Raw genomic sequence first — 115343 nt, forward strand, 5'->3', positions numbered from 1 at the left:
CACCCGTTCGCCACTAATCCACCACCGAAGCGGCTTCATCGTTCGACTTGCATGTGTTAAGCACGCCGCCAGCGTTCGTCCTGAGCCAGGATCAAACTCTCCGTGAATGCTTCCCGGATATCCGGGTCGACACATCACGAGAGCGGAACCGCCGGAGGAATAACCCGACGATCCACAGCGTCCTCGCTGTTGTGTTTCAAAGGAACCACGCCCCCACAAAACAGGGGGACGGGGTATCAACATATCTGGCGTTGACTTTTGGCACGCTGTTGAGTTCTCAAGGAACGGACGCTTCCATCGGAACCCTTTCACAGGCTCCTCCGGGCGCTTCCCTTCGGTGTTTCCGACTCTATCAGATCTTCTTTCCCGATCTGACCCCCTGTCGGCGGGGTACTGCTGGGTCCTGCTTTTCGCCTTGCGGCGTGTCCACCACGTTAGAGGATTTACCCGCCGGCTCCAAATCGAGCCTTTCGAAAGAAATTCCGGCATGCCGAAATCCCCCCCGATGGGAGATCACACTGAGTAGTGGGTGCCGTCATACGACGACGGAATCGGTTACCCGGAGGACCAAGGGTCCCCGTGGCAACCCGATGAACACTACACCACGCACTTCGCCGCTTCAAACCTCCCCGGGCGTCGAACTGACGCCCGGTCACTTCGCGTCGGCGGAACCGAGTTCGCGGCTGCGGTCGCGGGCAGCCTCGATCGCGGCCAGGAACGCCGCCCGCACCCCGTGGTTCTCCAGCTCGCGGATGGCGTTGATGGTCGTGCCGGCCGGCGAGGTGACGTTCTCCCGCAGCGTGACCGGGTGTTCGCCGCTGTCACGGAGCATCTGGGAGGCCCCGATGGCGGCCTGGACGATGAGGTCGTGGGCCTTGTCCCGGGGCAGCCCGAGCAGGATGCCCGCATCGGTCATCGCCTCGACCAGGTAGAAGAAGTACGCAGGCCCCGAACCGGAGAGCGCCGTCGCCGCGTCCTGCTGGGACTCCGGGACGCGCAGCGTCTTGCCGACGCCGCCGAAGATCTCCTCCGTACGGGCAAGGTGGCTCTCGTCGGCGTGGGTGCCGGCGGAGATGACCGACATGCCCTGGTCGACGAGTGCCGGGGTGTTGGTCATGACCCGCACCACGGGCGTACCGGGGGTGAGTCGCTCCTCGATGTACGTGGTCGGGGTACCGGCCGCGCCGCTGACGACGAGGCGGTCGGCCGGGACGTGCGGGGCCAGCTGGTCCAGGAGGGTGCTCATGTCCTGCGGCTTGACCGTCAGGATCAGCGTGTCGGCGTTCTTCGCGGCGTCGGCGTTGGTCACGCACTCGACGCCGTAGCGGACGTGGAGTTCCTCCGCGCGTTCCTCGCGGCGCGCGGTGACCAGGAGGTGTGAGGGGTGCCAGCCGCCTCGGATCATGCCCGAGAGCAGGGCCTCGCCGATCTTGCCGGCACCGAGAACGGCGACTTTCTGGGTCATGGCTGGTTGCGCTCCTCGTCCGACGACGTCCGGCATTCATCGTCGCACTTCCGGCACCCGGGCGGGCGTGCGTTCCGGGTGCCGGGACGCGCCGCGGGCACGGGCCGTCCGCGCGTCAGGCCGTCCGCCGCCGCAGGGTCGCGGCGCCCAGCGCGAGCACGAGCAGTGCGCTGCCCGCGACGATGATCACGTCGCGCAAGTAGTCACCGGTGAGGTCGGTGTGGTGCAGGACCTCGTTCATGCCGTCGACGGCGTACGACATGGGCAGCACGTCCGACACCGCCTCCAGTGCGGGCTGCATGGTGTCGCGCGGAGCGAAGAGGCCGCAGAGCAGGAGCTGCGGGAAGATCACCGCGGGCATGAACTGGACGACCTGGAACTCGGAAGCGGCGAAGGCGGAGACGAAGAGACCGAGTGCGGTGCCGAGGAGGGCGTCCAGCAGGGCGATGAGCAGGAGCAGCCAGGGCGAGCCGGCGAACTGGAGGTCCAGGAGCCACACGGCGACTCCGGTGGCCAGGGCGGCCTGGACGACGGCGAGGGTGCCGAAGGCCAGTGCGTAGCCGAGGATCAGGTCGCCCTTGCCCAGGGGCATGGCGAGGAGGCGTTCCAGGGTTCCGGAGGTGCGTTCGCGCAGGGTGGCGATGGAGGTGACGAGGAACATCGTCACCAGCGGGAAGATCCCGAGGAGTGAGGCGCCGATCCCGTCGAACGCCCGGGGGCTGCTGTCGAAGACGTAGTAGAGGAGCGTCAGGAGCAGCAGGGGGACCAGGAGCAGCAGGGCGATGGTGCGGAGGTCGTGGCCGAGTTGCCGCAGGACGCGGCGGGCGGTGGCGAGGGTGCGGTGGATGTTCATGTGCGGGCCGCCTCTTCCTGGGCGCGGGCGTCGTCGACGAGGTGGAGGAAGGCGTCCTCGACGGAGGTGGTGGCGGTGCGTGCGCGCAGGGTGTCGGGGGTGTCGTCGGCGAGGAGCCGGCCGGCGCGCATGAGGAGCAGTCGGCTGCAGCGGTCGGCCTCGTCCATCACGTGCGAGGAGATCAGCAGGGTGGCGCCGCGTTCGCGGGCGATGCGGTGGAAGAGGTCCCACAGGTCGCGGCGGAGCACGGGGTCGAGCCCGACGGTCGGCTCGTCCAGGACGAGCAGGTCGGGGGTGCCGAGGAGGGCGACGGCGAGGGAGACGCGGGAGAGCTGGCCGCCGGAGAGGTTTCCGGTGAGGGCGTCGGCGTGCGAGGTCAGGTCGACGTCGGCGAGGGCGCGCTCCACGGTGCCGGCACGGTCGCGGCGCGGGATGCCGAGGACGGCCGCGAAGTAGTCGAGGTTCTGGCGCGCCGTCAGGTCGAGGTAGACGGACGGGCTCTGGGTGACGTAGCCGACGCGGGAGCGCAGGGCGGCGGAGCCGGCGGGGGAGCCGAGGACGTCGAGCCGGCCGGCGACCTTGGCCTGGGTGCCGACGATGGCGCGCATCAGGGTGGACTTCCCGCAGCCGGAGGGGCCGAGGAGGCCGGTGACCGTGCCGGCGGGGACGTCGAAGGCGAGGCCGTCGAGCACCGCGCGTCCGCCGCGGACGACGCGCAGGTCGCGTGCCCGCACGGCGGCCGGCGGTGGCGCGGCCGGGGGTGCTCCGGAGTTATTCATCATGTGTTGAATAATGCGCCTGCGCTCGCTCGGGCGTCAAGCGGGTGGCGGCGTGCGCCGGGGCGAGGCTCGGGCGGGGTCAGTCCGCGCGCTCGACGACGCGCATCGACCGTTCGACGCCGCTGATCGCCTTCCGGGCCTCGGTGAGTTCCTCCATGCTGCGGCGGTGCAGTGCGACGTTGTCCTCCAGCAGCTGCGCGTACTTGTGCGCGAGCTGCTTGTACTGCTCCTCCCGCGCCGCGAGCATGCGGGCCCGCCAGGTCGCCGCGACCTGCCACACCACGACGATCAGCAGCAGGAAGAGTCCGCCCGCGCCGACCGCGCCGACGATCTCGTAGCCGCCCGACACCGTCTCCGCCTGGTCTCCCACGTCGCCTCCTCGTCTCCTGCGGGCACGTCCGGCCCGTCATCTCGACGGTTCCACGGGAGGGGCCACGGATCCACGCGCTGCGGCGGAAACCAGGGAAGGGTCAGGGATCGCCCTTAGGCCTGTCCGGTCGCGGCCGGGCGCCCGGGGCGGATCACGACGTGCAGGTCGACCACGTACGCCTCCGGGACCTCGCCGTCCGGGAAGCGCGCGAGCAGGGCCTCACGCTCGGCCTCCAGCACCGGCCGGGCGCCCTCCGGGCCGAGGACCGCGAAGGAGGAACGGCTTCCGAGGTGCGCGAGGTGGACGTCCAGCGGCACCCGGCGCATCCAGTGCACGGCGGCGCTGCGCGGCCGGTGGCCCTGGCCGTGCAGGATGTCGGAGGCCCGGTGCCGCAGGCCGATGCCGTGGTATCCGGGCAGTGCTCGGGCCAGCCGTTCCTCCTGCTCTGCGGCCCACGGAACGTCGGGGTCGGGCACGTTCCACCACAGAGCCAGCGCGCCGCCGGGACGCAGCACACGCAGCGCCTCGGGAACGGAGCGGCCGGGGTCCGTCCAGTGCCAGGACTGGGCGAAGGCGACGAGGTCGAAGGAGGCGTCGGCGCACGGCAGGGCGTCGCCGTCGGCGCGTACGAGGGGCAGGCCGGGACTGGCGGCGCGCAGTTCGGCGGCCATGCCGGGTCCGGGTTCGACGGCGGTGACGCGGGCGCCGCGGTCGCGGGCAGGCGCGAGGCGATGCCGGTCCCGGCCCCGACGTCGAGCACGTCCGCGCCCTGCAGCGGGAGGCCGGCGAGGTCCTCGACGGCGTCGAACAGCGCGGGCGGGTAGCCGGGGCGGGCCGAACCGTACTGAGCGGCGACGGAGTCGAACGAGCGGGCCAGGGCGCGTGCCGAGGGTTCCGGAGGTGCCGTCATGGCGCCCATCGTGCCGCTCGGTTCAGCGCTTGCGCCGGCGTTTCGCCGGATTGCCGGTGCGGGCGGTGCGGGAGCGTTCGTAGCGCTTGACGGCCTGCTCGTGGTCGGCGCGGAGCAGCTTCTCCCCCGGGGCCTCGACCAGACTGCGCAGCGCGTAGGCGAGCAGGACGCCGAGGAAGCCGACGATCACGATGCTGCGCATCGAGCGTTCGCGGGCCTCGTCGACGCCTTCGGGGCGGGCGCGGTAGCGGGACAGCGTGCGGGTGAAGGCCACCGAGCTGCACACCGCGAAGGCGACGACGGTGGAGACCCGCACCCAGTCGCCGACCTGGGCGACGCCCAGGCCCTGGTAGGCCAGCCGCAGCACGAGGGCGCCGACGGCGGCGACCAGCAGCGCCCCGAGGCCGAGGGCGAGGCGGCGGACGGTGTAGCCGCCGGAGTGGTCGGCCCAGGTGGTGCCGTAGAAGAGGATCGGCGGGGGCTGCGGCCGGTCCGGGTCCTCGTCGGGGCGCGGGGTGTCGCTCATGGTGTCGATTATGCCGCCGGTCCGGACGGCGCCCCTCCCGGCTCCCGCGGGCCCCGGCCCACCGTCCGCCGAGCGGGCGCGGCGCGGGCCGCAGGGCCGCGGCGCCGCTCAGTCTCCGAGCAGGGACACGTCGCGGACGGCGCCCTTGTCGGCGCTGGTGGCCATGGCGGCATACGCGCGCAGGGCGGTGGACACCTTGCGCTCGCGGGCCTTGGGGGCGTACCGGCCGGCCAGCGCCTCGCGGCGGGCGGCGAGTTCCTTCTCGGGGACGTCGAGTTCGAGGGTGCGGCCGGGGATGTCGATGCGGACGCGGTCGCCGTCCTCGACCAGCGCGATGACGCCGCCGGAGGCCGCCTCCGGCGAGACGTGCCCGATGGACAGGCCCGAGGTGCCGCCGGAGAAGCGTCCGTCGGTGATCAACGCGCACTTGGCGCCGAGGCCGCGGCCCTTGAGGAAGGAGGTGGGGTAGAGCATCTCCTGCATGCCGGGCCCGCCCTTGGGGCCCTCGTAGCGGATGACGACCACGTCGCCCTCCGCGACCTGCTTGGCGAGGATCTTCTCGACCGCCTCCTCCTGCGACTCGCAGACGACGGCCGGGCCCTCGAACGTCCACACCGACTCGTCCACGCCCGCGGTCTTCACGACGCAGCCGTCGGCGGCGAGGTTGCCGTGCAGGACGGCGAGGCCGCCCTCGGTGGAATAGGCGTGCTCGGCGTCGCGGATGCAGCCGCCTGCGGCGTCCGTGTCCAGCGAGTCCCAGCGCTTCGACTGGGAGAACGCGGTCGCGGACCGCACGCAGCCGGGAGCCGCGTGGAACAGCTCGACGGCCTCCGCGGAGGGGGACCCGCCGCGGATGTCCCACTGCTTGAGCCAGTCGGCGAGCGACGGGCTGTGCACGGTGTGCACGTCCTCGTTGAGCAGACCGGCGCGGTACAGCTCGCCGAGGATCGCGGGGATGCCGCCGGCGCGGTGCACGTCCTCCATGTAGTACGCGCCGTTGGGCGCCACCTTCGACAGGCAGGGCATGCGGCGCGAGAGGGCGTCGATGTCCGGCATGGAGAAGTCGAGTCCGGCCTCCTGCGCGGCGGCCAGCAGATGCAGGATCGTGTTGGTCGAGCCGCCCATGGCGATGTCCAGGGCCATGGCGTTCTCGAAGGCGGCGCGGGAACCGACGCTGCGCGGCAGGACGGTGTCGTCGTCCTGCTCGTAGAAGCGCTTGGTGATCTCGACGACCGTGCGGCCGGCGGCCTCGTACAGCTCCTTGCGGGCGGTGTGCGTGGCCAGGGTGGAGCCGTTGCCGGGCAGGGAGAGGCCGATGGCCTCGGTCAGGCAGTTCATCGAGTTGGCCGTGAACATGCCCGAGCAGGAGCCGCAGGTCGGGCAGGCGTTCTCCTCGATGAGCGCCATGTCGGCGTCGGAGACCGCCTCGTTCGCCGAGTCGGAGATCGCGGAGATCAGGTCCAGCTTGCGGACCGTGCCGTCGACCAGCGTGGCGGTGCCGGACTCCATCGGGCCGCCGGAGACGAAGACCGTCGGGATGTTGAGCCGCATCGCGGCCATCAGCATGCCCGGGGTGATCTTGTCGCAGTTGGAGATGCAGATGAGCGCGTCCGCGCAGTGCGCCTCCGTCATGTACTCCACGGAGTCGGCGATCAGGTCGCGGGAGGGGAGCGAGTAGAGCATCCCGCCGTGGCCCATGGCGATGCCGTCGTCCACGGCGATGGTGTTGAACTCGCGCGGCACGCCGCCGGCGGCCTTGACCGCGTCGGACACGATCCGGCCGACCGGCTGGAGGTGGGTGTGACCGGGCACGAACTCGGTGAAGCTGTTCGACACCGCCACGATGGGCTTGCCGAAGTCCTCTCGCTCCACGCCCGCGGCGCGGAGGAGGGCGCGGGCGCCCGCCATGTTGCGGCCGTGGGTGACGGTGCGGGACCTCAGCTCGGGCATCAGGCTCACTCCCTGGTGTGCGTCGTCACGGCCCGCGACGCGGTCGCGCGGGGCCGGGCTTCGAGGGTACGTCCGAGCGTACGCCGCGCGGACCAGGATGCGGACGTGGCGCCCGGATGATGAGACACCGCGGCCTCGGGGAGCCGACCCGGCCCGCTCAGGCCGCGGAGCCGGCGGGCGGGGCGCCCGGGACCCCTTCGCCGGTGAGGTGGTGCTGCACCACGGGCGCGAGCTGCGCGATCAGGTCCTCGACGGGCGCGGAGGCGAGCGGCTCGATCTTGATCACGTAGCGCAGCACCGCCGTGCCGACCAGCTGCGCCACCGCGAGCTCGACGCGGTGCTGCGGATCCGGACCCGGCACCGACTGCGCCATCCGGGACACCAGGTTACGGGCCACCAGGCCGCGGAAGATCCGCGCCGCCGTCTCGTTGTTCACCGCGCTGCGCACGATCGCCAGCAGCGGCTCGCGGGTCGCCGGGCTCTCCCACAAGCCGAAGACGAAGCGGGTCATCCGCTCCCCCGCCTGGCCGCGCTCGGCCGCGGCGACCTCGTCCGGGGCCCCCAAGGCGGGCGCGAACGCCTTCTCCACCGCCGCTTCGAAGACCTGCTCCTTGGTGCCGAAATAGTGGTGCACCAGGGCCGGGTCGACCCGCGCACCGCGGGCGATACCGCGGATCGACGCCTTGTCGAAGCCCCGGGCGGCGAACTCGGCGCGGGCCGAGCTGACGATCCGCTCGCGCGCGGACGGCTCCCCGGCGGCGCGGCTGGAGCCCGCCGGGCGGCCCCGGCGACGGCCGGAGCGGGGTTCGGGGTCGGGAGTACCGGGGTCGGGAGTGCCGTCCGCGCGGTTCACGAACGCCTCGCCCGGGAGGGCTCGGGCGAGGAGGACGGCGGTGCCACGGCGGCCGCCAGGTGGCGGCGGGTGTAGGCGAGGGCCTCGGCCAGATCGGCTTCGCGTTCGGCGGCGGACATCGCCCGCCGCGTGTTGACCTCGACCACGACGTGGCCGTCGAAGCCGCTGTGCGCCAGGTGCGTCAGCACCTCGGCGCAGGGCTGCGAGCCGCGCCCCGGCACCAGGTGCTCGTCCTTCGCCGAGCCGCTCCCGTCCGCGAGGTGGACGTGGCCGAGCCGGTCGCCCATCCGCTCCAGCATCGCCAGCGTGTCCGTGCGGGACGTGGCGGTGTGGGACAGGTCGATCGTGAAGTGGCGGTAGTCGTCCCGCGTCGGGTCCCAGTCGGGCGCGTAGGCCAGCATCTCCCGGTCCCGGTACCGCCACGGGAACATGTTCTCCACGGCGAACCGCACGTCGGTCTCGTCCGCCATCCGCCACACGCCCTGCACGAACTCGCGGGCGTACGCACGCTGCCAGCGGAACGGCGGGTGCACGACCACCGTCGACGCGCCCAGCCGCTCGGCGGCGGAACGGGCGCGCCGGAGCTTCGTCCACGGGTCCTTGGACCAGACGCGCTGGGTGATCAGCAGGCACGGGGCGTGGACGGCGAGTACGGGCACACCGTGCAGGTCGGAGAGGCGTCGCAGCGCCTCGACGTCCTGGCTCACCGGGTCCGTCCACACCATGACCTCGACGCCGTCGTAGCCGAGGCGACCGGCGATCTCGAAGGCGGCCGCGGTCGACTCCGGGTAGACGGAGGCGGTCGACAGGGCCACCTGGGGCCCCGGGCGGGGACCGGGAACCGACGCGACGCCCCGGCGCGTGCCGGGGCCCGTCTCCCACGCGGATGCTGCTGCCACGGGGGACAGCCTACGGCCGGGTAGCCGTGCGGGTGCGTGCGGCGGGTGACGAGCGCGGGGCGCGGAGCGCCCCGGCCAGGGGTTCTGCAGGGGGCCGGGGCGCTCGCGTGAGACGGCTCACGCCGGGCGCGTGCGGCTCCGGGGCGGGTCCCGGCCCCCGTGCACCTCGGGACCGGGCTCGCCGCCCAGGCGCCGCCGAGGGGCCGTCAGGGGCGGAGGTGGTCGAGACGGCGGAGGATCATGCCCTCGCGGAGGGCCCAGGGGCAGATCTCCAGCGTGTCGATGCCGAAGAGGTCCATCGCCCCTTCGGCGACCAGCGCGCCCGCGAGCAGCTGCCGCGCCCGGCCCTCGGACACGCCGGGGAGGTTCGCGCGTTCCTCCGCCGGCATCTCGGCGAGCTTCGGCACCCACTCCTCCAGAGAGGTCCGCGCGAGTTCGCGCTGCACGTACAGACCCTCCGCGGAACGGGCCGCGCCGGCCAGGCGGGCGAGCTGCTTGAACGTCTTGGACGTGGCGACCACGTGGTCGGGCTCTCCGAACCGGGTGAACTCCCCGACGATGCGGGCGATCTCCGCCCGCACATGACGGCGCAGCGCACGCACGTCGTCCGCCGCGGGCGGATCGCCGGGCAGCCGGCCGGCCGTGAGCCGTCCCGCGCCCAGCGGCAGCGACACCGCCGCGTCCGGCTCCTCGTCCAGGCCGTAGGCGATCTCCAGGGAGCCGCCCCCGATGTCGAACACCAGCAGGCGCCCGGAGGACCAGCCGAACCACCGGCGTACGGCGAGGAAGGTCAGCCGGGCCTCGTCCTCGCCGGAGACGACCTCCAGTTCCACGCCCGTCTCGGCCGCGACACGCGCGAGGACGGCCTCCGCGTTGGCGGCCTCGCGCACGGCGGAGGTGGCGAACGGCACGACGGCCTCGACGCCCTTGTCCTCGGCGACCTGCATGGCCTCCCGGACCGTGAGCGTCAGCCGTTCCACACCCTCCTCGCCGATGGCGCCGTCGGCGTCCAGCAGTTCCGCAAGTTTCAGCTCCGCCTTGTGGGAGTACGCCGGAAGGGGGCGCGCGCCGGGGTGCGCGTCCACCACCAGCAGATGCACCGTGTTCGATCCCACGTCCAGGACACCGAGTCTCATGTACCGCACGCTAGCGTCACCCGGTCGCGCGGCGCTTACCCTGTCCCGTGTGGGAAAGACGAAACCGGCGAAGCGGAACAAGCGGGGCGACGGCACGGCGACCCCGGCGGGCGAGGCGACCCCTGTGGGCGGTCCGGCCCCGGCGCCCGTGGCGGCCCGGGACGAAGAGGTCGGGCTGGACTTCGCCAGGGCCTGGGTGGAGTTCCCGGACCCGGCGGACGAGGAGCAGGTCTTCCGCTGCGACCTCACGTGGCTGACCTCCCGGTGGCAGTGCGTGTTCGGGCAGGGCTGCCAGGGGATCAGCCCCGGCCGCGCCTCGGACGGCTGCTGCACGCTGGGCGCCCACTTCACCGACGAGGACGACGAGCGCCGCGTCTCCGCACACGTGGCCCGGCTGACGCCGGAGACCTGGCAGTTCCACGACGTGGGCACGGCCTCCGGCTGGGCCGAGGAGAACGAGGACGGCGAGCGGCAGACCCGCCGCTGGAAGGGCGCGTGCATCTTCCACAACCGGCCGGGGTTCGCCGGCGGCTCGGGCTGCGCGCTGCACACTCTCGCGCTGCGCGAGGACCGCGAGCCGCTGGAGACCAAGCCGGACGTGTGCTGGCAGCTGCCGATCCGCCGCACGTACGAGTGGGTCGAGCTGCCGGACGGCGAGCAGGTCCTCCAGGTGTCGATCGGCGAGTACGACCGCCGCGGCTGGGGGCCGGGCGGCCACGACCTGCACTGGTGGTGCACCGCCGCGCCGTCGGCGCACGGGGCGGGCAAGCCCGTGTACGAGTCGTACCGGCCGGAGCTGATCGAGCTGATGGGTGAGGCCGGGTACGAGGTGCTCGTCGGGTACTGCGAGGCGCGGATCGCCTCGCAGCTCCCGCTCGTCGCCCCGCATCCCGCCGACCCGGTGTGACCCCGCCCGGCCGCGGCACGAGCCTCAGCTGGTGCTGGGAGTGGGCTCGGAGACCGTGGGGGTCGGGTCGGGGTCCGGCTCCGGTGAGGGCGTCGGCTCCTCGGACGGCGTGGGCTCCTGCGACGGCGTCGGGTCCGGATCGGGCTCGGGGTCGGGCTCCGGGTCCGGCGAGGGCGTCGGCTCCTGGGTGCCGCCCCCGGGGTCCTGCGGCCCGCCCCCGGGGGGCTGCGGACTGCCCGCGCCGTGGCCCTCGATGGTGACGACGGCGCCCACCGGCCCGATGCCGATGCGCGCCGACCAGGCGCCCGCGGGCTCCCGCGCCTCCACGACGTAGGCGGAGAAGGACACGGACTGGCCGGGCCGGAGCACCCCGGAGGAACGGCTCAGCACGAGCCAGTCGGCGGACGTGCCGGCCGTCCAGTGGACGGCGCTGTCGCCGGTGGCGGTGAGCGTGATCAGCGTGCCGTCGCCGGCGGGCTGGGCCTGGACGGTGAGGCGCCGGGCACCCGTGGTGGGGCCGCCCGGACCGGACCCGTCGCCGCCCTCGACGCGGACGGAGACGCGCGAGTCGGGGTCGCCCTTGCGGTGCTTGCCCGGGCCGGGCTCGGCGCGGCCCACGTGCCGGTAGGCGGAGTCGCCGCCGTTCTGCGCGGCGTCGTCCTGTTCGGTGGCGGAGACGGGCGCGGTGCTGCGCCCTTCGCCGGTGAGCGGCGCGCCCCGGTACGCCGCCCAGAGGGCCAGCACCGGGGCGGCCACCACGGTGGCGACGACGGTGGTGGTGACGGCGCGGCTGCGGAGGCGTTCGATGCGGGCGGCGCGGTCCCTGACCTCGGCAGGGAAACCGTTCCTGCCGAAGCGGGGACTGTGCTGGCAGCGGGCGCGGCGGGCGGCACGGAGCGCGGCCTGCACGGAGTGCCGCGGCGCCTCCAGCACGGCGAGCGACGTGGGGCCGGTGGGGGCGGTGCCCGGCCAGCCGATGCCGGCCATGGCGCGCTCCGCGGCGCGGCGGCACTCGGCGCAGTCGTCGACGTGCCGGACGAGTTCGCGGCGGAGCGCGGAGCCCATCAGGAGGCGGTCGTCGCCGGCGAGCCGGCCGACCAGCGGGCACCCGCCGGACTCGACGACGGCGAGCGCGGCGCGGGTCCGCTCCACCTCGCAGGCCGCGCTGGTGAGCAGGTCGCCGGCGGCCTCGGTGCTCAGCGACAGCACGGCCGCCACCTCACGGGTGGGCAGCCCGTGCCGCACGGAGAGTTCCAGCGCCTCGCGCTGTTCGGGGGTGGTGCCGGCGGCCTCCGGCCAGGCGAGGGCGGCGAGTTCCCTGCGGCGCTGGGTCGCGGCGGCGCCGGAGAGCTGCGGCGAGGTGGCCGGGCCGCGGTCGCCTGGGCTCTGTTGCGCGAGGCGGCGCAGGCAGGCCCAGCGGGTGAGCGCGTAGAGCCAGGGTCGGTGGAGTCCGCGGTCTGCGGGCGCGCGGTCGCGTTCGTGCTGCCGGTCGGCGAGAGCGAGGGCCTCGCCGAGCGCGGCGGTGGCCGCGTCGTGCTCGCACATGACGGAGAGGCAGTAGGTGAACAGCCCGTCGAGACAGGATTCGTAGCGGTCCGAGCGGGGTGCGGGCGTCGGCCGCCGCACCGAGTGCGCTCGGTGTGCGCCGGTGGTGTGCGTGGAGTGCTCGCGCCTGGTGCTCATTCGAGGACGGTAGGACGACAGCGGCGTGTCGTCGGACCAACTTGAGCAGCTTTACTTCTTCCGAGTGACGATCTCCCTCGATGGGGGACATGTCGCGGCTCCAGGGTGACGTCTGTCCACAGCCCGGGGGCTCGTGGGGGCGGAGTGTCGGCGCGCGCCGCTAACGTGGCGGTCATGGCTGCTCGCAAGTCGTCCGCCAGGGACCGCCCTTCGTACCGCTGCACCGAGTGCGGCTGGACCACCGCCAAGTGGCTCGGCCGCTGCCCGGAGTGCCACGCGTGGGGCACGGTCGAGGAGACCGGCGGCACCCCCGCCGTACGGACCACGGCGGCCAGCCGCGTGGTGTCGCCGGCGCTGCCGATCGGTCAGGTGGACGGCCGGCAGGCCACCGCCCGCGGCACCGGCGTCCCGGAGCTGGACCGGGTGCTGGGCGGCGGGCTGGTGCCGGGGGCCGTGGTGCTGCTGGCCGGTGAGCCGGGCGTCGGCAAGTCCACGCTGCTGCTGGACGTGGCGGCCAAGGCGGCGAGCGAGCAGCGGCCCACGCTGTACGTGACGGGCGAGGAGTCCGCCGGCCAGGTGCGGCTGCGCGCCGACCGGATCGGCGCGCTCAGCGACCACCTCTACCTGGCGGCGGAGACCGACCTCTCCGCCGTGCTCGGCCACTTGGACGAGGTGAAGCCGTCGCTCCTGATCCTGGACTCGGTGCAGACCGTGGCCTCCCCGGAGATCGACGGCGCGCCGGGCGGCGTGGCGCAGGTGCGGGAGGTCGCCGGCGCCCTGATCCGCGCCTCGAAGGAACGCGGGATGTCCACGCTGCTGGTGGGCCACGTCACCAAGGACGGCGCGATCGCCGGTCCGCGCCTGCTGGAGCACCTGGTGGACGTCGTGCTGCACTTCGAGGGTGACCGGCACGCCCGCCTGCGTCTGGTGCGCGGCGTGAAGAACCGGTACGGCGCGACGGACGAGGTGGGCTGCTTCGAGCTGCACGACGAGGGCATCACCGGCCTCGCCGACCCGTCCGGGCTGTTCCTGACCCGCCGCGACGACCCGGTGCCGGGCACCTGCCTGACGGTGACGCTGGAGGGGCGGCGGCCCCTGGTCGCCGAGGTGCAGGCGCTGACCGTGGACAGCCAGATCCCCTCGCCTCGGCGTACGACGTCCGGACTGGAGACGTCGCGGGTGTCGATGATGCTGGCGGTGCTGGAGCAGCGCGGCCGGATCAGCGCGCTGGGCAAGCGGGACATCTACAGCGCGACCGTCGGCGGCGTGAAGCTGTCCGAGCCGGCCGCGGACCTCGCCGTGGCGCTGGCCCTGGCCAGTGCGGCGAGCGACACACCGCTTCCGAAGAACCTGGTGGCGATCGGCGAGGTCGGTCTGGCGGGCGAGGTGCGGCGGGTGACGGGCGTGCAGCGGCGGCTCGCGGAGGCCGCCCGGCTCGGCTTCACGCACGCGCTGGTGCCGGGTGATCCGGGCCGCGTACCGTCCGGCATGCGGGTGCGGGAGGTGGCCGACATCGGGGACGCGTTGCGCGTGCTCCCGGCGCGCCCGCAGCGCGGCCGGGGCCCCGCCGCGGACCAAGAGCCCCAAGAGGAGGAGGCCCGCCGGTAGACTTTGCCCCGGTCTCGCCCGTCGGCGACATTCGCGTACGGCACGTGTGTACGACAATCGCCCGGGAGTGCCTGTGGAGGCGCGGGGCGCACCCTGGGGGGTGTGCCGGAGCCGAACGTGACGACGTGATGCCGACAGGCACCCGCACGACCGAAGGAGTCCAGTGGCAGCCAACGACCGGGCAACGGCTCCGGGAAGGTCCGGTGGGACCCTCGGCGGCTCCCGCGCCGACAGCCTGATGCGCGCCTCGCTGAGTGCGGTCGCGCCCGGAACGGCCCTCCGCGACGGACTCGAGCGGGTCCTGCGGGGCAACACCGGCGGACTCATCGTCCTCGGCATGGACAGGACCGTGGAGTCGCTGTGCAGCGGCGGCTTCGTGCTCGACGTCGACTTCACCGCGACCCGGCTGCGCGAGCTGTGCAAGCTGGACGGCGCGCTGATCCTGGACCGCGACATCACCAAGATCGTGCGCGCCGGGGTACAGCTGGTGCCCGACGCGTCCATCCCGACCGAGGAGACGGGCACCCGGCACCGCACCGCCCAGCGGATCTCCATCCAGACCGGCTGCCCGGTGGTCTCGGTCAGCCAGTCGATGCGGCTGATCGCCCTGTACGTGGGCGGGCAGCGACGCGTGCTGGAGGACTCCGCCGCGATCCTGTCCCGCGCCAACCAGGCGCTGGCGACGCTGGAGCGGTACAAGCTCCGGCTCGACGAGGTCGCCGGCACGCTGTCCGCGCTGGAGATCGAGGACCTGGTGACCGTCCGGGACGTCTCCGCGGTCGCGCAGCGGCTGGAGATGGTGCGCCGCATCGCCACGGAGATCGCCGAGTACGTCGTGGAGCTGGGCACCGACGGGCGGCTTCTGTCCCTCCAGCTGGACGAGCTGATCGCCGGCGTCGAGCCGGAGCGGGAGCTGGTCGCGCGGGACTACGTCCCGCAGCCCGGCACGTCCGGCCGCCGTTCCCGCACGGTCCCCGAGGCGCTCGGCGAACTGGACCGCCTCACTCACACCGAACTGCTGGAGCTGCCCACGGTGGCCCGGGCCCTGGGGTACTCCGGGTCGCCGGAGACGCTCGACTCGTCGGTCTCGCCGCGCGGCTTCCGCCTGCTCGCGAAGGTGCCGCGGCTGCCCGGCGCGGTCATCGACCGTCTCGTGGACCACTTCGGCGGGCTGCAGAAGCTGCTGGCCGCGAGCGTCGACGACCTCCAGACCGTCGAGGGCGTCGGGGAGGCCCGCGCCCGCTCCGTCCGCGAGGGCCTGTCGCGACTCGCCGAGTCCTCCATCCTGGAGCGGTACGTCTAGTGCTGTGACCGGGAAGGTTCACCGGCTCGCGACGCCAGGCACGGCACCTCCCCCGTGGCCCTTCGGGCACGGGGTTGCCCCCACCGTTGTCGCCTCGCGCGAGTACGGACGGGTACGAGCTGCGATCCCCCGCCTTGCGATGCGTCCCCACGGTCCTGGCGGACCTAAGGAGACCCCTGCACCGGACGCCGCGAGCCTCCCGGCAGACCCTCCCGGCCACAGCACTGGCCCGCGGCAGCGCGGAGCCGACGCGTAGGGATGCCGCCGCCGCAACCGGGTCTCCACGGGCCTGCCGGGGGCTTTCGGGGCACGAGGGCGCGCCCGGCCGCAGCGCCGAACGCTCAGGAGTGCGGCGGCGCACCGGACCGGGCGCCCTGCCGTCCTGGGGCGTTCGCGGGGAAGCGGTCCGCCGAGTGGCGGAGTCCCGGCGGTACCCGTCACCACCGCCCTCGGCGGCGGTCATGGTCCACGGCACGCCCTCGAGGCCCGGAGCGGGTCGGGGCACCGTCGGCCCTCGAGGCGTTCACCGACCGCCGGAAGGCGCGCCTCGTCGGCAGCGGGCCGCGGCGCCGCCGTCGCCCGACGCCCGCGGCGGGGCACTCCGACGCCGCCCACCCGGGATGCGCTCACGCATCGGGGGTCCCGTCGAGGGTCAGTCCTTGGCCAGGACGAAGGAGGTCTGTTCGGTGGACAGGCCCGCGACCTCGATCTCGACGAGGTAGCTGCCTGCCGGGATCTTGCTGCTCTCCGGGGTGGCGCACTCGGGCTTGCTGCGCTCGCGGCCCCATTCCAGGGTGTGGACGCTGTCCCCCTTCGCGGGGACCTCGATCCAGGCGGCACCGCGGCTGGGCGGGCAGTCGTCGGAGGACCAGACGCGGTCGCCGTCGGAGTCGGTGACGGTGAGGACCGTCGCGGTCCGGCCGAGGTCGACGCGGCAGGCCTCGCCGGAGTCGTTCGCCAGGGTGAGCTTCAGCTTGGGGGTGTCGCCCGGCTCGTACTCGTTCTCCACGCTCTTCAGGGCCACGCTCACGTCGCCGGGGGAGCAGTCGGCCAGGCCCGGGCCCGCCGGGATGCCGTCGCCGCCGGTGAGACCGCCGCTGGACCCGGCCAGGGCGCCGCCGCCACCGCTCCCGGAACCGGAGCCGCCGCCCGCGCCGGAACCGCCCTCGGAGCCGCCCGACCCGCCGGCGCCTTCGGCTCCGCCGGAGCCGGACCCGTCGTCGCCTCCCGAGCCGGCGCCGCCGTCCACCTCGTCCCGTCCGCCGGGACGTTCGGTGACGGACGGCATCGAGTCGGTGGGCCCGGGCGTGATGGGGTCCGTGGGGCCCCGGCTGCCGTCGCTGCCGCCGGCGGCGTCCTGTCCCTGGTCGCCCTTGCCCCCGCCGAGGCTGATCGCCCACACGACGAGAAGCACGACCAGCGCCAGGAGGGCCAGCGCGACGGCCCTCCGCCGCCAGTAGATGGAGGAGGGGAGCGGTCCGATCGGATTGCGCAGTGATCCCACGCGGAAACCTTACGAGACATCAGGCGCCCCAAGGCCCCCACCCGCCGCCGGAGTAGGCGACTTTTCCGATGAGAGACACGACGAACACCCCGAGGTGTGACAAACGTCGGCGCCGCCGCGGCCTCAGGTCCACCCGCGCTAATCGTGCGCGCACCCGGGGGACCCGGCCGCGTGGCCGTTTCTGCGCGGCGTGCCGTCGTGTCAGGATCGCTTTGCCATGACTGCGACCACGGAAACCGCCGCGAACGCCTCCCCGGACCACGACCGGACAGACCTCCACGCGCCAGTCGTCGACTGGTTCGATGCGCATGCCCGCGACCTTCCCTGGCGCCGCCCCGAGGCGGGCGCCTGGGGCGTGATGGTGAGCGAGTTCATGCTGCAGCAGACCCCCGTCAACCGGGTGCTGCCGGTGTACGAGCAGTGGCTCGAACGCTGGCCGCGCCCCGCCGACCTGGCCGCCGAGGCGCCCGGTGAGGCCGTACGCGCCTGGGGCCGGCTCGGCTACCCGCGACGCGCGCTGCGGCTGCACGGGGCCGCCGCCGCCATAGCGGAACGGCACGGCGGCGACGTGCCGAAGAAGCACGCGCAACTGCTGGCGCTGCCCGGCGTCGGCGAGTACACCGCTGCGGCGGTGGCCTCGTTCGCCTACGGACAGCGGCACGCCGTACTGGACACCAACGTGCGCCGGGTGTTCGCGCGAGCGGTGGCCGGACGGCAGTACCCGCCGAACGCGACCACGGCCGCCGAACGGAAGCTGGCGCGGGCCCTCGTCCCGGAGGACGAGGCGACCGCGGCGCGATGGGCGGCGGCCACGATGGAACTCGGCGCGCTGGTGTGCACGGCGCGCAGTCCGGAGTGCGGCCGCTGCCCGATCGCCGCCCAGTGCGCCTGGCAGCTCGCCGGTGCGCCCCCGCACGAGGGCCCGCCGCGCCGCACCCAGGCCTATGCCGGCACGGACCGCCAGGTGCGCGGTCGGCTGCTGGCGGTGCTCCGCGAGTCGACGGCACCGGTGCCGCAGGCCGTGCTGGACCGGGTGTGGCACGAGCCGGTGCAGCGGGCCCGGGCGCTGGACGGCCTGGTCTCGGACGGTCTCGTCGAACCACTCGCCGGAGGCCTCTACCGTCTCCCGCACGCCTGACCGCTCGTGCGGCACTCCGCCGCACGAGCGCACCACGGGCGGGTGGCCCCTCCAGGGAGGGGCCACCCGCCCGTGGTGTGTGGCCCGGCGGCCCCACGGCGGCGTCAGGGATTCGCGTCGAAGCAGGCGGAGTCCCACGGCTTGGACAGGTCCAGCTCCTCCCGCTCCTGGGTCAACGAGTACCAGTTGCCACTGGGGTCGCGGAAGATGGCCTCGATCCCGTACGGGCGTTCCTGCGGCTCCTGGAGGAACTCGACGCCCTTCTCCTTGAGCTCCTTGTAGGTGGCGTGGCAGTCGTCGGTACGGAAGGCGCCCGCGCCGAGCACGCCCTTGGTGACCAGGGCGAGCAGCGCCTTGCCGGACTCGGGGTCCAGCCCGGAGCCGTCCGGGCGCATCAGGGTGAGCTGCACCTCCGGCTGGTCCTTCGGGCTGACGGTGATCCACCGCATGTCGCCCATCTCCATGTCGGTGCGCTCGACGAAGCCCAGGGCCTCGACGAAGAACTTCTTGTCGCGTTCCTGATCGGTGGACCAGACGGTGGTGAGGGCCAGACTCTTGATCATGAGGGTGCTCCCGAAGGCGTGTGGTGCGGAACGCCTCTCACGGTAGGCAGCGCCCGGCTCACTGCGCTTCTCCAGAATTGCGCTGCCGGAATCCGCCGGTCCACAGCATCGCGTAGCAGCCGGGGATCAGCGCGGCGCCGCTGCGTACGTGCTGCGCGCGGTAGTCGCGGGGCGTGACGCCGGTCTGCTGCTTGAAGCGGGCGGAGAAGGTGCCGACGCTGCTGAAGCCGACAAGCATGCAGATCTCGGTGACCGAGAGATCCGCCGTGCGCAGCAGCTCCTCGGCCCGCTCGATGCGGCGGCGGCCGAGGTACTGGCCGGGGCTCTCCCCGTAGGCGGACTTGAAGGCACGCACGAAGTGGAAGCGGGAGTACCCGGCGTGTGCGGCCACCGCGTCCAGGTCGAGTCCGGGGTCGGCCCAGTCGCGGTCCATGGCGTCCTTCGCCCTGCGCAGGGCGCGGAGCCGGGCCAGGCCGGGGGTGGTCATGCTCCGATGGTGACACGGGGGTGTGACAGCGGCGCCCGGCCGCGGCGGGTCACTCGCCCGGCCGTGCCCGCGCCGCGTCCGCGGGGCCGGTGATCGCCTCCGGCAGCGCGTCGAACCACTCCGTCACGGCCGTCTCGTAGCGGATGCCGAAGTCGAGGGTGGCCAGCTCCCAGGGGTCGTGCCGCCGCCCGGCGCGCACGTCGGCGTCGACGGCCTCCCGTTCGGCGAGGTGACGGGCCAGCCGTTCCCGGTGGACGCGGCGGTTGGCCGCGACGAAGGCGGCCAGGCGTTCGGGGGACAGGTGCCGGCCGAAGCTCAGGGTGAGCAGCAGCGGGAAGCGGATCTGCTCCGGTTCGGGCTCCCGGTCGAGCCAGGCGAGGAACGCCTGGCGGCCGGCCTCGGTCAGCGCGTACGGCCGCCGGTCGCGCGGGCCACGCTCCCCCACCTCGACCAGGCCGTCCTCGGCGAGGCGGGCCAGTTCGCGGTAGACCTGGCTGCGGGTGACCGACCAGAACTCGCCGACGGCCCGCTGGGCGACCTCGGCGAGGTCCCAGCCGCTCATCGGCCCGGCGTGCAGGAACCCCAGCAGCGAGCCCGCGGTGGCGTTCGGCGTGTGCGGCATGACGTCTCCCCTCCGGGCGACCCGTGACCGTCCGCTGTCGCCGCCGGGGCCGTCCCTGAGCAGCCTTGAGCAGCCTTGACAGTCCACAGTGGACGGTGAAGCATGGTGGCCCACACTATCTTCCACTGTGGACGGTGGGCCGAGGAAGGAGGCGGTGACCATGCCGCCGAAGACACCGGACGGGCCGGACGGGCTGCCGGAGCGGCCAGGAGCGCCCGGCACACCGCAGCGCGGTGCCCTCCGCGCGTCCGACGACGACCGCGAACGGGTCGTGGCCGAGCTGGGCGACCACCTCGCCGCCGGCCGGCTGGACACCGCCGAATTCGACGAACGCACCTCCTCCGCCTACGCCGCGCGCACACTGGCCGAGCTGGACGTCCTGATGACGGACCTGCCCGCGGAGCGCGAGCGCCCGGGGAGCGGCGCGCGGACCTCCCTGGAGAAGGCCGCTGCCCCTGGACCGGCCCCCGCCGCCCGGCCACAGGACCACAAGGCGCTGAACGTCCGCACCTGGCTCGCGGTCAGCGTCATGGTCACCGGCGTCTGGGGCATCAGCTCCCTCGCCGCCCAGCAGCTGCTGAACTTCTGGCCGATGTGGGTCATCGGCCCGTGGGGCCTGGGCATCCTCTTCCACGCCCTGAGCGGGCGCCGCTCCGGACCCACCGGAGAGGTCGGCGACTGATCCCGCCGACCCGCCCCGTGCCGTCCGCGTCCGGCGTGGGATCAGGCGCCGGTGAGGCCGTCGACGCCTTCGCGCAGCAGGTCGGCGTGGCCGTTGTGGCGGGCGTACTCCTGGACGAGGTGCAGCATCACCCTGCGCAGCGAGACGTCCGACTCCCACGTCGGGTTGTAGCCGGTCACCTCCAGCGAAGGGGCGTCCCGTTCGATGCGCCGGCTGCGCTCCACCTCCGCCTGCCAGGCGTCGAACGCCTCCGCCCGGGTGGCGTCGCCGACGCGGAACGCCTCCTGGTAGTCGCGCTCGTCCGACCACACCCAGCCGACGTCCTCCCCGGCGAGGGTGCGGCGGAACCAGGCCCGTTCCACCTCCGCCATGTGGCGCACCAGGGCGAGCAGCGAAAGGGTGGACGGCGGCATCGACCGGCGCCGCAGCTGCTCGTCCGTCAGGCCCCCGCACTTCATGGCGAGCGTCGCCCGGTGGTAGTCGAGGGAGTCGCGCAGCATCTCCCGCTCCCCCGCCGTCGGCGACGGCCCCCTGCGTGTGTCGGTCACGGCTCCCCCGTCTCGCGTGTCGTGTCTTCGGGCGAGACTGAGTATCGGACACCGCCCGCCGGGTGCGCGCACAACGGCCGGCTGACGGGTCGACAGGTCGGGCCGGAAGACCGGGACCTGTCCGCCGGACAGGCCCTAGGCTGAGACGACGACCCGTCAACGGCCGTCGCACAGCGGCCACATGGCCCCGGGGGAGCCCCATGGAACCCGCCGTACGTCTCGCCTCCGGTGTCGCCGCGCCGCTGGTGCGGGAGCTGTTCGTGCCGCCGCAGCGGCCGCCCGAGGGCGAGGAGCTGATCGCCGGGACCGTCTCCTTCCGCGGCCTCCGCCCCACCACCACCTACGGCGACCTGGAGCGCCTGGCACGGGAGTTCGTCCGGCACGGGCTGGACGGCCGCAGCCTCCCGCTGCGGGAGGACACCGCGGTCGCCGCCGTGCTGGCACGCACGCTGGCCGTGATGGGGGAGCTGGACACCACCGACGTGCAGGCCGTGCGGCTGGGGCCGCAGGACTGGGCGCGGCTGCTGCGCGCCCACGTGCCCGGCGCCGACCGGAAGCTGACCGAGGAGTCGGCCTGGTTCCACGACAGCCTGCTGGTCGCGGTCTGTCTGCACGCCCTGCACCTGTTCGTCCAGCGCTCGCCGTACATCGCCGACCGGCTGCCCGAGAGGAGCCACCGCATCCGCCAGCTCGTGGACCTGGGAGACGTGTCGGCGCTGCGGGAACGACGACGGCAGCCGTCGCCCGAGGACTCCGCGTTCGAGGAGCGCTACCTGCGCAGCGTCGTCGAGGAGTACAACCGGGTCACCATCTACGGCATCGACCTGCCCAACCCCAACACCCCGGACAGCTGGCCGCTCGAGACCACCTACCTCAGCCTCGGCGCGGAGTTCGGCCTGCCCGGGGGCAGGGGCCGGGACGACGCCCCGGCCCCGCCGGAGGGGGGCGGCGCGGCCGGGGGCGCCGACCCCGTGATGCCCGCGGACCGCGCGCTCGCCGGCCAGGAACGCGTGCTGCTGCGCGGCGTCGCCGGCTCCGGCAAGACGACCCTCGTGCAGTGGCTCGCGGTGGCCACCGCCCGCGGGCGGCTGCCGGAAGAGCTCGCCGCCCTGCACGGCCGGGTACCGGTCGTACTGCCGGTGCGGCGCTTCGCGCGCCAGGGCTTCCCCGCGCCGGACGACTTCCTCGACGCCGTCGGCCACCCGCTGGCCGACGAGGCACCCGACGGCTGGATGGCGCGGCTGCTCGCCGACGAACGTGCGCTGCTGCTCGTCGACGGCATCGACGAGGCGCCCGAGGACCAGCGCCCGGCGGTGCGGGACGCGCTGCGCCGCATGATGCGCATCTACAGCGGCACCTGCTGCCTCGTCACCGCGCGGCCGCCGGCCGTGGACGCCGAGTGGCTGGCGGACGAGGGCTTCGACGAGCTGACGCTCGCCCCGATGAACCGCGACCAGGTCGCCGCGTTCATCACCGCCTGGCACACCGCCGCCCGTACGGACACCGGCGACGACCACGCGCACCTCGACGAGTACCGCGACCGGCTGCTCCAGACCATTCCGCTCTACCGCGAACTGCGCGGCCTGGCCACCAACCCCCTGATGTGCGGGCTGATCTGCGCGCTGAACCGGGACCGCTCCGGCTCGCTGCCCAAGGGGCGCCGCGAACTGTACGAGGCCGCCATGGAGATGCTGCTCCAGCGCCGCGACCCGGAGCGGCGGGTGCTCCACGCCGACGAGGTCCACCTCCAGCGCGCCGCACGCGAACGGCTGCTGCGCAAGCTGGCGTTCCGGATGCTGCTGGAGGACCGTGCGGTGCTCGGCGAGGCCGCGGCCGTCGAGGAGATCGCCCGCTGCCTGCCCGCCATCCCCGCCGCGGCCGGGCAGGGCACGCCCGCGCAGATCTTCGGCCACCTGCTGGAGCGCACCGGCCTGCTGCGGGAACAGACCGACGGCGCGGTGGAGTTCGTGCACCGGACCGTGCAGGACTACCTCGCCGCCAAGGAGGCCGTCGAACGCGGGGACCTCGCGCTGCTGCTGGAGCACGCGCACGAGCCGCAGTGGGAGGAGGTCATCCGGATGGCCGTCGCGCACGCCCGGCCCGGCGAGTGCGGCGAACTGCTGGCCGGGCTGATGGCGCCCGGCAAGGTCGGCATGCAGCGCAACCGGCGCCGCCTGCTCGCCGCCGCCTGCCTGGAACACGTCACCGAACTCGACCCCGTGACCCACGCCCGCATCCGGCGCGAGACCCGGCACATGGTGCGCCCGACCAGCGTCGCCGCCGCCCGCGGCCTGGGCTGGGTGGGCCCGATCGTGCTGGAGATGCTGCCCGACCCGGAGACCGTCGCCGACGACGAGGCGTACCGGATCGCGGTGACCGTCACCCGCATCGCCGACGACGCGGCCGTCCACTACCTCTCCCGGCTGCGGCGGCGCCCGTCGCTGCCGCTGACCCTGCGCGCCGAACTGATGCGCGGCTGGCGGAACTTCGACACCGAGCGGTACGCCGAGGACGTCGTGGCGCACCTCGACCCCCAGGGCCTGTACTACCCGGTCACCGACCGGGTCGAACTGGCGGTCCTGCGCCGCCTGGGCGGCCGGGAGTGCGTGCAGGTCGCGGGCCACTTCACCCCCGACGAACTGCTCGCGGGCCTCGACCGCGGACCGCTGCGCCACCTCTGGCTCACCTACGACCTCGGCGTGTCGATGGAGTGGCTGGCGGACTTCCCCTCGCTCACCACCCTCCGCGTCAACCCCCGCCTGCCGCGGGTCGGAGGCGTCCCGGAGGGCATCCGGATCATCTCCTGAACGCCTTCGGGCGGGGTGGTGACGGCACGCGGGGCAGGACCGCGTTCCGCGCGCCCGGCCCGTGAACCGCCGACCACCGCCCGCCGCGCTGCGGGAAAGGGGTGGGGCCCGGCATCAGTGATCAGTGATGCCGGGCCCCGGGGGTCGGTGAGCGGTCGGAGGGGGATTACTCCTTCGAGAGGTTCGGCGTCGAGCCACCGGCCGCAGCCTCCGCGGGAGGCGCGTCGGGGAGCGTCGACTTCTCCTCGCCGCGGAAGGTGAAGCCCTTCTCGCCGTCCTCGCCGTCCTCCGTCTCGACGACCACGATCTGGCCGGGACGCAGGTCGCCGAAGAGGATCTTCTCCGACAGCAGGTCCTCGATCTCGCGCTGGATCGTCCGGCGCAGCGGCCGGGCGCCCATCACGGGGTCGTAGCCCTTCTTGGCGAGCAGTTCCTTGGCCTCCGTGGACAGCTCGATGCCCATGTCCCGGTCCTTCAGCCGCTCGTCGACCATGCGGATCATCAGGTCGACGATCTGGATGATGTCCTCGGGCGTGAGCTGGTGGAAGACGACCGTGTCGTCGACACGGTTGAGGAACTCCGGGCGGAAGTGCTGCTTCAGCTCGTCGTTGACCTTGGCCTTCATGCGCTCGTAGCCGGTCTTGACGTCACCCTGGCCGGCGAAGCCGAGGTTGAAGCCCTTGGAGATGTCCCGGGTGCCGAGGTTGGTGGTCATGATGATGACCGTGTTCTTGAAGTCCACGACCCGGCCCTGGGAGTCGGTCAGGCGACCGTCCTCCAGGATCTGCAGCAGCGAGTTGAAGATGTCCGGGTGGGCCTTCTCGACCTCGTCGAAGAGGACCACGGAGAACGGCTTGCGGCGCACCTTCTCGGTGAGCTGGCCGCCCTCCTCGTAGCCCACGTAGCCGGGCGGGGAGCCGAACAGCCGGGAGACGGTGTGCTTCTCGCTGAACTCCGACATGTCGAGGGAGATCAGCGCGTCCTCGTCGCCGAAGAGGAACTCGGCGAGCGTCTTGGACAGCTCCGTCTTACCGACGCCGGACGGGCCGGCGAAGATGAACGAGCCGCCGGGCCGCTTGGGGTCCTTGAGGCCCGCGCGGGTACGCCGGATGGCCTGCGACAGCGCCTTGATGGCGTCCTTCTGCCCGATGACGCGCTTGTGCAGCTCGTCCTCCATGCGGAGCAGGCGCGAGGACTCCTCCTCGGTCAGCTTGAAGACCGGGATGCCGGTGGCCGTGGCGAGGACCTCGGCGATGAGCTCCTCGTCGACCTCGGCGACGACGTCCATGTCGCCGGCCTTCCACTCCTTCTCCCGCTTCGCCTTCTGGGCGAGGAGCTGCTTCTCCGTGTCGCGGAGCGAGGCGGCCTTCTCGAAGTCCTGCGAGTCGATCGCGGACTCCTTGTCCCGGCGGACGTTCGCGATCTTCTCGTCGAACTCGCGGAGGTCCGGCGGCGCGGTCATCCGGCGGATGCGCATGCGCGAGCCGGCCTCGTCGATGAGGTCGATCGCCTTGTCCGGCAGGAAGCGGTCCGAGATGTACCGGTCGGCGAGCGTGGCCGCGCCGACCAGGGCGGCGTCGGTGATGGAGACGCGGTGGTGCGCCTCGTACCGGTCGCGGAGGCCCTTGAGGATCTCGATGGTGTGCGGCAGCGACGGCTCCGCCACCTGGATGGGCTGGAAACGGCGCTCCAGAGCCGCGTCCTTCTCCAGGTGCTTGCGGTACTCGTCGAGCGTCGTGGCACCGATGGTCTGCAGCTCGCCGCGGGCCAGCATCGGCTTGAGGATGCTGGCGGCGTCGATCGCGCCCTCGGCGGCGCCGGCGCCGACCAGGGTGTGCAGCTCGTCGATGAACAGGATGATGTCGCCGCGGGTGCGGATCTCCTTGAGCACCTTCTTCAGGCGCTCCTCGAAGTCACCGCGGTAGCGGGAACCGGCGACCAGTGCGCCCAGGTCGAGGGTGTAGAGGTGCTTGTCCTTGAGGGTCTCGGGCACCTCGCCCTTGACGATGGCCTGCGCCAGCCCTTCGACGACGGCGGTCTTGCCGACGCCGGGCTCGCCGATGAGCACCGGGTTGTTCTTGGTGCGGCGGGACAGCACCTGCATGACCCGCTCGATCTCCTTCTCGCGCCCGATGACCGGGTCGAGCTTGGATTCGCGGGCGGCCTGCGTCAGGTTGCGGCCGAACTGGTCCAGCACGAGAGAGGTGGACGGCGTGCCCTCGGCGGGGCCGCCTGCCGTGGCCGCCTCCTTGCCGCCGGAGTAACCGGAGAGCAGCTGGATGACCTGCTGCCGCACCCGGTTGAGGTCCGCGCCCAGCTTCACGAGGACCTGGGCGGCGACGCCCTCGCCCTCGCGGATCAGGCCGAGCAGGATGTGCTCGGTCCCGATGTAGTTGTGGCCGAGCTGAAGGGCCTCGCGGAGCGACAGCTCCAGGACCTTCTTGGCACGGGGCGTGAAGGGGATGTGGCCGGAGGGCGCCTGCTGGCCCTGGCCGATGATCTCCTCCACCTGCTGGCGGACCGCCTCGAGCGAAATCCCGAGGCTCTCCAGGGCCTTAGCGGCGACACCCTCTCCTTCGTGGATCAGTCCCAGAAGGATGTGCTCGGTGCCGATGTAGTTGTGGTTGAGCATCCGGGCTTCTTCCTGAGCCAGGACGACAACCCGCCGCGCGCGGTCGGTGAACCTCTCGAACATCGTTAATCGCTCCTCAGAGCGGTCAGGCAAGAAGGGGTCGGTCCCCTCCCCGTCCTTCCGCAGCTTAGTCCCGCAACGGGGGACCGCTCATTCCAACTGCCGACAGCCGCCCGCGGACTCCCGCCCAGGACGGCCGGCACCAGTACCAACCCGATGGTGCGAGACGATGTTCCCGCAGGCCAGGCGTATTCACCCTGATCCACTACGCCGACGGCGAACGGCCCCGCGTCGACACGCCCGCCATGGTCCTCCATCGTCGTCTCACACCCCCGTCCCACTAGGGACTTCTTACCCTCCGGAACCGACAGTCCATGCGTCGTGCACGCTGTGTCGCGAACGGATCAGCTCATGGCGAACACCCTTGCGGGCCGGGTCGGACCGACGGCGGGGCGGCGGCCGCACGGGACCGGGGCGTGACCGGGGACGGTTTCCGCAGTTGCTCCGGTCATGACCGCTTCAGCTTCGCGCACCACACCCCCTGACGACCGGGCCGCCGCGCCGACGGGCCCGCGTCCGCCGGACCCGCAGCGGGCGCACCGTCCTCGCCCACCGGTCCGCAGCCCGCTGATCCCGCAGCCACCCACCCGGCAAACGCAGTGGCGGGAGTCGTGGGAGTGGTGGGAGGAGGCACGCGGACCCACCGCCCCGGGGCGGGCGCCCTGGTTCCGGCTGGGCGTGTGCTTCGACGCCCTTCGGCTTCCCGCGGCGGCCGGGATGCCACTGCTGGCCCGTACGCGGGCCGCGGGGCCTGCGCTGCGGGCCGGCGCGGACGTGTGGCTCCTCGTCGCGCAGGGGGCCGCCGAGGAGCTCCCAGGGCTGCTGCGCTGGCTCGAGTGGGGCACGCTGCCTCACAGGGCCGGGCTGGCGGCCCTCGGCGCGGGCGCCCGCATGCCCGCACCCGCCGGAGGGGCGGGCCGGCCGGACGCCGGCGGAGGTCCGTGGGAGGCCGCGGTGTGGTTGCGGCCTCCCCAGCAGGGACGCGACGGGAGGCAGCGGCTGCCCGCCGTGTCGATCGGCCGCCCGTCCCCCGCGGGTGCGCCCGATCTCGTACGCCTCGTCGACGCCGCGGCGACGGAATGCCACCGCGCTCTGCTCCGGCGTCAGCCGTTGGCCTTTTCGTAGGCCTCCCGCACGGTCGCGGGAACGCGCCCGCGGTCGTTGACCTCGTAACCGTTCTCCTTCGCCCAGGCGCGGATCTTCGCGGTGTCCGGGCTACCGGACGACGAACGCCCGCCCTTTCCGCGGGAAGAACGGCCACCGGTACGGCGACCGGCCTTCACGAAGTCGGCCAGCGCGTCACGGAGCTTGTCCGCGTTGCCGGTGTTGAGGTCGATCTCGTAGGTCTTGCCGTCCAGAGCAAAGGTCACCGTCTCGTCCGCCTCGCCGCCGTCGAGGTCGTCGACAAGAAGCACCTGCACCTTCTGCGCCACGGGGTTCTCCCATTCGTCTTCGAATACGGATTACAGATACCGACGATGGAAGGAAACCGCTTTTCTCCGGGAAACACAAACCCTCGGCGGACTTCCCGGGCGATCGCCGCCCCGCACAGCGGGACCTTTCGGACATCTGACTGCTACAGATGCAGGAGCATCCGGCTGTTGCCGAGGGTGTTCGGCTTCACCCGTTCGAGACCGAGGAACTCCGCGACGCCTTCGTCATAGGAACGCAACAGCTCGCTGTAGACATCGCCGTCCACCGGCGTCTCACCGATCTCCGTGAAGCCGTGCCGGGCGAAGAACTCGACTTCGAAGGTGAGGCAGAAAATGCGGCGTACTCCGAGCCAGCGTGCGGTCTGCACCAGCTTCTCCAGGAGCTGGTGGCCGACGCCGGTGCCCTTCAGTGCAGGGTCCACGGCGAGCGTCCTGACCTCCGCCAGGTCCTCCCACATCACGTGCAGCGCGCCACAGGCGACGACCTCCGCGTCGTGGTCGCGTTCCGCCACCCAGAACTCCTGGATGTCCTCGTAAAGCGTCACCGTGGCTTTGTCGAGGAGGATGCGGTCCCGCGAGTAGGCGTCGAGGAGCCGGCGGACGGTACGGACATCACTCGTTCGCGCGCGCCGCACCGTCACCGCGACAGGCGCCTTCGCGAGACCGTGCGCGTTTGCCCGGTCGCGCGCCGCGTTCGTCCCGGCGTTTGCGTCGGCGTTCCGGTCGGCGTTCCGCTCCGCGTTCCGGCCGGTATCCGGCGAAGTGGCGGTCGTCGCGGCTTCTGGAGTGGTCCGGGGATCTGCCATACCGCGACGCTATCTCTACGTCGAGTCGACGCGCACACCGCTCAGCTGTACGACCCGCAGAGCATCCCGCAGCGCGTCCGACTGTTCGGCCGACATCATGCCGAAGAAGTCCACGAGAGCGGCGGCGCTGTTGCCGCTCGCCGACCACGCCTGATGCATCAGGGCGGCGGAGTACGCGGCCCGCGTGGAGACGGCCGCATATCGATAGGCCCGCCCCTCCTGCTCCCGCCGCAACCAGCCCTTCTGATGAAGGTTGTCCATTACGGTCATCACGGTGGTGTACGCGATCGTCCGCTGCTCCTGCAGATCTTCCAGGACTTCCCGCACGGTGACCGGGCGGTTCCACTGCCATACCCGCGTCATCACGGCGTCTTCCAACTCTCCCAATGGCCGAGGCACGGGAGAATAATAGGCGCAGATGGGACGAATTCAGCCGTCCGTCGCGCGCGCGGCCGCGTCCGCGGAAGAGGCGGAGCGCGCGGCGACCGGACGGTTCGCGCCGTCGGTGGCGGAGTCCAGCGCCGCGTCGACGGCGGCGTCCTCCTTCGCCTTGTTGGCGCCGCCCTGGTTCTTCACGATCGTCACCACGAGGGCGGTGAAGCCGATCGCCATGACGAGGGGCGGGGTGAGGGCGGCGACGTAGTCCATGCCGGGGCTCCTTGCGAAGGGGCGCGTGCGGGCGCGTGTGCGCCCTTCAGCCTAGCGCCGGACCGTCGGCCTCTGCGGGGCGGGCGGCCCCTGCGCCCCCCTGCGTGCCGGGTCCGGGCGCCGCGCCGCGACGCAGGGCGTGGCAGGCGAGCCCCTGCACCGCTCCGGCGCGCGCGCCGGACACGGCGTCCGAGCACCCCGGGGCATCCCGTTCGGCGCGTCTCCTCTCCCCCGGGCACCGGAGGGCTCGAGGAAGGCGGCGACGTGCGAGGGTCAGGCGGGGAGCGCGTGGGCCTCCTCGGGCGGGGTGGCGGGGCGGCGCCGCGGGGGGAAGACCTCGCCGGGAGTCGGGACGGGGCGGCGACCCGGCTGCGGCGCGGGCTTGGCCGGTTCGCGCCGCGGCTCCTTGGGAGGCTCCTTCTTCGGGTCCCGCTTCGGCTTCTCCTCGGCCAGGTCCGGCTCCGCACGCACGGCGGCGCGCCCGCCGGGCAGGACCAGCAGCCGGCCGCGTACGGCCTGCTCGGCGAGGCTCTCGCAGCGCCGCAGGAGTTCCGCGCGGCGTTCGGACGCGGGCCGCCCGGCAGGCGTCCGGGCGAGCGAACGGAGGGCGTTCAGGTCTTCCGGACGAGGCAGGTAGCCGGCCGCGAGGGCGTCGTCGAGCAGGTCGAGGTAACCGCCCGCGGCGCCCGGCAGGGCGGCGCGGTAGCGGGCGAGATCCGCGAGGAGGAAGGACCGGAGCCGGTGCCCCTCGCGCTCGGCCTCGTCGAGGGACTCGGTGAGCTGCAGGACCTCCCGCACCTCCCATGCGGAGGCGCGGCTGGACTGGAGGGCTACGGCGAGGGCGCCTCGGAGCACACGCAGCTCGTCCGCGCTGAACGCCATGCCACCTCGGGAACCGTAGGGCGTAGGCATGGTCCGACTGTACGAGCTTGTCCGACTAAAGTGCATTATCGCCCGTTCTGCGGGCGTGGCGGACGGACGTCCTCCGCGCCCTTCCCCGCGACGGGGGCCCGCAGGCCCGCAGGCGCTGAGGGCCGCCGTCCTCAGCGCGAGACGTTGCGGTCGTAGACCAGGCGGAGGCCCACCAGTGTGAGCCAGGGCTCGTGCTCGTCGATGAGTTCGGCTTCGCCGAGCACCATGGGCGACAGCCCTCCGGTGGCGATGACCGTGACGTCGTCGGGGTCGTCCGCGAGCTCGGCGGCCATCCGCCGGACCACGCCGTCGACCTGGCCCGCGAAGCCGTACAGGATGCCGGCCTGCATGGCCTCGACCGTGTTCTTGCCGATGACGCTGCGCGGGCGCGCCAGCTCGATCTTGCGCAGCTGGGCGCCGCGGACGCCGAGCGCGTCGACGGAGATCTCGATGCCGGGGGCGATCGCGCCGCCGACGTACTCCCCCTTCGCGGAGACCGCGTCGAACGTCGTGGCGGTGCCGAAGTCGACGACGACGCAGGGGCCGCCGTAGAGCTCGACGGCGGCGAGCGCGTTGATGATGCGGTCGGCGCCGACCTCCTTGGGGTGGTCCATCAGGATCGGCACCCCGGTCTTCACCCCGGGCTCGACGAGCACGGCGGGGATGTCGCCGTAGTAGCGGCGGGTGACCTCGCGCAGTTCGTGCAGCACGGCCGGGACCGTGGAGCAGATGGCGATGCCCTCGATGTTGTCGCCGAGCTCCTCGCCGAGCAGCGGGTGCATGCCCATCAGGCCATGGAGCAGGACGGCCAGTTCGTCGGCCGTGCGGCCGGCGTCGGTGGAGATGCGCCAGTGTTCGACGATGTCCTCGCCGTCGAAGAGACCCAGGACGGTGTGCGTGTTGCCGACGTCGATGGTGAGCAGCATGGTCAGGCGCCCTTCCCGGCGCCGGCGGGCCGGTCCCCGGTGACGTCGCGCAGGTCCAGGCCGATGTCGAGGACGGGTGAGGAGTGGGTCAGCGCGCCCACGGCGAGGTAGTCGACGCCGGTCGCGGCGTACGCGGCCGCGTCGGCGAGGGTCAGCCGTCCGGACGACTCCAGCCGGGCGCGCCCGGCGACGAGGGCGACGGCCTCGGCGGTCTCCTCGGGGGTGAAGTTGTCGAGCAGGATCAGGTCGGCGCCTTCGGCGAGGACGGGTTCGATCTGGTCGAGGCGGTCCACCTCGACCTCGATCGCCAGGTCGGGGAACTCCTCCCGCACCGCCTTGAAGGCCTGCGCGACGCCGCCGGCCGCGATCACGTGGTTGTCCTTGATCAGCGCCGCGTCGGAGAGGGAGAAGCGGTGGTTGACGCCGCCGCCGCAGCGCACGGCGTACTTCTCCAGCGCGCGCAGCCCGGGGGTCGTCTTGCGGGTGTCGCGCACCCGGGCGGACGTGCCGGCGAGGGCGTCGGCCCAGGCGCGGGTGGCGGTGGCGATCCCGGAGAGGCGGCCGAGCAGGTTGAGGGCGCTGCGTTCGCCCGTCAGCAGGTCCCGGGTGCGGGTGCGGACGGTCAGCAGCTTCCGGCCCGGCGCGACGCGGTCGCCGTCCTCGGCGTGCCGCTCGACTTCGAACTCGTCGGTGCACACCACCGACAGCACCGCCTCGGCGATGCGCAGGCCGGCGACGGTACCCGCCTCGCGGGCGGTGAAGTCGCCGACGGCGACGGCGTCCTCGGGCACGGTCGCCACGGTCGTCACGTCCACGCCGTGGTCGAGGTCCTCCTCGATGGCCAGGTGCGCGACGTCCTCGACCTGCACCGGGTCCAGACCGGCATCGACCAGCAGCCGGGCCAGGTCGGGGTCGAGGCCGCAGTCCAGCGGGTCGAAGACGTCGTCGTCCGCTCCGCCCGCACCGCAGCCGCACGCGTCGCCGCAGCCGCCGGACGCGGACAGGGCGGCACCGGCGGCCGGGCCGCCGATCTGGAGCAGCGGCACGTCCACGGGCTGCGGACGGCGTTCTTCGTCGGAGGAGGGGCTGGTCACGGGTACTCCTTGCGGATGACCGGGCTTACGGGCGGGAAGACCGTCGAGTCGGTCGTGGTGAGGTCGAGCGAGTCGAGCGTAGGGCTCTGCGCGTCGGGGCGCAGGGTGATGACGAGATGGCGGCGCCAGGCGGCGTCGTCCCGGTCGGGACGGTCCTCGCGCCAGTGGCAGCCGCGGGTCTCGGTACGGCGGAGGGCGGCGGCGGTCAGGGCGCGCGCGACCAGGTGGAGGTTGGCGGTCTCCCACGTGTCGACGCCGGGTTCGGCGGTCTTCGCGGGGGCGGCGGCCGTACCGGCGGCGGCGGGCAGCGCGTCGAGTGCGGCGGACGCACGGGCGAGGCTGTCGGCGGACCGGAGCACACCTGCGCCGTGCGTCATGATCCGCTGGATCTCGGCCCGTGCCTCGGGCGGGAGCAGCGGGGCGTGCGCGGTGGCCGTCGCACCGGGTGCGGGCTCTTCGCGCGCCCCTTCGCGCGCGGACGCCGTCGCGCGCGCGTCCGCCACGGCGTCCGCGATGCGCTCCGCGAAGACCAGGCCCTCCAGAAGGGAGTTGGAGGCGAGGCGGTTGGCGCCGTGCACGCCGGTGCACGCGGTCTCGCCGCACGCGTACAGCCCGGGGACGGTCGTCCGGCCGTGCAGGTCGGTGCGCACGCCGCCGGACGCGTAGTGCGCGGCGGGGGCGACCGGGATCGGGGCGGTGACCGGGTCGATGCCGTGCGCACGGCAGGCGGCGAGGATGGTCGGGAACCGCGACTCCCACATCGCCGCGCCGAAGTGGCGGGCGTCCAGGTACATGTGGGCGGCACCCTGCTCGCGCATCCGCCGCATGATGCCCTTCGCGACGATGTCCCGGGGGGCGAGTTCGGCGAGTTCGTGCTGCCCCTGCATGAACCGCACGCCGTCGGCGTCGACCAGGTGCGCACCCTCGCCGCGTACCGCCTCGGAGATCAGCGGCTGCTGCCCCTCGGCGTCCGGTCCCAGGTACAGCACGGTCGGGTGGAACTGCACGAACTCGACGTCGCTGACCTCCGCGCCGGCGCGGAGCGCGAGGGCGACGCCGTCGCCGGTGGAGACGGCCGGGTTGGTGGTGGCCGAGAAGATCTGCCCCATGCCGCCGGTCGCCAGGACGACGGCCGGCGCCCGCACGGCACCCACGCCGTCGTGCTGGCCCTCGCCCATCACGTGCAGCGTGACGCCCGCGGTGCGGCCGTCCGGGGTGGTGAGCAGGTCGAGGACGAGCGCGTTCTCGACGGTGCGAACGGCCTTCGCGCGGGCCGCGGCGACGAGGGCCCGGGAGATCTCCGCGCCGGTCGCGTCGCCCCCGGCGTGCGCGATGCGGCTGCGGTGGTGCCCGCCCTCGCGGGTGAGGGCGATCTCGCCGGTGGTGGCGGAGAGGTCGAACCGCGCGCCGGCCGCGATCAGGCGCCGGACGGCGGCGGGACCGTCCGTGACCAGGGTGCGCACGGCCTCCTCGTCGCACAGGCCAGCCCCGGCGACCAGGGTGTCGTCGAGGTGCTGCTGCGGAGTGTCGCCCTCGCCCAGGGCCGCGGCGATGCCGCCCTGCGCCCAGCGGGTCGAGCCGTCGTCGAGCCGCGCCTTGGTCACGACCACGGTGCGCAGGCCGGAGTCCGCGCAGCGGAGGGCGGCGGTGAGGCCGGCGACGCCGGAGCCGACGACCACGACGTCCGCGTCCAGGGTCCAGCCGGGCGCGGGGGCGACGAGCGCCGTGCGCGGCGCGCGCCCGCGCGGGTCGGCGCCGGGTATGCCGGTGCGGCTGCTCATGCGGGGCCTCCTGCGGCACGGAAAGGCTGCGGTCCCGCACCGGCGGCGGCGGACGGTTCCACGTGGAACGTCGGGGGAGGGAACGCCGGGGGCCGGATCATGCGGGGCCCTCCGGGAAGGGGAGGGGGATGTTGTCGATGAGCCGGGTGGTGCCGACGCGGGCCGCCACGGCGAGGACCGCCTCGCCGGTGAAGTCGGCAGCGGCGTCCGTGAAGTCGGACGGGTCGACCAGCGCGAGGTAGTCGAGGGTCACCGGGGGCGTGCCGTCGGCCGCCGGGGCGAGCACGCGGTGCGCGGCCGCGTGGGCGTCCTCCGGTCCGGCGCCCCGGGCCACCGCGTCGCGCGCCGCGAACAGTGCGCGGGACAGCGCGAGCGCCGCCCGCCGCTCCTGCGGCGCGAGGTACCGGTTGCGGCTGGACAGCGCCAGACCGTCGGGTTCGCGGACCGTGTCCACGCCGGCGATGTCCACCGGGAAGTTCAGGTCCCGCACCATGCGGCGGATCAGGGCGAGCTGCTGCGCGTCCTTGCGGCCGTAGAAGGCCAGGTCGGGCTCGGTCAGGTGGAGGAGCTTGGCGACGACGGTGAGCATCCCGTCGAAGTGACCGGGGCGGAAGGCGCCCTCCAGGCGCTCGCCCATGGGTCCGGCGGCTATCCGCACCTGCGGCTCCCCGCCGGGGTAGACCTCGCCCACGCCGGGGGCGAAGACCACGTCGGCGCCCGCGTCGACGGCGAGGACGACGTCGGCGTCCAGGGTGCGCGGGTACCGGTCGAGGTCTTCCCCGGCGCCGAACTGGAGCGGGTTGACGAAGACGGTGACGAGCACCTGCCCGCGGTCTCCCACGGCCTCGCGCGCGGCGCGGACGAGTGCGGCGTGGCCGTCGTGCAGGGCTCCCATGGTCATGACGACCGCACGGCGACCGGCGTCGGCGCCTCGCCGGCGCGGCAGCACCGCGTGCAGTGCGGCCGCGCTGCGGGCGAGGCGGGGCGTGACGGCCGGGGCGGCCCCGGGACGCGTGCCCGTACGGCTTCCGGAGCCGGGTGTCGTCATCGCGTACCTCCGCTCTCGTCGCCGGACGCACCCAGCACGTCCAGCAGGTCCTCGGCGTGTTCCGGCTTGAGCAGGCCGTGCGCGAGCGCCCGGTCGGCGGTCGTACGGGCCATCGCGAGGTAGCCGGCGACGGCGTGCGGGGCGTGGGCGCGGAGTTCGGTGATGTGGGCGGCGACGGTGCCGGCGTCGCCGCGGGCGACGGGCCCGGTGAGGGCGGCGTCGCCGGAGCGCAGGGCGTTGTCGAGGGCGGCGCCGAGCAGCGGGCCGAGCATCCGGTCGGGGGCGCCGACGCCCGCCTCGCGGAGCAGTTCCATCGACTGGGCGACCAGGGTGACCAGGTGGTTCGCGCCGAGCGCCAGGGCGGCGTGGTACAGCGGGCGGACCTCCTCGGCGATCCACTCCGGTTCCCCGCCCATCTCGATGACCAGCGCCTCGGCGGCGAGCCGCAGCTCCTCCGGCGCGGTCACGCCGAACGAGCAGCCGCCCAGCCGCTGCACGTCGACCGGCGTACCGGTGAAGGTCATCACCGGGTGCAGGGCGAGTGGCAGGGCTCCCGCCCGCAGCGCCGGCCGGAGGACGTCGGTGCCGTACCGGCCGGAGGTGTGGACGAGGAGCTGGCCGGGCCGTACGGCGCCGGTCCCGGCGAGTCCGGTGACCAGGTCGGGCAGCGCGTCGTCGGGAACGGTGAGCAGGACGAGGTCGGACCGGGCCAGCACGTCGCCGGGGTCGACCAGCGGCACCCCGGGGAGCAGGGTCTCGGCGCGGCGGCGGGAGGCGTCGGAGACGCCGGACGCGGCCACCGGCCGGTGTCCGGCCTGCCGCAGCGCGGCGGCCAGCGCCGGGCCGACGCGGCCGGCGCCGACGACGCCCACGGCGAGGCGGGCGGGCCGGTCCTCGGCGCGCGCGGCCTCCGGCTGCCGGCCCGTGCCGGACGGGTGCTGTGGGTGCACGGAGTGGAACCTTCCGTCTGCCGTTCCGGTCCGCTGCCGGGTACCGGACGTTCCCGGCCATGCTATGCCCTGGCCGCGGCCGGTCCGGGCGCGGTGTGACGAGCCGGACGGCCCGTCCGGCGGGAGTCCGCGAGCCGGAGCGGCGCCCGCGGGCTACTTGTCGATGTCGCCGACGACGAAGAAGAAGGAACCGAGGATGGCGACCATGTCGGCGACCAGGGTGCCGGGCAGCAGTTCGGTCAGGGCCTGGATGTTGTTGTAGGAGGCGGAGCGCAGTTTCAGGCGGTAGGGCGTCTTCTCGCCTTTGGAGACCAGGTAGTAGCCGTTGAGCCCGAGCGGGTTCTCGGTCCAGGTGTAGGTCGCGCCCTCGGGGGCCTTGAGCACCTTGGGGAGCCGCTGGTTGACGGGACCGGGCGGGAGGTCGGCGATGCGGTCGAGGCAGGCGTCGGCGAGGTCGAGGGAGTTGTGGGCCTGGTCGAGCAGCACCTCGAACCGGGCCAGGCAGTCGCCCTCCTGGCGGGTCACCACCCGGAGCACGTCGCCCAGCTCTCCGTAGGCCAGGTACGGCTCGTCCCGTCGCAGGTCGAAGTCGACGCCGGAGGCACGGGCGAGGGGCCCGCTGACGCCGTACGCGTGCACGGTCTCCGGCGCGAGGGTGCCCACGTCGCGGGTGCGGCCGCGGAAGATCTCGTTGCCGAGGACGAGGCGGTCGAAGACGTCCATCCGGGACCGGACGTCGGCGACGGCGCGGCGGGCGCGGCCGAGCCAGCCGGCGGGCAGGTCCTCCTTCAGGCCGCCGACCCGGTTGAACATGTAGTGCATGCGCCCGCCGGAGACCTCCTCCATCACGGTCTGCAACTCCTCGCGCTCGCGGAACGCGTGGAAGACGGGCGTGATGCCGCCGAGTTCCAGGGGGTAGGAGCCGAGGAACATCAGGTGGTTGAGGACCCGGTTGAGTTCGGCCAGCAGGGTGCGCAGCCACACCGCGCGCTCGGGCACCTCCATGCCGAGCATGCGTTCGACGCCGAGGACGACGCCCAGCTCGCTGGAGAAGGCGGACAGCCAGTCGTGGCGGTTGGCCAGGACGATGATCTGACGGTAGTCGCGCGCCTCGAACAGCTTCTCCGCGCCGCGGTGCATGTAGCCGATGACGGGCTCGGCCGCGCCGATGCGTTCGCCGTCCAGGACGAGCCGCAGCCGCAGCACACCATGCGTGGACGGATGCTGCGGGCCGATGTTGAGCACCATGTCGGTGCTCTCCGCGGCGCCCCCGATGCCGACCGTCGTCGTCTGCGTCATGACGTCCAGTCTGTCAGCACCGCGGCGGCGAGGAGGAGACGGGCGGCCCCCACGTCCTCCTCCGGGCGGATACGGGCGGCGGTGCGGGAACCTAGGGTTGACCGCATGACGACGGCGACGGATGACGGGCACGGCGAACGAGGCACACCGGACGCCCCGGGCGCACGGGACGCGGCGGCCCCGCTGCCCGCAGCCGACGAGTGGCGGGGCGTGGAACCCGCACTGCTGCCGCTGCGGCGGGTGGTGCTGCTGAGCACGCTGCTCCCGGTCGCGGCGGTGACCGGCGGGCTCCCCGGCCTGCTGGCCGGGCCGGTGTGGGCGCTGCCCGCGCTGGTGCCGCTCGGCTTCGCCGCCTGGGGCTGGGGCGCCCTCGCCCGCAACTGGCGGTCCTGGCGCTACGCCGAACGCGCGGACGACCTGCTGATCGCGCACGGCGTCCTGTGGCGTGAGATCACGGTGGTCCCGTACGGCCGGATGCAGCTGGTCGAGGTCACCTCCGGCCCGCTGGAGCGGCGGTACGGGCTGGCCACGCTCCAGCTGCACACCGCGGCCGCCACCACGGACGCGACGATCCCCGGGCTCACCCCCGAGGAGGCGGAACGGCTCCGGGACCGGCTGACCGAGCTGGGCGAGGCCCGATCGGCGGGGCTGTGAGCAGCGGGGAGGGCGCGCCGGCCACCCGGCCCGCCACCGATTGCGACGCAGACGGGAAGAGCACCGGCCGGGGGCCGGAGGGCTCGGGGGCGACCGAGGAACGGCCGGAGGGCAAGCGGCTGCACCCGGTGACGCCCTGGCGCCGCGCCTGGGCGCCGATAGCCGGCCTGGCCGCCTTCACTTTCCAGGACTTCGAACGCACCCGTCAGTGGTTCGAGCAGCTGACGCTCGGCTGGCTGCTGGCGGCGTTCGCCGTGGTGGTGCCGGTCGCCGCCGCGTACGGCTTCCTGTCCTGGTGGTACACCAGCTACCTGGTCACGGACACCGAGCTGCGCATCCGCACCGGCCTGCTCTTCCGCCGCACCGCGCACATCCGGCTGGACCGCATCCAGGCCGTGGACGTCGGCCGTCCACTGCTCGCGCGGATCGCACAAGTCGCCAAGCTGAAACTCGACGTGGTCGGCGCCGATGCCAAGGACGAGCTGGCGTTCCTCGGCGAACGGGAGGCGGTGGCGCTGCGCGCCGAACTGCTCGCCCGCGCCGCCGGGATGGCGCCCGAGGCCGCACCGACGGCGGGTGAGGCCCCGGCCCGCGACCTGCTGCGCGTCACCCCCCGGATGCTGATCGTCTCGGTGCTGCTGCTGTCCGGCGGCTGGCTGTTGCTGGTGGCTCTGGTGCTGGTCCCGGCCCTGATCTACACGGCCACCGGCAACGTGTGGCCCGCGCTGGCGGCCGTCGTACCGCTCGCGGGCGCGATGTGGGGCAACACCGCCGGGCGGGTGCTGAAGGAGTTCGACTGGACCGTCCAGGAGTCGCCGGACGGCCTGCGCATCGATCGCGGCCTGCTCGACCGGGCGCACGAGACGGTGCCCCCTGGCCGCATCCAGTACGTGCGGGTCGTCGAGCCGCTGCTGTGGCGGCGACGCGGCTGGGTGCGGGTCGAGCTGCAGATCGCGGGCGGGGGGAAGGAGCGCGGCGGCGTGCTGCTGCCGGTGGCGACCCGGGCGGACGCCGCAGCCGTGCTGGCGCGCGCCCTGCCGGGTGTGGAGCTGGACGCGGTGACGGCGGCGCTGGATCCCGCGCCGCCGCGGGCCCGCTGGTGCGCGCCGTTCTGGTGGCGCTCCTACGCCCACGGCGTGACCGACACCGTCTTCGCCACACGCACCGGACGCGTGCGCCGGCAGACCGAACTGGTGCCGCACGCGAAGGTGCAGAGCGTCCGCTCCGAGCAGGGGCCGTGGCAGCGGCGGCTGGGGCTGGCCGACGTCTCCGTGGACCACGGGGCCAACGGCTGGGCGAGGGCGCGGCTGCGCGACGCGGGCGAGGCCCGGGCCCTGGTCGCCGCGCAGGCCGAGCGGTCCCGCACGGGCCGGCGCACGGCCCGCCCGGAGCGCTGGCTGACGTAGGCCCTGCCCGGCGGACCCCCCGGCCCGCACGGGGCCCGGCGGCGTCAGGCGTCAGGCGTCGGGCCCGGCCACGGCGTGAGTCTGCGCGGGGGCGCCGAAGAGGTCGGGCGCGTCGACCGGACGGGTCAGCCAGGTGAAGGCGCCCAGGCCGGCGAGGTCCGTGAGCTCCGCCGCCTGCGAGGCGTCGCGGAGCCCCCGCACGTACGCCTGGGCGTCCGTGGACGCCCAGGACAGGGGCGGCCTTCCGCCGTGCACGCCGAGGTCGTGCAGCGCCTCCCGCTGGGTGAGCGTGCGCCACGGCCCGCCCGCGGCGGCCGCGCACGCGTCGACGGCGACGTGCGCGGTCAGGTCGCGGGCCCCGTCCGGCGCGGGCGGCACCTCCCGGCCGTCGAGGTAGCCGGTGAGCGTGCCCAGCGGCGGGCGGTCGGCCCGGGTGTGCGCGTAGTCCACGGCGACGGCCAGTCCGCGCCGGAGCGTGCGGACGGCCGACGTCCAGGCGACGTCCCGGGACAGGCCGATCTCGGCGCGCAGACCCGGCTCGGCGTCGAGCGGCCACCAGTGCCGCAGCCACGCGGCGTCCTCCTCGGCGACGGGCTCGCCCGCGGACTCCCGCCCCTCCCGGTCCACCAGGACGTACCGCACGGCGCCCGCGTCGTCCGCCTCGACGACGTCCAGCGGCACGTTGTCCAGCCACTCGTTCGCGAAGACGAGTCCGGTGACGGAGCCGGGCGGCGGGAGCACGTCCTGCCAGGCGATCCCGGGATCCAGCCCGTCCGGGCGGGGCGCGAGCTCCACGGCCACCCGCCGCAGCCGCCGGGCGAGACCGTGCGGATCGTCCTCCGCCACGGCCTCCGCGACCTGTGCGAGCAGCTCGCCCCGCCCGGCGCCGACGTCGAGCAGGGTCAGCTCGCGGGGACGGTCCAGCGCCTCGTCGAGGCGCAGCAGCAGCCGTGTCACCGCCCGCGCGAACAGCGGCGACACGTGGACGGAGGTACGGAAATGCGCTCCCGGCGCCTCGCGCACGAAGAAGCCGTGCGGTGGCGCGTACAGGCTGTCCGTCATCGCCGTCCGCCACCGGCGCGGCGATTCCGCTTCTGCGTCCGTCACGCCGCTCACGGTACGCGCGGGAGCGCGGCGCGGGGGCGGGCGGCGCCTCCACCTTGCGGAGTAGACGCGGGCGGGAGGATCCGCTTCACGGCTGACCCCGGCACGTGCCCGGCCTGCATACGCTGGGTCACGTGCACCGCATCTACGAGTTCGTCCGCCGTCACCCGACCTGGGTGGACAGCCTCTGGGCGCTCGTTCTGCTCCTGCCGTCGGCGGTGTGGATCGTGGCGAGCATCGCCGCACCCCCGCAGGCCACCGGAATGGCGGACAGCACGGCTCAGCAGATCGCCGCCGTCCCCATCGCCCTGGCGCTTTCGCTGGTGGTCGCGCTGCGGCGGCGCGCCCCGGAGAAGATGCTGCTGCTCGCGATCGGCACCGGCATCGCCCAGTTGATCACCGGCGTGGAGACCAACCCCGGCGACTTCGCCTTCCTGGTGATCATCTTCACGGTCGCCTCCCGGCACGTGCGCTGGGCCTCACGGCTGGCCCTGGTCGGGGGCCTGCTGGCACCGCTCGTCGCCACGCTGCGCTGGCCGCCCGAGCAGTCCGCCCCGCAGGCCGTGCTCGGCTGGCTGTTCCTCACCGTGCCCTTCGCCCTGGCCTGGGTGATGGGCGACTCGCTGCGCACCCGCCGGGCGTACTACGAGCAGCTGGAGGAGCGCGCCGCCCGGCTCGAGAAGGAACGCGAGGCCCAGGCGAAGGTCGCGGTGGCCGCCGAGCGGGCCCGCATCGCGCGCGAGCTGCACGACGTCGTGGCGCACAACGTGTCGGTGATGGTGGTCCAGGCGGACGGCGCCGCGTACGTGCTGGACAGCGCGCCGGAGCAGTCGCGCCAGGCGCTGCAGACCATCTCCGGCACCGGACGGCAGGCGCTCGCCGAGATGCGCCGTCTGCTGGGCGTGCTGCGCACCGGCGACGGCGAGCAGCGCCGCGACGGCGACGAGTACGTGCCGCAGCCGGGCGTGGAACAGCTCGCCGAACTCGTCGACCAGGTGCGCGGCACCGGGGTGACGGTCAAGTTCGCCATCGAGGGGACGCCCCGCCCCCTGCCCAGCGGCGTCGAACTGACGGCGTACCGCATCGTCCAGGAGGCGCTGACCAACACCCGCAAGCACGGCGGCCCGCACGTGGGCGCGAACGTGCGGCTGACGTACGGCGACGGCGAGCTGGAGCTGCTGGCCGAGGACGACGGGCGGGGCGCGCAGTCCGAGCTGTACGAGGACGGCGGCGCGGACGGGCTCGGGCAGGGCCTCATCGGCATGCGGGAACGCGTCGGCATGGTCGGCGGCCGCCTCCAGGCGGGGCCGCGCCCGGGCGGCGGCTTCCGGATCAGCGCCGTCCTGCCGCTCAGGGGCGGAACGCAGTGAGACCGCGCCCGGCCGCCGGGCTCCGAGGGGGAACCGTGGGAAAGGGAACACGATGACGACGACCATCCGCGTGATGCTGGTCGACGACCAGGCACTGCTGCGCACCGGCTTCCGCATGGTGCTGGCCGCCCAGCCGGACATGGAGGTGGTCGCCGAGGCGGGCGACGGCGCGGAGGCGCTCGACGTGCTGCGCTCCCGGGCGGTCGACGTCGTGCTCATGGACGTGCGGATGCCCCACCTCGACGGCGTCGAGGCCACCCGGCGGATCTGTGGCGGCGAGGGCGGGCCGGGCGCGCCGAAGGTGCTCATCCTCACCACCTTCGACCTGGACGAGTACGCGTTCAGCGCGCTCAAGGCCGGGGCCGGCGGGTTCATGCTCAAGGACGTGCCCCCGGACGAGCTGCTGTCCGCGATCCGCTCCGTGCACAGCGGCGACGCGGTCGTCGCGCCCAGCACGACCCGGCGGCTGATCGACCGCTTCTCCACCGTCCTGCCCTCGGCGGTGGAACAGCCCGTCGCCCGCGAGCTGGAACGGCTGACCGACCGGGAACGCGAGGTGCTGGTGCTCATCGCCCAGGGCCTGTCGAACGGGGAGATCGCGGCGCGGCTGGTGCTGTCCGAAGCGACGGTGAAGACGCACGTGGGGCGCATCCTGGGGAAGCTGGGCCTGCGGGACCGGGTGCAGGCGGTCGTCCTCGCGTACGAGACGGGCCTGGTCCGCGCCGGCGACGGGTCCCGCTGACGCGCGGTGGGCCGACGCCCCGGCTGCCACACCGTGCGGGGTCGGCCGGGGCGGGGTCGACCGCCGCCGTGGCGGGCGGAACGCGCCCCGGACTCCTGGGCCGCCCGCCCAGGCCCGAGCCACGTCCCGGACCTCGCGCGGTCCGGTGGGATCACCGTCAGGCCGGCACGCGTGGCGCCGTCGGTCCGCCGCTCCTGCTGATCGACCGCGGTCAGCGGTGCGAGGCCGCCACCGCGGGGGGCCGGCAGGCACGACCTGCTCCCCCGCCGTGACGAGACCGCCGGGCTCCCGCCGCCGTGGCGGGCCCTTCGCGGTGAGGGGTGAGGGTCAGGGGAGGGCGCTGCGGAGCTCGGTGATGTCCAGGGCGGCGGCGTCGTCGGCGAGGTCGACGACCTTGCCCGCCGCAGGGTGCGTCCGGCGGGAGCGGGGGGCGGGTTCGGGCTCCGCGTCCTCCGCGGTTCCGGGAGAACCGGCGTCCCGGCGCGGCGCCGGGCCCGACGCACGCGCGGCCCCCGCGGGCTTCGCCCCGGCGGAACCGAAGAAGTCGAAGCCGCCGCCGGGACGGCGGGGTGCGGGCGCCGGACGCACCGCGGGAGGCGGCACCGGCGCGGCGGCAGCGGCCGGGGACGCCGGCGTCGGCGGCCCGTCCGCCTCGCCGCCCTCGACGGCCCGGAGCCTCCGCTGCCGCTCCGCGCTGCGTCGCAGATGCCGCAGCGCCTCGCTCGCCTGAAGGTAGGTCAGCGGTGTCGGGGCTCCCGACGCGCTGCGGTGGTCGGCCGCGCCGGAGGTGAGCGCCGCGCGCACGGGCGCCGCGGCCTCCAGTTCCAGCAGGCGGCGGCCCTCCAGGGCGCTGGCCCGCTCGGTCTCGGCGTTGGCGTACCGCCGCAGCAGCGCGGCGTGCTCGTTGCGGAGGCGGCCCAGCTCCGCCCGCCTGGCGGTGAGTTTCCGCTCCACCGCGGCGCGCAGTTCCCGCGCCTCCTCGAGTTCCGCCTCGTGCTCGGCCTCCCGCTCCTCCGCGCGCCACTCCATGCTCGCGCGGCGCGCGTCGAGTTCGGCGACGCGACGGCCCGCCCGGCGGTCCCAGCGGCGGGTGAGGACGGCGCCGGTCACGGCCGCGAGTGCGGCAGCGGCGGCCAGGCCGCGCAGCACCACGGTGTCGGTGTCGCCGAGTCCGGCGGGGCCGACCAGCCAGGCGCCGCCCGCACACGCCAGAGCAGCCGCCGCGACCGCCGCCGGTGGGAGGAGGCGGTGCAGTGGCTGCTCATGGCGATGACGTCCGCGTGGCATGGCCTGAAATTTACCGTGTGTGCCCCGCTGTGCGACACCTCACGAAGGCATTGTTATCGGCCGGTCATCGGTCCGTCGGGCGGGCGTCCCGCGCGTCCCCGGCGTTCAGCCGTTCAGCCGTTCAGCAGGCCCTCGTCCTCCAGGTAGCTGCGGGCGACGTCCTCCGGCTTGCGGCGGTCGGCGTCGACCTGGCGGTTGAGGCCGACCAGGTCCTGCGTGGTGAGCGCCGCGGTGACGCCGTCGAGGGCCTCGGCGACCTTCTTCCCGCCCGCGTCCTTCGCGTTGACGACGGGGAGCACGTTGTCGGCGTTCTGGAGGCCCTCGTCGTCCTTCAGCAGCACCAGCCCGAAGTCCTCCAGGGTGGCGTCGGTGGTGGTGGTGAGCACCATGTCGTTGGTGCCGTTCTTCACCGACTGCTTGGCCTGGGTGGTGCCGACGCCCTTGGGGTCGACCTCGGCGACGTCGATGCCGTAGGTCTTCTCCAGGCCCGGCCGGCAGAACGGGCGTTCCACGCACTCGTCGCCCGCGGCGAGGCGCACCTCGACGCCGGCCTCGCCGAGGTCGGAGAGGGTCTCCAGATCGTGCTTCGCCGCGAACTCCTTCGTGACGGCGAAGGCGTTCTGGTCAACGGCCTCGCCCGCGTCGAGCACCTTCAGGCCGCGCTTCCCGGCAAGCTTCTCCAGGGCGGCGACGGTCGACTCCACGTCGTTGGAGGCCACCGGGTTCTCCGCCGGGGCGTCCGCGCCGTTGACCTGGGCGTTGAGGAACTCCGCGAGCGTGGCGGCGTACTCCGGCACCACGTCGATCTGGCCCTTCTCCAGGGCCGGTTCGTACAGCTCGCGGTTGGCGACCGTCTTGATGGTCGTGTCGAAGCCCGCGTCCTCCAACGCCAGGGCGTAGAGGTTCGCGAGGACCTTGGACTCGGTGAACCCGGCCGAGCCGATCACCAGCGACGTCCCGCCGCCCCCGTCGGAGGCGCCGCCCTGGTCCTCCAGGCTCTCGCCGCCGCCGCAGGCGGTCAGGCCGGCGGCCAGCAGCGCCACCGTCCCGGCGGCCGCCGCGGCGCGCACGCCGCGGCGCCCACGGGTCCCTCTGGTCGTCCCGATCACGTTCTTCACCGTCCATCTGTTCGATATGCGCGAGGCGTCAGCATGCCACGGAAGGCTGTCAGACGGGCGCCTTCAGCGACTCGCGCTCCGGTGCGGCACCCGTACGGTCGTGACCGTCCTCGTCGGCCGGTTCCCCGCCGCGGCCGTTCGTACGCCTGCCGCCGCGACGTCCGCGCATCGGGTCCAGGACGCGGCCGAGGGCGATCATCGCCAACTCGACCAGGAGCGCCAGCACCGCGACCAGGACCGCTCCGGCCACCACCTGGGCGGTGTCGTAGGTGTTGAAGCCGGCGGTGATGATGCGGCCCAGGCCGCCGCCGCCGACCATCGCGGCGAGCGTCGCGGTGGCGACCACCTGCACGGCGGCCGACCGGACGCCGGTCATCAGCAGCGGGTACGCCAGCGGCAGTTCGACGCGGAACAGCAGCTGCCCACCGGACATGCCCATCCCGCGGGCCGCCTCCACGACCTCCCGGTCGGCCTCCCGCATGCCGACGTAGGCGTTGGTGAGCAGCGGCGGGATCGCGAAGAGCACGAGCGCGACGATCGTCGGCAGGTCGCCGCCGCCGACGGTCGCGAGCGGGGTGAGCATCAGCAGCACGAGCACCGCGAACGTGGGGACGGCGCGGCCGACGTTGGACAGGTTGATCGCCAGCGGCCCGCCGCGTCCGATGTGGCCGAGCCACACGGCCGTGGGCAGCGCCACGGCCGCGGCGATGCCGAGGCAGACCGCGGTCAGGTAGAGGTGCTCGCCGAGCAGCGCCAGCGCACCGCCGTCGCCGGTCCAGTTGCCGGCTGTCGTCAGCCAGGTCCAGGCTCCCTGGAACACGCCCATGGTTCAGCCCTTCCCCGTGACGGCCCGGTGACGGGTCCACGGCGTCAGCGCGCGCTGGAGCCAGAGCAGCAGCAGGTCGGCGAGCACGGCGAGCACCACGCAGAGCACCGACGCGGTGAGCACCTGTGCCTTGAAGACGGTCTGGAGCCCGCTGTAGATGAGGTTGCCGAGACCGCCGTAGTCGACGATGGCGCCCACCGTGGTCAGCGAGACGGCGGAGACCGTTGCGATCCGTACGCCCGCCATGAGGGCGGGGACGACGAGCGGGAGTTCGACCTCGAACAGCATCCGTCCCGCGCCGTACCCCATGCCGCGTGCCGCCTCCCGGGCCTCGGCGGGCACGCCGTCGAGGCCGGCCAGGATGTTGCGCACCAGGATGGTGAGCGAGTACAGCACCAGCCCGGTCACCACGACCGAGACGGAGAGGCCGAAGACGGGCAGCAGCAGCGCGAACATCGCCAGCGACGGGATGGTGTAGAGCACCGTCGTGAGCCCCAGGACGGGTTCCCGGGCGGCCCGCCAGCGGCGGGCGGCGAGTGCCAGGGGGAAGGCGAGCAGCACGGCGAGCACGACCGAGACGGCCGCGATGCCGAGGTGCTGGACCGTCGCGTCGGCGAGTTCTCCGCTGCGGGAGCGCAGGTACTCGGCGCATATCCAGTCGTTGTCTCTGAGGCAGTCCCTCGAGGCCACCAGGGCTCCCATCCCGTTTTGCCGGTTCGCGCGCTTTCCGGTCTGTGGGCGGACGTACCCGGACACGCCTCACGATCACCTGTCAGTATGACGAGTGTGATTCGTTTCGAGAGCGTCGGCAAGCGATACCCCGACGGCACGGTCGCCGTGGACGACCTGACCTTCGAGGTGGCCGAGGGCGAGATGGTGACGCTCGTCGGCCCGTCCGGCTGCGGCAAGACCACCACCATGAAGATGGTGAACCGCCTGATCGAGCCGACCTCCGGCCGCATCCTGGTCGACGGCGAGGACATCGCCCGGGTCGACCCGGTGGAGTTGCGGCGGCGCATCGGCTACGTCATCCAGCAGGTCGGGCTCTTCCCGCACCGCAGCGTGCTGGACAACACCGCGACCGTGCCGCACCTGCTGGGCGTGAAGAAGGCGCAGGCGCGGAAGCGGGCGGCGGAGTTGCTCGACCTCGTCGGACTCGACCCCTCGGTCTTCGGCGACCGCTACCCCGACCAGCTCTCCGGCGGGCAGCGGCAACGGGTCGGCGTCGCGCGGGCGCTGGCCGCCGACCCGCCCGTCCTGCTGATGGACGAGCCGTTCGGCGCGGTCGACCCCGTCGTGCGCGAACACCTCCAGAACGAGTTCCTCAAGCTGCAGGCGCAGGTGCGCAAGACGGTGCTCTTCGTCACCCACGACATCGAGGAGGCCGTCCGGCTCGGCGACCGGATGGCCGTCTACGGCGAGGGGCGCATCGAGCAACTCGACCCGCCCGCGAAGGTGCTGGGCGCCCCCGCCACGCCCTACGTGGCGGACTTCGTCGGCGCGGACCGCGGCCTGAAGCGGCTGTCGGTGACGCCGATCGAGCCCGGCGATCTGGTGCAGCCACCCGTCGTACGCAGGAACGACGCGGTGTCGGACGCCGCCCACCGGATGCGCGCCGACGGGGCGCGGTGGGCCGTCGTCCTCGACGACGACGGCAGCCTGCACGGGTGGATCGACGCCGACGAGGTCTCCGCCTCCGGCGACGGCACCGTCCGCGACCACGCCCGCCGGATGAAGGCGTGGCTGCCGCTCGGGGCCTCCCTCAAGCAGGCGTTCAGCACGATGCTCCAGTACGACGCCGGCTGGGTCGCCGTGCTCGACGGCGACGGCTCCCGCTTCGCGGGCGTCCTCACCCCGGCCCGGCTGCACGAGGCGCTGCGCCGGTCCGTCGACGCCGACGAACGCGACGTCCCCCGCGAGGACGTCGACCTGCACTCCATCACCGGCGCGTAGCCGCTCCCCCGCCCTCGCAGGCACGACGCAGGCACGACGCGGGCACGACCCCGGCGCGACGCGGGCGGGCGCGGCGCTACGCGGCGGCGGGGGCCTGGGGGTCGTCGTTGTCGTCGTCCGGGAGGCGGCAGACGCGCTGGAGGAGAAAGGCCGTCGCGACGACGGCGACGGCTGCGGCGACGGACAGGCCCGCGTACAGCGTGTCGGCGCGCCGCGCCGGCCCCTCGATGTCGCTGAGCAGCAGGAAGACGCCGGTCCCCCCGTAGAGGCCGGCGACGAGCGCCGCGACGAGCGCGCTGGCCTGACCGAAGACGACGGCACGGGCGGCCATCATCGGGTCGACGCCCTTCGCTCCGGGCTGCCGTTCGCGCTGCGCCTTCAGCCGGGCGCGCAGGCCGAGCGCGGTCGCGAGGAGCACGGTCGCGATGACGGCCAGCACGACGGGCGCGGCGACCGGCACGCTCGGCAGCGCGCCCCAGCGGTCGAGCAGTCCGGCCAGCGCCCAGCCGAGGACGGCGGCGACCGCGAAGACGCCCGCCAGAACCCTGATTCGCAGTTCTCTCACGCGGACACCAACGCTCAGTCGGGCAGGCTCAGTTCCAGGTCGTTGCGCGCGGAGACTCCTTCGCGCCCCACGGCCGTCAGCAGGTCGGCGACCTGGCCGCGGCCGGGCACCTCGGCCTCCGCGTCGACATCGTGCCACGGCGCGAGGACGAAGGCCCGTTCGTGCACGCGCGGGTGCGGCAGGGTGAGCAGCGGGTCGTCGGAGATCACGTCCTGGTAGGACACGATGTCGACGTCGATGGTGCGCGGCCCCCAGCGCTCGTCGCGCACCCGCTCCAGCGCCTCCTCGATGGCGTGGCCGCGTTCGAGCAGCGAGCCGGGCGGCAGCGTGGTGCGGACGAGGACGACCGCGTTGAAGTACGCCGGCTGGCTCGCGGGGTCGACGCCCCACGGCTCGGTCTCGTAGACCGGGGACACCGCCTTCACCCTGAGTCCGGGGGTGTCGGCGAGCGCGTCGACGGCGCTCTGCAGCGTCTCCAGGCGGTTGCCGAGGTTGCTGCCGAGGGCGATCACGGCGTGCTTGGGGTTGCTGAGGGTGATGTCGGCCGCATCCACCTGGCGCACGACGGAGGCGGGCACCGGCTGTACGGTCGGGTCACTGTTCGGCGTCATGCGCGGCTCCGCTGGATGGTGATGGTCACGTCGTCGAAGGGCACGGTGACGGGGGCCTCGGGCTTGTGCACCACGACCCGCACCTCGGCGACGGCTTCGTGCGCGAGGCAGACGTCGGCGATGCGCTGGGCGAGCGTCTCGATCAGGTCGACCGGCTCGCCCGACACGACGGCCGCGACCTCCTCGGCCACCACGCCGTAGTGCACGGTCCGGGCCAGGTCGTCGCCCGTCGCGGCGGCGCGGGTGTCCACGCCCATGTCGACGTCCACGACGAAGGTCTGTCCCTCTTCCCGTTCCCGCGGAAGCACGCCGTGATGCCCGCGGGCACGCAGGCCGTGCAGCGCCACTCGGTCCATCGCGTCTCTCCTTCCTCCGGGTCCGGTGCGGTCCTGGCCGCCCGTTTCGTCACGGGCGCGTGCGTGCCCGTACACGTCGCGCGCCGGTGCACACCGGTGCGGGCCGGTACGGTTCGGTGCATGTCGGTACGTGTCCGGACGGACACGCGGCGCGCCGGGGCGCGCCGCGGGTCGAATCTACCCGCGGGCTCCGCCGGCGCCCGTGCGCGGGGCCGGTCGAAGCTCCGCGCCGTGGTGCGCGGGACCTACCCGGCAGCGTGGCGGCACAGTCTCACACGCCCTTCGGTGGGCACGAAGGAGTGGTCCGCGGGCCTCGCGCTGACGTGCGGCCCCGGCCGCGACGGGTAGGACGCCGCGACGGTCCGACGGCCTAGTCTTGGGGCCATGAGAGCGTTGCGTGGCCGGGTCGCCGGTCTGCCGGAGTGGGACCGCTGTGCGGTGATGGGCGTGGTGAACGTCACGCCGGACTCCTTCTCGGACGGCGGCCGGTGGTTCGATCACGAGGTGGCGGTCAAGCACGGGCTGGACCTCGTCGCCCGGGGCGCGGACCTGGTGGACGTCGGCGGGGAGTCGACCCGGCCGGGGGCCACACGGGTGGACGAGGCGGAGGAGTTGCGCCGGGTGCTGCCGGTGGTGCGCGACCTCACCGCGGCGGGGGTGCTGGTCAGCGTCGACACCATGCGCGCCTCGGTCGCCGAACGGGCGCTGGCGGCGGGCGCGTCCCTGGTCAACGACGTCAGCGGCGGCCGGGCCGACCCGGCGATGGTGCCGGTGGTGGCCGCGGCGGGTGCCCCGTTCGTGGTGATGCACTGGCGCGGCCGGTCCGTCGACATGAACGACCGGGCGGTGTACGGCGACGTGGTCGCCGAGGTGATCGACGAACTGCGCGCGGCCGTGGACGGCGCGGTCTCGGGCGGCATCGCGGCGGAACGGATCGTCGTCGACCCGGGCCTGGGCTTCGCCAAGGACGCCGGTCACGACCTGGCTCTGGTGGCCGCGCTGGGGCGGTTCCGCGCGGACCTGGGGCTGCCCCTGCTGGTGGCCGCCTCGCGCAAACGCTTCCTCGGCCGGGTGCTGGCGGGCGAGGAGGACGCGGCGCCGCCGCCCGCCCGGGAACGGGACGCCGCCACGGCCGCCGTGACCGCGCTCGCCGCCCGGGAGGGTGCCTGGGCGGTGCGGGTGCACGAGGTGCGGGCGAGCGCCGACGCCGTGCGCGTCGCCCGGGCCGTCGAGGGAGCCGCGTGAGCCGCGCCCGCACGGACATCGAGGCCGTCGAGGAGGCCAACACCGCGCTGTACGAGGCGGTCGAGCGCGGTGACCTGGAGACGCTCGGCGGGCTGTGGCTGGACGCGGAGGTCAGCGTCGTGCACCCCGGCTGGCCGGTGCTCACCGGCCGCGGCGAGGTGATGCGCAGCTATGCGCTGATCATGGCGAACACGGAGTACATCCAGTTCTTCCTGACGGACGTGGAGATCTCCGTCATCGGCGACACCGCGGTGGTCAGCTGCACGGAGAACATCCTCAGCGGCGGTCAGGCCGAGGAGGACGGGGACCTCGGCCCGCTGGTCGGCGGACTGGTGGTGGCGACCAACGTCTTCCGCCGCGTCGAGGACGGGAGCTGGAAGTTGTGGTCGCACCACGGTTCGCCGGTCCTGGTCGAGGGCGAGGACGACGACGGCAGCGAGGAACTCGGCGCCTGATGGGCCCCGTTCGGACCCGCCGGACGCCCGTCCGGTCATGCGGGTACCCGAAACGGACCAGAACGGTCACGAACCACCCCCGCCTGTCGGGTTGTTCACCTACCGGGCACCTCTTATTGACGTGAACTCTTCTATATTGGTCCTCTATTGATCACGGTCACGCTGTCCGGACCTGACCAGTCCCGAGGACCAGAAGAGATGACGACCGAAAACGCCCCCCGGCGGAACAGTCCGTCCGCGGCTGCCGGCACGGCGACGGGGACCGCGCTCGCCCTGCTGATCGCGGTGACGGTGACCTCGCCCGCCTGCCTGCTCGCGGTGTACCTGGCTCCGACGTCGCTACGCCCCGAGATCGCCTGGGCGTCCGGCGCCGGCGCGCTGCTGCTGTGCGTCTGCGTCGCCGTGGCCGCGTACCAGCGGCTGACCGCCCGCCGCCTGCGCGGCGAGCTGGCCGCACGGGACGCCGACGCCGCCGAACACCGCGCCGCCACCGAACGTTTCGCCGACATGACCGTGCCCGGGGTGGTGCGCCGGCTGCGCGAGGGCGCCTCCGCGGAGACCGCGCTCGCCGCGGCCGGACGCGTCGAGGACGACGCGCAGCGCCGCGTGCTGGGCACCCTGGCCACCGAGGTGCACCGCGGCGAGAGCCGCCGGGCCGCCGCGATGGCCGCGTGCGCCAACGCGGCAGGCCGCGTCCAGGCGCTGACCACGTCCATGGCCGCCGACCTGCGGGAGATGGAACACCGGCACTCCGACCCGGACGTGCTCGGCGACCTGCTGCACCTGGACCACCGCACCGCGCAGACCGGGCGGCTGGCGGACAGCATCGCCGTGCTCACCGGAGCCCGTTCGGGACGCCGCTGGGCCAAGCCCATCCGGATGGAGAGCATCCTGCGCGGCGCGATGGGCCGTATCCAGGGCTACCAGCGGGTGCGGCTGCACTCGACGTCCACCGTCGCGGTCGCCGGACACGCGGCCGAGGGCGTCATGCACGCCCTCGCCGAACTCATGGACAACGCGGCGAACTTCTCCCCGCCCACGGCCGAGGTCCACGTGTACGTGGAGCAGGTGTCGGCCGGGGTCGTGGTGACCGTCGAGGACGGCGGCCTGGTGATGGGCGAGGTCGCGCTGCGCCGCGCCCAGGAAGCGGTGGAGCCGCGTTCGGCGCGCGATCTGAGCGCCCTGCCCGGGACCCGTCTCGGCCTCTCCGTCGTCGGACGCCTGGCGCACAAGCACGGTCTGGCCGTCTCCTTCCGGCCCTCCGCCCACGGCGGTACGGGCGTGCTGCTGCGCATTCCGCAGGAGCTGGTCACCGAGAGCACGCCGTCGTCCGGCGAGACCCACGGCCGCGGACTCCCCCACCCCGCCGCCCGGCAGGGTGGCCGGATGGGGGACGTCCCGCCCGCACCCGACCGCGCCCGTACGGAGGCCGGCGTCGGCACGGCGGCCCCCGCAGCCGCCGGGGCGGGCGCGGGCGCAGGCCTCACCGCGGGCCCGGGCGCCACCGCGGAGCCCGCCACGGACGACGCCACCATGGTGATCCCCCGCTACCCCGGGACCCCGGACCACTCCGGCCGCCAGGCGGACACCGCCGAGGCGACGGAGGGCCGGGAGCACCGGCGCGTGGCCGACGAGCCTCCCGGCGACGAGACGGTGCAGTACGGCGAGAGCGGGCTGCCCCGGCGCCGACGCGGCCGTACGCTCGCCGCGGCGCGACGGGCGGCCGAGACCGCCGCCACAGAACGCCCGCGCCGCCCGCGCACCGCCGCCGACGCCGGTTCGCGGCTCGGCGCCTTCCGGCGGGCCGTGCGCGGCGACACCCCCGCGGCGGGCACGGACCCCGCTCCGGCCGTGCGCGGCGAGGCTTCCGCCGGCCGTGGCGACGCTCCGGCGCCCGCCACCACGGGCCCCGGCGCACCGCCCGGCCACGGCCCGGCGACCACCGAGGCGGCCACCGAAGCCGCCGCCTCGCCCACCCTTTCCGATTCGCGCGCGGAGGAACGCCCGGAATGATGACCGACGGCAAGCTGGACTGGTTGCTGGAGAACCTGCTGGAGCGGACGCCCGGGGCGCGCCACGGGCTGGTGCTGTCCCGCGACGGACTGAAGCTGTGCCGCTCGCCGGAGCTGTCCGTGGACCAGGCGGACCAGCTCGCGGCCATCGCCGCGGGCATCCAGAGCCTGTCGCACGGCGCCTCCGTGGAGTTCGGCGACGGCACGGGCGGCGTTCGGCAGGCGATGACGGAGTTCTACGGCGGCATCCTGTTCGTCGTGGAAGCGGGCGAGGGCGCGCACCTGGCGGTCGTGGCGGGTGAGGACGCGGACGTCGGCCTGGTCGGGCACAACATGAACGAGCTCGTCGAGCAGATCGGCGAGCACCTCAGCGCCCCGCCCCGCGAGAGCGGCGACGGGGACGACGCCCGGGGCGACCGCACGGACCGCGGCGCCGCCTGATGCGCCCGGGACGGGACGACGATCCTGACCGGCTGTACACCGTCACCGGCGGCCGCAGCCGGTCGGACGCTTCGGACACCCTCACCTTCGACCTGGTGACCCTGGTCGTCGCCGAGTGCGACCCCACCCCGGCGATGCAGTCCGAGCACGCCGCGATCCTGCGGATCTGCCGCCACCCGACGGCGGTGGTGGAGGTGGCGGCGGACCTCGGCCTCCCGGTGGGCATCGTCCGCATCCTGCTCGGAGACCTGCTGGCCGCGGGCCGGATCACGGCCCGCCACCCCCGTACGGCCGCCGCGGCGACGGACCGCATGCCCGACCCCGAACTTCTGAAGCAGGTGCTCGTTGGCCTCCGCAACCTCTGACCCGACCTCCCGCTTCTCCGGTGCGTCCCCGCAGGGGGGCGCTTCCGACCGCGGTGTCCCGCCGGAGCTCCCCGAGGTGCCGGCGCGGGCCTGGCGCCCGCCGCTGCGCGACAGCGCGGAGAACGGTCTCAAGATCGTGATCGTGGGCGGCTTCGGAGTCGGCAAGACGACCATGGTCCGCTCGGTCAGCGACATCCGTCCGCTGAACACCGAGGAGACGATGACGCGAGCCGGCGAGGGCGTCGACGACCCGAGCGCGGTGGCCGGGAAGACCACCACGACCATCGCGTTCGACTTCGGCCGGATCGGCATCGACGAGCAGACCGTGCTGTACCTGTTCGGCGCTCCCGGACAGGAACGTTTCTGGTTCCTGTGGGACCGGCTGTTCTCAGGCACGCTCGGCGCGGTCGTGCTGGTCGACACGCGGCGGCTCGCGGACTCCTGGTACTCCATCGACAGGCTGGAGCACCACGGCACCCCCTTCATCGTGGCGCACAACGACTTCGGGGGCCCGCACCACACGCACGACCAGATCCGCGAGGCGCTGGACCTCTCCCCGGACGTGCCGCTGATCGACTGCGACGCCCGCTCCCGCGAGTCCAGCAAGGACGTGCTGCTCACCCTGGTGAACCACCTGCACGCCCTGGCGACCGCGCACTACGCGCAGAACGGCGCCGAGGAGGAGATCGCCCGATGAACGGCCCGACCGTACCCACGCAGGCCCCGGGGCAGGCGCAGGCCGCGGGCTGCCCGGTGCCGCTGGGCGGCGACCGGTTCCTGGCCGGACCGGCGCGGTTCTACCGCGAACTGCGGCGCGATCACGGCCCGGTGGCGCCGATCGAGCTGCCCGGCGGCGTTCCCGCCTGGCTGGTGCTCGGCTACCGCGAGGTGCACCAGGTCACCTCCGATCCGGTGCTGTTCAGCCGCGACTCCGCGCTGTGGAACATGTGGGACCGCATCCCGGAGAACTGGCCGATGCTGCCCATGGTCGGCAAGCAGCCGTCCATCCTCTACACCGTCGGCGAGCGGCACCGGCGGCGCTCGGCCGTGCTCGGCGACGCCCTCGCCGGCGTGGACCCGTTCGAGCTGCGCGACCACGTGGAACGCTTCGCCGACGACCTCATCGACACCTTCTGCGGCAGGGGCGGCGCCGACCTGGCCGCCGACTACGCCAAGATGCTGCCCGCCCTGGTCCTCGCCCGCCTCTACGGCTTCCCGGACGCGGACGGCAAGGACCTGGCGCACGCGGTGAACGCCCTGGTCAACGGCGGCGCCGACGCCATCGCGGGCGCCCGGCACGCCACAGCGGCGATGCAGGGGCTCCTGGAGTCGCGCCGCGCGGTGCCCGATGCGGCGGGGCCGCCCGCGGACGTCGCGGGGCGGATGCTGGCGCACCCGAACGCCGGAGAGTTCACGCTCGACGAGCTGGTGCAGGACATGCGGGTCATCATGACCGCCGGGCACCAGCCGACCGCCGACTGGATCGGCAACTCGCTGCGCCTGATGCTCACCGACGACCGGTTCGCCGCCTCGCTGACCGGCGGCAGGCACAGCGTCGCCGAGGCGATGAACGAGGTGCTGTGGGAGGACACCCCCACCCAGAACATCGCCGGCCGGTGGGCCACCCGCGACACACGCCTGGCCGGCACCCGCATCCGGTCCGGCGACCTGCTGGTGCTCAGCTTCGCCGCCGCCAACGGCGACCCGCAGGTGCGGCCCGACCAGCACGCGCTGACCGGGGGCAACAACGCCTTCTTCTCCTTCGGCCACGGCGAGCACCGCTGCCCCTACCCGGCCCAGGAGATCGCGGAGACCATCGCCCGCAAGGGCATCGAGGTGCTGCTCGACCGGCTGCCCGACGTCGATCTCGCGGTCGCGGAGCACGACCTGGTGTGGCGGCCGTCGCCCTGGCTGCGCGGGCTGGTCAGCCTGCCCGTCCACTTCACCCCTACGCACATCGCTGGAGGCTCACGGTGACCGGACCCGGACAGACGCCGCAGACGACGGCCACGGGGCAGAGCGCGGCGGGTTCCGGCGGCGGGGGCGACGCGGGCGGCCGTATCGCCATCGACCCGCTCGTACGGAACCTGGCCGCCGAGACGGCGGCCCTGCGCGACGCCGGCCCGGTCGCCGCCGTGGAGCTGCCCGGCGGGGTGCCGGTGTGGGCGGTGACGCACCACGCCGAGGCCCGGCGCCTGCTCACCGATGCGCGGCTGGTGAAGAACATCGCGCACTGGGCGGCCTGGCAGCGCGGGGAGATCCCCAAGACCTGGCCGTTGATCGGGCTGGCCGCGCCCGGGCCGAGCATGCTGACCTTCGACGGCGCCGACCACCGGCGCCTGCGCACGCTGGTCGCGCAGGCGCTCACCCCCCGCCGGGTGGAGGAGCTGCGGCCGCGGATCGAGGAGATCACGGCGGGGCTGCTCGACCGTGCCGGCGACCGGGCCGACGCGGAGGGGCACGTCGACCTGAAGGAGTCCTTCGCGTACCGGCTGCCGATGGCCGTGATCAGCGACCTGATGGGCATCGACGACGCCGACCACCCGCGGCTGCTGGAGCTGTACGACAGCTTCTTCTCCAGCCTCACCCGGCCGGAACTGGTGCAGCAGGTCATCGGCGAGCTGCGCACGTTCTACACCGGCGTGGTGCACCGCAAGCGGGAGGCGCCGGGCGACGACCTCACGAGCGCGCTGATCGCGGCGGGCGAGGACGGTGACCGGCTCAGCGAGGCGGAGATCGTCTCCACGCTGCAGGTGATGGTCACCGCCGGGCACGAGACCACCATCAGCCTCATCGTGAGCGCGGTGGTGGCGCTGCTCACGCACCCGGAGCAGCTGGCCATGGTGCGGGACGGCCGGGTCGGCTGGGACGAGGTCATCGAGGAGACGCTGCGCTGGTCGGCGCCCACCTCGCACGTGCTGATCCGGTTCGCCACCGAGGACGTGGCCGTCGGGGACACGGTGATCCCGCAGGGCGACGCGGTGATCATGTCGTACGGGGCGATCGGGCACGACACGGAGCAGCACGGGGAGGACGCCGACCGCTTCGACGTCACGCGGTCCCCGAACCGGCACCTGTCGTTCGGGCACGGGCCGCACGTGTGCCCGGGGGCGGGGCTGTCGCGGCTGGAGGCGCGGATCGCGCTGCCCGCGCTGTTCGAGCGGTTCCCCGGGCTGGAGCTGGCCGTGCCGGCGACGGAGCTGCGGAACAAGCCGACGGTGACGCAGAACGAGCTGTACGCGTTGCCGGTGCGGCTGGGGGCCTGAGCCTGCGGGGAGCGGGCCTCAGCGGGCCATGATGAGGCTCATGGCCTCGGAGCGGGTGGCGGGGTCGCGGAGCTGGCCGCGAACGGCGGAGGTGAGGGTCTTCGCGCCGGGCTTGCGCACCCCGCGCATGGTCATGCACATGTGCTCGCACTCGATCACGACGATGACGCCGCGCGGTTCGAGGATCTCCATCAGGGAGTCGGCGACCTGCGTGGTGAGCCGCTCCTGCACCTGGGGGCGGCGGGCGTAGACGTCGACCAGGCGGGCCAGCTTGGACAGGCCGGTGATCTTGCCGCTGGCGGACGGGATGTAGCCGACGTGGGCGAAGCCCACGAAGGGGACCAGGTGGTGCTCGCAGGAGCTGAGCACCTCGATGTCCTTGACCAGCACCATCTCGTCGTGGCCGAGGTCGAAGGTGGTGGTCAGGACGTCCTCGGGCTCCTGCCAGAGACCGGCGAATATCTCGCGGTACGCACGCGCGACCCGGGCCGGGGTCTCCCGCAGGCCCTCCCGGTCGGGGTCCTCGCCGACGGCGATGAGGAGCTCCCGGATGGCGTCCTGGGCCCGCTTCTCGTCGAACTTTCCGATGGTGCCCTCGCCGTCCAGCGTCACCGGATCGGTCATGTGTGCCTCGTTTCTCGTGCCAGTGCAGCAGAAAGCCGCGCCCCCTGCAGGGTAGAACCCTGGGGGCGCGGCTCCGCATTCCGGGCGGGTCAGGACTCCTTGCGGGGGTCCTCCAGGAGCTCGACGGAGTCGGTCGGGCCGATGTCCTTGCCCTTCTCCAGCACCGGGTGCTCGCCGTTGGCGGACACGGCGGCCGGCACGGAGACCGGGGGCCGGGTCGACGGCGTGCGGCGGGTGGAGCCGGTCCACGCCGGGCGGGCCGGGCGCTTCACGATGGGGGCGAAGACCTCGGCGATCTCCTCCTTGTTGAGCGTCTCCTTCTCCAGCAGCGCCAGCACGAGGTTGTCCAGGACGTCCCGGTTCTCGACCAGGATCTCCCAGGCCTCGTTGTGCGCCGTCTCGATCAGCTTCTTGACCTCCTCGTCCACCAGCCCGGCGACCTCCTCGGAGTAGTCGCGCTGGTGGGCCATCTCCTTGCCCAGGAAGGGCTCGGAGTTGTCGGAGCCGAACTTGATCGCGCCGAGCCGCTCGGTCATGCCGTACTGCGTGACCATCGCGCGGGCGGTCGCGGTCGCCTTCTCGATGTCGTTGGCCGCGCCCGTGGTCGGGTCGTGGAAGACGAGTTCCTCGGCCGCGCGCCCGCCCAGCATGTACGCCAGCTGGTCGAGCATCTCGTTGCGCGTGGTCGAGTACTTGTCCTCGTCCGGCAGGACCATGGTGTAGCCCAGGGCGCGGCCTCTGGAGAGGATCGTGATCTTGTGGACGGGGTCGGAGTTGGGTGAGGCCGCCGCGACCAGGGCGTGTCCGCCCTCGTGGTACGCGGTGATCTTCTTCTCCTTGTCGCTCATGATCCGGGTCCGCTTCTGCGGTCCGGCCACGACGCGGTCGATCGCCTCGTCCAGGAAGTGGTTGTCGATCAGCTTCCGGTCGCTGCGGGCGGTGAGCAGCGCGGCCTCGTTGAGGACGTTGCTCAGGTCCGCACCGGTGAAGCCGGGCGTACGGCGGGCCACGGCGCCGAGGTCGACGTCCGGGGCGACCGGCTTGCCCTTCTGGTGCACCTTGAGGATCTCCAGCCGGCCCTGCATGTCCGGACGGTCCACCGCGACCTGGCGGTCGAAGCGGCCGGGGCGCAGCAGCGCCGGGTCCAGGATGTCCGGCCGGTTGGTGGCGGCGATGAGGATGACGCCACCCTTGACGTCGAAGCCGTCCATCTCGACGAGCAGCTGGTTCAGGGTCTGCTCGCGCTCGTCGTGACCGCCGCCCATGCCGGCGCCGCGGTGGCGGCCGACGGCGTCGATCTCGTCGACGAAGACGATGGCCGGGGCGTTCTGCTTGGCCTGCTCGAACAGGTCGCGGACCCGGGAGGCGCCGACGCCGACGAACATCTCGACGAAGTCGGAACCGGAGATCGAGTAGAACGGCACTCCGGCCTCGCCGGCCACGGCGCGCGCCAGCAGCGTCTTACCGGTGCCGGGCGGGCCGTACAGCAGGACGCCCTTCGGGATCTTGGCACCGACCGCCTGGAACTTGGCGGGCTCCTGGAGGAACTCCTTGATCTCCTGGAGCTCCTCGCACGCCTCGTCCGCGCCCGCGACGTCCACGAAGGTCGTCTTGGGCGTGTCCTTGGTGATCAGCTTCGCCTTCGACTTCCCGAACTGCATCACCCGGGAGCCGCCGCCCTGCATCTGGTTCATCAGGAACAGGAAGACGACGATGATCAGCAGGAACGGCAGCACCGACAGCAGGAACCCGACGAACATGTTCTGCTCGGTCGGCGCGACGGTGTAGCCGTCCCGCAGGTCGCCGCTCTGGTACTGCGCCTGGAGCTGCTTCTGCAGGTCGACGCCCTGGTCGTCGATGTAGCTGGCCTTGACCTTGTTGGCGCCCTCGATCTTCTGGTCGCCCTTGAGGTCGATCTTGACGATCTGTTCGTCGCCGGTCGTGATCTCGGCCGAGGCGACCCGCTGGTCGCTGATGGCCTTGACGATCTGGCCCGTGTCCACCGTCTTGTAGCCGCCGGACGAGCTGACGAACTGCATCAACACGACTACGGCGAGGACGGCCAGCACGATCCACATGACCGGCCCGCGGAAGTATCTCTTCACGTCCATCCACACGGAGCGGCTCGCGCCCCGTCCCTCCTGCCACAGTGAGTTGAAATAGCCTGACGTTCGGACGGTACCTCAGCATCGACGCGAGGTGCCGCCGCAGACGGGCAACCGTATGCCCTCCCCTCACCAACGGTAGGGGACGGCCGTACGTTCCCGTACGGCCCCCGGACGGGTCAGCCGCCGTAGACGTGCGGGGCCAGAGTGCCGACGAACGGCAGGTTCCGGTACTTCTCCGCGTAGTCGAGACCGTAGCCGACGACGAACTCGTTCGGGATGTCGAAGCCGACCCACCTGACGTCGATCGCCACCTTGGCGGCGTCCGGCTTGCGCAGCAGGGTGCAGACCTCCAGCGAGGCCGGGCCGCGCGAGCCCAGGTTCGACAGCAGCCAGGAGAGCGTCAGGCCGGAGTCGATGATGTCCTCGACGATCAGCACGTGCTTGTCCTGGATGTCGGTGTCCAGGTCCTTCAGGATGCGCACCACCCCGGAGGACTGCGTTCCGGCGCCGTAGGACGACACCGCCATCCAGTCCATGGTGGCGGGCGTGCGCACGGCTCGGGCCAGGTCGGCCATCACCATCACCGCGCCCTTGAGCACGCCGACCAGGAGCAGTTCCCTGCCCGCGTACTCGGCGTCGATCTGCTCGGCCAGGCCGGCCAGCTTCGCGTCGATCTCTTCCTTGGTGATGAGCACCTTCTTCAGGTCGGTGCCCATGTCCTTCTCGTCCACCCGGTAGCCGCTCTCGCTCGATGTCGGTACGCCGGCCGCCGTCCGCACCGCCACGCGCGGCCGCGCCCCGGCTCGGCTCAGCTCTGCCGGATGACCAGTCTGCCACCCTGCCTGCGCGCCTCGACCCGGCCCGGCAGATTGATGGCCCGCTGACCCCGCCAGGCGGTGATGAGCCGGTCCACCTCCTCGATGTGCCGGGCGAACAGCGACCCGGCCGGCGCACCGGCCGCGACCGCCGTACGGCGCAGCACCCGGCGGCGCACGGCGGGCGGCAGGGCGTGGAGCCGGCCGACGTCCAGCTCGCCGGGAGCGCCGTCGTCGGCCCGGGAGGACCGTTCCGCCTCGTCGGTCCAGGCGTCGAGGGCGTCGGCGTCGTCGCGGGACAGGCGGGCCGTGCGGGCCAGGGCCTCGACCACGCCGCGGCCCAGGGCCTTCTCCAGACTGGGCAGCGCCTCGTGCCGCACCCGGGAGCGGGTGAAGGCGGGGTCGGCGTTGTGCGGGTCGTCCCAGACCGGCAGGGACTGCTCCAGGCAGGCCTTGCGGGTGGTCTGCCGGTCCAGCGCCAGGAACGGCCGGCGGTAGCGGTTACCGGGCCCGGAGACGGCGGCCATCCCGGACAGCGAGCGGGTGCCGGAGCCGCGGGCGAGGCCGAGCAGCACGGTCTCGGCCTGGTCGTCGCGGGTGTGGCCGAGGAGGACGACCGCGGCGCCGTGACGTTCGGCGGCGGCGTCGAGCGCGGCGTACCGGGCGTCGCGGGCGGCGGCCTCGGGGCCGCCCTCGCGGCCGACGGTCACGGCCAGGGAGTCGACGGGGCCCAGCCCGAGACAGGAGAGGCGGGAGACGACCTCGGCGGCGCGCCCGGCGGAGCCGGGCTGGAGGCCGTGGTCGACGGTCACGGCGCCGGCCCGGAGGCCCAGGCGGGGCGCCTCGAAGGCGACGGCGGAGGCGAGCGCCATGGAGTCGGCGCCGCCGGAGCAGGCGACGAGAGCGAGCGGCGGCTCGGCCCCGCCGTCGCGGAGGTGCGGGCCGGCCGGGGCCGCCCGGCCCCGGGTGGCGTCCCGGAGGACGTCGTGGAGAACGCGGCGGACCGCCAGGCGTATTGCGGCGACCGCGGGATGGGGACCCATGTCCGATTCACTTCCTCGAAGGAGTCTGATCGCGCCGATGCGAGCCGATACGACACCCGCTCCGATCACGGTGCGTGTGTCGATGGTGACAGAGACGAGTTGCGTTCCCCGAGCATCGCACGCCGACCCCGCGCGGACGGTCCCTCGGACGGGTGATTACGTGGCGCGGGCGGCCCCGGCCGGCCGCCCCCCAGGGCTCACTCGCCCTTACGGTGCACGCGCGCGACCCAGCCGGCCGGGTCGGCGATCTCCGCCTTGGTCGGCAGCGTGTTGGGCGACGTCCACACCTTGTTGAAGCCCTCCATGCCCACCTCGTCGACGACGGTGCGTACGAACCGCTCGCCCTCGCGGTACTGGCGCAGCTTCGCGTCCAGACCGAGCAGCTTGCGCAGCGCCTGGTCCAGCCGCCCGGCTCCGCTGGCCCGCCGCTTGGTGAACTTCTCCCGGATCTCCACCACCGAGGGCACCACCTGCGGCCCGACGCCGTCCATCACGTAGTCGGCGTGGCCCTCCAGCAGCGACATCACGGCCGTCAGCCGGCCGAGGATCTCGCGCTGGGCCGGGGTCTGCACCAGCTCCACGAAGCTGCGGTCGCCGCTCTCCTCGCCGTCCTCACCCTGCGGGCGGGCGCCGGTCAGCGACTGCACGGCGTCCCGCAGCCGCTCCAGCAGCGTGGACGCGTCCATGTCCGTCTCGGCGAGGAACGCCTGGATCTCGCCGCGCACGTGGTCCCGCAGCCACGGCACCGCGGAGAACTGCGTGCGGTGCGTCTCCTCGTGCAGGCACACCCACAGCCGGAAGTCGTGCGGCGCGACCTCCAGTTCCCGTTCCACGTGCACGATGTTCGGGGCGACGAGCAGCAGCCGGCCGCCGCCGTCCGCCGCGCCCGGCAGGTCGCGGGAGACCGGTGCGAACGTCTCGTACTGCCCGAGCACGCGGGAGGCGAGGAACGACAGCAGCATGCCCACCTCGACGCCGGTGACCTTGCCGCCGACGGCGCCGAGCACCGCGCCGCCGGGACTGCCCGCGCGGCGCTCGCTCATCCGGCCCAGCAGCGGCGCCAGCAGCTCGCGGAAACCGGCCACGTTGGCCCGTACCCAGCTGGCCCGGTCCACGACGAGCACCGGGGCGTCCGCGTCGCCGTTCCCGGCCGGGCCGCCGTCCGGGGTGGGCGGATGCATGCGGGTGAAGCGGCGCACGTGCTCCTCGGAGGCGGTGGCGTGGCGGCGCAGCTCGGCGACGACCGCGCGGGCCTCCTCCCGGCTGATCTCCGGCCCGGGTCGCACGAGCCGGGTCGCGGTCGTGACCGCGAGGTTCCAGTCGACCATCTGCACACCACCGAGGCTCGTCATGCCTTCACGGTACGTGCCCGCCGCGCGGTGCGGCAGCCGACGGAGCAGAGTCCCTCCGGCGTGACGGGACCGCGCCGGGACCGCGACGGGACCGCGCCGGGACCGCGACGGGACCGCGCCGGGCCGAAGGGCCCGGGGACTTTGGCGGCAGGCGGCCTACCTGCAGCCGCAGTTCGCGAGGGCGGAGGCCATGCGGTCCAGGGCGGCCTGCGCGCCGTAGCGGTCCTTCGTGCCCGTCGTCAGGAACGCGAAGGCCAGCAGCCGTCCGTCCGCGTCCACGACCGTGCCGGCCAGGGTGTTCACCCCGGTCAGCGTCCCCGTCTTCGCCCGGACGACGCCGGCGCCCCGCGCGCCCTCGTAGCGCCCGTGCAGCGTGCCCGTGAAGTGGGCCACGGGCAGGCCCGTGAGGGCGACGCGCAGCTCGGGCCGTCCGGGGTCGGCGGCGAGGGCGAGCAGACCGGTGAGGAGTCCGGCGGTCACCTTGCCCGTGCGGTCGAGGCCGCTGCCGTCCGCGAAGCGGGCTCCGCGCACCGGCAGGTCCAGGTCCTTCAGCCGGGCGCGGACGGCCTCGCCCGCGCCGTCGAAGCTCGCCGGCTCGCCGACGGCGAGCGCGGTCTGCCGCGCCAGGGCCTCGGCGAGGTCGTTGTCGCTGTGGGTCAGGGTCCGCTCCACCAGCCGGGCGACGGACGCGGACCGGTGCACGGCGATCCGTTCCGCGTCGTCCCCGGCGATGACCTTCGAGGGCCGGCCGGAGACCGTGACGCCGTGGTCGTCGAGGCGCTGCGCGAAGGTGCGCGCGGCCTCGGCGGCGGGGTCCGCGGCGCGGGGGGCGGGGCCGTGGTCGCTGCCGTCGAGCCGCGCCTCGTTCAGCATCAGCGGGCCGACCGGGGCCAGGTTGTCGTTGGGGCCGAGGGGGTGCAGGCGGGGCCCGGAGTACAGCGAGACGTCGAAGCCCAGGCGGACGTCGGACGCGTCGTCCGCCCGCTTCAGCTGTCGTGCGACGTCGGCGGCGAGGGCGTCGAGGTCCTTCCCGGTGAGCGTCGGGTCGCCCCCGCCGACGAGCACGATGCGCCCCTCGCCGGTCCGGACGACGGGCGTCTCGATGCGGTGGCCGGGACCGCGCGCGGAGAGCACCGCGACGGACGTGGCGATCTTGACGGTCGAGGCGGGCGTCACCGGGCGGGCCGCGCCCTCGCCGAAGAGCTGCTTGCCGGTGAGGGCGTCGACGACGGAGGCGGAGACGACCGGGCCGAGCGCCGGGTCGTCCAGCAGCGGCTCCAGGGTGTCGGCCAGCGCGGTCGGGGTGGGCGCGGGCGGCGGCGCGTCGTCGCCCGCCCCCTCGGCGCCGTCGGCGGGCGCGGCGCCGAGGGCCCGCAGCACCTCCGGTGCGCTCGGCGCGGGTTCGGGCAGGGCCGGGTCCTCGGCGGTGTGGTCCCTGCCACTGTCGTCCGGCCAGGTGCCCGCACGCGTCCGCTCGGCCGTACGCTGACCCGAGTCCCACGGTCCCGCCACGGCCACCGCCGTGAACGCGACCACGAGGCCGACCACGGCGGAGGTCACGGACAGCCGCCAGGTCTGCCGCTGGTGCGGCGGGGCGGTCCGCCACCGCCGCCGGAGCGCCGTCGGGACACCCCGCACGCTGCGGCGCGCGGAGCCGGCGACAACCGCGGCACGTGCCCGGACCGTGTCGTCAGGCATCGGAAGACCAGCCCCTTTCGCGAGCACGAACCTGCGTGAGGGACACTTAATCACCAGAACATGTGTTGATCACGGAGGAGCCTCCCTTGGAGTTCGACGTCGTCATCGAGATCCCGAAGGGTTCGCGGAACAAGTACGAGGTGGACCACGAGACCGGTCGCATCCGGCTGGACCGTCACCTTTTCACCTCGACCGTGTACCCGGCCGACTACGGCTTCGTCGACCACACCCTCGGCGAGGACGGCGACCCGCTCGACGCGCTGGTGCTGCTCGACGAGCCCACGTTCCCGGGGTGTCTCATCAAGTGCCGCGCCATCGGCATGTTCCGCATGACGGACGAGGCGGGCGGCGACGACAAGCTGCTCTGCGTGCCGGCGTCCGACCCGCGGATGGAGCACCTGCGCGACATCCACCACGTGAGCGAGTTCGACCGGCTGGAGATCCAGCACTTCTTCGAGGTCTACAAGGACCTGGAGCCCGGCAAGTCGGTCGAGGGCGCCGACTGGGTCGGCCGTTCGGAGGCGGAGGCCGAGGTCGAGGCCTCGGTCAAGCGGCTCGAGGCGCAGGGCGGCCACTGAGTCTCCCGCGGAGGTCCGGCCGGCGTTCGGCCGGACCTTCCCGTGCGTGAGGGGCCGGGCGGGCCGGCGGATGCCGACGCGCCCGGCCCCTCACGCATGCGCGTCGCGACGTCGGTGCGCCGGGACCAGGACGCGTACCGCGGCGGAGACGGCCTCGGCCTCCAGGGGCAGGACCCCCAGCGGCTCGCCGTCCGCGTAGGCCTGCATGTCCGCCGTCTCCACCCGCACCCGCCGCCCGGTGAACGTCCGCACCCCCGGGTGGCTCGTGTGGGTGCCGCGGTAGACCCGCGGGAACACCCGCAGCAGCTCGGCCCGCCCCACCGCCGGGACCACGGTGACCGCGAAGCGCCCGTCGTCCGGGGCGGCGTGCGGGCAGATGCGCATGCCGCCGCCGTACGTCGTGGTGTTGCCGACGGCGACCAGCGTGGCCTCCAGCTCGTGCCGTGCGCCGTCCACGTCGAGGACGAACGGCAAGGGCCGCAGCAGGCCCAGTTCGGCGACCATGGCGAGGTTGTAGCGCATCCGGCCGCGCGGGCGCCGCATCCGGTTGGCCCGGTCGGTGACGAGCGAGTCGAATCCGCTGGTCAGCACGGTGCCGAACCAGCGCGGCGGCCCGCCGTCGCCGGTGACGCGGCCCAGGTCGAGGGTGCGTTCCTCGCCGTCCAGCACCAGGTCGGCGGCGGCCTCCGCATCCCGTCGGGGGATGTCCAGGACCCGAGCGAAGTCGTTCCCGGTACCGGCCGGCACCACGGCCAGGGCGGGCGCCCCGGCCGTGGCAGGCGTCCCGCGGCCGGGGGCGCAGCCTGCGGCCGCGAGCGCCTGGAGGGCCAGGTGGACCATGCCGTCCCCGCCGACGACGGCGAGCACGTCCACGCCGTCCGCGACGCAGCGGCGCGCCTGGTCCCGGGCGGCGCCGACATCCTGCGCGGCGATCAGTTCGACCTCGGCACCGCGGGCGAGGAGCCGCCGGGCCGCCGTCGCCGCCAGGTCCGTGCCGCGGCTGCCGCCCGCCGCCGGGTTGACCAGCATCGCGACCCGGCGCCGCGCGCCCGTGGCGCTCACGCGTCGCCTGCCGGGGCCTCGGCGACGGCCGCCGGGGCAGGCGGGATGAGCTTGCCCGGGTTGAGGACGCCCGCCGGGTCGAGGGTGCGCTTGACCGCGCGCAACACCTCCACGCCCAGGTCACCGACCTCGTCGGCCATCCAGGGCAGGTGATCGGCTCCCACCGCGTGGTGGTGGGTGATGGTGCCGCCGTGCCCGGCGATCGCGTCGCCGGCCGCCCGCTTGGCGCGCTCCCAGCGGCCGGCGGGGTCGTCGCCCCCGGCCGCGGCGACCGTGAAGTAGAGCGAGGCGCCCTCCGGGTAGACGTGCGAGATGTGGCAGTTGACCACCGGGGGCGTGCCGTCCACGGCGAGCGCGCCGGTCAGGGCCCCGGTGACCGCCTCGCGCAGTTCCGGCAGCCGGTTCCAGGTGGTGGCCGTCTCGAGGGTCTCGGCGAGCACGCCCGCGCCGAGGAGCCCGTCGCGCAGGTACGGGCCGGCGTAGCGGCTGTGCCGCCACTGCGCGACGGGCTCCTCCCCCAGGCAGGTGCCGTCCGCGGCCTCCAGCGCCGCGGCGGTCTCCGCGCGGCGGGCGGCGACCTGGCCGGCGGTGCCCTCGTGGGCGACGACGGCGAGGCAGCCGCCGGTCGCCTGTTCGCCGGAGAGGGCCGCGTTGACGAAGGTCTCGGTCTCGTCGGAGAGCCGGACCAGGGTGGGCGGCACCCCGCCCTGGGCGAGGGCGCGCAGCGCAGCCGTTCCGGTGGCGAAGTCCGGGAACGTCCAGGCCTCGTCGCGCTGCGTTTCGGGCAGCGGCCGCACCCGTACGGTCACCTCGGTGATCACCCCGAACGCGCCCTCGGAGCCGAGGAGGAGCTGCTTCAGGTCCGGTCCGGCGGCGGAGCCGGGCGAGCGGCCGAGGTCGAGGGTGCCGCGCGGGGTGGCGGCGCGCAGGCGCAGCACCATGGCGTCGAACCGGCCGTACCCGGCCGAGGACTGGCCGGAGGAGCGGGTGGCGGCGTAGCCGCCGATGGTCGCGTACTCGTAGCTCTGCGGCTGGTGACCGAGCGTCAGGCCGTGGGCGGCGAGCAGTTCTTCGGCCTCCGGAGTGCGCAGGCCGGGCTGGAGCGTGGCGGTGCGGGAGACCGGGTCGACCGCGAGCAGCGCCTTCATCCGGCCGAGGTCGAGGGAGATCACCGCTTCGAAGCCGGGGTGCAGCGGTTCCACGCCGCCGACCACGCTGGTGCCGCCGCCGAACGGCACGACGGCGACACGGTGTTCGGCGCAGGCCCGGAGCACGTCGAGCACCTGCGCGTGCGAGGCCGGCCGGACGACGGCGTCGGGGGCGTCCGCGACGTCCCCGGACCGGCGGCGCAGCAGGTCGGGCGTGCTCTTCCCACCGGTGCGCCGAACGCGGGCGGTGTCGGAGAGGTCGACGTGGTCCGGGCCGACGGCGGCTGCCAGGGCGTCGCGGGCGGCAGCGGGCAGGGCGGAGTGCGGGACGGCGAGGGCGGACTCCTCGACGGCGGGGGCGTCGCGCAGGGCGACGCCGAGAACGGACGCGACCAGGCCGCGTACGGACTCGGGGAGGGCGGAGGCGCGGTCGGGGTCGCCCCAGGCGTTCCAGGACATCTCGCCGACCGGTGTGCTGGGAGTCGTCATGCGTTACAGTCTTACACGTGATGTCAATCAGCAACGAGGACGAGAACGACACTCCGCAGGACCCGGTGGCCGGGTCGCTGCTGGACGCCGCGTACGACTGCATCGCCGCGTTCGGACTGCGCCGGATCACGCTCACCGACGTGGCGCGGCAGGCGGGCGTCAGCCGCCCGACCGTCTACCGGCGCTGGCGGGACGTCAACACGCTCGTCGCCGACCTGCTCACCCGCGAGATGCATGCGGCGCTGCTGACCGCCGCGCAGCAGGCCGGCCCGGCCGACGGGCCCGGCGGCGTCCGCGAGCGGCTGGTGCGCGAGGCGTCCGAGCTGCTGCGGGCGCTGCGCGGACACCCGCTGCTGACGCGGATCCTGGAGACCGAACCCGAGGCGCTGGTCACGTACACCTTCCAGCGGCTCGGCTCCAGCCAGCGCGGCGCGCTGGAACTGCTCCGGCCACAGATCACCGCCGGCCAGGCCGACGGCACCGTCCGCGCCGGCGACCCGGACGCGCTCGCCCGCATGGTCATGCTCCAGGTCCAGACGACCGCCCTGTCCTGGCGGCTCGTCGACGACGTACTGCCGCTGGACCGGCTCACCGAGGAACTGCGCCGCCTGCTGGATTCCTACCTGCGCCCCGAGGAGGCCTGAGCGCCATGCCCCCAGCCCCTTCCGCCCCGACACCGGCCTCGACACCCGCTCCGACACCGGCCGCGTCCGCCGCTGCCGCCGCACGCGGCGCGGTCCGCGAGGCCCGCGAGGCCGCCGCGCTGAACGCCGCCCGCCGCTCCCGCGAACTGGAACGCCTCGCCGACCGTCCCGAGGTGGACCTGCTGGTGGTCGGCGGCGGGGTGACCGGCACCGGCATCGCCCTGGACGCCGCCGCGCGCGGGCTGCGCACGGTGCTGGTGGAACGGCACGACCTCGCCTTCGGCACCAGTCGCTGGAGCTCGAAGCTCGTGCACGGCGGGCTGCGCTACCTCGCCAAGGGCCGGATGGGCATCGCGTACGAGAGCGCGCGCGAGCGGCACGTACTGATCTCCCGCACGGCTCCGCACCTGGTACGGGCGCTGCCGATGCTGCTGCCGCTGCACGAGAGCGTGGGCCCGGCGCAGGCCGCGATGACCCGGGCCGGCTTCGTACTCGGCGACGCGCTGCGCGTCGCCGCCGGTACGCGGCGCGGTGTGCTGCCCCGCGCGCGCCGCGTCTCGCGCGAACGGGTGCTCGACCTCGCCCCGTCGGTCCGGGCCCACGGGCTGCGCGGCGGGCAGCTCGCCTACGACGGCCAACTGGTCGACGACGCCCGGCTGGTGGTCGGCCTGGCGCGTACGGCCGCCCGGGAGGGCGCGGCGGTGCTGACCCGCTGTGCGGCGGAGGAGCTGCACGGCCGGGGTGCGGTGCTCCGCGACGAACTCACGGGCGAGCGGCTGGAGATCCGCGCGCGTGCGGTGGTGAACGCGGCCGGGGTGTGGGCGGACCGGCTGGTGCCGGGCGTACGGCTGCGTCCCAGCCGGGGCAGCCACCTGGTGCTGTCCGGCGAACGGTTCGGCGGCCTGCGCACGGCACTGACCATCCCGGTGCCCGGGGCGCTCAGCCGGTTCGTCTTGGTGCTGCCGCAGGAGGGCGGCGACCGGGTGTACGTCGGCCTCACCGACGAGCCGCTGGACGGTCCGGTGCCCGACGTGCCCACCGTCCCGCAGAGCGACGTCGACTTCCTCCTGGACGTCGTGGGCGGCGCCCTGAACACGCGGCTGACCAGGGAGGACGTACTCGGCTCGTATGCGGGACTGCGACCGCTGCTGGAGTCCGGCGACGGCACCGGGTCGAGCGCCGACCTGTCCCGGCAGCACGCGGTGCTCACCTCGCCGGACGGCGTGGTCACCGTCGTCGGCGGCAAGCTGACGACCTACCGGCGGATGGCCCAGGACGCGGTGGACGCGGCGGTGGCGGGCGGCGGACTCGCCGCCGGACCCTGCCGCACGGGCCGGCTGCCACTGGTCGGCGCGGGGCCGGCGGCGGCGCTGGCGCGCGTGCCCGCTCCCGCGCGGCTCGTCGCGCGGTACGGGACGGAGGCTCCCGAGGTGCTCGGCTGCGGGGCGGCGACGGAGGTCGCCGCGGGCGTGACCGAGGCCGAGCTGGCCTGGGCCGTGCGGTGCGAGGGAGCGCTGGACGAGGGCGACGTGCTCGACCGCCGTACGCGCGTCGGGCTGGTGCCCGCGGACCGCGAGCGCGCCCTTCCCGCGGCGCGGGCGGCGCTCGCCGCGGCCTCGCCCACGACGTCGTCGCCGGTGTCCCCCGCGGGTCCGTCCCGGAACGGGTGAGCGCTCCGGTACCGGCGCCCCACGAGGCGGGGCCGCCGGTCCCGGAGCGCTTCCGTCCGGACCGCGGACCGAGGTCAGTCGACCTCGTTGCCCTGGGCGATCTCGCACTCGACCTCGACCGAGCGGTCGGAGACCGCCTCGCCCTCGCCCTCGCCGAGCACGCCGATGCCCAGGCCGAGGTTGATGTCCCCTATGAGGGAGTTCGAGGCCTGCTTGACCGACTGCTTGCAGACGGCGCCGTTCTCCTGCTCGAACTCGACGGCCGGGCCACCCGCGACGGCGGTACCGGCACCGGCGGTACCGAGGGCGGCGACGAGGGCGGCGACGGCAGCCGCAGAGCGGAACTTACGCATGGTTTCTCCTCTATTCCTCAGAGAATCGCCACGAGCCGTGAGCTCGTGATCCGACAAGAGGAGAATCGGCGCGAAAACGGGGCTCCTTGAGCCTTCGCGCGCCCTACCACCCGACCGGCCCGCGACACACCGAGCCCGGTTGCTTGACCACGGAGAAACGGTTACCCGCGGGGGATGTTCTGCTCCGCCCAGACGACCTTCCCGACAGCGGTGCGGCAGGAGCCCCAGCGGCGGCAGAGCATGTTGATCAGCTGGAGCCCGCGCCCGCCCTCGTCGCTGACGTCCGCGTGCTGGATCTGTGGCAGGTCCGGCCCGGTGTCCGACACCTCGACCATCAGGCGCTCGTTGCGCAGCATGCGCAACTGCCCCGGCCCGCCGCCGTACCGCAGCGCGTTGCCGACCAGTTCGCTGACCACGAGCTCCGTGACGTCCGCCAGCTCGCCGAGGTTCCACGCGGCGAGCTGCTCGGTGACCAGACGGCGGGCGGTGGAAGCCGCCGTGCCGCCCTCGGGCAGCGTCCAGGTGCGCAGGTCCGTCCCGGCGGCCGGCCCGCAACCCTGCGCGACCAGCAGGACCGCCTCGTCGAAACGCCCGTCGCCCTGCGGCGCCGCGGCGAGCAGCCCGCCGTCGGCGAGCTGCTCCTCGCTCATCCCCGTCACGGCCGCGCGCAGACCGGCGAGCTGCGCGTCGACGTCCTCGGTGCGCGTCTTCATCAGCCCGTCGGTGTAGAGCAGGAGCCGGCTGCCCGGCGCGCTCTGCAGCCGCAGCGGATCGTAGGGGATGACGCCGGTACCGAGCGGGGCACCGGTCGGCACGTCGAGGAAGCGCGGCACACCGTCCGGGCCCTCGATCAGCAGCGGCGGCGGGTGCCCCGCGCTGGCGAGGGTGTAGCTGGCGTCGGCGGGGTCGTAGACGGCACACAGGCAGGTGGCGACCTGGTCGTCCTCCAGGTCGCGGGTGGCGAGGTCGAGCCGGGCGAGAACCCGGTCCGGAGCGATGTCCAGGGTCATCAGCGTGCGGGCCACCGACCGCAGACGTCCCATGGTGGCCGCCGCGGGCAGCCCGTGACCCATCACGTCGCCGACGACCAGCGCCGTGCGGCCGCTCGGCAGCGCGACCACGTCGTACCAGTCGCCGCCGACGCCACGCGCATCGACCGCGGGCGCGTAGTCCGTGGAGACCTTCAGGCCGGGGGTGTTGGGCGTCGCCCGCGGCAGCAGGCTTCGCTGGAGGGAGACGACGTGCTCGCGTTCCCGCCCGTACAGGCGGGCGTTGTCGATGTAGACGGCCGCCTTCGAGGCGAGCTGCTCGGCCAGCGCCAGGTCGGTGCCGGTGAACGGCGGGCTGTCCCCGGCCCGTACGAAGTCGGCGGAGCCGAGCAGCACCCCGCGGGCGATGAGCGGCACCGCCATGTAGCTGTGCACGCCCTGCCGGCGCATCGCCGCCGCCGCGCTCTCCGTGGGAGCCACCCGCTCCAGGTCCTCGGCCGTCATCGAGGCGACCATCACCGACTCGCGGGCGCCCAGGCAACGGGTGGTCAGCAGGGTCTCGCGGCGGTGCTCGCGGTCGACGATCTCCCCGACCGGCGAGGGTTCCAGCTCGCGCAGCGCCTCCACGGCCGCCACCGCCATGGCACGGGTGACGGGCACCCCGGTGCCGACGACGTGGTCGCCCTCCTCGCCGCGCAGCACGGACTCCAGCAGGTCCACGGCAGCGGCGTCGGCGAGCCGCGGCACCACGTACTCGGCCAGCTCCTGCGCGGTGCGTTCCAGGTCGAGGGTGGTGCCGATGCGCGTGCCGGCGGCGTTCAGCCAGCCGAGCCGGCTGCGGGTGGTGAACCCCTCGTCCTGCGCGGCCAGGGTGCGGCGGACACGGAAGCGCCGGGCCGCCGACCCCCTGCCGAAGACGGCTCCCTGTGCGGCCAGACGACTGGTCAGGCGCCGGGCGCGGCTGCCGCCGTTCACCGTGCTGGCCTCCCATCGCGCCGATCGACGCCATGCCGACTCCAGTGTGCCCCCTGCTCCGGAGGCCCCGCCTGCTGAGACGCCATGGTAGCCACGCGAGGCGCGTTACGGCCCCGATACGGCAAGGGAGATGGAACCGAGACGCGCCTGAACCGCGGGTCAGAATCCGCGGGTGCGCTTGGCCGCCCGGCGGCCCGGCAGCGGAGTCTCCACACCGGGCGTCTTGATGAACAGCCGGGCGAGCTCGCCGCCGAGGTTCACGCCGATGGCGATGGCCAGCGCCAGCGCGACGGCGCGGGCGATGTCCCCCATGCCGGCGCCGACGTTGCCCTGGGCCACGTTCAGCAGACCGAAGTAGGTGGCGCTGCCCGGCAGCAGCGGCCCGATCGCCGCCGTGATGTACGGCAGTGAGGACGCGAACCGGTACCGGGAGGCGAGCTGGCCGAAGAGGCCGACGAGTCCGGCGGCGACGAACGTGGACGCGACGGCGTTCAGCCCCGCCAGGTCGTGCAGCGTGCCGTAGATCAGCCAGGCGATGCCGCCGTTGACGGTGGCCAGCAGGACGGTGTGACGTTCCTGCTGCAGCAGGACGCAGAACGCCAGCGCCAGCAGCATGGCGGCGACGAGCTGCGTCTCCGGACGTTCCAGGTGGAGCTGGTTCTCCGGGTCCAGTTGGGCGCCCAGCTCGTCGCCCACGTACAACACCATCAGCACGCCGCACACGATCGCGACGATCAGGTACACGACCTCCAGCAGCCGTGCGGAGGCGGTGATGTAGAAGCCGGTCAGCCCGTCGTGCACGGCCGCCACCAGGGCCCTGCCGGGGATCAGCGCGAACAGCCCACCGGTGATCACCGCCCCCGCCCGGATGTCGGCGGTCAGCCCGGAACTCACCAGCGCCACCGTGACCCCTATCGCGGCGGGGGGCATCGCCGCGGCCACGAACTGGTAGAACTCCGGCAGCCCGCGCCCGGCGAGGTACCAGGCGAACCGGTCGCCCAGCATCGCGCCCAGCGCGGCCAGCAGGAACACCAGCCACCCGCCGCCGACCAGCAGGGAGGCCGCGCCGGCGAGCAGGCCGCTGGCCACCGTCAGCGCACCCTTGGTGTACGGGTGCCGGTTGCGGCGGATGCGCGCCAGCCGCCGGTAGGCCTCCTCCAGCGTCACCTCGCCGTGCGAGATGTCGGTGACGAGTTCGAAGACCGCGGCGAGCCGCGTGTAGTCGGTGCCGCGGCGCCGCACCGTACGGCTGAGCGTGACCGGGTCGTCGACCAGCGAGGGCTGGTGGGTGACGGACAGCAGGGTGAAGGTCACCGTGGGCTCGCAGCGGTCCAGCCCGAAGGCGTGGGCCACGCCGAACATCGCCGCCTCGACGTCCTCCGCTCCCTCGCCACCGGCCAGCAGCAGCTCGCCGATACGGAGCGTCAGGTCGAGCACACGCGGCACGGGCGGGCCGCTCTCGCCGTCCTCGGTGCGCACCGGGCGCTCCGGCGCCGGCCGCTCGGCCAGCGGCATCCGCACCATGGTGCGCATCCGGTCCTGCCAGGGCAGGCCGGGCCGGTCGAGCCCGGCGAGGACCGGGATCCCGTCCGGCGGGGTGAAGTGGCTGCCGGGTTCGTACGCCGACTGGGTGCGCAGGCCCTCCGGGATCGTGAACTCGGAGGAGGGATGGTCGCTGTCGGAGGGCGGCCGCAGGGGCAGCCCCTGCGGCGGGGTGAATGCGCTGCGCGCCTCGTCCGACTGCGGCTTCGCGTCCTCCGCCTGTGCGTCGGCGCCGTTCCACCTGGGCTCCCCGGCCACTGTCCTCCTGCTCCTTCGGTACCTCGCCGTCCACCCTGGACGCCGAGGGGGAGAACGCCGTTTCCGGCCCTCGCCGTTCCCGGAACGGGCACACCGAAACTGCGATGTCCGTCACAGGAGGCACCAGGGTGGGCGCCCGGTCGAGGTGATGTCTCTCCGCACGCCCCGGCCAGCATGCAGCACACCCCGGCATACCCCGAAACGGGTGAAACCCCCTGTCGGGGATATCACACCGCGATGCGGACGAAACCCCGCGCCGCGGAAGGCCGCGGGCGAGGAGGCCGCGAACCCACGGCGCAGCCCTCCGCGCACGGCCCTCCGCCCACGGCCCTCCGGGACCGGTGCCTCATTCGAAGGCGGACCAGTCCGGCTCCGGCATCGCGCCGGTCTCGAAGACGAGGTCGAACGCGCCCTTGCCGTCGATCGACTCGCGGATCACGTCCGCGTGCCCGGCATGCCGCGCGGTCTCCTCGATCAGGTGCAGCAGGGCCCATCGCCAGCTCCGGTCGCCGCCGGCGTCCCACGGGGCGGGCGGCACGGTGAAGGTCGCGTCCATGGACGCGACCGCGCGGACGGACTCCTCCGTCTCGCGGGCGACCTCGTCGTAGAGGGCCAGCAGCGCCTCGACCGTCTCGTCCGCGTGCGGCGTGAAGCTGTCCTCCCACTCCTTGCTCGCCTCGTCGTAGTCGGTCGTCTCGCCGCGCATGGTCCGCAGCCAGCCGCGCTCGCCGTGCGCCAGGTGCTTGAGCACGCCGAGCACCGACAGGGCGCTGGCCGACGGCACGCTGCGCGCCTGCTCCTCGGTCAGCCCGTGCAGGGCCCGGCGGACACCGCCGCGCTGAGCCTCCAGGTAGGCCAGAAGCGCGCCGCGCTCGTCGCCCGGGGCCTCGTTCTCCACCACGACCGGCATGATCGCCACCTTTCATCGGGGCCGCCGCCCGCTCGCGGGTCGCGAGCCGGGGAGCCGGCCCTCCCTCTCCCGTCACCTCTCACGCTACGGAGACTTGCGGACGATTCCGGTCCTCGAAGGGGTGCGGCGTGCGGGAGCGCGCCGAAGGGGGCGGGAAGCCGGGGCGGGACGGCGGGCGGCGGGGGCGTCCGCCCGGAGACCGAAGGGGGCGGGGCCCGCTCAGTCCGCGCGGCGGAGACGGAGCAGCTGGTCGCGGGTGTCCGCGGCGGAGCGGCCGTACTCCACCAGACGGGAGAGGACGCCGTCGTAGCGCTCGACCTCCTCCGGCTTGTCCAGGTAGAGCGCGCTGGTCAGCTGCTCGATGTAGACGATGTCGGAGAGGTCGGACTCGGGGAAGCGCAGCAGCGTGAAGGCGCCGCTCTCCGCCGAGTACGCGCCGGCGCCGAGCGGGAAGACCCGGAGGGTGACGTTGTCGCGCTCGGAGAGCTGAGCGAGGTGTTCGAGCTGCCGGTTCATCACGGCCGGGGTGCCGAACGGCCGCCGCAGAGCGGCCTCGTCCAGGACGCACAGGAACCGGGGCGGGTCGTCGGCGAGCAGCAGTCTCTGCCGCTCCATGCGCAGCGCGACCCGGCGTTCGACCTCGTCGGCGGGAAGCCCGTTCCGGCCGCTGGTGACGACGGCGCGGGCGTACTCCTCGGTCTGGAGCAGGCCGTGGACGTACTGCACCTCGTAGGTGTTGATGCCGGAGGCCGCGCTCTCCAGTCCGACGTAGGTCTGGAACCAGCCGGGCAGCACGTCGCTGTAACTGTGCCACCAGCCGGCCTTGTTGGCGTCCCGGGCCAGGTCGAGCAGCGGTTCGCGGTCGCCGGCGTCGGTCACGCCGTAGAGGGTGAGGAGGTCTTCGACGTCGCGGGTCTTGAAGCCGACCCGGCCGAGCTCCATGCGGCTGATCTTGGACTCGGACGCGCGTATCGACCAGCCCGCGGCCTCCCGGGTCACCCCGCGCGCCTCCCGCAGTCGCCGCAGCTGGGATCCGAGCAGGATGCGGCGGACCATCGAGCCGCTGGCGCCCTGCGCGGCGCCGCCCACGGCGCTCGCCGTCCTGGTGTCCATCTCGTCAACCTCCACCCCTGAACGGAGCAGTCTGCCACCTCGGGCTCCGTTCCGTGCCCGTGCGGTTACACACGACGGAAACTTACAGATGCACGTGCATATGCCCTTGCATATGTACGGAGCATTCGGAACGATGACATCGCACAAGTGCACGCGCGGCCATAGAAGTTGAACCCTCGACCACACCACGGGCAGGACCGCGCGCACGGGGAACACGAACGACCGGATCCGACCAGGATCGTTCACGACCGCACATGCCTGGAGTGGCTCGTCATGGGGACCGAACGACCGACCGCCGTGATCGAGCCGTTATGGCGCGGCCTCCCGCCGCTCGGTTCCGAGACGCTGTCGGGCTCCGCCACCTGCGCGCTGCCCCCGCGCCACGAGGCGGTGCGCAGCGCCCGGGACTTCACCCGTCGGACCCTGCAGCGCTGGGAGATCACGCGCGACCTCGACGAGATCGCCCTGGTCGTCTCCGAACTGGTCACCAACGCCCTGCGGCACGGCCTGGAGCTGCGCACGGACGCCCCGCCGGGCCCCGCGCACCCGGTGACCCCGGAAGTGCGGCACCGGCGCGTTCCGGACCAGCGCCGCCCGGACGCACGGCACCCTGACCCGCGACCCTCGCGGCAGGAGCCCGGGGGCGGCGACGGACAGGCGGTGCGGCTCCAGTTGATGCGCTGGTCCGCCCGGCTCGTGTGCGCGGTGCGCGACCCCAGCGAGGCACCGCCGCAGAAGAGCGGACCCTCCTCGGCCGGATGTCCCGACGCCGCGCCCCCGGCGCCCGGCCGGCGTCCCGCGCCGGGTGTGCCGACCGAGGCGGCGGGGCTGAGCGAGGAACTGCGGGACCTGGCCGAGTTCGCCGACCTCGACGCCCTGGAGGCGTGCCCCGGACTCGCCGCCGAATCGGGACGGGGGCTGTATCTGGTGGACTCGTTCAGCGACGGCTGGGGCTGGCACCGGCTGACCGGGGTGCGGACCGGCAAGGTCGTGTGGGCGATGTTCCGCTACGCGCCCCGCTCGTCCCGGCCGGGAACGTCCCGCGCCTGAATCCCCGGCGCCGCGTCCGCCCTGGCGTCACGGGTCCGGAGCACCACGCCTCCGGGGCACCGCGCCTCCGGGCAGCCCCGGAACAGTCCGGCAGGACTCGGTCAGTCGTGCACCAGGTGGTCGAACTCGCCCGCCTTGACGCCCAGCAGCAGCGCCTCCACCTCGGCCGGCGTGTAGACCAGCGCCGGGCCGCCCGGGAACCGGGAATTGCGCACCGCGACGTCGCCGCCCGGCAGCTTCGCGAATTCCACACACGTACCCTGCTGGTTGCTGAAGCGGCTCTTCTGCCATGCGACGTCGTGCAGGTCGGCGGCGGTCATGCCGTTGTACGGGTGAGGCATTGCAATCTCCGTGAAACGCAGGGAAGTTGGGTGGCCCGCATGACGCAGACGATTCAACTGCCGTGAATCATAACCATGTTGCCGCCACTTCCGCATGCGTGAATCCCGGGTGCGACTCCAGGTCGTGACGCCATCACAGCCGGTCAGAGAGGTGCGAGGCGAGCCGCGAGGGAAAGCGGAATTCCATCCACCGCCCTTGCGTGCGGCGTGCAGGCACTGCATGACGGAACGTGGATATCGACCATCGAAAACGCGCCACCGGCCCGAAGGACGGTGCAATGCGGAATTGCGGAATCACTTTCCGTAGACCATCGACGGATAGGCCCGCGTGCGAGGCGGCGCGACGGAGCGGAGGATCTTCACCAGACCCACCCGCGGTGCGGCTCCTCCGTTCGGGGTACCACTGCAGGCAGGGGTCGAACACCAGGACGACCCGTACGGGAGGTGGCCGCCGTGGGGAAACTCGCCAGGGACGACATACGCCCGAGACGACGGCGTCGGCAGGCGCGGCGCCGTACCGTCCCGGCCGGGATGCTGGTCCTCGCGCTCGCCGCCGCGGCCTGCACCGGCCAGAACGGCGACGAGGATCCCCCCTCCACCCCGACCCCGCAGCCCACCGCCCAGCCCCCGACCGGCACACCCGAGGCGCCCGACGCGCCCGCGGTCTCCCCCTTCACCGGGGAGGAGGGGAAGCAGCACGGGGTGCTGGCCGTCAAGCTCGGCAACACCCCCTCCGCCCGCCCGCACACCGGCATCCGGGCGGCCGACCTGGTGTACGTGGAGAAGGTCGAGGGCGGCCTCAGCCGCCTCATGGCCGTCTACGCGAGCCGCACGCCCGACCGGGTCGGCCCGGTGCGCAGCGCCCGCGAGTCCGACCTGGAGCTGCTGCGGCAGTTCGGCCACCCCGCGTTCGCCTACTCGGGCGTGCGCAGCGCCCTCAAGGACGACCTGCGGAAGTCGCCCGTCCGCCGGGTGCCGGCCGGCGCGTCGCCGAACGCGTACACGCGCTCCTCCGGCCGGGCCGTGCCCGACAACCTCTACGTACGCCCGAAGGCCGCCCTGCGCGCCGCCGATGACCCGAGCCGGCCGCGCGACATCGGGTTCCGCTTCGGCCCCGCGCCGGACGGCGGGAAGAAGGACGGCAGCCACACCGTGCGCTACCCCGCCGCGCGCTTCGGATTCACCTGGTCGGCCGAGCAGGAACGCTGGCTGGTCTCGATGGACGGCGCACCGGCACGCGGCACGGACGGCGACCGGCTCGGCGCCCCCACGGTGGTCGTGCAGTACGTGACCATGCGTCCCTCGCAGTTCCGCGACGTCGCCGGGGCCGTCACGCCGTACATCGAGAGCGTGGGCTCCGGGCGGGCGAAGGTGCTGCGCGACGGCCGGGCGTACGACGTGCGCTGGAAGCGGCCCTCGGCCGCCGACGGCACCGCGTTCACCCTGCCCGGCGGCGCGCGGATGCCCTTCGACCGCGGGCAGGTGTGGATCGTGTACGCGGAACGCTGAGCCGCCGCCCGCAGCGGCCCCCCGCCCGGTGCCGCAGCGGCCGGCCGTATTCCGCCCGCGGTCCGCCGGCGGAATGGCGACGGCCACCCGCGCCTTGACTTCAAGTGAAGTTGAAATTCTAGCGTCACAGGTGTCGCACCCGGCGAGACCTCACGGAGGACGAACGCGATGAGCATGGAGATCACCGCGTGGAGCGCTCTGCACCACGCACGCAACGCCAAGGAGGGCGAGAACCCGTTCTCCCGGGAGACCCTCGGCCGCATCGTCCGCTTCGCCCGCCCCCACCACCGCCGCATCCTCTTCTTCCTGCTGCTCAGCAGCGTCGTCGCGGGCCTCGCGGTGGCCACCCCGCTGCTCGCCGGCCGGGTGGTCGACGCCATCGTGGGCGGCGCGTCGACCGGCATGGTGCTCGGCCTCGCGGCGCTGATCGCGGGCATCGCGCTCGCCGAGGCGGCGGCCGGCATCGCCACCCGTGCGCTGTCCGCCCGGATCGGCGAGGGCCTCATCCTCGACCTGCGCACCGCGGTCTACGACCACGTGCAGCGGATGCCCGTCGCCTTCTTCACCCGCACCCGCACCGGGGCGCTGGTCAGCCGGCTGAACAACGACGTGATCGGCGCACAGCGCGCCTTCAGCGGCGCCCTCTCCGGCGTCGTCAGCAACCTCGTGACGCTGCTGCTCACGCTGGTCGTCATGCTGACGCTCTCCTGGCAGGTCACCCTGCTGGCGCTGGCCCTGCTGCCCGTGTTCGTGCTGCCCGCCCGCCGGATGGGCACCCGGCTCGCCGCCATGGAGCACGAGCGCGCGGCCCACAACTCCGCGATGAGCACCCGGATGACCGAACGCTTCTCCGCGCCCGGCGCCACACTGGTGAAGCTCTTCGGACGGCCCGCGGAGGAGTCCGACGAGTTCGCGGCCCGCGCGCGGCGGGTGCGGGACATCGGCGTGCGGACCGCGATGCTCCAGCACTACTTCATCACCGCGCTCACCCTGGTCTCGGCGCTCGCCCTCGCGCTCGTCTACGGCCTCGGCGGCTTCTACGCGCTGCGCGGCACGCTGGACCCCGGCTCGGTGGTCGCCCTCGCCCTGCTGCTCACCCGCCTCTACGCCCCGCTGACCGCACTGGCCAGCGCACGGGTGGAGGTGAGCAGCGCCGTGGTGAGCTTCCAGCGGGTCTTCGAGGTGCTCGACCTCCGGCCGCTGATCGACGAGCGGCCCTACCCCGCCGCCGTTCCCGCGGGCGGGGTGTCGGTGGAGTTCGACGACGTCCGCTTCTCCTACCCCTCCGCCGACAAGGTCTCCCTGGCGTCGCTGGAGGAGGTCGCCACCCTGGACCGGCGCGGCGGCGAGGAGGTGCTGCACGGCGTCTCGTTCCGCGCGGAGCCCGGGCAGATGATCGCCCTGGTCGGCTCGTCCGGCGCGGGCAAGTCCACCGTCGCCCAGCTCGTGCCGCGGCTGTACGACACGGACAGCGGCGCCGTGCGGCTGGCCGGGACCGACGTGCGGGACCTGAGCGCCGAGTCGCTGCGCCGGACCCTCGGCATGGTCACCCAGGACGGCCACCTCTTCCACGACACCGTCCGCGCCAACCTGCTGCTGCCCCGGCCGGACGCCGACGACGAGGAACTGTGGGACGCGCTGCGCCGTGCCCGCCTGGACGGCCTGGTCGCGGCCCTGCCGGACGGCCTGGACACCGTCGTCGGCGAACGCGGCTACCGGCTCTCCGGCGGCGAACGTCAGCGGCTCACGATCGCCCGGCTGCTGCTCGCCCGGCCGCGCGTCGTCATCCTCGACGAGGCCACCGCACACCTGGACTCCACCTCCGAGGCGGCCGTGCAGGAGGCGCTGGCCGAGGCACTGGCGGACCGCACCTCGGTGGTCATCGCACACCGCCTGTCGACGGTGCGCGCGGCGGACCAGATCCTCGTGCTGGAGGAGGGCCGCATCGTGGAGCGCGGGACGCACGCCGAACTGCTGGACCTGGGCGGACGCTACGAGGAGCTGTACCGCACCCAGTTCAGCGAGCAGGCGGCGGAGCACGCGGAGGAGGACACCTCCGGGGCGCTGGCCCGGGCCGTCCGCGACTGACCCGGCGTCAGCGCCGCGTGGCACAGGCGGAGTAGGCGGTGGAGGACCGGGCGGGACGCCCCGCAACCGCGCCTCGCCCGTCCGGACCATCCCAGCGGGCGGGACCGCCCGGCCCCCCGCAGAGTGGTCGTGAGGGCCGCCGGGGTGGGCGGCCCGGGCCCGCCGACCACCCACCGGGAAGGACCCGATCCGCCGTGACCTTCAGCCTTGACCAGCTGCGCCGCTGCTCCGTGGCCGTCGACGTCGGTGCCGCCAGAACACGGGTGCACGTCAAGGATGCGGGGCTGCTCGTCGACGCCCCCTCCGTGGTCGCCGTCAACACCCTCTCCGGCGCGCTGATCGCGGTGGGCGCCTCGGCGGAACGGATGGAGGGGCGCACTCCGGAGCACATCCGGGTCGTCCGGCCGGTGGCGGGCGGCACGGTGAGCGACATCGAGATGGCCCAGCGGATGCTGCGCGCGATGATCGGCGGGAAGGTGCGCCGAGCCTGGCGGTTCCGGCCCACGCTGCGGGCGGCCGCCTGCGTGCCGCACGACGCGGGCCCGCTCGCCCGCCGCGCGGCCATCGAGACGTTGGCCGGCGTGGGCGCCCGGCGGGTCGAGCTGGTCGACGCGCCGACCGCTTCCGGCATCGGCTGCGGACTGCCGGTGGAGCAGCCCGAGGCCACCATGATCCTGGTCTGCGGGGCCACCACCACCCAGGTGGCCGTGCTGGCGCTGGGTGCGGTGGTGGCGGCGGCGACCGTGCCGATGGGCGGCGACACCATCCACACGGCCCTGGTCCAGCACCTGCGCAACGAGCACGAGATCGTGCTGCTCAACCAGTCCGTACGGCCGCTGCACCTGGCGCTGCACGGGGCGGCCTCCGGAGTGGCCGGGCCCACCGAGGTGCACGGCCGGGACGTGGTCACCGGCCTGTCCCGGACGGTGTGGATCGACCCGGGCGAGGTGCGCGCGACCATCCAGGCACCGCTGACCGGTCTGGTGGACGCGATCCGCTCGGTGCTGCACCGCTGCCCGCCGGACCTGGTCGCCGACCTCGCCGACCGGGGCATGGTGCTGGCCGGCGGGACCGCGCTGCTGCCCGGCCTGGACAGCCGGTTGCGGGCGAGCACCGGGATGGCGGTGCACGTAGCGGAGGATCCGGCGGGGTGCGCGGTACGGGGCCTGGCGGCGATGATCGAGGGCCGTGTCCGGCCCCTCGCCGCCGCCGCACGCGCCTGACGAGGCGTACGGCGCACGGGGAACCCGTGGCCGGACCGGAAGACGGATCGCCGGGCGCCCCGGGCGGCTGCCCGTTCGTCAGGAGCGAGGTGCCCGCGGCTGCGGCAGCGGAACGCGTGCCGGAACGTCGGACGGCGCGCTGAAGAGCGACGGCGGCGGATACGGTGGCACGCCCGGCTGCCTGCCGTGCCTGACCGCGGTCACCGCATCGATGCCGTAGGCCACTTCCCTGCACAGGCGGACGACGGTGGTCCAGGATGCGCGCATGGGGGATCGGTCTCCTGCTACCGGCCGGGGGCCCCGGCGACCAAGAGGGTGTACCGCCGATGGTGCCTCGCGCGGCGCCCGTGAACCAGCGTTTTCCGCCTCTTCCGGGGAACGATTTTCGGCCGGTCCGCCGGCCGTCGGCCCGGCCCCGTCCCCACCGCCCCGGGAGTGCGATCGGGCCCCTTCTGCCCCACCATGACAAGGGAGGCGAACGCTCCGGTGCCGAGGAGCCGCAGATGGCAGGCGACCCGATCACGTGGGGGCGCGACCATGCCCTCGTCCGGCTGCTGACCTGCGTGGACGCCCCGACGCTCCTGTCCGCCGCGATGGACGCCGCCCTGCCCGAGGACGCCCAGCGGGTCGGCGCGCTCTACCGTCAGCACGCCGACGGGCGGCTGACGTTGGACGCCTCCCTCGGTTTGAGCGAAGCCGCCCTCCGCGCGTACGCGACGATGACCGTCGGCTGGGACGTCCCCGTCGCGGAGGCGGTGCGCTCGCGGGTGCCGGTCTACGCGCCCGCCGCCGACTTCCCCCGCACCCTGGTGGAGCCGGCCGCACGGCTGCGGGGGGCCGGCGCCGACTACGTCTACGTCTCGCTGCCGCTGCTCGCGGACGGCGACTGCCTGGGCGTCCTCGCCCTCCTGCTGCCCGCCGGGTTCGCCGCGATGGACGGACACCGGGCGAGGCTGCGGGCCGTCGCCACGGTGTGCGCGCACCGACGCCAGCGGATCCTCGCGAGCGGCGACGACGACGGTGACGACGAGGTCGGCGACGCGGGCGGCGACGGCAACCCGGGCGACGTCGACGGGCCGTCACCCGCGACGTCGCGAGGCGCCTCCGTGGCGTCCGGCGGCACGGCGGAGGGGGAGCCTCCGGTGGCACTGGCCACCGACCGGGGCCGGGTCTCGATGCTCGACCTGGCCATGGCGGGCGCGGGCATCGGCTCCTTCGACTGGGACTTCCCGAGCGGGCGGCTGGTCTGGGACGAGCGGCTGTGCCGGCTGTTCGGGATCGCACCGGACTCCTTCGACGGCCGGATCGAGACGTTCTTCGCCGCCGTGCTGCCCGAGGACCGCCGGGTGGTGGAGGAGGCCGTGGCGGAGAGCCGGACCACCGGCAGGTACCACGCCGTGTTCCGGATCGCCCGCCCCGACGGCTCGGTGCGCTGGATCGACGCGGAGAGCCGGGTGGTCTTCCTGCACGGCGGCGAGGCGCGGGGCATGACCGGCATCGCGCAGGACCGCACGGAGGAGATCGAGCGGGAGGAGGAACGGCGCACCCGCAGGGACTTCGTCCTCAACCTCACCCGCGGCCTGACGGCGGCCGTGACCACCGACGACGTGGTGCAGACCGTCATCCGGGAGGCGATGCCCACCCTCGGCGCCCGGTGGCTCGCGGTGTACCTGCGCCAGGAGCACGGCCCGGCGCGGCTGGTCGGCTCCACCGGGTTCGACGCGGCGGAGGCACGGCGCATGGAACGGCTCGCCCGCCGCGTGCACCGCGACCCGTTGCTGGAAGCCCTCCGCTCCGGAAACCCGATGTTCGTGGAGTCGCCCCGCGAGTGGGCGCAACGGATGCCCGGCGAGCACTTCGCACCACCCGCCGACCAGCAGGCGTGGGCGCTGCTGCCGATGACGTCGGCGGAAGGACTGGTGGGCGTCTGCACGCTGATCTACGACCGGCCGCGCTCCTTCACCTCGGACGACCGTACGGTGCTGACCGCCGCCGGAGGCATCCTCGGCCAGTCCATCGCCCGTGCCCGGCTGCACGACACCCGCCGCCGGTACCTGACGGAGCTGCAGCGCCTGCTGCTGCCGATGCGTCTGCCGCAGACGCCGGGACTGGAGGTCGCGGCGTGCTACCGGCCCGGCTCGGCGGGCCTGGAGGTGGGCGGCGACTGGTACGACGTGGTGCCCCGTTCGGAGGGCCGGGTCGCGGTGATCATCGGTGACGTGCAGGGGCACAGCGTCCAGGCGGCGGGCGTGATGGGCCAGTTGCGCACCTCGATGCGCGCCTACGCCTCCGAGGGGCACGGGCCCGCCGACCTGCTGGTGCGCGGCGGTCTGGCGCTGGAGGAGCTGGACACCGACCGGTTCGCCACCTGCTGCGTCGCGGAGATCGACCCGCGCGACGGCGTGCTGCGCCTCGCCCGCGCGGGCCACCCGTACCCGCTGCTGCTGGACGGGGACGGCCGGGTGCGGGAGCTGGAGGTGCCGGGAGGGGTGCCGCTGGGCACCTTCGAGGAGCGCGACTACCCCGTGACGGAGACCGCGTTGCCGCGCGGCGGCGCGCTCCTGCTGTACACGGACGGCCTGGTGGAACGCCGCGGCGGCGACTACACGGACGGGGTGGCCGCACTCTGCGAACGTGTGGCCTGGTGGGGCGGTACGACGGGGTCCGCCCCGGGAACGCCGGACGGACCGGTAGGACCGGACGGGCCGGACGGGCCGGACGGACCGGACGGGGCCGGCGGCGGCCTGGAGGCGGCGGTGCAGCGGATCGCCGAGCCCGCCGCGTCCCGGCCGCTGCACGACGACATCGCGGCCGTGCTCGTACGGCTCACGGCCGCGCCCGGGCCGGCCGCGGCGACCGCGGCGCGGAGCGCGACGGGCGCGACGGGCACGGCCGTGAGCGGGTGACGGGCGTGCGGCGCGAGGGCCGGGCGACGGCGCGTCGCCCGGCCTCCCGCACCGCGCGCTACAGGCGGCCGCAGCTGGACGGTGCCGGACGGCCGTCGAACCGCCCCTCCAGCCAGCCGAACACCGTCGGGAACCCGGCGACCGCGCCCCCCAGGTGGGTCGGCCCGAGGTTGGAGGCGAACCGCACGTCCTCCGCTCCCGCCGCGCACCAGTCGGCGGCCATCTCCCGGCCGACCCGGTACGGGATCACGTCGTCCAGCAGGCTGTGCGTGACCAGTGTCGGCACCTGCGGGGCGCGGGTGCCGTCGCTGATCTCCTGTTCCGCGACGACGGAGGCGAACGGCTCCTCGTCCAGGTACTCGGTCAGCGGCCGGCCGTCCTCGGTGAGGGTGCTGGACCGGGTGAACGCCATGCGCAGCACGGCCTCCTCGGTGCAGTACTCCTGCGCCCTGGCGACGAACCGCTCGCCGTCCTCGTCCAGGTACGGGCTCAGATCGAGGTCGTAGCCGGCGGACAGGCCCGCGACGGCGTAGCCGAGGAAGCCCGCGTACAGCGACCCGTCCAGCTGGTCGGCCACGGGGGCGAGGTCGGCGGGGACGGCTCCGGCGGCCACGCCCTGGAGGTCCAGCCCGGGGGCGTAGGTGTGGGCGAGTTCGGCAGCGGCGGCGGCCGCGCCGCCGCCCTGCGAGTATCCGGTGATCGCCACGGGGCCGTCGTCCGGCAGCTTCGCCTCCGGGAGCCGCTGCGCGGCGCGGACGACGTCCAGGACGGCGTTGCCGGACACCTCGCGGTTGACGTAGGTGTGCACGCCCGGGGTGCCGAGGCCCGCGTAGTCGGTCATGGCGACCGCGTACCCGCGGGCGAGCAGGCCCTTGGCGAACAGGCCCTCGTACTCGGTGCCGCCGGCCAGCCGGCGGGACGGCGCGCAGTGGTCGCCGAGCCCCTGGGTGCCGGGGGCGTAGCCGATGACGGGTCGTTCGCCCTCGCCGGTCCAGGGCGTCTTCGGGGTGATGACGGTGCCGGTGACGGCGATCGGCTCGCCGTTCCCGTCGGTCGAGCGGTACATCACGCGGTTCACGAGGGCGTCGACCTTCAGCACCTTGAGCGGGTCGAGGTAGAAGACCGACGGCTCGGAGCGGACGATGTCGCCGTTGTGCGCGGGGAGGGTGGCGGGGGGCTCGTAGAACGGCGGCCGGTTCTCCTCGGCCGCCGCCGCGGGTGCGGAGACCAGGCCGAGGGAGGCGGCCGTCGCGGCGGTGAGCAGCACGGTCAGAACTCTTCGGGGCAGGCGGCTGCCGCCCCGCAGCAGGCGGGACTTCACGGGCGACTCCTCACGGGAGCGTCGGGGGGGGTGCCTTGGGGTGGGGGGTCGGGCACTGAGGGATTACCGACAGTAACTTACGCTTGAGTAAGTTATCCGGAGGATGCTGGGTGTGTCGCAGCCCTGTCAATACTCGCGAGTAGGCTTCTTCGTGGCCGCCCCCGTCCGCACCCCGTCCCGCGCCGCACCCGCCCGGCGCGGGCGCTCACTTCCGCCTTGAGATGCCGCAGCTCAAGGTCCATACAGGACAGGCTGATGGGAGGGGGAGGCCGTCTCGGCAGGACGCGTGCGGCGGCCCCGGCCGCGGGCCGGGCTCAGGCGGAGGGAACCGCCCGCTGCTGCTCGTGCTCCTCCGCCTCCTCCGCGCCGTCGGCCACGCGGCTGCGCGCCACCTCGATCTCCCGGGCGCGGGTGCGCCGGTGGGCGCGGACCGCGTACGTGAGCGCGGCGGCCCAGACCGCGAACAGCGCGGCGCACACGGCGGTCGTCGCCGTACCACCCAGCGAGAGGAGGTCGCCGTCGAGCAGCGTCCGGACGTTGGTGACGATGATGAGGCCGCCGACACCGGAGCCCAGGACCCGCGGCGGCACGTGCCGTACGAGCCAGGCGGCGAACGGCGCGGCGATCGCGCCGCCGACCAGCAGGGCCGCCGCCCAGCCGAGGTTGACCCCCTCGGTGCCCAGGCCGACGAGGAACCCGGCGCTCGCCGCGACGGTCACCACGAACTCGCTGGTGCTGATCGAGCCGATGACCTTGCGCGGTTCCAGCCGGCCACTGGCCAGGATGGTGGAGTTGGCGACCGGCCCCCACCCGCCGCCGCCGGTGGCGTCGACGAACCCGGCCACCAGACCCAGCGGGGACAGGAAACGGTTCCGCAGCGGCTTGCCGAGATTGCCGGTCGGGAGGCCGGCGAGGGTGAACCGGGTCAGGACGTAGAGGCCGAGAACGATGAGGATGACCGCCATCACCGGCTTGGCGATCTGGGTGGAGAGCCCGGAGAGCACGGTGGCACCGGCGAAGGCGCCGACCGCGCCGGGGACGCCGACCTTGGCGACCAGCCGCCAGTCGACGTTGCGGAAGCGCCAGTGCGCCAGGCCGGACGCGAGCGTGGTCCCGATCTCGGCCAGGTGCACGGTGGCCGAGGCAGCGGCCGGATTGGTGCCGGCGGCGAGCAGCAGCGTCGTCGAGGTGACGCCGTAGGCCATGCCCAGGCTCCCGTCGACCAGTTGTGCCCCCAGGCCGGCCAGCGCCAGCACGATCAGCGTGCGCATCTCCACCCCACTCACTCGACCGCGGGAACCGCCCGGAAGCGCGGCCCCCTCGTTTCCCTAGTTTCCCTACTGGTTTTACAGGAATAGAGTCCACGAGAACGCGACGTCGCGCAAGCGCGGTCTCGAAGGGTGAGAACACCGCAGGTCAGAGCATGATCATCGAGAGCGTCGAGGCGCTACGGATTCGTCCAGGCGTCCGGATCCTCGGCCAGCGCGTGCACGCGACTGGGCAGCCGCGCGGCGGCGACGTCGGCGAGCGAGACCTCGCCCAGGATCTGCCGCACGTTGGCCCGGACCGCGATCCACAGCGGCAGCAGCGACTCCGCCGGGCCGGTGTAGGAGAGCTCCGGGGGCCGGGCGCCGCGCACGGACACCAGCGGCCCCTCGACGACGCGGATCACGTCCGCGATGGTGATGTTCTCGGCGGGCGCGGCCAGCCGGTAACCGCCGTTGCCTCCGCGCTGGCTGACCACCAGTCCGCCGCGCCGCATGTCGCCGAGGATGCCCTCGAGGAACTTGTGCGGAATGCCCTGGGCCTGGGCGAGCGCCTCGGCCTTCACCGGGCCGGCGTCCCCCGCCGCCGCGAGTTCGAGCGCGGCCCGCACCGCGTAGTCCGCCTTGGCCGAAATCCGCATGCGCCCATTATCGTGCACGCCTCGGACCGGCCGGGCGCAGGCCCCGCCGGACGCGGCGTCAGCCCTCCATCGGCGCGGGCTTGAGGACGACGAACTCGGCGCCGTTCTGGTCGGTGCAGACCGCCATCCGGCCGACGCCCTCCGCGTCCTCCGGGCCCATCAGCAGGTCGCCGCCGTGCTGCCGCACCCGCGCCACGGTGGCGTCGCAGTCGTCCGTGCCGAAGACGGGATGCCAGTAGGCCCTGCCGCCGGTCTGCGGAAGCTGGTCGGCGGGCATCTGCATCAGCCCGCCGTGCATCCGTTCGGCCTCCTTCCCGGCCGGGGTGATCAGCGTGTACGTCATGCTGTCGTCGCCCGGCATCGGCATGTCCTCGTACTGCCAGCCGAACAGCCCGCGGTAGAAGTCCTTCGCACCGCCGGCGTCCGGGGTGTACAACTCGATCCAGCCGAGCGACCCCGTGTCGTCCACGCGCTCCAGACCGCTGCTCTCGGCCCCCTGCTGCCAGACCGCGAACTGGCCTCCCTGCGGGTCGGTGAGCTGCGCCATCGTGCCCCACGGACCGGCGTCCATCGGCTCGCCGCGCAACGCTCCGCCCGCGCTCTCCACCTGCTGGGCGACGGCCTTGGCGTCGTCGGTGCGGAAGTAGACCATCCACGCCGAGCGGGCGCCCTCCTCGGTGAGCTTTCCGACGGCGCCCACCGTGCTGCCGTCCTTGCGGAACGCGCCGTAGCCCTCCGCGTCGGGCCCGAAGGACTGGTACTCCCAGTCGAAGACCCCGCTGTAGAAGGAGGCCGCCGCGTCGACGTCCGGCGCCCCCAGGTCCAGCCAGCACGGTGATCCGTTCACGAAGTCGGTGGTGATCATGGGGAGCCCCTCTGTCCTCCGGTCGCAGCACCTCTGCTCCTTCAGCGTCCCACCACCCACCGACACCCGCCGCTCGGCGCGCCCAGCAGGGGATGCCGGCGGCTACCGCTTCGCCTCGGGCTCGGGCTCGCGCGGGCCGAGGGCCGCCACGAGCGGGCCCGGCTCGTCCGCGTGGAACCGGAGCGTCCGCGCCACGGCCGCGCGCCCCAGCGGCCGCCGGAACGCGACCGGCTCGGCGAGCCGCACGGTCACCGTCGTGGACGACCCGACGATCAGGTCCACCGCGTCGTCCGCGCCCAGGCGCAGCAGCGATCCGGTGGGGTACCGCCGGTCCACGCGGGCCGAGACGATCAGGTGCGACGGCACGGTGACGTCGACCAGCGCCCCGTACCGCACCCGCAGCGAACCGTCGGCACCGACGACGTGCGGCCGCACCACGCAGGAGGCGTGCAGTCCGACCACGAAGAACACCCCCCACACGTCGACCACCAGCAGCACCGCGTGCACCAGCGGCCACGGGATCAGGAACGCCAGAGCGACCGTCTCCACCACGGACACGAAGAGCAGCCCCCACGCCATGGCCGCCTGCGCCCCGGCATAGGCGACCGCCGTGTCCCCCGGCCCGACGCCCTGCGGCCGCCGTGCGACCCAGCGCAGCAGGGAGGCCCACAGCAGCAGCTCGTGCCACAGCAACCGGCGCAGCGGCACGGGCACCGCGGCCCGGACGGCTCCGGCCGCGGAGGCGAGGGCGCGGCCGGACCGCGACGCGACCGCCGCCGCGAGGGCGCCGGGCGCCCGCTTCGCCGCCCGGCTCATCCGGCACGCTCCTGCATCAGCCGCATCGCCCGCCGCACCGCCTCCGCCTGGGCGGGCGCGAAGTCCGCGAACAGCGCGTCCGCGAAAGCGTCGTCGTCCGCGCTGCGCGCCGCCTCACGTACGCCGCGGCCCATGGTCGCGGCCACCTCCTCGGGTACCGCGTCGACCACGGCCCGGGCCACGACGTCGATCCGTTCGTCGTCCACGTCCGCCTCCGCCAGTTCGTCCAGCCGGGCGTACACGTCGTACGCACGGCGCATCGCGTCCGGATCGGCGCCGAGAGCCTGGAGCATGCCGGTGAGCCAGCCGTGCGTCTCGGCCGCCTGCGCCGAGCCCTCCAGCAGGGCGAGCAACTCCCGTTCCCGGGCCGCCATCTCGGGCTCGGGACCGGGCAGCCGGGCGGAGGTGCGGGCCATCCGGCGGAACACCTCCGTCAGTTCGGGCGACACCGGGCCCTCGGCGGGGATGCCCTCGCCGTCCGCCGCCTGGGCCAGCAGCTCCGCGAGGCGCGCCCGCCGCTGCCGGACCGCCTCCTCCTGCCGTGCGAGGTCGGCGTCGAGTTCGGTGAGGATGTCGCGCAGGTCCCGGCCCGCCTCGTCGGCGAGGACGTCCCGCACCTCGTCGAGGCTGAGCCCCAGTTCCGTCAGCCGCCGCACCCGGACCAGGACCACGGCATCGCGCAACCCGTACGCGCGGTAGCCGTTGGCACGGCGGGCGGGCTCGGGCAACAGCCCGATCCGGTGGTAGTGCCGCACGGCGCGGGTGCTGACCCCGGCGAGTGCGGCGAGTTCTCCGATCCGCATGCGGCCAGTAGAAACGTTGACGTCGCGACAAGGTCAACCCGGCGCACGGGCGCGCGGCGGCGTGCGGAACGGTGGCGGAATGGGCAGGCGGGTCGGCCTGACCTCCGCATACCGACAGCACGAAGGCCCGGCAGGAATCTGCCGGGCCTTCGCCTTCAGTAGCGGGGACAGTGTGCAGTCTCACGACATCCAGGACGCATGTCTCGGGACATCGAGGACATGGTGTCTCGCGTCATCCAGGACACACAGGGGGGCTGCTGATGTTCGGGCATGTCCAAAGCCCGGTTGGTCATCACCGCCGTCACCGTCGAGCACCGTCCCGTCGCCGAGGTCGCCCGTGACTACGGCGTGGCCCGCTCCTGGATCTACACCCTCCTGGCCCGCTACCGCCTCGAGGGCGAGACCGCGTTCCAACCCCGCTCACGTGCCCCGAAGACCAACCCGCGCGCGACGCCACCCGCTGTCGTGGAAGAAGTCCTCGCCCTGCGCAAACAGCTGGCCGAGGCCGGCCTGGACGCCGGCGCCGAGACCATCGCCTGGCACCTCGAACACCACCACGACCTCACACTCTCCAAAGCCACGATCCACCGCCTCCTGTCCCGCGCCGGCGCCGTCGCACCCCAGCCCAAGAAGCGGCCCAAGTCCTCCTACATACGCTTCGCCGCCGAACAGCCCAACGAATGCTGGCAGTCCGACTTCACCCACTACCGCCTCACCCACCCCGACGGACGCCCCGGCCAGGACACCGAGATCATCACCTGGCTCGACGACCACTCCCGTTACGCCCTGCATGCCTCCGCACACCGGACCGTCACTTCCAAGATCGTCCTGGACACCTTCCGGCAAGCCGCTGAACTGCACGGACATCCCGCCTCGACACTGACCGACAACGGCCTGGTCTACACCGTCCGCCTGGCCAGCCCCAGCCGACGAGGCGGACGCACCTCACTGGAGAAAGAACTACGCCGCCTGGGCATCGTCCAGAAGAACGGCAAACCGAACAGCCCCACCACCCAGGGCAAGATCGAACGCTTCCAGCAGACCATGAAGAAATGGCTCACCGCCCAGCCGGCCCAGCCCGCGACCCTGACCGAACTGCAAGCCCTAGTCGACGCCTTCCTCGACACCTACAACCACCGCCGACCCCACCGGTCCCTACCCCACCGCGCGACCCCGGCGACCATCTACACCGCCCGCCCGAAAACCACACCCGGCACCGACCGCAGCACAGACACCCACGACCGCGTACGCACCGACCGCGTCTCCAAAGCCGGCTCCATCACCCTGCGCCACGGCGGAACCCTCCACCGCATCGGCATCGGACGAACCCACGCCGGAACCTACGTCCTGGCCCTCGTCCAGGACCTCGATATCCGCGTGATCAACGCCGCCACCGGCGAAATCCTCCGCGAACCGGTCCTCGACCCCACCGTCATCTACCAGCGCACAGGCCGCCCACCAGGCCCCACCCCAAAATGACGAACGCCCGAACCTACATCTCTGTAGGTTCGGGCGTCCTCGATGTCCTGCGACATCACACAGTAGCGGGGACAGGATTTGAACCTGCGACCTCTGGGTTATGAGCCCAGCGAGCTACCGAGCTGCTCCACCCCGCGTCGGTGATCCCTACTGTACGGCATGCCCCGCCCATCCACGAAATCCGTTCCCTGCACCCGTACGATGACCGCCATGACAGGGCGGCAGCGGCGTTCGGCGCGGCACGGTCGGGCACGAGCCCTGCCCGTGCTGGTGCTCGTGCTGCTGGCCGGTGTGCTGGCCATGCACGGCCTGGGGCCGACCCCGGCCCCCACGGCAGACCGGGCCCACGGCCACCACGCCGCCGCTCCGGTGACGGCACCCGCGTCCGCGCACAGCCGGGCCTCCGCGCCGTGCGGGCACACGGCGCTCACCGAGGGCGGTCACGACGGCCACCTCCGGCACGCGGACGCCACCTGTGCGGCCGCCGGCGTGGCCGGCGCACCCGCCCTGCCGGACCTCGTGCGGTCCGCCGGGTCCCCGGTCGCGGACACCGCGCCCACTCTCCGGTGCCACAGCGACGACCGGTGCACCCGCGCCCCGCCGTCCCTCAGCGCCCTGCAACTCCTGCGCATATAGGCGCGCCCGGCCGCGACGCCACCCCGGCGCGCGGCCGCGCCCGCACGTCCTACACCCAGCGCACAGGAGTCGCTTCACCATGACCACGAACCGTTTCACCGCACGCCGTTCCACCACACGCCGTTCCCGCGTCCACCGGGTGGCGGGGTCCGCCGTCACGGTCACCGCCGCCCTCGTCCTCGCCGCCTGCGGCGGCGCAGGCGGCACCTCCGGGCAGGGCGGCGGCAGCGGCGCCGAGTCCGACGCCTCGCCGTCCGCCTCCGCCCCGCAGGAGACGCAGCGGCACAACGCCGCCGACATCGCCTTCGCCCAGGGGATGATCCCGCACCACCGCCAGGCGGTCACCATGTCCGGACTGGCCGAGACCCGGGCCGCCTCGGGCGAGGTGCGGGAGCTGGCGGAGAAGATCGAGAAGGCCCAGGCTCCGGAGATCAGGACGATGTCCCGCTGGCTGAGGGCGTGGGGGGAGAAGATCCCCTCGGGCGACGCCCACGGCGGGCAGGACGGCGCCTCCGGCCCTGACGGTCACGGCGGCCACGGGTCCGGGGAGCCGATGCCCGGCATGCTGTCCGCCGAGGACATGGCGGAGCTGAAGCAGTCCACGGGCAAGGACTTCGACGAGGCGTACCTGCGCCTGATGATCGAGCACCACGAGGGCGCGGTCGCGATGGCGGGGACCGAGCTCAAGGAGGGCTCGTACCAGCCCGCACTGGACCTCGCCGACACGATCATCGAGGCGCAGACCGCCGAGATCGCCGCGATGCGGAAGATGCTCGGCGGACACTGAGCACGCCGGGGCCGGTTGCGGGCTGCGGAACGACCCGGAACCGGCCCCCGGCCGCCGCGCCCTCCCCCCACGTCCCGCGTCCCCGGTCTCCCGCGTCCCCCTGTCCGCGTTCGCCCCGACGGTGTCGCGGACCACCCGCACGCAGCACACTGGTCTCTCCATCCGCCCGCAGCCGACGAGACGACACCGGAGGAACGATGGGGACGACCAGCCGCCCGGGGGCGGGCCGATGACCGCGCACACCGAACGGGCCGCCGGCCGCGCCACGCCCCCGAGCGAGCGGACCGAACCCGACACCGCCGCAGGCGCAGGCGCGGGCGACGGGCGGGCCGGTGCACTCGCCGACGCACTCGCCGCGCTCGTCGGCCGGGAGCACGTACGGGTCGAGCCCGGGCAGCTCGCCGCGTACGCCCGGGACGCCACCCCGCTCTTCCACGCGCCACCGGACGTCGTGGTGTTCCCCGGCAGCACCGAGGAGGTCGCCGCCGTGCTGCGGCTGGCCACCGAACGCGGTGTGCCGGTGGTCCCGCGCGGCGCGGGCTCCAACCTGTGCGCCGGGACCGTCGCCCTGCACGGCGGGGTGATGCTGGTCCTGACCCGGCTGAACCGCGTGCTGGAGATCAGCCCCGGCGAACTGCTCGCCCGGGTGCAGACCGGAGTGACGACCGCTCAGCTCGCCGACGCCGCCGGCGACGCCGGGCTGCTGTACGCCCCCGACCCGGGCAGCCGCACCGTCTCCACCGTCGGCGGCAACGTCGCCACCTGCGCGGGCGGCCTGCGCGGCCTGAAGTACGGCGTGACCCGCAACTACGTGCTCGGCCTGGAGGCCGTCCTGCCCACCGGCGAGATCGTGCGTACCGGCGGCCGGTTGTGGAAGGACGTCGCGGGCTACGACCTCACCCGCCTGCTCACCGGCTCCGAGGGCACCCTCGCGGTGATCACCGAGGTGACCGTGGCGCTGCTGCCGAAACCCGCCGACACCGGCACCGGCGTCGCCTACTTCGACTCGCTCGCCGACGCCTCCCGCGCCGTCGCGGCCGTCATCGCCGCGGGCGTCGTCCCGGCGACCCTGGAGTTCCTGGACCGCAAGTGCATCGAAGCGGTCGAGGCGTTCGCCGGGCTCGGCCTGCGCACCGACGCCGGCGCGCTGCTGCTGTTCGGCGACGACGGCGACCCGTCGGTGGTCGCCGGCAACCTGGCCCGCATCCAGGAGGTCTGCACCGCCGCCGGCGCCCTGGAGGTCACCCTCGCGGAGAACGTCGCGCGGGCCGACGCGCTGCTCGCCGCCCGGCGCTGCGGCCTGCCCGCCCTGTCCCGGCTCGGCTCGCTCACCATCCTGGAGGACGCGACCGTGCCCCGGCACCGGCTGGCCGAGATGGTCGGGCGCATCGACGAGATCGCCGAACGGCACGGCCTGCTCATCGCCACCTTCGGGCACGCGGGCGACGGCAACCTCCACCCCACCTGCGTCGTCGACCCGGACGACACCGGGGCCGTGGAACGCGCCCACCAGGCGTTCGGCGAGATCTTCGCCGCCGCCCTCGCACTCGACGGCACCATCACCGGCGAACACGGCGTGGGCGCCGCCAAGCTCCCCTACCTCGCCGACCGCCTCGGCGACGACCAGATGGCCCTGCTGCGCCGCATCAAGCACGCCTTCGATCCGGCGGGCATCCTCAACCCCGGAAAGCTCGGCTCATGACGACCGAACCCCCGCAGCCCGGCCCGCCCGCCGAAGGCCCCGGCACCGGGCGCGGCCTCTTCGACAAGGAGCAGCTGGACCGCTGCATCTCGTGCGGGTTCTGCCTCCCCGCCTGCCCCACGTACTCCCTCACCGGCGACGAGGCGTCCTCCCCGCGCGGCCGCATCACGCTGATGCGCGCCCTGGAGACCGGCGAACTCCCCGCCGACGACCCGACGCTGGCGGAGGAGTCGTCGTACTGCCTGGGCTGCCGCGCGTGCGAGACGGTCTGCCCGGCGGGCGTGGAGTACGGGCAGCTGCTGGAGCAGTGGCGGGACCACCAGTGGAGCGGCCCGAAGCGGCCGTGGATCGTCCGGCTGCTGACCGCGGTGGTCGCCCGGCCGTTCCTGCTGCGCCTCCAAGGGCTGGTGCGCCGCCACGCCCGTCCGTCCGGCGGCGGCTCGGCCGACGGGCCGTCGCTGATGCTGGGATGCGTCGAACGCGGCCTGTACCCGGCGGTCTCACGGGCCGCGCTGCGGCTGCGGCCCGAGCTGAACGTACCGCCGGGGCAGGGCTGTTGCGGTGCACTGCACGCCCACAACGGCGACTCCGCCACCGGGAAGGCGCTCGCCGAGGAGCTGGGCGCGCGGCTGCCCGGCACCCTCGTGACCACCGCGGGCGGCTGCGCCGCCCACCTCGCCCACCACCTCGGCCCCGACCGGGTACGGGAGTTCGGCGACCACCTGCACCGCGAAGGCCACGTGCCCGCCGGGCGGGTGACCGTCGACGGCCGCACGGCCCGCGTCGGGCTGCAGGACTCCTGCCACCTGCGCAACGGCCTCGGCGTCACCCGCCCGCCGCGCGAACTGATCGCCGCCGTCGCGGAGTACGTGGAGGTGCCGGGTGCCGGGGACTGCTGCGGCGCCGCCGGCACGTACGCGATGCTCCGGCCGGCGGACAGCCGTGCCGTACTGGACCCGAAGCTGGCGGCCCTCGCGGAGGCCGACCTCGACTTCGTCGTCGCCGTCAACCCCGGCTGCCTGCGACAGCTGCGGCAGGGTCTGCGCCGTACGGGCGCCCGCACCCGCGCCGTGCACCTCGCGGAGCTGCTCGCCCTGGCGGAGGAGGACCGCACGTGAGCGCGTCCGCACCCGGCCCGGGCGCCGGGCTGCGCGTCGCCCTTTTCGTGACCTGCGTGAACGACGCGCTGTACCCGGAGACGGGACGGGCGGTCGTACGGCTGCTGGAACGGCTGGGCGTCGAGGTCGACTTCCCCCCGGCCCAGACCTGCTGCGGCCAGCCGCAGTACAACACCGGCCACCGGCGGGCTGCCGAGCCGCTGCTGCGGCGCACGGCCGACGCGTTCGCGGGCTACGACCACGTCGTCGCGCCCTCCGGCAGTTGCGTCGCCATGGTCCGCGAGGGCTACCCGCGGATGGGGGAACGGGCCCGCGCCGAGGGCCGCGGCGACGCCCTCGCCGCGGCCGCCGCCGCTCTGGTGCCGCGGGTGCGGGAACTGACCGAGTTCCTGGTGGACGTGCTCGGCGTCACCGACGTCGGCGCGTACTACCCGCACACCGTCACCTACCACCCGTCCTGCCACGGGCTGCGGACGCTGGGGCTGGGCGACCGTCCGCTGCGGCTGCTGCGGGCCGTGCGCGGTCTGACCCTGATCGAGCTGCCCGGCGCCGAGGAGTGCTGCGGTTTCGGCGGCACGTTCGCGGTGAAGAACGAGGCCGTGTCGGTGGCCATGGGACGGGACAAGGTGGACCACGCCCTCGCCACCGGCGCCGACACGCTGTGCGGGGCGGACAACTCCTGCCTGATGCACCTCGACGGCCTGATCCGGCGGCAGGACGCGCCCGTACGCCCCCTCCACCTCGCCGAGATCCTCGCGTGCACGGAAGCGGACCGGAGGCCCCCGCGATGAACACCGCCTACCTCGGGATGCCGGCCTTCCCCCGGGCCGCCGCCGGGTCCGTCCGCGACACGCGGCTGCGCGCCAACCTCACGCACGCCACGCACACCATCCGCGACAAGCGGGCCGCCGCCGTCGCCGAACTCGGCGACTGGGCGCAGCTGCGGCAGGCCGGAAAGGACCTCAAGGACCGGACGCTGCGCCACCTCGACCACTACCTCCTCCAGACCGAACGGGCCGTCACCGCGGCGGGCGGGCAGGTGCACTGGGCCGCGGACGCCGACGAGGCGAACCGCATCGTCGCCGGCCTGGTCCGCGCCACCGGCGAACGGGAGGTCGTCAAGGTCAAGTCGATGGCCACCCAGGAGATCGGTCTCAACGAGGCGCTCGCCGCCGAGGGCGTGACCGCGTACGAGACGGACCTCGCGGAACTCATCGTGCAGCTCGGCGACGACCTGCCCTCGCACCTCCTGGTCCCGGCGATCCACCGCAACCGCGGCGAGATCCGCGACCTCTTCCGCGAGGCGATGGGCCGCTGGGGACGGCCGGCGCCCGGCACGCTGACCGACCGGCCCTCCGACCTGGCCGAGGCGGCACGGCTGCACCTGCGGGAGAAGTTCCTGCGCGCGAAGGTCGCCGTCTCCGGAGCGAACTTCCTCGTCGCAGAGACCGGCACCGTGGTCGTGGTGGAGTCCGAGGGCAACGGCCGGATGTGCCTCACGCTGCCGGAGACGCTGATCTCCGTCGTCGGCATCGAGAAGGTCGTCCCCACCTGGCAGGACCTGGAGGTGTTCCTGCAACTGCTGCCGCGCTCCTCCACCGCCGAGCGGATGAACCCCTACACCTCGATGTGGACCGGCGTGGCGGAGGGCGACGGTCCGCGCACCTTCCATCTCGTGCTGCTCGACAACGGCCGCACCGCCACCCTCGCCGACCAGGTGGGCCGGCAGGCGCTGCGCTGCATCCGCTGCTCCGCCTGCCTGAACGTCTGCCCGGTGTACGAGCGGGCCGGCGGCCACGCGTACGGCTCGCCCTACCCCGGTCCGATCGGCGCCATCCTGACGCCCCAACTCCGCGGCCTGCAGAGCGAGGTGGACGCCTCCCTGCCGTACGCCTCCTCGCTGTGCGGCGCCTGCTACGAGGTGTGCCCGGTCGCCATCGACATCCCCGAGGTCCTCGTCCACCTGCGGGAACGGGTCGCGGAGAAGTCCGCCGGGCACCGCCGGGAGCGGGCGGGCGTACGGGCGGCGACATGGCTGCTGGACCACCCGGCGGCGTACGCGGCCACCCTGCGGGCCGGTGCCCGCACCCGGCGCCTCCAGCCGGAACGGCTGCGCCTGCCCGGGGCGGCCGGGGCGTGGAGCGGGGCCCGGGACCTGCCCCGCATGCCCGCGGCGTCCTTCCGCGACTGGTGGCGCGCGCACCGCGCCCGGCCGCGCGACGCCCGGCACGGCGAAGCCACGCCCGGCGCACCCCCGTTCCGCGAAGGAGGGGAGGCTCGGTGAACGGCTCCCGCGACCTCGTCCTGGCCCGCATCCGCACCGCACTCGCGGACGTACCCGCCGCGGAGTCGCCGGCCGGCCACCCCGTCGCCCGCGCCTACCGGAGCGCGCACACCTCCGAGGACCCGGCCGCCCTGCGCGCGCTGCTCGCCGAGAACCTCGCCGACTACCGGGCGGCCGTCCACCGCACCACGTCCGGCGGCCTGCCCGCCCTCGTCGCCGAACTCCTGGCCGCGCACGGGACCCGCACCCTGGCCGTACCGGCCGACCTGCCGCCGCGGTGGCTCACCGCACTCCACGGCGTGGAGCTCGTGCGCGACGCGCCCACCCTGACGGCCGCCCGGCTGGACGCCGTCGACAGCGTGCTCACCGGCTGCGCGCTCGCCGTCGCCGAGACGGGCACCGTGGTGCTCGACGCCGGTCCCGCGCAGGGACGCCGGGCCCTCACCCTCGTCCCCGACCACCACGTCTGCGTCGTCCACGCCGACCGGATCGTGGCGTCCGTCCCCCGGGCGCTCCCCCTGCTGGACCCGCGGCGTCCGCAGACCTGGATCTCCGGACCGTCCGCGACCAGCGACATCGAACTCACCCGCGTCGAAGGCGTGCACGGCCCCCGCTCCCTGGAGTGCGTCCTCGTCGAGCCGGAGTGAGACGACGGCCGGTCGGGACGGCGGCCCGGTCGCACGGCGGCCGGTCGCACGGCGGCCGGGTCAGCCGGCGAAGACCTGGGTGTCGTCGGCGAACGCCTTGAACTCCAGCGCGTTCCCGGCCGGGTCGTGCAGGAACATCGTCCACTGCTCGCCCGGCCGCCCCGCGAAGCGGAGGTAGGGCTCGATCACGAACGCGGTGCCGGCCGCGCGCAGGCGCTCGGCGAGGGCGTGGAAGGCGTCCACCGTCAGGAGCAGCCCGAAGTGGGGGACGGGGACGTCGTGGCCGTCCACAGGGTTGTGGACACCGCGCGGGGCACCGGGGGCGAGGTGGGTCACGAACTGGTGGCCGTGCAGGTTCCAGTCCACCCAGGTCTCCGCACTGCGGCCCTGCTCCAGGCCGAGCACGCCGCCGTAGAAGCGGCGGGCGGCCTCCAGGTCGTCGACCGGAACGGCCAGGTGGAAGCGCGGGATCGGGGAATCGGGAACGCTCACGGTGCTGCCGTCCTTCCGTCACGTCTGCGTGCAACGGGTTGCCCCGCGCCTGAAGGGTACGTCCGTCCCCTTGACCCGTACGCCACGAATTGGTCTACTCCACCCCCGGGGGGGGTCACCGTCGATCACGCCGCCCCGCCGCGGGCACCGGAAGAGGTCCAGCCATGTCGTCCACCCCACCGGCCGCCGCCCCGCCGCACCCCCCGTCACCACCCCGCCGGGCACTCGTCGCCGGGTCCGTCGGCAACTTCGTCGAGTGGTACGAGTTCGGCGTCTACGGCTACTTCGCGACCATCATCGCGGCGAACTTCTTCAGCACGGACGGCGCGAGCGACCTGGAGTCGCTGGTGAAGACGTACGCGTCGTTCGCCATCGCCTTCTTCTTCCGGCCGGTCGGCGCGGCGCTCTTCGGCCGGATCGGCGACCGCATCGGACGCCGGCCGACGCTGATCATGGTGCTGATGCTGATGACCGTCTCCACCACCCTGATCGGCGTCCTGCCCACCTACGCCACGGTGGGCGCGGCCGCCCCCGTGCTGCTGACGCTGCTGCGCATCCTCCAGGGCCTGTCCGCGGGCGGCGAGTTCGGCGGCGCCGTGTCGGTCATGACGGAGTTCGCGCCGCCGGGCAAGCGTGGCCTGTACGGCGCGTGGCAGTCGTTCACCGTCGGCCTCGGCCTGCTCGCGGGCGCCGGCATGGCCGCCGTCCTGGCCACCGTGATGAGTGCGGGAGCCCTGAACGACTGGGGCTGGCGCCTGCCGTTCCTGCTGACGCTGCCGCTGGGCGGCGTCGCCCTGTGGGTGCGGCTGAAGCTGGACGAGACACCCGAGTTCGTCCGCGAGCACGGCGCCTCCGGGGCTCCGGGCGTGCCGCCGACCGCACCGCCGCCCGCGCCGAAGCCGTCCACGGGGCAGACCGCGAAGGCCATCCTGCTGGGTGCCGGGCGTCTCATGGGCTGGTCCGCGGCCGGCTACACCTTCCTGGTCGTCATGCCGTCCTACCTCCAGGCCACCCTGAACGCCTCCTTCCAGCAGGCGCTGATCTCGAGCGTGGTGGCCAACGCCGGTTTCGCGGCGATGATCCTGCCCGCCGGCCGGCTGAGCGACCGCGTCGGCCGCCGGGCCGTGATGCTCACCGGCGCCGTCCTGATCGCGCTGCTGTCCTGGCCGCTGCTCAACCTGCTGCAGGACCCGGACTCCGGTTCCGTGGCGAAGGGCGCGGCGGTGTTCGCTGCGGGCGCGGCGGTCGGCATGCTGGCCGGTCCGGGGCCCGCCATGCTGTCGGAGATGTTCCCGACCTCCGTGCGCTACACCGGCCTCGGCCTGTCGTACGCCCTCTCCAACGCCGTGTTCTCCGGCAGCGCGGGCCTGATCATCACGGAGCTGGTGGCGAGCACCGGCGACGTCGACATCCCCGCCTACTACGCCGCAGCGACCTGCGCGATCAGCGCCCTCGCGCTGTGGACCCTGCGCGGCGACGACCACCTGCGCCCGCTGCGCCGCACGGCCGCCGCCGAGTTGGCTGGGGCACCGCCCGGGGCCGCGCCCGGGGCCGCGGCGGAGACGACCGGGAAGACGGCCGGGTGAGGCGCGTCATCGGCCTCATGTCCGGCACGTCCCACGACGGCATCGACGCCGCCGCCGCAGACGTGGGCCTGGAGGGCGACACCCTGGTCCTGCGCCCGCTGGGCATGCTCACCGAGACCTACGACGACGCCCTGCGCGGCGCGCTGGCCGCCGCGCTGCCCCCGGCTCGCACCACACTGCACGACGTGTGCCGGCTGGACACCGGCATCGGCCGGGCGTTCGCCCGCACCGCCCGCCGGGCGAACGCGGAGCTGTGCGACGGACGTGCCGAACTGGCCGTCTCGCACGGCCAGACCGTCTACCACTGGGTGGACGACGGCCGGGTGCACGGCACCCTCCAGCTCGGCGAACCGGCGTGGATCGCCGAGCACGCCCGCCTGCCCGTGCTGTCGGGCCTGCGCACCCGGGACGTGGCCGCGGGCGGGCAGGGCGCCCCGCTCGTCAGCATGGTCGACGCGCTGTGGCTCGCGGGACGCCCGGGACGTCCCGTCGCCCTCAACCTGGGCGGGATCGCCAACCTGACGGTGGTCCGCGAAGGGGTGCCGCTGGCCTTCGACACCGGCCCGGCCAACGCCCTCCTCGACGCCGCCGTCGCCCACGCCACGGACGGCCGCCTCGGCTACGACGCCGACGGCGCGCTGGCGGCCCGCGGCCGCGTCGAAGGGGGCCTGCTCGACACCCTGCTGGCCGAGCCGTACTACGCCCGGCCCGCCCCCAAGACCACCGGCAAGGAACTGTTCCACCTCCCCTACCTGCACCGGGCGCTGGACGGCCGGGACGTCTCCACCGAGGACCTGGCCGCCACCCTCACCGCACTCACCGCCCGCACGGTGGCCGACGCGGTGCGGGACGTGGGCGGCGACCAGGTGATCGCCTCCGGGGGCGGCACCCGCAACCCGGAGCTGATGCGGGCGCTGCGCCGCGAACTGGGCGCGGGGACACCGGTGCACACGTCCGACGAGCTGGGCCTTCCGTCGGCGGCGAAGGAGGCGTACGCCTTCGCGGTCCTCGGCTGGCTGAGCGTGCACGGGCTCCCCGGCACCGTCCCGTCCTGCACCGGCGCCCGCCGGGCCACCGTGCTGGGCTCGCTCACCCCGGGCCCGGACGGCTTCCCCGCACCGGCCCGCCCCGCCACCGCACCCCGCCGCCTGCACGTCCGGAGGTGAACGGCGGGCCGGGCGCCCGCCTTCCGTGGGCACGCCGAGGCGCCGCGCGGCCGGGGCGGCTCAGCCGCGGTCGGCGAGCTTGTCCCAGAAGTGCTGCACGATGTCGTCGAGGTAGCGCCGCCCCAGCTCGCCGGAGGCGGCGTCGCCGGCTCTGCTGAGGGTGGCGGCCATCAACCCCTGGTACTCCTGGTGCAGGGCGCGCAGGGGTTCCTTCAGGTCGCGCTTGTCCAGGGAGATCAGCTTGGCGATCGCGCGGATGTGGGCCTGCCAGCGCGTCGTGACGGCCTCGGTGAGGAGGCCCGCGAGCTCGCCCTCCAGACCCGTCACGGCGATGTGGTCGGGGACCGGAAGGTCGAGCAGGGTGCCGAGCTTCGCGGACTGCCGTTCGTCACCGGCCCAGCGGCCCGTCTCCTCCATGTGGCGGTAGGCGTCGAGCGGGACGCCGGTGAAGCCGGCCACGTCCTCGGCGGCGAGTCCACGTGCCAGACGGTGTTCCAGCAGAGTGCGGGGACGCCCCATCAGTTCGCCCGGCGCGCACCACAGGGCGCCCGCGAGGGCGGTGAGTTCGTTCGCCGACGGCAGGGCCTCACCGCGCTCCCACGCGGCGATGTGGCCGGGGCCGACGTGGACGAGGCCGTAGGAGGCGCGCATGCCGTGGGCGACGTGGCCGTGGGCCATCCCGAGTTTCTCGCGCAGGGTGCGTGCTGCGCGCGCGTCGAAGGGGATCGGTGGATGCACGCGCTGAGAGTAGGGAGTCACCGACGGCCACTCCACTGCCGCTGTCGCCCCCTTCCCGCTATAGCGGGATAGGTCTTCGCCGATTCTGTAGGAAGCGACAGGGATGGCGCGGAGACGTCGACTAGGGGATTCCGCAAAACGATTGTGAACGTGCCCCTGCCACGCGAGATCCGCTCGCATGGTGCGGCATGGGTGTACGTGCCCTCGCCGTCATTCCCCCCGGCAGCACCGCCCTGCTTTCCCCTTCCTCACGAGCAGGTCCAGGAGACCCAGCAATGCAGACCAGCACCACGACCAAGAACGAGGCGCCACCCTCCGGAGGCGGTGGCGCGGTCGACCGCTTCTTCCGCATCAGCGAACGCGGTTCGACCTACGCACGGGAGATACGCGGCGGCCTCGCCACCTTCTTCACGATGGCGTACATCCTCGTGCTCAACCCCATCATCCTCGGCGGCGCCGAGGACAAGTTCGGCGAACAGCTCGACGGGACCCAACTGGCCACCGCCACGGCACTGGTGGCCGCGGTGATGACCGTGATCATGGGCGTCGGCGGCAATCTACCACTCGCCCTGGCCGCCGGCCTCGGCCTCAACGCCGTCGTCGCCTTCCAGGTCGCGCCCCTGATGAGCTGGGACGACGCGATGGGTCTCATCGTCCTGGAGGGCCTGCTGATCTGCGTGCTGGTCCTGACGGGACTGCGCGAGGCGGTCATGCACGCCATCCCGCAGGCCCTCAAACAGGCGATCAGCGTGGGCATCGGTCTGTTCATCGCCCTGATCGGCTTCGTCGACGCGGGCTTCGTCACGCGCATCCCGGACGCGGCCAACACCACCGTGCCCGTCCAGCTCGGCACCGGCAACCTCACCGGCTGGCCGATGCTCGTCTTCTGCCTCGGCGTCCTCCTGACGATCGTCCTGCTCGCCCGCAAGGTGAAGGGCGCCATCCTCATCAGCATCGTCCTGATGACCGTCCTCGCCGTCGTCATCAACGAGCTCGCCACGGTCACGAACTGGGGCCTCACCTCGCCGACGCTGCCCGACGGCCCCGTCGCGGCCCCCGACTTCGGGCTGCTCGGCGAGTTCGACGTGTTCGGCGCGTTCGGGCAGGTCAGCATTCTGACGGTGGTCCTGCTGGTCTTCACGCTCATCCTGTCGGACTTCTTCGACACCATGGGCACCGTCGTCGGCGTCACCGCCGAGGCCGGACTCCTCGACGAGCGCGGCCAGGTCCCCGGCCTGGGCCGGGTGCTGCTCATCGACGGCGCGGCCGCGGTCGCCGGCGGTGCGTCCTCCGCCTCGTCCGCCACGACCTACATCGAGTCCGCCGCGGGTGTCGGCGAAGGCGCACGGACCGGCCTGGCCAGCATCGTGACCGGTGGCCTGTTCACCCTCGCCCTCTTCCTCACCCCGCTGCTGACCATCGTGCCGCTCCAGGCCGCCTCCCCCGCCCTGGTCGCGGTCGGCTTCCTGATGATGACGCAGGTCCGGCACATCGACTGGGACCGCTTCGAGCTGGCCATCCCGGCGTTCCTGACCATCGCCGTCATGCCGTTCACCTACTCCATCACCAACGGCATCGGCGCCGGCTTCATCGCCTACGTGGTCATCAAGGCGTGCCTGGGCAAGGCCCGCGAGGTGCACTGGCTGCTCTGGGGCACCGCCGCGCTGTTCCTCGTGTACTTCGCCATCGACCCCGTCAAGCAGGCCCTCGGCCTGTCCTAGAACCGCCCTGGCCCCGCCACCGGGACGCCGGACGCCCCCGGGAAGGCGACTTCCCGGGGGCGTCCTGTGCGAGCGGTGCGACCTGTCGCCCCGTCGACCCGTCGGCCTGTGCGATCAGGCGAGGTCGAACCGGTCGAGGTTCATCACCTTGTCCCACGCCGCGACGAAGTCCGTCACGAACTTCTCGTTCGCGTCGTCGCTCGCGTACACCTCCGCGAGCGCGCGCAGCTCGGAGTTGGAGCCGAACACGAGGTCCGCGCGGGTACCGGTCCACCGGACCTTCCCGGAGGCGGCGTCACGGCCCTCGAACTCCCGCTGGTCCTCCGACGTCGCCTTCCACTCCGTGCCCAGGTCGAGCAGGTTGACGAAGAAGTCGTTCGTCAGCCGGCCGGGCGTGCCGGTCAGCACGCCGTGCTGCGACTGCCCGTGGTTGGCGCCGAGGACGCGGAGACCGCCGACGAGAACGGTCATCTCCGGCGCGCTGAGCGTCAGCAGGTTCGCCCGGTCGATCAGCAGGTACTCGGCGGGCAGCTGCCGGTTGGCCTTGCCCTGGTAGTTGCGGAACCCGTCGGCGGCCGGCTCCATCTCGGCGAACGAGTCGACGTCGGTCTGCTCCTGCGTCGCGTCGCTGCGTCCCGGCGTGAACGGCACCCGGACGTCGTGACCGGCGTCCTTCGCCGCCTTCTCCACGCCGGCGCATCCGGCGAGCACGATCAGGTCGGCCAGCGAGACCTGCTTGCCGCCGCTCTGCGCGGCGTTGAAGGACTGCTGGATCTCCTCCAGCGTGCCCAGCACCGTCGACAGCTGCTCCGGGTCGTTGACCTCCCAGCCGCGCTGCGGCTCCAGACGGATGCGGGCGCCGTTGCCGCCGCCGCGCATGTCGCTGCCCCGGAAGGAGGCCGCCGACGCCCACGCCGTGGCCACCAGCTGGGACACCGTCAGGCCCGAGTCCAGCACCTTGCTCTTGAGGGCGGCGACGTCCTCGGCGTCCACGAGCGCGTGCGTCACCGCGGGCACCGGGTCCTGCCACACCAGCGTCTCGGACGGGACCTCCGGGCCGAGGTAGCGCTGGACCGGACCCATGTCGCGGTGGGTCAGCTTGAACCAGGCACGGGCGAACGCGTCCGCGAACTCCTGCGGGTTCTCCTTGAAGCGCCGCGAGATCGGCTCGTACACCGGGTCGAAGCGGAGCGACAGGTCGGTCGTCAGCATCGTCGGGGCGTGGCTCTTCGACGCGTCGTGGGCGTCGGGCACGGTGCCCGCGCCCGCGCCGTCCTTCGGCCGCCACTGGTTGGCCCCCGCCGGGCTCTGGAACAGCTCCCACTCGTAGCCGAACAGGATCTCGAAGAAGCTGTTGTCCCAGGTCGTCGGGGTGTCGGTCCAGATGCCCTCGAGACCGCTGGTGATCGCGTCGCCACCCTTGCCGGTGCCGTGCGTGCTCCGCCAGCCGAAGCCCATCTCCTCCATCCCGGCGGCCTCCGGGTCGGCGCCGACCCGGTCCGCCGGGCCCGCACCGTGGGTCTTGCCGAACGTGTGGCCGCCGGCGACGAGCGCGACCGTCTCCTCGTCGTTCATCGCCATCCGGCGGAACGTCTCACGGATGTCGCGCGCCGCGGCCAGCGGGTCCGGGTTGCCGTTCGGGCCCTCCGGGTTGACGTAGATCAGGCCCATCTGGACCGCGCCCAGCGGGCTCTCCAGATCGCGGTCGCCGGTGTAGCGCTCGTCACCCAGCCAGGTGGACTCCGGGCCCCAGTACACGTCCTCCTCGGGCTCCCACACGTCCTCGCGTCCGCCGGCGAAGCCGAAGGTCTCGAAGCCCATCGACTCCAGGGCGACGTTGCCCGCGAGAATCATCAGGTCGGCCCACGACAGGGCCTGGCCGTACTTCTTCTTCACCGGCCACAGCAGGCGGCGCGCCTTGTCCAGGTTGCCGTTGTCCGGCCAGCTGTTCAGCGGCGCGAAGCGCTGCTGACCCGTACCGCCACCGCCGCGGCCGTCGCTGACCCGGTAGGTGCCGGCGCTGTGCCACGCCATCCGGATGAGGAACGGGCCGTAGTGCCCGAAGTCCGCCGGCCACCAGTCGTGCGAGGTCGTCATGACCTCGGTCAGGTCCCGCTTCACGGCGGCGAGGTCGAGACCACGGAACGCCTCGGCGTAGTCGAAGTCCTCCCCCAGCGGATTCGCGACCGCGGGGTTCTGGGCAAGAATCTTCAGGTTGAGCCGCTCGGGCCACCACTGGCGGTTTCCACCGCCCTGGGTCGGGTGCGGCGCTCGCCCGTGCGCGACCGGACAGCCACCCCCGCCCTCCGTCTTCGCGTCTGTGACGATTGCCTCGTGGTTCTCGGACATGGGAATCCTTCCGGTGCAGGGCGGCCCCTGGGCTCCTCGGCTGTCGCCGGACCCGATCCTATGGTGGACGGGATCCAAGTCAATACACATCCCAGACGCGTACGTCTTCAATTCCTCGACGCGACGCTGCTAGGTTGCGCCCATGAGTGACCTGCTGGGACGGCTTCGGGCACGTGGCTGGCGGCTGACCGCTCAACGCCGGGTGGTCGCCGAGGTACTCGACGGCGACCACATCCACCTCACCGCGGACGAGGTACTGTCGCGCGCGACCGCACGCCTCCCGGAGATCTCCCGCGCCACCGTCTACAACGCGCTCGGCGAACTCGTCTCCCTCGGCGAGGTGCTCGAGGTCGTCGACGGCCGCGCCAAGCGCTACGACCCCAACGCCCGCCCCCACCACCACCTGACCTGCTCGGCCTGCGGCACCATCCGCGACGTCCACCCCGCCGGCGACCCCCTCGACCTCCTCCCCGCCACCGAACGCCACGGCTTCCAGGTCACCACCGCCGAGATCACCTTCCGCGGCCTCTGCCCCACCTGCACCCCCACCCCCGCCTGACCGCCCCACGCTCAGCCACCGACCCGCCCCGCATCGACCAGCCGGCCGCGTTCCACCTCCACCAGCACCGGCACGCCGTCCGGCAGCTGCCCCGCGAGGCGGTCGAGCAGACCACCCACCGGGGGCAACTCGCCGGGGAGACGAACGTGGATCCGCATCGTTCGGGACGTCGTGTCCACCACGGTTACCGACGCGCCCGGCACGTCGGCCAGCCACTGCTCCGCCGCCTCCTTCGCCTTACCCCTCCAGACGTCGAGCAGAAGGGTGAGTGCCGTGTTCGCCGCCAGTGGCACGAAGACGACGGCGAACAGCAGGGACATGGCGACGTACGCCCGCCGAGCGGGCCGTCCGGGCGCCCGGACCTCGCCGCGGCCGTAGCCCAGAGCGGCGAAGACCACCATCCCTCCGAAGACCAGCGCGAACAGGTTGGACAGGAAGAGCACCAGCGCCCCCAGCGCCAACCACCCCTCCAAGCGCCCGAGACACACGCCGGCCACCACCAGCGGCGGCACCAGGGAGATCGCGATCGCGACTCCGGGAAGCACGGCGGCGACGTCCCGCCGCGCGAGGGCCACCGCGCCGGCGAAGCCCGTCGCCAACGCGGCGACCAGATCCATCAGCCCCGGGGACGTCCGCGACGCGACCTGGCTGTTTCCCAGCAGGGCATAGTGATCGGGCAGCACCACGGAGAACACGGCACCGAGCGCGACCACCAGCAGGCAGGCGAACAGGACGAGCCTCGCCGCTCCGTTCCGGCGACGTTGCACCGATCCCAGGGCGACGCCCATGATCGGCGTCGACAACGGCGCGATGATCATCGCGCCGATCACGGTTGCCGTCGAGTCCGTGATCACCCCTCCCGCCGCGATGACCCCCGACAGAGACAGCATCGCCCAGAACGCCGACCTCTTGGCCCGGCTGTCCCCGGACGACAAGTCCAGATCCTCTGCCAGCTCCTCCAGAGAACGGCGCTGGGAATCGGGCAACACCCGGGCTCGGACTCCACTGAGCATGCTCTCCGCCTATCACGGCCGGCACACTCCGGCGCACCTCACACGGCGCGCAACAGGCAGGTTCACCACCATGGCGTCGGAGTCACCCCGCGCGAGCACGCGACCGTCGGCGCCCGAGCGCCCTGCCGCCGTCGGGAAGGCCGAAGTCACCACCCGCGCGTGCGCGCTCCCGCCTCGGTGGAGCGACCGCATTCCGGCTTCGAGCACGATGCACGAGTCTGGCCGGCCCTGCCGCCCGGCAGCTCACTCCCACTGCACCACGACCGGTCGCGGATCTCCCCGACCGGCGCCGACCGTGTCCTGGATTGGCCGGTCGGAACGAGAACGCCACCCGCGGCCGGAGCCCGAGAAGGCTCGCGGCCCCCCGACCCCGTCATGCTCCCTGCAGCAGAAAACCCCAGGTCAGATAGGCATCTGACCTGGGGTTCAAGTGAGCCGCCTAGGGGAGTCGAACCCCTGACCTACGCATTACGAGTGCGTCGCTCTGGCCGACTGAGCTAAGGCGGCGTGCGCTCGTGCCATGGTGGCGTGAGCAGCGGAATGAAGTCTACAGGGTTTGCCGGGGTGCCCCGGACCGGGGGCACCCCGGGTGCCGAGGGGGTCAGGAGCAGCGCTTGCCCTCGGGCGGCATGTCGCCGTCGACGAAGTAGCGGGTGATCGCCTCGTCGATGCACCGGCTGCCCTGCATGAAGGCGGTGTGGCCGTCGCCGTCGTAGGTCAGCAGGTCGGCGGTCTTCATCTGGCCGGCGAGGCCCTGGGCCCAGGCGTACGGGGTGGCCGGGTCGCGGGTGGTGCCGACGACGATCATGGGCGCCGCGCCGTTCGCCGCGATGCGGTGCGGCTCGCCCGTGGGCTCGACCTGCCAGTAGGCGCAGTTCAGCGAGGCCCAGGCGAAGGTGCGGCCGAAGACGGGAGACACCTTCTCGAAGGAGGCCACCCCGTCCCTGACCTCTGCCGGGCCGGAGAAGGCCGGCGGGAGGTCGAGGCAGTTCACGGCCGGGTTGGCGAACATGATGTTGCCGTAGGAGCCGTCGGCCGCGCGCTCGTAGTAGGCGTCGGCGAGGGTGAGCAGGCCGGCGCCGTCGCCTTCCATCCCGTCGGCGAGAGCGGCGCGCAGACGCGGCCAGTACACCTGTGTGTACATGGCCTGGATGACGCCCGTGGTGGCAAGCGACTCGGTCAGCGTGCGGGACTCGCCGGTCTCCAGCGGCTCGTCGTCGACCTTTTCGAAGAACGCGCCGAGTTTCTTGCCCGCCTGCCGGGTGGTGCCGTTGCCGAGCGGGCAGTTGCGCCGTTCGACACAGTCCTCGGCGAAGGCGCGGAAGGCGGTGGCGAAGCCGCCCGTCTGCTGCCGGTTGATGTCGACGGCCTCCAGCGAGGGGTCCATCGCGCCGTCGAGCACGAGGCGGCCGGTGCGGGAGGGGAAGAGGCCCGCGTAGGTCGCGCCCAGGTAGGTGCCGTAGGAGGCGCCGTAGTAGTACAGCTTCTCGTCGCCCAGGGCGGCGCGCAGGACGTCCATGTCGCGGGCGACGTCGCGGGTGGAGACGTGCGCGAGGAGGCCGCTGGTGCGCTGCTCGCAGCCCTCGGCGAAGTTCTTGTACGCGGTGACCAGCTTGTCGACCTCGCCCGGGTCGTCGGGCGTCTGGTCGGTGCGGGTGTAGCCGTCCATCTCCCGGTCGGAGAGGCACTCGACGGGCTCGCTGCGTCCGACGCCGCGCGGGTCCATGCCGACGATGTCGTAGTTCTCTCGGAGTTCGGACGGGAAGCCCACGGCAGCGGCCTGCTGCAGGTAGTCGATCGCGGACCCGCCGGGGCCGCCCGGGTTCACCATCAGGGAGCCGGTGGGGTCGCCCCCGCCCGGCGCCTTCTTGCGGGAGACCGCGAGCTGGAGGTCGGAGTCCGCGGAGGGGTCGTCGTAGTCCAGCGGCACGGTGAGGTTCGCGCACTCGAAGCCGATGGTGCCGCACTCGCCCCACTTCAGGTCCTGCTCGTAGTACGTCTGCAGTCCGGCGGGGATCTTCTTCGGCAGGGGACGCAGCGGAGCGGCGTCCCCGCCCGGTGGACGGGTGCTGGTGGGCAGCGGCTGCTTGCTCTCCGACTTGTCCGACCCGCCGTCGTCCGAGGTGCAGCCGGAGACCAGCAGCGCGGCGCCGACCACGACGGCTGTGGAGGAACGGAGCACACGCCTGAATTCCATGACGAACGTTTCCCTTGGTTGGCGACGGGTCGCGGGAGCGAACCGGATACGGGCCGATCTTCGGAGCGTATCCGGACAAGTGGTCAGCCCGCGCGCAACGACATCGCCATCGCCTCCACCGCGAGCAGCGGCGCGACGTTGCGGTCCAGGGCCGTACGGCACTCCAGGATCGCGTCGATGCGGCGCAGCGTCTGCTCGGGCCGGGAGCGCGCGGCGAGCTGCGCGACGGCGTCGCCGGCCTCCTCGTCGGCGAGGGCCGCGGCCGAGCCGAACTGGCTGGCCAGCACGTCGCGGTAGAAGCCTGTCAGGTCGGTGAGGGCCAGGTCGAGGGAGTCGCGCTGGGTGCGGGTCGCACGGCGCTTCTGGCGGTCCTCCAGCTCCTTCATCGCGCCCGCGGTGCCGCGCGGCAGCCGCTTCCCCTCGGCGGCGCCGAGGGCGGCCCGCAGCTTCTCCGTCTCCTTGGCGTCGCTCTCCTCCGCGGCCTGCTTGGCGTCCTCGGCCGCGGCGTCGACCAGTTCCTGGGCCGCCTTGAGCGCGCCGCCGATGTCCGCGACGCGCTCCGGAAGGCGGAGCACCGCGGCGCGGCGGGCGCGGGCCCGCTCGTCGGTGGCGAGGCGGCGCGCCCGGCCGATGTGCCCCTGAGTGGCGCGGGCGGCGGCCGCGGCCGGGCCCGGTTCGACCCCGTCCCGGCGGACCAGCACGTCCGCGACGGCGTCCACCGGCGGCGTACGGAGGGAGAGGGTGCGGCAGCGGGAGCGGATGGTGGGCAGGACGTCCTCGGTGGACGGCGCGCACAGCAGCCACACGGTGCGCGACGCGGGCTCCTCGACGGCCTTCAGCAACACGTTCCCCGCGCCCTCGGTGAGACGGTCGGCGTCCTCCAGCACGATCACCTGCCAGCGTCCGCCGGCCGGCGACATCTGGGCACGGCGTACCAGGTCGCGGGTCTCCTTGACGCCGATGGTGAGCAGATCGGTGCGGACCACCTCGACGTCGGCGTGCGTGCCGACGAGGGAGGTGTGGCAGCCGTCGCAGAAGCCGCAGCCGGGCTGCCCGCCCAGGGCACGGTCCGGGCTGACGCACTGGAGGGCGGCGGCGAAGGCGCGGGCGGCGGTGGAACGGCCGCAGCCGGGCGGGCCGGTGAACAGCCAGGCGTGCGTCATGGCGGAGCCGGACAGGGCGACCGGCTCGCCGGTCGCCTCCGCGGTGACGTACGCGTCCGCGTCCCGGGCGGCGGCGGCGAGCTGCTCGACGGCCCGCGCCTGGCCGACGACGTCGTCCCATACGGGCATGTGGGGCCGTCCTCTCCGCGACGTGCGCTGCGCTGCGTGGTTCCCATTGTGCGGGACGCCTGTGACAGCTCCTTGCCCCCGCCCGGCGTCCGCCGCGTATCGCCGCGGCGGCCGCCGGGCGCGGTGAGCCACCGGCACGGCCGCGGCCGCGTCAGCGGTCGCGGCGGCGGTCGCCCCGGTCCTCGTCCTCGTCGCGCGAGCCGAGCAGCTCGTCCGCGAGCGTCGGCATGTCGTCCAGCGGGGTCTCCTCCGCCCACTCACGGCGCCGGCGGCGGCCCTTCCGCCCGCCGTTCTCCTGGCCGGACTCGTCCTCGACGCGCGGCATCTCCCGGGTGCGTTCGACCTGGGGGACCTCCGCGGTCTCCTCGTCCGGCGAGACGGCGGGGAGGACGGTCGTCTCGTCCTCGGCCGGCGCGTCGGCCCCGGGCGTCTGCTGCGGGAGCTGGGTCGTCTCCTCGCTGTCCGGGTCGCCGTCGCGGGGCGGTCCGGACGCGGTGTCCTTGCGCATGTCGATTCGCGGCATCGGGGCGGTCCCGGCGGCGTCCTCGCGGCGGGGGGTGGATTCGGCCTCCCGTGCCTGCTCCGCCCGCATCAGCGACTCCTCCGCCTTGCGCTGCTTCTCCAGGCGGCGCTCCTCGGCCTCGGCACGGAGGCGGGTCTCCTCCTCGGCGAGCCGGCGGCGGCGGTCCTCCTCCTCACGGCGGGTGCGCTCCTCCGCCTCGCGGCGTTCGCGCTCCTCCTCCGCACGCCGGCGCTGCTCCTCGGCACGCCGCCGCGCCTCCTCCGCGCGGCGGGCCTCCTCCTGCTGCCGCTCCTGCTCCTCCTGGCGGCGCTTCTCCTCCGCCTCGGCCTCCCGGAGCCTGCGCAACTGCTCCTGCCGCTCCCGCTCCTGGCGTTCCTCCTCGGCCTTGCGGGCGGCCTCCTCCTCGGCGCGGCGGCGGGCCTCCTCCTCGGCCGCCCTGCGGGCGTCCTCGCGGGCCTGCACCTCCTGCTCGGAGAGCGGCAGCACCTGGTCCAGCCGGTGACGTACGACGGTGGTGACGGCCTCGGGCTCCTGGCCGGCGTCGACGACGACGTACCGGGCGGGGTCGGCGGCGGCCAGCGACAGGAAACCGGAGCGGACGCGCTGGTGGAAGGCGTCCGGCTCGGACTCCAGCCGGTCCGGGGCCTCGGTGAAGCGTTCCCGCGCGGTCTGCGGCGAGATGTCGAGCAGGACGGTCAGGTGGGGCACCAGGCCGTCCGTGGCCCAGCGGGAGATCCGTGCGATCTCGGTGGGCGAGAGGTCCCGTCCGGCGCCCTGGTAGGCGACGGAGGAGTCGATGTAGCGGTCGGAGAGGACGACGGCCCCACGTTCGAGCGCGGGCCGGACGACGGTGTCGACGTGTTCGGCCCGGTCCGCCGCGTAGAGCAGGGCCTCGGCGCGGTCGGAGAGACCGGCGGAGGAGACGTCCAGCAGGATCGCGCGGAGACGCTTGCCGATGGGGGTGGCGCCCGGCTCGCGGGTCACCACGACCTCGTGGCCCTTGCCGCGTATCCACTCCGCCAGCGCTTCGACCTGGGTCGACTTGCCGGCGCCGTCGCCGCCCTCGACGGCGATGAAGAAACCGCTCGCGGCGGGCGCCTGGGCCGGCTCGGCACCGCGCAGGGCTTCCCGCAGGTCGCGGCGCAGCGGGACGCCGTGGCGGTCGTCGGTGCGGCCGAGCACGAGTGCGGCGACCGGCAGCAGCAGGGCGCCGGCGAGCATCAGCACGAACGCGGCGCCGTCGTGCTCGAAGACGAAGTCGCCGGCCTGCACGCGGTGCGGGCCGATGAACGCGGCCAGCACGGGTGCGACGACCGCGGTCAGCGCCACCGTGACGCGGACGACGGCCTGGAGGTGCGCGGTGAGACGGGCGCGGCGGGGCTCCTCGGTCTCCTGGTCCAGCAGGGTGTGGCCGGTGTGCGCGGCGACGCCGGCGGCGAGGCCGGAGAGCAGAGCGAGGCCGAGCATCGTCGCGGTGTCCGGCGTGAGGCCCGTGGCCAGCAGCGCCACGCCGGTGACGGCGACGGCGACGGCGAACAAGCGGCGGCGGGACAGAGCGGACAGCACGCGCGGGGCGAGCCGGATGCCGAGGGCGGTGCCGCCGGTGAGGGCGAGCACCAGCAGGCCGAACGCCACCGGACCGCCGCCGAGGCTGGCGGCTTCCAGCGCGGCCACGGAGACGGCCGCGCCGATGGCGCCGGCGAGCGCCGCGCAGCCGAGGACGAGCAGGGGGACCGCGCCCGTGCGGCCCTTCTCGCGGGCGTCGTCCCTGCGCGGGCGGCGCAGGCCCTGGAGGGGCGAACGGGGGCGCGGCGTCGCGGAGTCGGGAAGTTCGAGGAAGGCCAGGACGGACAGCGAACCGGCGAAGAGACCGGCCGCGACGTACCCGGCGAGCGCT

Annotated in this window: 102 protein-coding genes, 2 tRNA genes, 1 rRNA gene and 1 pseudogene (1 of these 106 running past the window's edge); 40 read left to right on the forward strand and 66 right to left on the reverse strand. The window is 73.7% G+C overall.

The features are described 5' to 3' along the window. From K304_RS0112795 to K304_RS0112850, 11 genes and pseudogenes are all read right to left on the reverse strand, one after another. A 16S ribosomal RNA gene (locus K304_RS0112795) occupies positions 1-107 on the reverse strand; the annotation flags it as partial. 545 nt (positions 108-652) lie between these two features. Beyond that, complete coding sequence (proC, locus tag K304_RS28740) at positions 653-1465, reverse strand: pyrroline-5-carboxylate reductase (protein ID WP_037790249.1); 813 nt, start codon at positions 1463-1465, stop codon at positions 653-655. A 115-nt stretch (positions 1466-1580) separates the two neighbouring features. Then, positions 1581-2318, reverse strand: a complete 738-nt coding sequence (locus K304_RS0112810; RefSeq protein ID WP_027764081.1) for an ABC transporter permease — start codon at positions 2316-2318, stop codon at positions 1581-1583. Continuing rightward, positions 2315-3100 carry an ABC transporter ATP-binding protein gene (locus K304_RS0112815; RefSeq protein ID WP_027764082.1) on the reverse strand — a complete coding sequence of 262 codons (786 nt, stop codon included), beginning with the start codon at positions 3098-3100 and terminating at the stop codon, positions 2315-2317. The genes K304_RS0112810 and K304_RS0112815 overlap by 4 nt, the downstream gene beginning before the upstream one ends. Positions 3101-3176: 76 nt before the next feature. Next, positions 3177-3467: a hypothetical protein gene (locus tag K304_RS0112820; RefSeq protein ID WP_027764083.1), complete on the reverse strand. Its 291-nt coding sequence runs from the start codon at positions 3465-3467 to the stop codon at positions 3177-3179. A 113-nt stretch (positions 3468-3580) separates the two neighbouring features. Further along, positions 3581-4377, reverse strand: a pseudogene (locus tag K304_RS28745) (class I SAM-dependent methyltransferase). 22 nt (positions 4378-4399) lie between these two features. Further along, positions 4400-4903 carry a hypothetical protein gene (locus K304_RS0112830; RefSeq protein ID WP_027764084.1) on the reverse strand — a complete coding sequence of 168 codons (504 nt, stop codon included), beginning with the start codon at positions 4901-4903 and terminating at the stop codon, positions 4400-4402. 108 nt (positions 4904-5011) lie between these two features. Then, positions 5012-6853 carry a dihydroxy-acid dehydratase gene (ilvD, locus tag K304_RS0112835; protein WP_027764085.1) on the reverse strand — a complete coding sequence of 614 codons (1842 nt, stop codon included), beginning with the start codon at positions 6851-6853 and terminating at the stop codon, positions 5012-5014. A 157-nt stretch (positions 6854-7010) separates the two neighbouring features. Then, positions 7011-7706, reverse strand: coding sequence for a TetR/AcrR family transcriptional regulator (locus tag K304_RS28750; protein WP_051308397.1), 696 nt, complete (start codon positions 7704-7706; stop codon positions 7011-7013). Further along, on the reverse strand, positions 7703-8521 hold the full coding sequence (locus K304_RS0112845) for a sugar phosphate isomerase/epimerase family protein (RefSeq protein ID WP_027764086.1): 819 nt from the start codon (positions 8519-8521) through the stop codon (positions 7703-7705). The genes K304_RS28750 and K304_RS0112845 overlap by 4 nt, the downstream gene beginning before the upstream one ends. A gap of 290 nt (positions 8522-8811) precedes the next feature. Beyond that, complete coding sequence (locus K304_RS0112850; protein WP_027764087.1) at positions 8812-9741, reverse strand: Ppx/GppA phosphatase family protein; 930 nt, start codon at positions 9739-9741, stop codon at positions 8812-8814. Between the two features lie 49 nt (positions 9742-9790). On the opposite strand from K304_RS0112850, the gene K304_RS0112855 reads away from it, so the two are divergent. Continuing rightward, the gene (locus K304_RS0112855; RefSeq protein WP_078529001.1) at positions 9791-10648 is read left to right on the forward strand and encodes a DUF3109 family protein; all 858 of its coding nucleotides are present in this window, start codon (positions 9791-9793) and stop codon (positions 10646-10648) included. A 24-nt stretch (positions 10649-10672) separates the two neighbouring features. Here K304_RS0112855 and K304_RS0112860 read toward each other — a convergent pair whose 3' ends face one another. Then, positions 10673-12331 (reverse strand): BACON domain-containing protein, encoded by a 1659-nt coding sequence (locus K304_RS0112860; RefSeq protein ID WP_037790253.1) that lies wholly within the window; start codon positions 12329-12331, stop codon positions 10673-10675. 174 nt (positions 12332-12505) lie between these two features. On the opposite strand from K304_RS0112860, the gene radA reads away from it, so the two are divergent. Next, positions 12506-13939, forward strand: coding sequence for a DNA repair protein RadA (gene radA / locus K304_RS0112865; protein WP_027764090.1), 1434 nt, complete (start codon positions 12506-12508; stop codon positions 13937-13939). A gap of 163 nt (positions 13940-14102) precedes the next feature. Continuing rightward, positions 14103-15242 (forward strand): DNA integrity scanning diadenylate cyclase DisA, encoded by a 1140-nt coding sequence (gene disA, locus K304_RS0112870; RefSeq protein WP_027764091.1) that lies wholly within the window; start codon positions 14103-14105, stop codon positions 15240-15242. Positions 15243-15894: 652 nt separating this feature from the next. Here disA and K304_RS0112875 read toward each other — a convergent pair. Continuing rightward, entirely contained in the window at positions 15895-16746 is an 852-nt protein-coding gene (locus K304_RS0112875; RefSeq protein ID WP_027764092.1) for a hypothetical protein, read from the reverse strand. Between the two features lie 217 nt (positions 16747-16963). On the opposite strand from K304_RS0112875, the gene K304_RS0112880 reads away from it, so the two are divergent. Then, on the forward strand, positions 16964-17884 hold the full coding sequence (locus K304_RS0112880) for an HhH-GPD family protein (protein ID WP_027764093.1): 921 nt from the start codon (positions 16964-16966) through the stop codon (positions 17882-17884). A 104-nt stretch (positions 17885-17988) separates the two neighbouring features. Here the strand turns inward: K304_RS0112880 and K304_RS0112885 are convergent, their stop codons facing one another. From K304_RS0112885 to K304_RS0112895, 3 genes are read right to left on the reverse strand one after another with little or no spacing between them, the layout of a single operon-like run. Then, complete coding sequence (locus K304_RS0112885; RefSeq protein WP_027764094.1) at positions 17989-18447, reverse strand: VOC family protein; 459 nt, start codon at positions 18445-18447, stop codon at positions 17989-17991. A gap of 58 nt (positions 18448-18505) precedes the next feature. Continuing rightward, the gene (locus tag K304_RS0112890; protein ID WP_037790255.1) at positions 18506-18934 is read right to left on the reverse strand and encodes a helix-turn-helix transcriptional regulator; all 429 of its coding nucleotides are present in this window, start codon (positions 18932-18934) and stop codon (positions 18506-18508) included. A gap of 49 nt (positions 18935-18983) precedes the next feature. Next, a complete protein-coding gene (locus K304_RS0112895; RefSeq protein ID WP_027764096.1) occupies positions 18984-19556 on the reverse strand; it encodes a PadR family transcriptional regulator in 573 nt (190 codons plus the stop codon). Between the two features lie 160 nt (positions 19557-19716). On the opposite strand from K304_RS0112895, the gene K304_RS28755 reads away from it, so the two are divergent. Next, on the forward strand, positions 19717-20238 hold the full coding sequence (locus tag K304_RS28755; RefSeq protein WP_078529040.1) for a DUF1707 domain-containing protein: 522 nt from the start codon (positions 19717-19719) through the stop codon (positions 20236-20238). Between the two features lie 41 nt (positions 20239-20279). Here the strand turns inward: K304_RS28755 and K304_RS0112905 are convergent, their stop codons facing one another. Next, on the reverse strand, positions 20280-20738 hold the full coding sequence (locus K304_RS0112905; RefSeq protein WP_051308399.1) for a DinB family protein: 459 nt from the start codon (positions 20736-20738) through the stop codon (positions 20280-20282). A 248-nt stretch (positions 20739-20986) separates the two neighbouring features. Here K304_RS0112905 and K304_RS0112910 point away from each other — a divergent pair, with 248 nt between their 5' ends. Continuing rightward, positions 20987-23593: an NACHT N-terminal Helical domain 1-containing protein gene (locus K304_RS0112910; protein ID WP_027764098.1), complete on the forward strand. Its 2607-nt coding sequence runs from the start codon at positions 20987-20989 to the stop codon at positions 23591-23593. A 166-nt stretch (positions 23594-23759) separates the two neighbouring features. Here the strand turns inward: K304_RS0112910 and K304_RS0112915 are convergent, their stop codons facing one another. Then, positions 23760-26288: an ATP-dependent Clp protease ATP-binding subunit gene (locus tag K304_RS0112915; protein WP_027764099.1), complete on the reverse strand. Its 2529-nt coding sequence runs from the start codon at positions 26286-26288 to the stop codon at positions 23760-23762. 447 nt (positions 26289-26735) lie between these two features. Here K304_RS0112915 and K304_RS28760 point away from each other — a divergent pair, with 447 nt between their 5' ends. Then, complete coding sequence (locus K304_RS28760) at positions 26736-27410, forward strand: SCO3374 family protein (RefSeq protein ID WP_158687338.1); 675 nt, start codon at positions 26736-26738, stop codon at positions 27408-27410. Here K304_RS28760 and K304_RS0112925 read toward each other — a convergent pair. The 11 genes from K304_RS0112925 to K304_RS0112975 form a co-directional block, all read right to left on the reverse strand. After that, positions 27389-27718: a histone-like nucleoid-structuring protein Lsr2 gene (locus K304_RS0112925; protein WP_027764100.1), complete on the reverse strand. Its 330-nt coding sequence runs from the start codon at positions 27716-27718 to the stop codon at positions 27389-27391. The two genes, K304_RS28760 and K304_RS0112925, sit on opposite strands and share 22 nt — an antisense overlap. Positions 27719-27861: 143 nt before the next feature. Further along, positions 27862-28524, reverse strand: a complete 663-nt coding sequence (locus K304_RS0112930) for an amino-acid N-acetyltransferase (RefSeq protein WP_078529005.1) — start codon at positions 28522-28524, stop codon at positions 27862-27864. Between the two features lie 15 nt (positions 28525-28539). Then, positions 28540-28923 carry a BlaI/MecI/CopY family transcriptional regulator gene (locus tag K304_RS0112935; protein ID WP_078529007.1) on the reverse strand — a complete coding sequence of 128 codons (384 nt, stop codon included), beginning with the start codon at positions 28921-28923 and terminating at the stop codon, positions 28540-28542. Positions 28924-28953: 30 nt separating this feature from the next. After that, positions 28954-29172 carry a hypothetical protein gene (locus tag K304_RS0112940; protein WP_027764103.1) on the reverse strand — a complete coding sequence of 73 codons (219 nt, stop codon included), beginning with the start codon at positions 29170-29172 and terminating at the stop codon, positions 28954-28956. Positions 29173-29445: 273 nt separating this feature from the next. Next, positions 29446-30084: a hypothetical protein gene (locus tag K304_RS0112945; protein ID WP_078529009.1), complete on the reverse strand. Its 639-nt coding sequence runs from the start codon at positions 30082-30084 to the stop codon at positions 29446-29448. 131 nt (positions 30085-30215) lie between these two features. After that, the gene (locus K304_RS0112950; protein WP_027764105.1) at positions 30216-31010 is read right to left on the reverse strand and encodes a type III pantothenate kinase; all 795 of its coding nucleotides are present in this window, start codon (positions 31008-31010) and stop codon (positions 30216-30218) included. Between the two features lie 2 nt (positions 31011-31012). After that, positions 31013-32104 (reverse strand): carboxylating nicotinate-nucleotide diphosphorylase, encoded by a 1092-nt coding sequence (nadC, locus tag K304_RS0112955; protein WP_027764106.1) that lies wholly within the window; start codon positions 32102-32104, stop codon positions 31013-31015. After that, complete coding sequence (locus K304_RS28765) at positions 32101-33885, reverse strand: L-aspartate oxidase (RefSeq protein WP_037790257.1); 1785 nt, start codon at positions 33883-33885, stop codon at positions 32101-32103. The genes nadC and K304_RS28765 overlap by 4 nt, the downstream gene beginning before the upstream one ends. A 97-nt stretch (positions 33886-33982) precedes the next feature. Continuing rightward, a complete protein-coding gene (panC, locus tag K304_RS0112965) occupies positions 33983-34933 on the reverse strand; it encodes a pantoate--beta-alanine ligase (protein WP_078529011.1) in 951 nt (316 codons plus the stop codon). After that, positions 34930-35883: a DUF2520 domain-containing protein gene (locus K304_RS28770; protein ID WP_037790258.1), complete on the reverse strand. Its 954-nt coding sequence runs from the start codon at positions 35881-35883 to the stop codon at positions 34930-34932. The genes panC and K304_RS28770 overlap by 4 nt, the downstream gene beginning before the upstream one ends. A 153-nt stretch (positions 35884-36036) precedes the next feature. Then, positions 36037-37182, reverse strand: a complete 1146-nt coding sequence (locus tag K304_RS0112975) for an NADH-quinone oxidoreductase subunit D-related protein (RefSeq protein WP_027764108.1) — start codon at positions 37180-37182, stop codon at positions 36037-36039. A 105-nt stretch (positions 37183-37287) separates the two neighbouring features. On the opposite strand from K304_RS0112975, the gene K304_RS0112980 reads away from it, so the two are divergent. Beyond that, complete coding sequence (locus K304_RS0112980; RefSeq protein ID WP_078529013.1) at positions 37288-37836, forward strand: PH domain-containing protein; 549 nt, start codon at positions 37288-37290, stop codon at positions 37834-37836. Then, positions 37833-39242, forward strand: a complete 1410-nt coding sequence (locus K304_RS28775; protein WP_486591648.1) for a PH domain-containing protein — start codon at positions 37833-37835, stop codon at positions 39240-39242. The genes K304_RS0112980 and K304_RS28775 overlap by 4 nt, the downstream gene beginning before the upstream one ends. Positions 39243-39293: 51 nt before the next feature. Here the strand turns inward: K304_RS28775 and K304_RS28780 are convergent, their stop codons facing one another. Next, positions 39294-40304 (reverse strand): SAM-dependent methyltransferase, encoded by a 1011-nt coding sequence (locus tag K304_RS28780; protein ID WP_051308400.1) that lies wholly within the window; start codon positions 40302-40304, stop codon positions 39294-39296. Between the two features lie 176 nt (positions 40305-40480). Here K304_RS28780 and K304_RS0112995 point away from each other — a divergent pair, with 176 nt between their 5' ends. Next, complete coding sequence (locus tag K304_RS0112995; RefSeq protein ID WP_027764110.1) at positions 40481-41716, forward strand: sensor histidine kinase; 1236 nt, start codon at positions 40481-40483, stop codon at positions 41714-41716. 52 nt (positions 41717-41768) lie between these two features. After that, a complete protein-coding gene (locus K304_RS0113000) occupies positions 41769-42458 on the forward strand; it encodes a response regulator (RefSeq protein ID WP_027764111.1) in 690 nt (229 codons plus the stop codon). A 327-nt stretch (positions 42459-42785) separates the two neighbouring features. Here K304_RS0113000 and K304_RS0113005 read toward each other — a convergent pair whose 3' ends face one another. From K304_RS0113005 to K304_RS0113020, 4 genes are all read right to left on the reverse strand, one after another. After that, positions 42786-43745, reverse strand: a complete 960-nt coding sequence (locus K304_RS0113005) for a hypothetical protein (protein WP_027764112.1) — start codon at positions 43743-43745, stop codon at positions 42786-42788. Positions 43746-43858: 113 nt separating this feature from the next. After that, positions 43859-44854, reverse strand: coding sequence for an ABC transporter substrate-binding protein (locus tag K304_RS0113010; RefSeq protein ID WP_486591654.1), 996 nt, complete (start codon positions 44852-44854; stop codon positions 43859-43861). Positions 44855-44912: 58 nt separating this feature from the next. Further along, entirely contained in the window at positions 44913-45689 is a 777-nt protein-coding gene (locus K304_RS0113015; protein WP_027764114.1) for an ABC transporter permease, read from the reverse strand. Positions 45690-45692: 3 nt separating this feature from the next. Further along, positions 45693-46379 carry an ABC transporter permease gene (locus K304_RS0113020; protein WP_051308417.1) on the reverse strand — a complete coding sequence of 229 codons (687 nt, stop codon included), beginning with the start codon at positions 46377-46379 and terminating at the stop codon, positions 45693-45695. Between the two features lie 96 nt (positions 46380-46475). Here K304_RS0113020 and K304_RS0113025 point away from each other — a divergent pair, with 96 nt between their 5' ends. Then, entirely contained in the window at positions 46476-47642 is a 1167-nt protein-coding gene (locus tag K304_RS0113025) for a betaine/proline/choline family ABC transporter ATP-binding protein (RefSeq protein WP_027764116.1), read from the forward strand. 76 nt (positions 47643-47718) lie between these two features. On the opposite strand, the gene K304_RS0113030 is transcribed toward K304_RS0113025, so the two are convergent. The 3 genes from K304_RS0113030 to folB are packed head-to-tail and all read right to left on the reverse strand — an operon-like array spanning position 47719 to position 49174. Further along, a complete protein-coding gene (locus tag K304_RS0113030; RefSeq protein ID WP_027764117.1) occupies positions 47719-48207 on the reverse strand; it encodes a DUF3180 domain-containing protein in 489 nt (162 codons plus the stop codon). 14 nt (positions 48208-48221) lie between these two features. Next, the gene (gene folK / locus K304_RS0113035) at positions 48222-48818 is read right to left on the reverse strand and encodes a 2-amino-4-hydroxy-6-hydroxymethyldihydropteridine diphosphokinase (RefSeq protein WP_027764118.1); all 597 of its coding nucleotides are present in this window, start codon (positions 48816-48818) and stop codon (positions 48222-48224) included. Continuing rightward, positions 48815-49174, reverse strand: coding sequence for a dihydroneopterin aldolase (gene folB, locus K304_RS0113040; RefSeq protein WP_027764119.1), 360 nt, complete (start codon positions 49172-49174; stop codon positions 48815-48817). Before folB ends, folK begins: the two co-directional genes overlap by 4 nt. Before the next feature lie 384 nt (positions 49175-49558). Between folB and folP the strand changes: the two genes are divergently transcribed. The 8 genes from folP (at position 49559) to K304_RS0113080 (ending at position 56958) form a co-directional block, all read left to right on the forward strand. Then, a complete protein-coding gene (gene folP, locus K304_RS0113045; RefSeq protein WP_027764120.1) occupies positions 49559-50419 on the forward strand; it encodes a dihydropteroate synthase in 861 nt (286 codons plus the stop codon). Then, positions 50416-50874, forward strand: a complete 459-nt coding sequence (locus K304_RS0113050; RefSeq protein ID WP_027764121.1) for a nuclear transport factor 2 family protein — start codon at positions 50416-50418, stop codon at positions 50872-50874. The genes folP and K304_RS0113050 overlap by 4 nt, the downstream gene beginning before the upstream one ends. A 198-nt stretch (positions 50875-51072) precedes the next feature. Beyond that, entirely contained in the window at positions 51073-52887 is a 1815-nt protein-coding gene (locus K304_RS28785) for an ATP-binding protein (protein ID WP_078529019.1), read from the forward strand. Further along, a complete protein-coding gene (locus K304_RS0113060; RefSeq protein WP_027764122.1) occupies positions 52884-53327 on the forward strand; it encodes a roadblock/LC7 domain-containing protein in 444 nt (147 codons plus the stop codon). Before K304_RS28785 ends, K304_RS0113060 begins: the two co-directional genes overlap by 4 nt. Continuing rightward, positions 53327-53692, forward strand: a complete 366-nt coding sequence (locus K304_RS0113065; RefSeq protein ID WP_199779605.1) for a DUF742 domain-containing protein — start codon at positions 53327-53329, stop codon at positions 53690-53692. The genes K304_RS0113060 and K304_RS0113065 overlap by 1 nt, the downstream gene beginning before the upstream one ends. Positions 53693-53768: 76 nt before the next feature. Next, complete coding sequence (locus tag K304_RS28790) at positions 53769-54389, forward strand: ATP/GTP-binding protein (protein WP_051308401.1); 621 nt, start codon at positions 53769-53771, stop codon at positions 54387-54389. After that, complete coding sequence (locus K304_RS0113075) at positions 54386-55669, forward strand: cytochrome P450 (protein WP_051308402.1); 1284 nt, start codon at positions 54386-54388, stop codon at positions 55667-55669. The genes K304_RS28790 and K304_RS0113075 overlap by 4 nt, the downstream gene beginning before the upstream one ends. A gap of 83 nt (positions 55670-55752) precedes the next feature. Then, positions 55753-56958, forward strand: coding sequence for a cytochrome P450 (locus K304_RS0113080; protein ID WP_027764125.1), 1206 nt, complete (start codon positions 55753-55755; stop codon positions 56956-56958). 18 nt (positions 56959-56976) lie between these two features. Here K304_RS0113080 and folE read toward each other — a convergent pair whose 3' ends face one another. The 6 genes from folE to dacB form a co-directional block, all read right to left on the reverse strand. Next, positions 56977-57582, reverse strand: a complete 606-nt coding sequence (gene folE, locus K304_RS0113085) for a GTP cyclohydrolase I FolE (protein ID WP_027764126.1) — start codon at positions 57580-57582, stop codon at positions 56977-56979. Positions 57583-57671: 89 nt separating this feature from the next. Next, positions 57672-59693 (reverse strand): ATP-dependent zinc metalloprotease FtsH, encoded by a 2022-nt coding sequence (gene ftsH, locus K304_RS0113090; protein ID WP_027764127.1) that lies wholly within the window; start codon positions 59691-59693, stop codon positions 57672-57674. A 173-nt stretch (positions 59694-59866) separates the two neighbouring features. Continuing rightward, positions 59867-60406 carry a hypoxanthine phosphoribosyltransferase gene (hpt, locus tag K304_RS0113095; protein WP_037790289.1) on the reverse strand — a complete coding sequence of 180 codons (540 nt, stop codon included), beginning with the start codon at positions 60404-60406 and terminating at the stop codon, positions 59867-59869. Positions 60407-60498: 92 nt separating this feature from the next. Further along, positions 60499-61548 (reverse strand): tRNA lysidine(34) synthetase TilS, encoded by a 1050-nt coding sequence (gene tilS, locus K304_RS0113100; RefSeq protein WP_027764129.1) that lies wholly within the window; start codon positions 61546-61548, stop codon positions 60499-60501. Between the two features lie 197 nt (positions 61549-61745). Next, a complete protein-coding gene (locus K304_RS0113105; RefSeq protein ID WP_078529025.1) occupies positions 61746-62900 on the reverse strand; it encodes a zinc-dependent metalloprotease in 1155 nt (384 codons plus the stop codon). Positions 62901-63056: 156 nt separating this feature from the next. Then, positions 63057-64598, reverse strand: coding sequence for a D-alanyl-D-alanine carboxypeptidase/D-alanyl-D-alanine endopeptidase (gene dacB, locus K304_RS0113110; RefSeq protein WP_027764131.1), 1542 nt, complete (start codon positions 64596-64598; stop codon positions 63057-63059). 86 nt (positions 64599-64684) lie between these two features. Here dacB and K304_RS0113115 point away from each other — a divergent pair, with 86 nt between their 5' ends. Next, positions 64685-65176 carry an inorganic diphosphatase gene (locus tag K304_RS0113115; protein ID WP_027764132.1) on the forward strand — a complete coding sequence of 164 codons (492 nt, stop codon included), beginning with the start codon at positions 64685-64687 and terminating at the stop codon, positions 65174-65176. Between the two features lie 90 nt (positions 65177-65266). On the opposite strand, the gene K304_RS0113120 is transcribed toward K304_RS0113115, so the two are convergent. Next, positions 65267-66238 carry a diacylglycerol kinase gene (locus tag K304_RS0113120; protein ID WP_027764133.1) on the reverse strand — a complete coding sequence of 324 codons (972 nt, stop codon included), beginning with the start codon at positions 66236-66238 and terminating at the stop codon, positions 65267-65269. Next, positions 66235-67875 (reverse strand): FAD-binding oxidoreductase, encoded by a 1641-nt coding sequence (locus K304_RS28795; protein ID WP_051308403.1) that lies wholly within the window; start codon positions 67873-67875, stop codon positions 66235-66237. Before K304_RS28795 ends, K304_RS0113120 begins: the two co-directional genes overlap by 4 nt. Before the next feature lie 20 nt (positions 67876-67895). On the opposite strand from K304_RS28795, the gene K304_RS0113130 reads away from it, so the two are divergent. Then, positions 67896-68519 (forward strand): TetR/AcrR family transcriptional regulator, encoded by a 624-nt coding sequence (locus K304_RS0113130; RefSeq protein ID WP_051308404.1) that lies wholly within the window; start codon positions 67896-67898, stop codon positions 68517-68519. 5 nt (positions 68520-68524) lie between these two features. Continuing rightward, complete coding sequence (locus K304_RS28800; RefSeq protein ID WP_078529027.1) at positions 68525-70189, forward strand: glycerol-3-phosphate dehydrogenase/oxidase; 1665 nt, start codon at positions 68525-68527, stop codon at positions 70187-70189. Between the two features lie 74 nt (positions 70190-70263). Here the strand turns inward: K304_RS28800 and K304_RS28805 are convergent, their stop codons facing one another. From K304_RS28805 to K304_RS0113160, 5 genes are all read right to left on the reverse strand, one after another. Next, on the reverse strand, positions 70264-70542 hold the full coding sequence (locus tag K304_RS28805; RefSeq protein ID WP_051308405.1) for a hypothetical protein: 279 nt from the start codon (positions 70540-70542) through the stop codon (positions 70264-70266). 161 nt (positions 70543-70703) lie between these two features. Beyond that, entirely contained in the window at positions 70704-72506 is a 1803-nt protein-coding gene (locus K304_RS0113145) for a SpoIIE family protein phosphatase (protein WP_027764135.1), read from the reverse strand. Between the two features lie 159 nt (positions 72507-72665). Continuing rightward, on the reverse strand, positions 72666-74306 hold the full coding sequence (locus K304_RS0113150) for a threonine/serine exporter family protein (protein ID WP_027764136.1): 1641 nt from the start codon (positions 74304-74306) through the stop codon (positions 72666-72668). 346 nt (positions 74307-74652) lie between these two features. Next, positions 74653-75216: a DinB family protein gene (locus tag K304_RS0113155; protein ID WP_027764137.1), complete on the reverse strand. Its 564-nt coding sequence runs from the start codon at positions 75214-75216 to the stop codon at positions 74653-74655. Between the two features lie 219 nt (positions 75217-75435). Continuing rightward, positions 75436-76329 (reverse strand): helix-turn-helix domain-containing protein, encoded by an 894-nt coding sequence (locus K304_RS0113160; protein ID WP_051308407.1) that lies wholly within the window; start codon positions 76327-76329, stop codon positions 75436-75438. A 273-nt stretch (positions 76330-76602) separates the two neighbouring features. On the opposite strand from K304_RS0113160, the gene K304_RS28810 reads away from it, so the two are divergent. Further along, positions 76603-77379, forward strand: a complete 777-nt coding sequence (locus tag K304_RS28810; protein ID WP_037790260.1) for an ATP-binding protein — start codon at positions 76603-76605, stop codon at positions 77377-77379. A gap of 101 nt (positions 77380-77480) precedes the next feature. On the opposite strand, the gene K304_RS0113170 is transcribed toward K304_RS28810, so the two are convergent. Then, positions 77481-77720 (reverse strand): DUF397 domain-containing protein, encoded by a 240-nt coding sequence (locus K304_RS0113170; RefSeq protein ID WP_027764139.1) that lies wholly within the window; start codon positions 77718-77720, stop codon positions 77481-77483. 531 nt (positions 77721-78251) lie between these two features. On the opposite strand from K304_RS0113170, the gene K304_RS28815 reads away from it, so the two are divergent. The 4 genes from K304_RS28815 to K304_RS28825 all read left to right on the forward strand — a co-directional run bounded on the left by K304_RS28815 (position 78252) and on the right by K304_RS28825 (position 85446). Further along, positions 78252-79229 (forward strand): DUF3048 domain-containing protein, encoded by a 978-nt coding sequence (locus tag K304_RS28815; protein WP_051308408.1) that lies wholly within the window; start codon positions 78252-78254, stop codon positions 79227-79229. Positions 79230-79397: 168 nt separating this feature from the next. Next, the gene (locus K304_RS28820; protein WP_037790262.1) at positions 79398-81317 is read left to right on the forward strand and encodes an ABC transporter ATP-binding protein; all 1920 of its coding nucleotides are present in this window, start codon (positions 79398-79400) and stop codon (positions 81315-81317) included. A gap of 194 nt (positions 81318-81511) precedes the next feature. Then, positions 81512-82540, forward strand: coding sequence for a rod shape-determining protein (locus K304_RS0113185; protein ID WP_027764140.1), 1029 nt, complete (start codon positions 81512-81514; stop codon positions 82538-82540). Between the two features lie 503 nt (positions 82541-83043). After that, entirely contained in the window at positions 83044-85446 is a 2403-nt protein-coding gene (locus tag K304_RS28825; protein ID WP_051308409.1) for a SpoIIE family protein phosphatase, read from the forward strand. Between the two features lie 58 nt (positions 85447-85504). On the opposite strand, the gene K304_RS0113195 is transcribed toward K304_RS28825, so the two are convergent. The 6 genes from K304_RS0113195 to K304_RS0113220 form a co-directional block, all read right to left on the reverse strand. Next, a complete protein-coding gene (locus tag K304_RS0113195) occupies positions 85505-86767 on the reverse strand; it encodes a lipase family protein (RefSeq protein ID WP_486591649.1) in 1263 nt (420 codons plus the stop codon). Between the two features lie 314 nt (positions 86768-87081). Beyond that, a complete protein-coding gene (locus K304_RS0113200) occupies positions 87082-88038 on the reverse strand; it encodes a sulfite exporter TauE/SafE family protein (RefSeq protein ID WP_027764142.1) in 957 nt (318 codons plus the stop codon). A gap of 176 nt (positions 88039-88214) precedes the next feature. Beyond that, positions 88215-88673: an Rrf2 family transcriptional regulator gene (locus K304_RS0113205; RefSeq protein ID WP_027764143.1), complete on the reverse strand. Its 459-nt coding sequence runs from the start codon at positions 88671-88673 to the stop codon at positions 88215-88217. 58 nt (positions 88674-88731) lie between these two features. Further along, entirely contained in the window at positions 88732-89538 is an 807-nt protein-coding gene (locus tag K304_RS0113210) for a VOC family protein (RefSeq protein WP_027764144.1), read from the reverse strand. A gap of 102 nt (positions 89539-89640) precedes the next feature. Next, a complete protein-coding gene (locus K304_RS28830) occupies positions 89641-90354 on the reverse strand; it encodes a hypothetical protein (protein WP_051308410.1) in 714 nt (237 codons plus the stop codon). Next, positions 90351-91157, reverse strand: a complete 807-nt coding sequence (locus K304_RS0113220; RefSeq protein ID WP_027764145.1) for a MerR family transcriptional regulator — start codon at positions 91155-91157, stop codon at positions 90351-90353. Before K304_RS0113220 ends, K304_RS28830 begins: the two co-directional genes overlap by 4 nt. A gap of 270 nt (positions 91158-91427) precedes the next feature. Here K304_RS0113220 and K304_RS0113225 point away from each other — a divergent pair, with 270 nt between their 5' ends. Further along, the gene (locus K304_RS0113225; RefSeq protein ID WP_027764146.1) at positions 91428-92636 is read left to right on the forward strand and encodes an IS481 family transposase; all 1209 of its coding nucleotides are present in this window, start codon (positions 91428-91430) and stop codon (positions 92634-92636) included. 63 nt (positions 92637-92699) lie between these two features. On the opposite strand, the gene K304_RS0113230 is transcribed toward K304_RS0113225, so the two are convergent. Then, a tRNA-Met gene (locus tag K304_RS0113230) sits at positions 92700-92773 on the reverse strand. 73 nt (positions 92774-92846) lie between these two features. Here K304_RS0113230 and K304_RS0113235 point away from each other — a divergent pair. The 7 genes from K304_RS0113235 (at position 92847) to K304_RS0113265 (ending at position 99810) form a co-directional block, all read left to right on the forward strand. After that, positions 92847-93272, forward strand: a complete 426-nt coding sequence (locus K304_RS0113235; RefSeq protein WP_106965588.1) for a DUF6153 family protein — start codon at positions 92847-92849, stop codon at positions 93270-93272. Positions 93273-93351: 79 nt separating this feature from the next. After that, a complete protein-coding gene (locus K304_RS0113240; RefSeq protein ID WP_051308411.1) occupies positions 93352-94059 on the forward strand; it encodes a DUF305 domain-containing protein in 708 nt (235 codons plus the stop codon). A 229-nt stretch (positions 94060-94288) separates the two neighbouring features. Beyond that, positions 94289-95761 carry an FAD-linked oxidase C-terminal domain-containing protein gene (locus K304_RS28835; protein WP_078529033.1) on the forward strand — a complete coding sequence of 491 codons (1473 nt, stop codon included), beginning with the start codon at positions 94289-94291 and terminating at the stop codon, positions 95759-95761. Continuing rightward, positions 95758-96879, forward strand: coding sequence for a (Fe-S)-binding protein (locus tag K304_RS0113250; protein WP_027764149.1), 1122 nt, complete (start codon positions 95758-95760; stop codon positions 96877-96879). The genes K304_RS28835 and K304_RS0113250 overlap by 4 nt, the downstream gene beginning before the upstream one ends. 29 nt (positions 96880-96908) lie before the next feature. Next, positions 96909-97670, forward strand: a complete 762-nt coding sequence (locus K304_RS0113255; RefSeq protein ID WP_027764150.1) for a (Fe-S)-binding protein — start codon at positions 96909-96911, stop codon at positions 97668-97670. After that, complete coding sequence (locus K304_RS28840) at positions 97667-99163, forward strand: lactate utilization protein B (protein WP_051308420.1); 1497 nt, start codon at positions 97667-97669, stop codon at positions 99161-99163. Before K304_RS0113255 ends, K304_RS28840 begins: the two co-directional genes overlap by 4 nt. Continuing rightward, positions 99160-99810: an LUD domain-containing protein gene (locus tag K304_RS0113265; RefSeq protein ID WP_027764151.1), complete on the forward strand. Its 651-nt coding sequence runs from the start codon at positions 99160-99162 to the stop codon at positions 99808-99810. Before K304_RS28840 ends, K304_RS0113265 begins: the two co-directional genes overlap by 4 nt. Positions 99811-99870: 60 nt before the next feature. On the opposite strand, the gene K304_RS0113270 is transcribed toward K304_RS0113265, so the two are convergent. Beyond that, positions 99871-100302 carry a VOC family protein gene (locus K304_RS0113270; protein WP_027764152.1) on the reverse strand — a complete coding sequence of 144 codons (432 nt, stop codon included), beginning with the start codon at positions 100300-100302 and terminating at the stop codon, positions 99871-99873. Positions 100303-100466: 164 nt separating this feature from the next. On the opposite strand from K304_RS0113270, the gene K304_RS28845 reads away from it, so the two are divergent. Both K304_RS28845 and K304_RS0113280 read left to right on the forward strand, forming a co-directional pair. Further along, positions 100467-101888, forward strand: coding sequence for an MFS transporter (locus tag K304_RS28845; protein ID WP_078529035.1), 1422 nt, complete (start codon positions 100467-100469; stop codon positions 101886-101888). After that, positions 101885-103054 (forward strand): anhydro-N-acetylmuramic acid kinase, encoded by a 1170-nt coding sequence (locus tag K304_RS0113280; protein WP_486591650.1) that lies wholly within the window; start codon positions 101885-101887, stop codon positions 103052-103054. The genes K304_RS28845 and K304_RS0113280 overlap by 4 nt, the downstream gene beginning before the upstream one ends. A gap of 60 nt (positions 103055-103114) precedes the next feature. On the opposite strand, the gene K304_RS0113285 is transcribed toward K304_RS0113280, so the two are convergent. Next, positions 103115-103792 carry a helix-turn-helix domain-containing protein gene (locus tag K304_RS0113285; protein WP_027764154.1) on the reverse strand — a complete coding sequence of 226 codons (678 nt, stop codon included), beginning with the start codon at positions 103790-103792 and terminating at the stop codon, positions 103115-103117. Positions 103793-104067: 275 nt separating this feature from the next. Here K304_RS0113285 and K304_RS0113290 point away from each other — a divergent pair, with 275 nt between their 5' ends. Beyond that, positions 104068-105513, forward strand: coding sequence for an NCS2 family permease (locus tag K304_RS0113290; RefSeq protein ID WP_027764155.1), 1446 nt, complete (start codon positions 104068-104070; stop codon positions 105511-105513). Between the two features lie 114 nt (positions 105514-105627). On the opposite strand, the gene katG is transcribed toward K304_RS0113290, so the two are convergent. Beyond that, a complete protein-coding gene (katG, locus tag K304_RS0113295) occupies positions 105628-107862 on the reverse strand; it encodes a catalase/peroxidase HPI (RefSeq protein ID WP_027764156.1) in 2235 nt (744 codons plus the stop codon). A gap of 142 nt (positions 107863-108004) precedes the next feature. Here katG and K304_RS0113300 point away from each other — a divergent pair, with 142 nt between their 5' ends. Beyond that, positions 108005-108421 (forward strand): Fur family transcriptional regulator, encoded by a 417-nt coding sequence (locus tag K304_RS0113300; RefSeq protein ID WP_027764157.1) that lies wholly within the window; start codon positions 108005-108007, stop codon positions 108419-108421. 11 nt (positions 108422-108432) lie between these two features. Here the strand turns inward: K304_RS0113300 and K304_RS0113305 are convergent, their stop codons facing one another. From K304_RS0113305 to tmk, 5 genes are all read right to left on the reverse strand, one after another. Next, positions 108433-109410, reverse strand: a complete 978-nt coding sequence (locus tag K304_RS0113305) for a TIGR00341 family protein (RefSeq protein ID WP_311675983.1) — start codon at positions 109408-109410, stop codon at positions 108433-108435. 457 nt (positions 109411-109867) lie between these two features. Then, positions 109868-109941, reverse strand: a tRNA-Thr gene (locus K304_RS0113310). Between the two features lie 94 nt (positions 109942-110035). Next, complete coding sequence (locus K304_RS0113315; RefSeq protein WP_027764159.1) at positions 110036-111631, reverse strand: alpha/beta hydrolase; 1596 nt, start codon at positions 111629-111631, stop codon at positions 110036-110038. An 83-nt stretch (positions 111632-111714) separates the two neighbouring features. Then, positions 111715-112923, reverse strand: a complete 1209-nt coding sequence (locus tag K304_RS0113320; RefSeq protein ID WP_027764160.1) for a DNA polymerase III subunit delta' — start codon at positions 112921-112923, stop codon at positions 111715-111717. 151 nt (positions 112924-113074) lie between these two features. Further along, positions 113075-115343, reverse strand: partial view of a dTMP kinase gene (tmk, locus tag K304_RS0113325; RefSeq protein WP_027764161.1) — the 3' portion only. 734 nt of this gene lie beyond the right edge of the window; the window shows 2269 of its 3003 coding nt (coding positions 735-3003); its start codon lies off the right edge, out of view; its stop codon occupies positions 113075-113077.

The organism is Streptomyces sp. CNS606 (assembly GCF_000426325.1).

Coding starts and splice junctions, on each gene's coding strand:
- proC (WP_037790249.1), bottom strand. CDS start 1,465: ATGACCCAGAAAGTCGCCGTTCTCGGTGCCGGCAAGATCGGCGAGGCC.
- K304_RS0112810 (WP_027764081.1), bottom strand. CDS start 2,318: ATGAACATCCACCGCACCCTCGCCACCGCCCGCCGCGTCCTGCGGCAA.
- K304_RS0112815 (WP_027764082.1), bottom strand. CDS start 3,100: ATGATGAATAACTCCGGAGCACCCCCGGCCGCGCCACCGCCGGCCGCC.
- K304_RS0112830 (WP_027764084.1), bottom strand. CDS start 4,903: ATGAGCGACACCCCGCGCCCCGACGAGGACCCGGACCGGCCGCAGCCC.
- ilvD (WP_027764085.1), bottom strand. CDS start 6,853: ATGCCCGAGCTGAGGTCCCGCACCGTCACCCACGGCCGCAACATGGCG.
- K304_RS0112850 (WP_027764087.1), bottom strand. CDS start 9,741: ATGAGACTCGGTGTCCTGGACGTGGGATCGAACACGGTGCATCTGCTG.
- K304_RS0112860 (WP_037790253.1), bottom strand. CDS start 12,331: ATGAGCACCAGGCGCGAGCACTCCACGCACACCACCGGCGCACACCGA.
- radA (WP_027764090.1), top strand. CDS start 12,506: ATGGCTGCTCGCAAGTCGTCCGCCAGGGACCGCCCTTCGTACCGCTGC.
- K304_RS0112880 (WP_027764093.1), top strand. CDS start 16,964: ATGACTGCGACCACGGAAACCGCCGCGAACGCCTCCCCGGACCACGAC.
- K304_RS0112885 (WP_027764094.1), bottom strand. CDS start 18,447: ATGATCAAGAGTCTGGCCCTCACCACCGTCTGGTCCACCGATCAGGAA.
- K304_RS0112890 (WP_037790255.1), bottom strand. CDS start 18,934: ATGACCACCCCCGGCCTGGCCCGGCTCCGCGCCCTGCGCAGGGCGAAG.
- K304_RS0112895 (WP_027764096.1), bottom strand. CDS start 19,556: ATGCCGCACACGCCGAACGCCACCGCGGGCTCGCTGCTGGGGTTCCTG.
- K304_RS28755 (WP_078529040.1), top strand. CDS start 19,717: ATGCCGCCGAAGACACCGGACGGGCCGGACGGGCTGCCGGAGCGGCCA.
- K304_RS0112905 (WP_051308399.1), bottom strand. CDS start 20,738: ATGCTGCGCGACTCCCTCGACTACCACCGGGCGACGCTCGCCATGAAG.
- K304_RS0112910 (WP_027764098.1), top strand. CDS start 20,987: ATGGAACCCGCCGTACGTCTCGCCTCCGGTGTCGCCGCGCCGCTGGTG.
- K304_RS0112915 (WP_027764099.1), bottom strand. CDS start 26,288: ATGTTCGAGAGGTTCACCGACCGCGCGCGGCGGGTTGTCGTCCTGGCT.
- K304_RS28760 (WP_158687338.1), top strand. CDS start 26,736: ATGACCGCTTCAGCTTCGCGCACCACACCCCCTGACGACCGGGCCGCC.
- K304_RS0112930 (WP_078529005.1), bottom strand. CDS start 28,524: ATGGCAGATCCCCGGACCACTCCAGAAGCCGCGACGACCGCCACTTCG.
- K304_RS0112940 (WP_027764103.1), bottom strand. CDS start 29,172: ATGGACTACGTCGCCGCCCTCACCCCGCCCCTCGTCATGGCGATCGGC.
- K304_RS0112945 (WP_078529009.1), bottom strand. CDS start 30,084: ATGCCTACGCCCTACGGTTCCCGAGGTGGCATGGCGTTCAGCGCGGAC.
- K304_RS0112950 (WP_027764105.1), bottom strand. CDS start 31,010: ATGCTGCTCACCATCGACGTCGGCAACACGCACACCGTCCTGGGTCTC.
- K304_RS28765 (WP_037790257.1), bottom strand. CDS start 33,885: ATGAGCAGCCGCACCGGCATACCCGGCGCCGACCCGCGCGGGCGCGCG.
- panC (WP_078529011.1), bottom strand. CDS start 34,933: ATGACGACACCCGGCTCCGGAAGCCGTACGGGCACGCGTCCCGGGGCC.
- K304_RS0112975 (WP_027764108.1), bottom strand. CDS start 37,182: ATGACGCAGACGACGACGGTCGGCATCGGGGGCGCCGCGGAGAGCACC.
- K304_RS0112980 (WP_078529013.1), top strand. CDS start 37,288: ATGACGACGGCGACGGATGACGGGCACGGCGAACGAGGCACACCGGAC.
- K304_RS28780 (WP_051308400.1), bottom strand. CDS start 40,304: ATGACGGACAGCCTGTACGCGCCACCGCACGGCTTCTTCGTGCGCGAG.
- K304_RS0113000 (WP_027764111.1), top strand. CDS start 41,769: ATGACGACGACCATCCGCGTGATGCTGGTCGACGACCAGGCACTGCTG.
- K304_RS0113005 (WP_027764112.1), bottom strand. CDS start 43,745: ATGCCACGCGGACGTCATCGCCATGAGCAGCCACTGCACCGCCTCCTC.
- K304_RS0113015 (WP_027764114.1), bottom strand. CDS start 45,689: ATGGGCGTGTTCCAGGGAGCCTGGACCTGGCTGACGACAGCCGGCAAC.
- folK (WP_027764118.1), bottom strand. CDS start 48,818: ATGACGCCGAACAGTGACCCGACCGTACAGCCGGTGCCCGCCTCCGTC.
- folB (WP_027764119.1), bottom strand. CDS start 49,174: ATGGACCGAGTGGCGCTGCACGGCCTGCGTGCCCGCGGGCATCACGGC.
- folP (WP_027764120.1), top strand. CDS start 49,559: ATGAGAGCGTTGCGTGGCCGGGTCGCCGGTCTGCCGGAGTGGGACCGC.
- K304_RS28785 (WP_078529019.1), top strand. CDS start 51,073: ATGACGACCGAAAACGCCCCCCGGCGGAACAGTCCGTCCGCGGCTGCC.
- K304_RS0113060 (WP_027764122.1), top strand. CDS start 52,884: ATGATGACCGACGGCAAGCTGGACTGGTTGCTGGAGAACCTGCTGGAG.
- K304_RS0113065 (WP_199779605.1), top strand. CDS start 53,327: ATGCGCCCGGGACGGGACGACGATCCTGACCGGCTGTACACCGTCACC.
- K304_RS0113075 (WP_051308402.1), top strand. CDS start 54,386: ATGAACGGCCCGACCGTACCCACGCAGGCCCCGGGGCAGGCGCAGGCC.
- folE (WP_027764126.1), bottom strand. CDS start 57,582: ATGACCGATCCGGTGACGCTGGACGGCGAGGGCACCATCGGAAAGTTC.
- ftsH (WP_027764127.1), bottom strand. CDS start 59,693: ATGGACGTGAAGAGATACTTCCGCGGGCCGGTCATGTGGATCGTGCTG.
- hpt (WP_037790289.1), bottom strand. CDS start 60,406: ATGGGCACCGACCTGAAGAAGGTGCTCATCACCAAGGAAGAGATCGAC.
- tilS (WP_027764129.1), bottom strand. CDS start 61,548: ATGGGTCCCCATCCCGCGGTCGCCGCAATACGCCTGGCGGTCCGCCGC.
- K304_RS0113105 (WP_078529025.1), bottom strand. CDS start 62,900: ATGACGAGCCTCGGTGGTGTGCAGATGGTCGACTGGAACCTCGCGGTC.
- dacB (WP_027764131.1), bottom strand. CDS start 64,598: ATGCCTGACGACACGGTCCGGGCACGTGCCGCGGTTGTCGCCGGCTCC.
- K304_RS28795 (WP_051308403.1), bottom strand. CDS start 67,875: ATGACGACTCCCAGCACACCGGTCGGCGAGATGTCCTGGAACGCCTGG.
- K304_RS0113130 (WP_051308404.1), top strand. CDS start 67,896: ATGTCAATCAGCAACGAGGACGAGAACGACACTCCGCAGGACCCGGTG.
- K304_RS28800 (WP_078529027.1), top strand. CDS start 68,525: ATGCCCCCAGCCCCTTCCGCCCCGACACCGGCCTCGACACCCGCTCCG.
- K304_RS28805 (WP_051308405.1), bottom strand. CDS start 70,542: ATGCGTAAGTTCCGCTCTGCGGCTGCCGTCGCCGCCCTCGTCGCCGCC.
- K304_RS0113155 (WP_027764137.1), bottom strand. CDS start 75,216: ATGCCGGTCGTGGTGGAGAACGAGGCCCCGGGCGACGAGCGCGGCGCG.
- K304_RS0113160 (WP_051308407.1), bottom strand. CDS start 76,329: ATGGACACCAGGACGGCGAGCGCCGTGGGCGGCGCCGCGCAGGGCGCC.
- K304_RS28810 (WP_037790260.1), top strand. CDS start 76,603: ATGGGGACCGAACGACCGACCGCCGTGATCGAGCCGTTATGGCGCGGC.
- K304_RS0113170 (WP_027764139.1), bottom strand. CDS start 77,720: ATGCCTCACCCGTACAACGGCATGACCGCCGCCGACCTGCACGACGTC.
- K304_RS28815 (WP_051308408.1), top strand. CDS start 78,252: ATGCTGGTCCTCGCGCTCGCCGCCGCGGCCTGCACCGGCCAGAACGGC.
- K304_RS28820 (WP_037790262.1), top strand. CDS start 79,398: ATGAGCATGGAGATCACCGCGTGGAGCGCTCTGCACCACGCACGCAAC.
- K304_RS28825 (WP_051308409.1), top strand. CDS start 83,044: ATGGCAGGCGACCCGATCACGTGGGGGCGCGACCATGCCCTCGTCCGG.
- K304_RS0113200 (WP_027764142.1), bottom strand. CDS start 88,038: ATGCGCACGCTGATCGTGCTGGCGCTGGCCGGCCTGGGGGCACAACTG.
- K304_RS0113205 (WP_027764143.1), bottom strand. CDS start 88,673: ATGCGGATTTCGGCCAAGGCGGACTACGCGGTGCGGGCCGCGCTCGAA.
- K304_RS0113210 (WP_027764144.1), bottom strand. CDS start 89,538: ATGATCACCACCGACTTCGTGAACGGATCACCGTGCTGGCTGGACCTG.
- K304_RS28830 (WP_051308410.1), bottom strand. CDS start 90,354: ATGAGCCGGGCGGCGAAGCGGGCGCCCGGCGCCCTCGCGGCGGCGGTC.
- K304_RS0113220 (WP_027764145.1), bottom strand. CDS start 91,157: ATGCGGATCGGAGAACTCGCCGCACTCGCCGGGGTCAGCACCCGCGCC.
- K304_RS0113225 (WP_027764146.1), top strand. CDS start 91,428: ATGTCCAAAGCCCGGTTGGTCATCACCGCCGTCACCGTCGAGCACCGT.
- K304_RS0113235 (WP_106965588.1), top strand. CDS start 92,847: ATGACAGGGCGGCAGCGGCGTTCGGCGCGGCACGGTCGGGCACGAGCC.
- K304_RS0113240 (WP_051308411.1), top strand. CDS start 93,352: ATGACCACGAACCGTTTCACCGCACGCCGTTCCACCACACGCCGTTCC.
- K304_RS28835 (WP_078529033.1), top strand. CDS start 94,289: ATGACCGCGCACACCGAACGGGCCGCCGGCCGCGCCACGCCCCCGAGC.
- K304_RS0113250 (WP_027764149.1), top strand. CDS start 95,758: ATGACGACCGAACCCCCGCAGCCCGGCCCGCCCGCCGAAGGCCCCGGC.
- K304_RS28840 (WP_051308420.1), top strand. CDS start 97,667: ATGAACACCGCCTACCTCGGGATGCCGGCCTTCCCCCGGGCCGCCGCC.
- K304_RS28845 (WP_078529035.1), top strand. CDS start 100,467: ATGTCGTCCACCCCACCGGCCGCCGCCCCGCCGCACCCCCCGTCACCA.
- K304_RS0113290 (WP_027764155.1), top strand. CDS start 104,068: ATGCAGACCAGCACCACGACCAAGAACGAGGCGCCACCCTCCGGAGGC.
- katG (WP_027764156.1), bottom strand. CDS start 107,862: ATGTCCGAGAACCACGAGGCAATCGTCACAGACGCGAAGACGGAGGGC.
- K304_RS0113300 (WP_027764157.1), top strand. CDS start 108,005: ATGAGTGACCTGCTGGGACGGCTTCGGGCACGTGGCTGGCGGCTGACC.
- K304_RS0113315 (WP_027764159.1), bottom strand. CDS start 111,631: ATGGAATTCAGGCGTGTGCTCCGTTCCTCCACAGCCGTCGTGGTCGGC.
- K304_RS0113320 (WP_027764160.1), bottom strand. CDS start 112,923: ATGCCCGTATGGGACGACGTCGTCGGCCAGGCGCGGGCCGTCGAGCAG.